Annotated in this window: 105 protein-coding genes, 3 pseudogenes and 1 riboswitch (1 of these 109 running past the window's edge); of the genes and pseudogenes, 47 read left to right on the plus strand and 61 right to left on the minus strand. The window is 56.0% G+C overall.

Annotation, left to right across the window (positions count from 1 at the left end; genetic code table 11):
• Nucleotides 1–113: pseudogene (locus tag HZS80_RS23400) on the plus strand (IS30 family transposase); the annotation flags it as partial.
• A gap of 2 nt (nt 114–115) precedes the next feature.
• On the opposite strand, the gene HZS80_RS06345 reads toward HZS80_RS23400, so the two are convergent.
• The 7 genes from HZS80_RS06345 to HZS80_RS06375 form a co-directional block, all read right to left on the minus strand.
• Nucleotides 116–2,164, minus strand: a complete 2,049-nt coding sequence (locus HZS80_RS06345; protein WP_179915497.1) for an Eco57I restriction-modification methylase domain-containing protein — start codon at nt 2,162–2,164, stop codon at nt 116–118.
• Between the two features lie 132 nt (nt 2,165–2,296).
• On the minus strand, nt 2,297–4,009 hold the full coding sequence (locus tag HZS80_RS06350; RefSeq protein WP_179915498.1) for an RNA-binding domain-containing protein: 1,713 nt from the start codon (nt 4,007–4,009) through the stop codon (nt 2,297–2,299).
• Between the two features lie 12 nt (nt 4,010–4,021).
• The gene (gene brxC / locus HZS80_RS06355) at nt 4,022–7,456 is read right to left on the minus strand and encodes a BREX system P-loop protein BrxC (protein ID WP_179915499.1); all 3,435 of its coding nucleotides are present in this window, start codon (nt 7,454–7,456) and stop codon (nt 4,022–4,024) included.
• A gap of 78 nt (nt 7,457–7,534) precedes the next feature.
• Nucleotides 7,535–8,086 (minus strand): BREX protein BrxB domain-containing protein, encoded by a 552-nt coding sequence (locus HZS80_RS06360; RefSeq protein ID WP_179915500.1) that lies wholly within the window; start codon nt 8,084–8,086, stop codon nt 7,535–7,537.
• Nucleotides 8,083–8,832, minus strand: a complete 750-nt coding sequence (locus HZS80_RS06365) for a hypothetical protein (protein WP_179915501.1) — start codon at nt 8,830–8,832, stop codon at nt 8,083–8,085. Before HZS80_RS06365 ends, HZS80_RS06360 begins: the two co-directional genes overlap by 4 nt.
• A 373-nt stretch (nt 8,833–9,205) precedes the next feature.
• Entirely contained in the window at nt 9,206–10,477 is a 1,272-nt protein-coding gene (gene gabT / locus HZS80_RS06370; RefSeq protein WP_179915502.1) for a 4-aminobutyrate--2-oxoglutarate transaminase, read from the minus strand.
• Nucleotides 10,478–10,488: 11 nt separating this feature from the next.
• The gene (locus HZS80_RS06375) at nt 10,489–11,940 is read right to left on the minus strand and encodes an NAD-dependent succinate-semialdehyde dehydrogenase (RefSeq protein ID WP_179915503.1); all 1,452 of its coding nucleotides are present in this window, start codon (nt 11,938–11,940) and stop codon (nt 10,489–10,491) included.
• A 139-nt stretch (nt 11,941–12,079) separates the two neighbouring features.
• Here HZS80_RS06375 and HZS80_RS06380 point away from each other — a divergent pair, with 139 nt between their 5' ends.
• The 3 genes and pseudogenes from HZS80_RS06380 (at nt 12,080) to HZS80_RS24075 (ending at nt 14,883) form a co-directional block, all read left to right on the plus strand.
• A complete protein-coding gene (locus tag HZS80_RS06380; protein ID WP_179915504.1) occupies nt 12,080–13,498 on the plus strand; it encodes an aminotransferase-like domain-containing protein in 1,419 nt (472 codons plus the stop codon).
• Nucleotides 13,499–13,611: 113 nt separating this feature from the next.
• A complete protein-coding gene (locus HZS80_RS06385; protein ID WP_179915505.1) occupies nt 13,612–14,304 on the plus strand; it encodes a transglycosylase SLT domain-containing protein in 693 nt (230 codons plus the stop codon).
• Between the two features lie 336 nt (nt 14,305–14,640).
• Nucleotides 14,641–14,883, plus strand: a pseudogene (locus HZS80_RS24075) (integrase core domain-containing protein).
• Between the two features lie 35 nt (nt 14,884–14,918).
• Here the strand turns inward: HZS80_RS24075 and HZS80_RS06400 are convergent.
• A complete protein-coding gene (locus tag HZS80_RS06400; protein ID WP_179915507.1) occupies nt 14,919–15,992 on the minus strand; it encodes a LacI family DNA-binding transcriptional regulator in 1,074 nt (357 codons plus the stop codon).
• A gap of 142 nt (nt 15,993–16,134) precedes the next feature.
• Between HZS80_RS06400 and HZS80_RS06405 the strand changes: the two genes are divergently transcribed.
• The 12 genes from HZS80_RS06405 (at nt 16,135) to HZS80_RS06460 (ending at nt 27,781) form a co-directional block, all read left to right on the plus strand.
• The gene (locus HZS80_RS06405; protein WP_179915508.1) at nt 16,135–16,962 is read left to right on the plus strand and encodes an ABC transporter substrate-binding protein; all 828 of its coding nucleotides are present in this window, start codon (nt 16,135–16,137) and stop codon (nt 16,960–16,962) included.
• Nucleotides 16,963–17,025: 63 nt separating this feature from the next.
• A complete protein-coding gene (locus HZS80_RS06410) occupies nt 17,026–17,802 on the plus strand; it encodes an amino acid ABC transporter permease (protein ID WP_179915509.1) in 777 nt (258 codons plus the stop codon).
• A 56-nt stretch (nt 17,803–17,858) separates the two neighbouring features.
• Entirely contained in the window at nt 17,859–18,566 is a 708-nt protein-coding gene (locus HZS80_RS06415; RefSeq protein ID WP_340162613.1) for an amino acid ABC transporter ATP-binding protein, read from the plus strand.
• Entirely contained in the window at nt 18,566–19,633 is a 1,068-nt protein-coding gene (locus HZS80_RS06420; protein WP_179915510.1) for a Gfo/Idh/MocA family protein, read from the plus strand. The genes HZS80_RS06415 and HZS80_RS06420 overlap by 1 nt, the downstream gene beginning before the upstream one ends.
• Before the next feature lie 35 nt (nt 19,634–19,668).
• Nucleotides 19,669–20,790, plus strand: coding sequence for an NAD(P)/FAD-dependent oxidoreductase (locus HZS80_RS06425; RefSeq protein WP_179915511.1), 1,122 nt, complete (start codon nt 19,669–19,671; stop codon nt 20,788–20,790).
• Between the two features lie 461 nt (nt 20,791–21,251).
• Complete coding sequence (locus HZS80_RS24080; RefSeq protein WP_374730595.1) at nt 21,252–21,563, plus strand: glycerol-3-phosphate dehydrogenase C-terminal domain-containing protein; 312 nt, start codon at nt 21,252–21,254, stop codon at nt 21,561–21,563.
• A gap of 126 nt (nt 21,564–21,689) precedes the next feature.
• Nucleotides 21,690–22,430 (plus strand): sulfite exporter TauE/SafE family protein, encoded by a 741-nt coding sequence (locus HZS80_RS06435; RefSeq protein ID WP_179915592.1) that lies wholly within the window; start codon nt 21,690–21,692, stop codon nt 22,428–22,430.
• A gap of 69 nt (nt 22,431–22,499) precedes the next feature.
• The gene (locus HZS80_RS06440) at nt 22,500–23,687 is read left to right on the plus strand and encodes a M24 family metallopeptidase (RefSeq protein WP_179915513.1); all 1,188 of its coding nucleotides are present in this window, start codon (nt 22,500–22,502) and stop codon (nt 23,685–23,687) included.
• Nucleotides 23,688–23,820: 133 nt separating this feature from the next.
• Nucleotides 23,821–24,192: a hypothetical protein gene (locus tag HZS80_RS06445; RefSeq protein WP_035560841.1), complete on the plus strand. Its 372-nt coding sequence runs from the start codon at nt 23,821–23,823 to the stop codon at nt 24,190–24,192.
• A 173-nt stretch (nt 24,193–24,365) separates the two neighbouring features.
• Nucleotides 24,366–25,760 (plus strand): YfcC family protein, encoded by a 1,395-nt coding sequence (locus HZS80_RS06450; RefSeq protein WP_179915514.1) that lies wholly within the window; start codon nt 24,366–24,368, stop codon nt 25,758–25,760.
• Between the two features lie 6 nt (nt 25,761–25,766).
• A complete protein-coding gene (locus HZS80_RS06455; protein ID WP_035560833.1) occupies nt 25,767–26,468 on the plus strand; it encodes a DUF1028 domain-containing protein in 702 nt (233 codons plus the stop codon).
• Between the two features lie 53 nt (nt 26,469–26,521).
• Nucleotides 26,522–27,781, plus strand: a complete 1,260-nt coding sequence (locus HZS80_RS06460; protein ID WP_179915515.1) for an allantoate amidohydrolase — start codon at nt 26,522–26,524, stop codon at nt 27,779–27,781.
• 15 nt (nt 27,782–27,796) lie between these two features.
• Here HZS80_RS06460 and HZS80_RS06465 read toward each other — a convergent pair whose 3' ends face one another.
• Nucleotides 27,797–28,552: a FadR/GntR family transcriptional regulator gene (locus HZS80_RS06465; RefSeq protein ID WP_179915516.1), complete on the minus strand. Its 756-nt coding sequence runs from the start codon at nt 28,550–28,552 to the stop codon at nt 27,797–27,799.
• Between the two features lie 182 nt (nt 28,553–28,734).
• Between HZS80_RS06465 and HZS80_RS06470 the strand changes: the two genes are divergently transcribed.
• The 3 genes from HZS80_RS06470 to HZS80_RS06480 all read left to right on the plus strand — a co-directional run bounded on the left by HZS80_RS06470 (nt 28,735) and on the right by HZS80_RS06480 (nt 31,141).
• Nucleotides 28,735–29,853, plus strand: a complete 1,119-nt coding sequence (locus HZS80_RS06470) for an alkene reductase (RefSeq protein WP_179915517.1) — start codon at nt 28,735–28,737, stop codon at nt 29,851–29,853.
• 132 nt (nt 29,854–29,985) lie between these two features.
• Complete coding sequence (locus HZS80_RS06475; RefSeq protein WP_179915518.1) at nt 29,986–30,453, plus strand: TspO/MBR family protein; 468 nt, start codon at nt 29,986–29,988, stop codon at nt 30,451–30,453.
• Between the two features lie 88 nt (nt 30,454–30,541).
• On the plus strand, nt 30,542–31,141 hold the full coding sequence (locus HZS80_RS06480; protein WP_035560820.1) for a cell division protein ZipA C-terminal FtsZ-binding domain-containing protein: 600 nt from the start codon (nt 30,542–30,544) through the stop codon (nt 31,139–31,141).
• Between the two features lie 6 nt (nt 31,142–31,147).
• Here the strand turns inward: HZS80_RS06480 and HZS80_RS06485 are convergent, their stop codons facing one another.
• The gene (locus HZS80_RS06485; RefSeq protein ID WP_179915519.1) at nt 31,148–32,737 is read right to left on the minus strand and encodes an ABC-F family ATPase; all 1,590 of its coding nucleotides are present in this window, start codon (nt 32,735–32,737) and stop codon (nt 31,148–31,150) included.
• A 97-nt stretch (nt 32,738–32,834) separates the two neighbouring features.
• Nucleotides 32,835–33,689 carry a sirohydrochlorin chelatase gene (locus HZS80_RS06490; RefSeq protein WP_035560812.1) on the minus strand — a complete coding sequence of 285 codons (855 nt, stop codon included), beginning with the start codon at nt 33,687–33,689 and terminating at the stop codon, nt 32,835–32,837.
• Nucleotides 33,690–33,819: 130 nt separating this feature from the next.
• On the opposite strand from HZS80_RS06490, the gene HZS80_RS06495 reads away from it, so the two are divergent.
• A complete protein-coding gene (locus HZS80_RS06495; protein ID WP_035560809.1) occupies nt 33,820–34,392 on the plus strand; it encodes a gamma-glutamylcyclotransferase in 573 nt (190 codons plus the stop codon).
• Nucleotides 34,393–34,394: 2 nt separating this feature from the next.
• Here HZS80_RS06495 and HZS80_RS06500 read toward each other — a convergent pair whose 3' ends face one another.
• Together HZS80_RS06500 and HZS80_RS06505 are read right to left on the minus strand one after the other, a co-directional pair.
• Entirely contained in the window at nt 34,395–34,922 is a 528-nt protein-coding gene (locus HZS80_RS06500) for an HPP family protein (protein WP_035560806.1), read from the minus strand.
• Between the two features lie 123 nt (nt 34,923–35,045).
• Nucleotides 35,046–35,339 (minus strand): hypothetical protein, encoded by a 294-nt coding sequence (locus HZS80_RS06505; protein WP_008959277.1) that lies wholly within the window; start codon nt 35,337–35,339, stop codon nt 35,046–35,048.
• A gap of 187 nt (nt 35,340–35,526) precedes the next feature.
• Between HZS80_RS06505 and HZS80_RS06510 the strand changes: the two genes are divergently transcribed.
• Together HZS80_RS06510 and HZS80_RS06515 are read left to right on the plus strand one after the other, a co-directional pair.
• Nucleotides 35,527–37,197, plus strand: coding sequence for an isovaleryl-CoA dehydrogenase (locus tag HZS80_RS06510; RefSeq protein WP_179915520.1), 1,671 nt, complete (start codon nt 35,527–35,529; stop codon nt 37,195–37,197).
• Between the two features lie 89 nt (nt 37,198–37,286).
• Nucleotides 37,287–37,388, plus strand: a riboswitch (glycine riboswitch).
• Between the two features lie 161 nt (nt 37,389–37,549).
• Nucleotides 37,550–38,815: a D-amino acid dehydrogenase gene (locus tag HZS80_RS06515; protein WP_179915521.1), complete on the plus strand. Its 1,266-nt coding sequence runs from the start codon at nt 37,550–37,552 to the stop codon at nt 38,813–38,815.
• Nucleotides 38,816–38,856: 41 nt separating this feature from the next.
• On the opposite strand, the gene HZS80_RS06520 is transcribed toward HZS80_RS06515, so the two are convergent.
• The 4 genes from HZS80_RS06520 to HZS80_RS06535 all read right to left on the minus strand — a co-directional run bounded on the left by HZS80_RS06520 (nt 38,857) and on the right by HZS80_RS06535 (nt 41,869).
• Entirely contained in the window at nt 38,857–39,624 is a 768-nt protein-coding gene (locus HZS80_RS06520) for an amino acid ABC transporter ATP-binding protein (protein ID WP_035560796.1), read from the minus strand.
• Complete coding sequence (locus tag HZS80_RS06525; RefSeq protein WP_179915522.1) at nt 39,617–40,282, minus strand: amino acid ABC transporter permease; 666 nt, start codon at nt 40,280–40,282, stop codon at nt 39,617–39,619. The genes HZS80_RS06520 and HZS80_RS06525 overlap by 8 nt, the downstream gene beginning before the upstream one ends.
• 22 nt (nt 40,283–40,304) lie before the next feature.
• Nucleotides 40,305–40,946: an amino acid ABC transporter permease gene (locus HZS80_RS06530; RefSeq protein WP_179915523.1), complete on the minus strand. Its 642-nt coding sequence runs from the start codon at nt 40,944–40,946 to the stop codon at nt 40,305–40,307.
• 65 nt (nt 40,947–41,011) lie between these two features.
• Complete coding sequence (locus tag HZS80_RS06535) at nt 41,012–41,869, minus strand: transporter substrate-binding domain-containing protein (protein ID WP_035560787.1); 858 nt, start codon at nt 41,867–41,869, stop codon at nt 41,012–41,014.
• Nucleotides 41,870–42,065: 196 nt separating this feature from the next.
• Here HZS80_RS06535 and pdxR point away from each other — a divergent pair, with 196 nt between their 5' ends.
• The gene (pdxR, locus tag HZS80_RS06540; protein ID WP_179915524.1) at nt 42,066–43,553 is read left to right on the plus strand and encodes a MocR-like pyridoxine biosynthesis transcription factor PdxR; all 1,488 of its coding nucleotides are present in this window, start codon (nt 42,066–42,068) and stop codon (nt 43,551–43,553) included.
• An 8-nt stretch (nt 43,554–43,561) separates the two neighbouring features.
• Here pdxR and HZS80_RS06545 read toward each other — a convergent pair whose 3' ends face one another.
• Nucleotides 43,562–44,911, minus strand: coding sequence for an aspartate aminotransferase family protein (locus tag HZS80_RS06545; protein ID WP_179915525.1), 1,350 nt, complete (start codon nt 44,909–44,911; stop codon nt 43,562–43,564).
• A 268-nt stretch (nt 44,912–45,179) separates the two neighbouring features.
• Between HZS80_RS06545 and HZS80_RS06550 the strand changes: the two genes are divergently transcribed.
• Entirely contained in the window at nt 45,180–45,941 is a 762-nt protein-coding gene (locus HZS80_RS06550) for an SDR family NAD(P)-dependent oxidoreductase (protein WP_179915526.1), read from the plus strand.
• A gap of 296 nt (nt 45,942–46,237) precedes the next feature.
• On the opposite strand, the gene HZS80_RS06555 is transcribed toward HZS80_RS06550, so the two are convergent.
• From HZS80_RS06555 to ltnD, 10 genes are all read right to left on the minus strand, one after another.
• The gene (locus tag HZS80_RS06555; protein WP_179915527.1) at nt 46,238–47,116 is read right to left on the minus strand and encodes an NAD(P)-dependent oxidoreductase; all 879 of its coding nucleotides are present in this window, start codon (nt 47,114–47,116) and stop codon (nt 46,238–46,240) included.
• 30 nt (nt 47,117–47,146) lie between these two features.
• A complete protein-coding gene (locus HZS80_RS06560) occupies nt 47,147–48,607 on the minus strand; it encodes an aldehyde dehydrogenase family protein (protein WP_179915528.1) in 1,461 nt (486 codons plus the stop codon).
• A gap of 50 nt (nt 48,608–48,657) precedes the next feature.
• Nucleotides 48,658–49,935, minus strand: coding sequence for a TRAP transporter large permease (locus HZS80_RS06565; RefSeq protein ID WP_179915529.1), 1,278 nt, complete (start codon nt 49,933–49,935; stop codon nt 48,658–48,660).
• The gene (locus tag HZS80_RS06570; protein ID WP_179915530.1) at nt 49,932–50,495 is read right to left on the minus strand and encodes a TRAP transporter small permease; all 564 of its coding nucleotides are present in this window, start codon (nt 50,493–50,495) and stop codon (nt 49,932–49,934) included. The genes HZS80_RS06565 and HZS80_RS06570 overlap by 4 nt, the downstream gene beginning before the upstream one ends.
• Nucleotides 50,496–50,566: 71 nt before the next feature.
• Nucleotides 50,567–51,580, minus strand: a complete 1,014-nt coding sequence (locus HZS80_RS06575; protein WP_179915531.1) for a TRAP transporter substrate-binding protein — start codon at nt 51,578–51,580, stop codon at nt 50,567–50,569.
• A gap of 104 nt (nt 51,581–51,684) precedes the next feature.
• A complete protein-coding gene (gene denD / locus HZS80_RS06580) occupies nt 51,685–52,647 on the minus strand; it encodes a D-erythronate dehydrogenase (protein WP_179915532.1) in 963 nt (320 codons plus the stop codon).
• 67 nt (nt 52,648–52,714) lie between these two features.
• Nucleotides 52,715–53,512 (minus strand): 2-oxo-tetronate isomerase, encoded by a 798-nt coding sequence (gene otnI, locus HZS80_RS06585; RefSeq protein WP_179915533.1) that lies wholly within the window; start codon nt 53,510–53,512, stop codon nt 52,715–52,717.
• 43 nt (nt 53,513–53,555) lie between these two features.
• Nucleotides 53,556–54,215, minus strand: coding sequence for a 3-oxo-tetronate 4-phosphate decarboxylase (gene otnC, locus HZS80_RS06590; protein ID WP_035560758.1), 660 nt, complete (start codon nt 54,213–54,215; stop codon nt 53,556–53,558).
• Entirely contained in the window at nt 54,212–55,510 is a 1,299-nt protein-coding gene (gene otnK, locus HZS80_RS06595) for a 3-oxo-tetronate kinase (RefSeq protein ID WP_179915534.1), read from the minus strand. Before otnK ends, otnC begins: the two co-directional genes overlap by 4 nt.
• Before the next feature lie 5 nt (nt 55,511–55,515).
• Entirely contained in the window at nt 55,516–56,448 is a 933-nt protein-coding gene (gene ltnD / locus HZS80_RS06600; RefSeq protein ID WP_179915535.1) for an L-threonate dehydrogenase, read from the minus strand.
• A gap of 157 nt (nt 56,449–56,605) precedes the next feature.
• Between ltnD and HZS80_RS06605 the strand changes: the two genes are divergently transcribed.
• A complete protein-coding gene (locus HZS80_RS06605; RefSeq protein WP_179915536.1) occupies nt 56,606–57,655 on the plus strand; it encodes a LacI family DNA-binding transcriptional regulator in 1,050 nt (349 codons plus the stop codon).
• A gap of 13 nt (nt 57,656–57,668) precedes the next feature.
• Here HZS80_RS06605 and HZS80_RS06610 read toward each other — a convergent pair whose 3' ends face one another.
• From HZS80_RS06610 to HZS80_RS06635, 6 genes are all read right to left on the minus strand, one after another.
• On the minus strand, nt 57,669–59,069 hold the full coding sequence (locus HZS80_RS06610) for an amidase (RefSeq protein WP_179915537.1): 1,401 nt from the start codon (nt 59,067–59,069) through the stop codon (nt 57,669–57,671).
• A gap of 23 nt (nt 59,070–59,092) precedes the next feature.
• Entirely contained in the window at nt 59,093–59,560 is a 468-nt protein-coding gene (locus tag HZS80_RS06615) for a RidA family protein (protein ID WP_179915538.1), read from the minus strand.
• A gap of 40 nt (nt 59,561–59,600) precedes the next feature.
• Nucleotides 59,601–60,875 (minus strand): TRAP transporter large permease, encoded by a 1,275-nt coding sequence (locus HZS80_RS06620; protein WP_179915539.1) that lies wholly within the window; start codon nt 60,873–60,875, stop codon nt 59,601–59,603.
• A 16-nt stretch (nt 60,876–60,891) separates the two neighbouring features.
• Nucleotides 60,892–61,413 (minus strand): TRAP transporter small permease, encoded by a 522-nt coding sequence (locus tag HZS80_RS06625; protein ID WP_113269261.1) that lies wholly within the window; start codon nt 61,411–61,413, stop codon nt 60,892–60,894.
• Between the two features lie 62 nt (nt 61,414–61,475).
• A complete protein-coding gene (locus HZS80_RS06630) occupies nt 61,476–62,477 on the minus strand; it encodes a TRAP transporter substrate-binding protein (protein WP_179915540.1) in 1,002 nt (333 codons plus the stop codon).
• A gap of 77 nt (nt 62,478–62,554) precedes the next feature.
• Nucleotides 62,555–63,550: an asparaginase gene (locus HZS80_RS06635; RefSeq protein WP_179915541.1), complete on the minus strand. Its 996-nt coding sequence runs from the start codon at nt 63,548–63,550 to the stop codon at nt 62,555–62,557.
• 276 nt (nt 63,551–63,826) lie between these two features.
• Here HZS80_RS06635 and HZS80_RS06640 point away from each other — a divergent pair, with 276 nt between their 5' ends.
• Complete coding sequence (locus HZS80_RS06640) at nt 63,827–64,525, plus strand: FadR/GntR family transcriptional regulator (RefSeq protein WP_246361768.1); 699 nt, start codon at nt 63,827–63,829, stop codon at nt 64,523–64,525.
• Nucleotides 64,526–64,562: 37 nt separating this feature from the next.
• On the opposite strand, the gene HZS80_RS06645 is transcribed toward HZS80_RS06640, so the two are convergent.
• Nucleotides 64,563–65,456 carry a LysR substrate-binding domain-containing protein gene (locus HZS80_RS06645; protein WP_179915543.1) on the minus strand — a complete coding sequence of 298 codons (894 nt, stop codon included), beginning with the start codon at nt 65,454–65,456 and terminating at the stop codon, nt 64,563–64,565.
• Nucleotides 65,457–65,641: 185 nt separating this feature from the next.
• Here HZS80_RS06645 and HZS80_RS06650 point away from each other — a divergent pair, with 185 nt between their 5' ends.
• Nucleotides 65,642–65,977: a hypothetical protein gene (locus tag HZS80_RS06650; RefSeq protein ID WP_179915544.1), complete on the plus strand. Its 336-nt coding sequence runs from the start codon at nt 65,642–65,644 to the stop codon at nt 65,975–65,977.
• A gap of 69 nt (nt 65,978–66,046) precedes the next feature.
• Here HZS80_RS06650 and HZS80_RS06655 read toward each other — a convergent pair whose 3' ends face one another.
• Nucleotides 66,047–68,182 (minus strand): PhoX family protein, encoded by a 2,136-nt coding sequence (locus tag HZS80_RS06655; RefSeq protein ID WP_179915545.1) that lies wholly within the window; start codon nt 68,180–68,182, stop codon nt 66,047–66,049.
• Nucleotides 68,183–68,391: 209 nt separating this feature from the next.
• Here HZS80_RS06655 and hemP point away from each other — a divergent pair, with 209 nt between their 5' ends.
• From hemP to HZS80_RS06690, 7 genes and pseudogenes are all read left to right on the plus strand, one after another.
• A complete protein-coding gene (gene hemP, locus HZS80_RS06660; RefSeq protein ID WP_082072539.1) occupies nt 68,392–68,562 on the plus strand; it encodes a hemin uptake protein HemP in 171 nt (56 codons plus the stop codon).
• A gap of 119 nt (nt 68,563–68,681) precedes the next feature.
• Nucleotides 68,682–70,655 carry a TonB-dependent receptor domain-containing protein gene (locus HZS80_RS06665; RefSeq protein ID WP_179915546.1) on the plus strand — a complete coding sequence of 658 codons (1,974 nt, stop codon included), beginning with the start codon at nt 68,682–68,684 and terminating at the stop codon, nt 70,653–70,655.
• Nucleotides 70,656–70,686: 31 nt separating this feature from the next.
• Nucleotides 70,687–71,742 carry a ChuX/HutX family heme-like substrate-binding protein gene (locus HZS80_RS06670; protein WP_179915547.1) on the plus strand — a complete coding sequence of 352 codons (1,056 nt, stop codon included), beginning with the start codon at nt 70,687–70,689 and terminating at the stop codon, nt 71,740–71,742.
• A complete protein-coding gene (locus tag HZS80_RS06675) occupies nt 71,739–72,623 on the plus strand; it encodes a heme/hemin ABC transporter substrate-binding protein (protein WP_179915548.1) in 885 nt (294 codons plus the stop codon). The genes HZS80_RS06670 and HZS80_RS06675 overlap by 4 nt, the downstream gene beginning before the upstream one ends.
• A complete protein-coding gene (locus tag HZS80_RS06680; protein WP_179915549.1) occupies nt 72,620–73,660 on the plus strand; it encodes a FecCD family ABC transporter permease in 1,041 nt (346 codons plus the stop codon). Before HZS80_RS06675 ends, HZS80_RS06680 begins: the two co-directional genes overlap by 4 nt.
• 53 nt (nt 73,661–73,713) lie before the next feature.
• Nucleotides 73,714–74,415: pseudogene (locus tag HZS80_RS06685) on the plus strand (ATP-binding cassette domain-containing protein); the annotation flags it as partial.
• Nucleotides 74,416–74,526: 111 nt separating this feature from the next.
• Nucleotides 74,527–74,901 carry a YbaN family protein gene (locus HZS80_RS06690; protein WP_179915551.1) on the plus strand — a complete coding sequence of 125 codons (375 nt, stop codon included), beginning with the start codon at nt 74,527–74,529 and terminating at the stop codon, nt 74,899–74,901.
• 7 nt (nt 74,902–74,908) lie between these two features.
• Here HZS80_RS06690 and HZS80_RS23960 read toward each other — a convergent pair whose 3' ends face one another.
• Nucleotides 74,909–75,415, minus strand: coding sequence for an Lrp/AsnC family transcriptional regulator (locus tag HZS80_RS23960; RefSeq protein ID WP_179915552.1), 507 nt, complete (start codon nt 75,413–75,415; stop codon nt 74,909–74,911).
• A gap of 203 nt (nt 75,416–75,618) precedes the next feature.
• Here HZS80_RS23960 and HZS80_RS06700 point away from each other — a divergent pair, with 203 nt between their 5' ends.
• From HZS80_RS06700 to HZS80_RS06715, 4 genes are all read left to right on the plus strand, one after another.
• Nucleotides 75,619–76,635, plus strand: a complete 1,017-nt coding sequence (locus tag HZS80_RS06700; RefSeq protein ID WP_179915553.1) for a 1-aminocyclopropane-1-carboxylate deaminase — start codon at nt 75,619–75,621, stop codon at nt 76,633–76,635.
• 158 nt (nt 76,636–76,793) lie between these two features.
• The gene (locus HZS80_RS06705; RefSeq protein WP_179915554.1) at nt 76,794–77,132 is read left to right on the plus strand and encodes a DUF6482 family protein; all 339 of its coding nucleotides are present in this window, start codon (nt 76,794–76,796) and stop codon (nt 77,130–77,132) included.
• 126 nt (nt 77,133–77,258) lie between these two features.
• On the plus strand, nt 77,259–78,614 hold the full coding sequence (mgtE, locus tag HZS80_RS06710; protein WP_179915555.1) for a magnesium transporter: 1,356 nt from the start codon (nt 77,259–77,261) through the stop codon (nt 78,612–78,614).
• A 127-nt stretch (nt 78,615–78,741) separates the two neighbouring features.
• The gene (locus tag HZS80_RS06715; RefSeq protein ID WP_179915556.1) at nt 78,742–79,482 is read left to right on the plus strand and encodes a sulfite exporter TauE/SafE family protein; all 741 of its coding nucleotides are present in this window, start codon (nt 78,742–78,744) and stop codon (nt 79,480–79,482) included.
• Between the two features lie 45 nt (nt 79,483–79,527).
• Here the strand turns inward: HZS80_RS06715 and HZS80_RS06720 are convergent, their stop codons facing one another.
• The 13 genes from HZS80_RS06720 to HZS80_RS06780 form a co-directional block, all read right to left on the minus strand.
• Nucleotides 79,528–80,421, minus strand: coding sequence for an EamA family transporter (locus HZS80_RS06720; RefSeq protein WP_035560666.1), 894 nt, complete (start codon nt 80,419–80,421; stop codon nt 79,528–79,530).
• The gene (gene phnX, locus HZS80_RS06725) at nt 80,418–81,236 is read right to left on the minus strand and encodes a phosphonoacetaldehyde hydrolase (protein WP_179915557.1); all 819 of its coding nucleotides are present in this window, start codon (nt 81,234–81,236) and stop codon (nt 80,418–80,420) included. The genes HZS80_RS06720 and phnX overlap by 4 nt, the downstream gene beginning before the upstream one ends.
• The gene (locus HZS80_RS06730; RefSeq protein ID WP_179915558.1) at nt 81,236–82,384 is read right to left on the minus strand and encodes a 2-aminoethylphosphonate--pyruvate transaminase; all 1,149 of its coding nucleotides are present in this window, start codon (nt 82,382–82,384) and stop codon (nt 81,236–81,238) included. The genes phnX and HZS80_RS06730 overlap by 1 nt, the downstream gene beginning before the upstream one ends.
• 64 nt (nt 82,385–82,448) lie before the next feature.
• A complete protein-coding gene (locus HZS80_RS06735; protein WP_035560655.1) occupies nt 82,449–84,143 on the minus strand; it encodes a putative 2-aminoethylphosphonate ABC transporter permease subunit in 1,695 nt (564 codons plus the stop codon).
• A complete protein-coding gene (locus HZS80_RS06740) occupies nt 84,140–85,285 on the minus strand; it encodes a putative 2-aminoethylphosphonate ABC transporter ATP-binding protein (RefSeq protein WP_035560652.1) in 1,146 nt (381 codons plus the stop codon). Before HZS80_RS06740 ends, HZS80_RS06735 begins: the two co-directional genes overlap by 4 nt.
• Before the next feature lie 44 nt (nt 85,286–85,329).
• Nucleotides 85,330–86,373: a putative 2-aminoethylphosphonate ABC transporter substrate-binding protein gene (locus HZS80_RS06745; RefSeq protein ID WP_179915559.1), complete on the minus strand. Its 1,044-nt coding sequence runs from the start codon at nt 86,371–86,373 to the stop codon at nt 85,330–85,332.
• A gap of 108 nt (nt 86,374–86,481) precedes the next feature.
• Nucleotides 86,482–87,192 (minus strand): UTRA domain-containing protein, encoded by a 711-nt coding sequence (locus HZS80_RS06750; protein WP_035560648.1) that lies wholly within the window; start codon nt 87,190–87,192, stop codon nt 86,482–86,484.
• On the minus strand, nt 87,185–87,916 hold the full coding sequence (locus HZS80_RS06755) for an HAD family hydrolase (protein ID WP_035560645.1): 732 nt from the start codon (nt 87,914–87,916) through the stop codon (nt 87,185–87,187). Before HZS80_RS06755 ends, HZS80_RS06750 begins: the two co-directional genes overlap by 8 nt.
• Nucleotides 87,917–88,005: 89 nt before the next feature.
• Nucleotides 88,006–90,681, minus strand: coding sequence for an EAL domain-containing protein (locus tag HZS80_RS06760; RefSeq protein WP_179915560.1), 2,676 nt, complete (start codon nt 90,679–90,681; stop codon nt 88,006–88,008).
• Nucleotides 90,682–90,808: 127 nt separating this feature from the next.
• Nucleotides 90,809–92,113, minus strand: a complete 1,305-nt coding sequence (locus HZS80_RS06765; RefSeq protein ID WP_035560640.1) for a TRAP transporter large permease — start codon at nt 92,111–92,113, stop codon at nt 90,809–90,811.
• A gap of 44 nt (nt 92,114–92,157) precedes the next feature.
• Nucleotides 92,158–92,721: a TRAP transporter small permease gene (locus tag HZS80_RS06770; RefSeq protein ID WP_179915561.1), complete on the minus strand. Its 564-nt coding sequence runs from the start codon at nt 92,719–92,721 to the stop codon at nt 92,158–92,160.
• Between the two features lie 81 nt (nt 92,722–92,802).
• Nucleotides 92,803–93,786, minus strand: a complete 984-nt coding sequence (locus tag HZS80_RS06775; protein WP_035560634.1) for a TRAP transporter substrate-binding protein — start codon at nt 93,784–93,786, stop codon at nt 92,803–92,805.
• 36 nt (nt 93,787–93,822) lie between these two features.
• Nucleotides 93,823–94,806, minus strand: coding sequence for a LysR family transcriptional regulator (locus HZS80_RS06780; RefSeq protein WP_035560631.1), 984 nt, complete (start codon nt 94,804–94,806; stop codon nt 93,823–93,825).
• Nucleotides 94,807–95,166: 360 nt separating this feature from the next.
• On the opposite strand from HZS80_RS06780, the gene HZS80_RS06785 reads away from it, so the two are divergent.
• The 3 genes from HZS80_RS06785 to HZS80_RS06795 are packed head-to-tail and all read left to right on the plus strand — an operon-like array spanning nt 95,167 to nt 97,579.
• Nucleotides 95,167–95,919 (plus strand): 5-oxoprolinase subunit PxpA, encoded by a 753-nt coding sequence (locus HZS80_RS06785; protein WP_035560627.1) that lies wholly within the window; start codon nt 95,167–95,169, stop codon nt 95,917–95,919.
• A gap of 5 nt (nt 95,920–95,924) precedes the next feature.
• A complete protein-coding gene (pxpB, locus tag HZS80_RS06790; protein ID WP_179915593.1) occupies nt 95,925–96,632 on the plus strand; it encodes a 5-oxoprolinase subunit PxpB in 708 nt (235 codons plus the stop codon).
• Nucleotides 96,629–97,579, plus strand: a complete 951-nt coding sequence (locus HZS80_RS06795) for a 5-oxoprolinase subunit C family protein (protein WP_179915562.1) — start codon at nt 96,629–96,631, stop codon at nt 97,577–97,579. The genes pxpB and HZS80_RS06795 overlap by 4 nt, the downstream gene beginning before the upstream one ends.
• A 60-nt stretch (nt 97,580–97,639) precedes the next feature.
• Here HZS80_RS06795 and HZS80_RS06800 read toward each other — a convergent pair whose 3' ends face one another.
• Genes HZS80_RS06800 through HZS80_RS06820 form a run of 5 tightly spaced genes read right to left on the minus strand, consistent with a single transcriptional unit; the run spans nt 97,640 to nt 102,310 of the window.
• Nucleotides 97,640–98,344, minus strand: a complete 705-nt coding sequence (locus tag HZS80_RS06800) for a sulfite exporter TauE/SafE family protein (RefSeq protein ID WP_179915563.1) — start codon at nt 98,342–98,344, stop codon at nt 97,640–97,642.
• Entirely contained in the window at nt 98,341–99,735 is a 1,395-nt protein-coding gene (locus HZS80_RS06805; protein WP_179915564.1) for an amidohydrolase family protein, read from the minus strand. Before HZS80_RS06805 ends, HZS80_RS06800 begins: the two co-directional genes overlap by 4 nt.
• 50 nt (nt 99,736–99,785) lie before the next feature.
• Nucleotides 99,786–100,754 (minus strand): ABC transporter substrate-binding protein, encoded by a 969-nt coding sequence (locus tag HZS80_RS06810; protein ID WP_218927611.1) that lies wholly within the window; start codon nt 100,752–100,754, stop codon nt 99,786–99,788.
• Nucleotides 100,755–101,528 (minus strand): ABC transporter ATP-binding protein, encoded by a 774-nt coding sequence (locus HZS80_RS06815; protein WP_179915565.1) that lies wholly within the window; start codon nt 101,526–101,528, stop codon nt 100,755–100,757.
• A gap of 5 nt (nt 101,529–101,533) precedes the next feature.
• Nucleotides 101,534–102,310 carry an ABC transporter permease gene (locus HZS80_RS06820; RefSeq protein WP_218927612.1) on the minus strand — a complete coding sequence of 259 codons (777 nt, stop codon included), beginning with the start codon at nt 102,308–102,310 and terminating at the stop codon, nt 101,534–101,536.
• A gap of 321 nt (nt 102,311–102,631) precedes the next feature.
• Here HZS80_RS06820 and HZS80_RS06825 point away from each other — a divergent pair, with 321 nt between their 5' ends.
• Nucleotides 102,632–103,567, plus strand: a complete 936-nt coding sequence (locus HZS80_RS06825; protein ID WP_179915567.1) for a LysR family transcriptional regulator — start codon at nt 102,632–102,634, stop codon at nt 103,565–103,567.
• Nucleotides 103,568–103,819: 252 nt separating this feature from the next.
• Here the strand turns inward: HZS80_RS06825 and HZS80_RS06830 are convergent, their stop codons facing one another.
• The 5 genes from HZS80_RS06830 to HZS80_RS06850 all read right to left on the minus strand — a co-directional run bounded on the left by HZS80_RS06830 (nt 103,820) and on the right by HZS80_RS06850 (nt 110,181).
• Nucleotides 103,820–104,851: a 2,5-dihydroxypyridine 5,6-dioxygenase NicX family protein gene (locus HZS80_RS06830; RefSeq protein WP_179915568.1), complete on the minus strand. Its 1,032-nt coding sequence runs from the start codon at nt 104,849–104,851 to the stop codon at nt 103,820–103,822.
• Between the two features lie 129 nt (nt 104,852–104,980).
• Nucleotides 104,981–106,489: a sodium:solute symporter family protein gene (locus HZS80_RS06835; RefSeq protein WP_179915569.1), complete on the minus strand. Its 1,509-nt coding sequence runs from the start codon at nt 106,487–106,489 to the stop codon at nt 104,981–104,983.
• On the minus strand, nt 106,482–106,670 hold the full coding sequence (locus tag HZS80_RS06840; RefSeq protein ID WP_022521540.1) for a hypothetical protein: 189 nt from the start codon (nt 106,668–106,670) through the stop codon (nt 106,482–106,484). Before HZS80_RS06840 ends, HZS80_RS06835 begins: the two co-directional genes overlap by 8 nt.
• 21 nt (nt 106,671–106,691) lie before the next feature.
• A complete protein-coding gene (locus HZS80_RS06845) occupies nt 106,692–109,700 on the minus strand; it encodes a c-type cytochrome (protein ID WP_246361770.1) in 3,009 nt (1,002 codons plus the stop codon).
• Nucleotides 109,693–110,181, minus strand: a complete 489-nt coding sequence (locus HZS80_RS06850; RefSeq protein WP_179915571.1) for a (2Fe-2S)-binding protein — start codon at nt 110,179–110,181, stop codon at nt 109,693–109,695. Before HZS80_RS06850 ends, HZS80_RS06845 begins: the two co-directional genes overlap by 8 nt.
• Nucleotides 110,182–110,645: 464 nt before the next feature.
• Here HZS80_RS06850 and HZS80_RS06855 point away from each other — a divergent pair, with 464 nt between their 5' ends.
• The 4 genes from HZS80_RS06855 to HZS80_RS06870 are packed head-to-tail and all read left to right on the plus strand — an operon-like array spanning nt 110,646 to nt 114,129.
• Nucleotides 110,646–111,806 carry an FAD-dependent monooxygenase gene (locus HZS80_RS06855; RefSeq protein WP_179915572.1) on the plus strand — a complete coding sequence of 387 codons (1,161 nt, stop codon included), beginning with the start codon at nt 110,646–110,648 and terminating at the stop codon, nt 111,804–111,806.
• Nucleotides 111,803–112,621: an alpha/beta fold hydrolase gene (locus HZS80_RS06860; RefSeq protein ID WP_179915573.1), complete on the plus strand. Its 819-nt coding sequence runs from the start codon at nt 111,803–111,805 to the stop codon at nt 112,619–112,621. The genes HZS80_RS06855 and HZS80_RS06860 overlap by 4 nt, the downstream gene beginning before the upstream one ends.
• 42 nt (nt 112,622–112,663) lie before the next feature.
• Nucleotides 112,664–113,413: a maleate cis-trans isomerase family protein gene (locus HZS80_RS06865; RefSeq protein WP_445533562.1), complete on the plus strand. Its 750-nt coding sequence runs from the start codon at nt 112,664–112,666 to the stop codon at nt 113,411–113,413.
• Between the two features lie 50 nt (nt 113,414–113,463).
• Complete coding sequence (locus HZS80_RS06870) at nt 113,464–114,129, plus strand: N-carbamoylsarcosine amidohydrolase (protein ID WP_179915574.1); 666 nt, start codon at nt 113,464–113,466, stop codon at nt 114,127–114,129.
• A 44-nt stretch (nt 114,130–114,173) separates the two neighbouring features.
• On the opposite strand, the gene HZS80_RS06875 is transcribed toward HZS80_RS06870, so the two are convergent.
• Nucleotides 114,174–114,653, minus strand: coding sequence for a MarR family winged helix-turn-helix transcriptional regulator (locus HZS80_RS06875; protein ID WP_035581334.1), 480 nt, complete (start codon nt 114,651–114,653; stop codon nt 114,174–114,176).
• 209 nt (nt 114,654–114,862) lie between these two features.
• On the opposite strand from HZS80_RS06875, the gene HZS80_RS06880 reads away from it, so the two are divergent.
• Nucleotides 114,863–115,343, plus strand: partial view of a xanthine dehydrogenase family protein molybdopterin-binding subunit gene (locus tag HZS80_RS06880; protein WP_179915575.1) — the 5' portion only. 1,790 nt of this gene lie beyond the right edge of the window; 481 of the gene's 2,271 nt are visible here — the first part of the coding sequence; it begins with the start codon at nt 114,863–114,865; its stop codon lies off the right edge, out of view.

Genomic DNA, 115,343 nt, shown 5'->3' on the forward strand with positions numbered 1-115,343 from the left:
ATAAGCTAAACGATAGACCAAGAAAGCGGCTGGGATACCGAACCCCAGCCCAGGTGTTCTTAGGTGAATACTCAGGAGCGCTAGAAACCGCAGGTGCTGCACTTATTAGTTGAATTCAGGAGTTAGCCGTTTCATTGACAGCCGTTTGAACGGGTTCCCAGATCCAGCTCAGGTTTTCAACCTCCCAAAACATTTTGAAAAACTGATAAAGGTCGCCAGCATGTAGGCCGCTTCTCGCATCAGCAAATTTGACTAGTAAATCACGCTCCGAACTCTCTGGGTTTATAAAGCGCATGTCAGGGTTTTTTCTAATCTGCGCTATATTGACTTGGCTGATTGAGCCAGAAACCGTTGATCTAACATTATCTTGTATTTTTTTATTTGCTGAGTAGTCTGAAAGTGAGAACGAGCTTTCCTTTTCATTTCCAGCTTGGGAGATTATCAGAGCAGGGTTTGCCCGTATCGGTGTTGAAAAGGCATTCCATCCTAGGCGCAACACAAGAAGAGGCTTATGTTTTTCTAGATAGTTTTCCCGATATTGCATGTAGGGCCCTAAGTAGAGCCACTCGCCGAGAGAAACTACTGCATAACTACCATTTGGCTTTATCCACTCCCTGATCCTTTCGATAAAGGCCATTGCTAAGTCATATTTACCTGTCGAATAGTTTTTCTCAATAAACTCGATGAGTCGAGGGTGGTGCTTTGAAATCCCTAAATAAGGAACGTTTGTTAGGGCTAGGTCGTATTTTTGGGAAAGTAGAACAGCAGATTTCGCCACCCCCTTTGCAACAACACCTACCTCAGAGCGCTCTTCATCTCTCTCATCCGCCAATACCTTAGAAATTATTGGCCCAACTTCTTCCCACTTTTGCTTAAACAGTGTTTCGTTGTCCAAGCTTGCCTCAGGATTGATCAGGCTTCCCAGAATTGGTGCGTCTTTGAACTGATTGTAAAGCTTTTCAAGAGCGATTCCTAAATTAGTGTCGTTCCCGGCTAAGTCCAGCCACTCACTTTTCTTTGCATTGATCGCAAGGCCGGAGCAGGCAAGATGCAGCTCGGGCAGCTTGCGATAGCCGCCGGTGGCGGGGAAACGCCAGGCGGTAAGGGCGAGGGCAAAAGCGGCGAGCTCCACGCAGCGCTGGTCGATCTCCAGGCCGTGCAGGTTGTCGCGCAGCACCGCATCCACGGCGTCGCGGGCGCTAAGGCCCTCCAGCTCCCTGCGCATGGGCACCAGCATCAGCAAGGCGGCGACTAGGAAGTGGCCACTGCCGCAGCAGGGGTCCAGGGTCTTGAGCTCAGCAAGGCATTGTGGCCAGGCATCGAAGGTGCCGGCGGCGGGCGTCCAGTTTCCGGTTTCCTCGTCTTTAACGAAGCGCAGGTACTCCAGCGGCACGCCCGGCAGGCTGGCCTTGTCGCGCAGTTCCTGTTCGCTCTCGGCGTTGGCCAAGTCGGTATCGGACAGACGGAGGGCGGCCCACCAGGCGCCCAGGCTGTTATCGAGCAGAAAGCTGACCATATAGGGCTCAGTGAACAGCTGGGTGACGGCGGGCAACTCGTCGGCACCGATCTTCACCTCGGAACGGTTGATGCGTTCCTTGTTGTCGGTCTGCCAGAACTGGTAGACCCAGCCCAGGCTGTCGCTGGCGTGGAAGACTTCTACCGGCAGGCCGGCAAGCAGCTCCTCCAGCTCGCGTTGGTACTCGGCAGCTAGGGTGAGCTCGAAGACCGGGCTATCGACGCGGAACACCTGGGGCAGCATGGTGCTGGCCAGCTTCGCCGCTAAAGCCCAGCCACTTGAATGGCCCTCCTCCTCCGCCAACTCCTCGCACTCTTCCAGGGTGACGGCCACGCCGTCATACATCAGCAGCTCGTTCTCGGCCAAAAAGCGGGCAAACAGCATGCGATGCCAGTGCTCGTAGGCGATCTCGCCAATCAGCCGGGTAACTGCCTGGGCGCCTTCCTTGAGTGGATCACCAAGGCTGCGGGCGTGGGCGCGCAAGCGGCGACGCAGGGCGCGCTGATTGTCGTTTAAATAGCCAGGAGCGCTCTCTTCGCCTACACCCAGCTGTTCCAAGGCGGCCCCGGCGGCCTGTTCGGCCACTGGGCGTGCTTTACGAACAGTGCGATCGAGCTGATTACGGAGTGCTTTATCGAGTGGCTGCATGCCAATGTCCTTGTAGTCCCTACGAAGCTTTCTCTACAAAATTATCTTCGCAAATACGTTTCTATTGCGCGTAAGCATTAATTTGCGCATTGAGCGGTTTTTAATGCTCATTTTAATGCGCAGCGCATTGGCTTACGCATTAAGATATTCATAACGAGCGTGCTTGCCTCGGCCAGGCGGCTGAATTTGTGGATTTTCTTCGCGAAGTTCTCGCATCAAACGGTAAGCATGATTGCGGTCGAAACGCGTTATCTGGCGAATTTCTTGATTAGTGAGGCCAGCCTCGCCGCGTTTGGCGCGCTCCATTAAGATGCTTAGCACTCGCATTTTGGCGGCATCCCAGTCGATACGTCGGCGGGTTTCTGCGCTTCCGTCCGTGCAAAGGCGAGCGTATAGCTCCGGGTGAATGCTCCAGTAGGCACCACGGCCACTACCGCCGTGCTCTACGTAACCTTGCTGCTCCATACGCGCAAGCAATTCACGCGTTTCGGCTTCGCTACGCTGGCAAAGACTTACCCCCATCCCGGTATCCATTTCAGCGTGTTGAAGGAGGTATTGCAGTAGCAGTAACTGATCAACCCCTAAAGATCGGCCACTTTGGCTTTCTTCGGCCACAAACTGCCGGAATACGGCATTAATCTCACGCTGGTGGAAAATTACCGCAACGGACTCCCCGATTTCACGAATCACCGGCGGCTCTTTACCCTCCATCAGCATGGCTGAATACATTCGGCTAACGCCGAGGTTCGTCCGGTTTACCAAGCGCAGTTTAACTAAAGCATCTACGAGCAAGGGGTTTCGTGCCGCTGGCTGATGGTGGAGGATATTGTTCTCTCTAATACCCGCAATAAAACCACCGTTGTTGCTAATTTCCAGACGCTGTGAGTAAAGCTTGACCATCACCGGGCCAGCAATGCGTAGATCTAGGTGGCAGAAGGCATTCATCAATGCCTCGCGTATGGCTATTTCTGGCCAAGTGCGGTATTCGAAGTGGAACATGCCCTGTTCCACGGTGGTGATAGGATTAAAGGGTACCAACAGGTCTTCAATACGCTGAACAGAGATAGGAATGGCACTAACTCGGTCTTCACGCACACCATAGACGGTATCGGATTGCATCTGCAGAAAAGTCCACAGATGCCCTGGTACATGCTCGCGCAATGCCGCTTCGGTACCCGCCAATAGAATAGCGGCCCTTGTCAGCTGCCCCTTGCGTATCAATCCCAACGTATCCAGCAGTTCTATATCTGGTCGGCGCAGCAACTCTTCGGGCGCTCGTTCACGTTGCGCTAGGGTGCGCAATGCCTCCATCGCCACCGGGGAAAGCAGACTTTCATCAACGCGACCAATGGCCTCGGCGGTGTAGTCGGTTTCACCGGTCTCGACGCCGATTTTGCGGCGCATTGTGCCGGTAAGTGGCTGGCAGTCTTTACCGACCCTCACGGTGCCACCGCCTTTGGTATCGGTATGGGGCGGCATGCCAGGATGCACCTGCATAATCAGCACTCGGCCAGTGCCCTCAGGTACATGTAGCTCTTCAAAAACGGGCATGATATGCGGATCCGTTTTGTCGTAAACGGCTCGCTTTAACATATTTACGTCGATTTCCAGTGGCACGCCCAGTACGGCGCTTTCGCGCCCTTTTACTTTGTCTGCCACGCCATATACGACGGTACCGCCACCGCCATTGGTCATACAAACCGCCATTTGCACAACCTTCTGTACCGCCTTATCACGACTGCTGGTATCCCACTGTTTAAAATCCAGATCCTGGTCTTCTAGGTCGTCAGCAATACAGTGCTCTAGTTCGTCTAGCAGCGCTTCGACGTCGCGTTGTGTTCTCATGCCCTTGCGCTCCTACTGGGTGATGACCGGTCCATTCTGGAGGGCATCGCGTAACTCTCGACGGGCATCCTCAAGCCAAGCCTCGATATCATCTTCACTTTTCAGCGTGCGGCGGGGTAATTGAACAAACTGAATTTCTGGCTCCATCGCTTCGGCGGCTTTTACCAAGATGTCATCAAACCGGCTGGAAAGTGCAGCAATGCGATCCGCTAAGGCATCAGGGCGTACATGGCTTAAAGTAGCCATTACCTCCTCTGTTGAGCCTAGGCTAATGGCAGGTGCGCCGGCAGCTGTAAGGCGTTTGGTGGCAAGCAAGTCGTGTCGCTCATCAGGCGATAGCTGTTGCCAGTTATCGTCAGCATCTAAGCGCTGCATGCCAGTGGCGTGTTCATGCTCATAGCGCTGCTGGAGGTCGTTGAATACCTCTCGGAATTGTTGGGTCAGGCTCGCTAGCAACGGCTGCACGGGGTCAGGGTCGTCTAATAAGGAGCGGTGCGCTTTAATTTGCTCCACCTGAACGAGCAAGGGTTCAGCCCCATGGAGCCCTTTCGCATAATCGGCAAGCTGTTTAAGTGTTCCCCAGGAAGGTCGGCGTTGTGTAATCTTCTCAGCCGTGTCCTGCCAGGTTTCAATGGCATTGAGCAGCTCATCCTGGTTGGTAACGATCGCCTTCAGCTGGTCGTTACCACTACTTAAGCGAACCGCATCGAGCGCATCCACATTGGGTTTTTCTGGCAGCGGAGCTTCGCCCCCCGCTTTCTCTGCGAGTGCTTGTAGCTGTGCAACAAATTCAGGAGCTTTGGAAGACTCTTCCCCAGACTTAGGGTTCACGCTGAGCTTCTGCATCACTTTACGAATTTTGATGCGCTCACCGGCGGAAAGGGTGGTGGCTTCAATACGGAAGTCCGTTTTTCCGATTGCCCGTCGATCAAGCTCTTGTGGGGCGGTATTATCTGCCGCTCGAATTTGGCCTGCGACCAACAAAACTTGTAGCGCACCATCAATGGCATCTTGAGGCCAGCCAAAATCACCATGCTCAAAATGGTCGCGTATCTCGCTGCCCTTTTTCCCGTTAGATAAGTAGCTGAGAATCGCCTTACACACAGGATGCGCCTGAGGCTCGCCGTCGTAGCCAATAGCACTCAGCGCATCAGGCGCGCCCTGCTTCGCTTTGGCATACACTTTGTCCCAATTGGCATGATCCGCCAGGTGAAACTTGGGGTGCAGACGCGCTAACGCGTTCTCAGCACCTTCTAAAATAGCGTCGCGTAGCGTGGCTCCGATAATTTCATTGCCACCGCCCTGAAACACCTGGGCACCGTTGAAGGCATCGTCTAACAGCTCTTTAATGCGGCGCTGGGCACTATTTTGCGTGGTTTGCATTGCCCCGCGTGCTTCTTGCCCCTCAGGGGTACCTGGTGTACCTCGGGTTTCCAGTGTTGCCGTCGCCGCTCTAAACTCAATCAACTGATTGCGTAATTCGTCAGCAGAACGCTTAGGGATAAAGACAAACAGTGTGGGAGACTCTGACCCAGCTTGGCGAGCATCGGCACGTAGCTGGCTAACATCATCCGACCAACCATTACGTACCCATACATAGAGCTTTTCGTTCGCATCGTTGGGCAGAGCCATATCAAATATTGGCGACAGCGGCCGCGGCACTTTAGCGTTACCGTGGGTCAGCGTGAGGTTGCCTACCTGCTGAACAAAGTGCTTACGTATGAGATCATCGCGCTCAGTTTCAATTTGATGCGTAGCATTACCCAGCGTGCTCTTATGGCTAAGAAAAGCGTCGTTCCAGGCAGCACTCTCTTCGGTTTGAATGCGGTATTCATCCCCTACTTTGATGATGAACTCACAATCATCCAGTAGCCCAGGCAATTGGCTGCGCAGTGAGCTGCTGCCTGCTTTTAGGTCATCGACTAACAGGTCGGCAATATTATGGAGCGTGGGGTGCAGGCCCAGATCGGTGTTCGTGCTGGCTACTTTATTAATCAGAAACACAATCGCGCAAGCGCGTGCCATCAGCTGCTCTGTTTCATTGCCACCTCTCCAGCGCTGCGTTGCATCGTGCAAACGGCGAGGCAGCATACGAAACTGCAGTAGCTTATCTGAGAGATTAAAGTAGAGATAATCGGCCGCAATGATGTTGCCGAGCGGTTCGTCTAAATTAGTTTTTATCGCCGCGTGGATAAGGCTTAGCTGGCCACGAAGCTGGCTGTCGGTGCCTGTTTGGTCTAGTACGCGTAGCGCTGCATCCCAGAAACGCCTGCGTACCGGCAGGATGGGATAATCTTGAGCGAAATGCTGGGTATCATCCTGTTTATGGGCAATAGAAGACTCAGATAGGTGGCGCGAAATCTCGCCAACATTATTGTCCATTACCTGCTGAACGGATGTTTTTGCTTCTGGCTTCTTAGCGAGCAGCACTTGCCGAATAACGGCATCAACATCGGCGTCAGACAGCTCGATGCGGCTGGTGAAACGCCCCTGCAATCGCGCTAGGTTGCTGGTACCGGTAATAGCGGTTTGGCCCGTACCAATAAACATCAGTCGGCTGCCTAAGCCTTTACAACAAGCCTCTACTGCTTCTTGCACTTCAATTGAGCGCTGCCCATCAGTGCCTATGTACTGCTGTACTTCGTCTAACACGACTAACGTAAGGGGCAGTTTGTCATTTTCACTAATTGCCTGGCGAATCGCCTTGAGCATGTCGTCACTGCTGACATCACTGGTAGGCGGGAAAAGATTGCCTAGTGTTTCTGCACACACTTCCACGCTGCTAAACGTTTTAGGCTTCGCTCTTACCAGCGCTTCATGCAGCGACTCTGCTACATAGAAGTTATCCAGCTCTTCTTGCCAATCATCCCCTTGAGCCACTAGGTCTTCACGCACCTGCTCCAAAACGCCTTCATCGCGTAGCCACATGACAAAGCGCGCCACCGGATACTGCTGCGGCAGGCCCGCAGCGCGAAAAATTACCGAAAGTAGGGCTAACCGAACGCTTTGATCGCGAGAGCTCGCCCCTAATGTTCCAGAGGCTGCAAACAGTCCACCATGTCGCTTACCCTGGGTAGTTAGCTCTTTGAAGAGGTCTTGTATCTCTTGGGGTAAATGGACGATACCGCGAGCAGTGGCGCCGTCATCAAATGCCACGTCTTCCCACAGGTTACGAAGCATTTTCGCCATGTGGGACTTACCCGAGCCAAAGAAGCCGCTAATCCAGACGCCTGGCTGCTGAGAAGCGCCACTGCTCAGGTTTCTCAGGTAAGTATCCAGAATGTCGAGCATGCCTTTCGCATATTGACCATCGCAAACAAACGTCTCTAGCTCATAGCGCAGGACTGTTTGGGCGCGACTGCTAGTGTCGTCATTGACGTACGCAACGCCCTCGTTGACTAAGCGTTGCTCAGCGGGATCCTTTGCGTATACATCACGATTGCGCATGCAGCCTTTCCTCGACGGTGGGAGTGTACGTTTGAAGCAGGTTTACTTAAGTTAATATAGAGGTACTGTATATCAGGCTTAGCGCACGCCGTCAGGTGTAATCGGCGTTGCTAGGTAATTCCAACCGTCATAGCCATCTAAAAGACGGTAGTTATTATTTTCAAAACTGCCGGGGAACAAGACAACCAACCTACCCGTGATGTGTGGCGCTAGGCGGTCGACAACCTCCTTTACCTTCAGTAGGCCGAACACACTTCCCACACCATGCACTGCAACAACATGGTTGTCGTCAACGGAGTGTTCATTCAGCTCCCACATGAAGCGCTGTTCTAACCAGTCTAGGTAGCGGTGAATGGCCGTTGTCAGCTTGGAAGGCGATTTAAAATATGACGTGGCGTACTTTTGCTCCGCCACCCATAGGGCAAACGTATTTGTTAGATCAAAGGTTACCCATTCATGACCATTCTGCCGGGTGATCAGCTCAAACTCATCTAGGTTGGCGCGCAGCCGCTGCTCTTCTGTTTCGGGATAAATACAAAAAATCACACGTTGAGCAGCCGCCGTATCGTCACGCCAAGGCAACGAGATAAATTGACCATAGGAGTCAATCAGGCGTTTCACTTTGCTCATAGCATCTCTTCCTGGGCGGTATTGGCTTGGATCACTGACATAGCACTATTAACAACAGGAGCAAGTGCGGGAAAGTCGACATCGATAACGTTATCCACCCGACGCATCACCATCAAGCCGCGTGACGATGCGCTGGCAGCTAATGCTAAGAAGCGGTCAGTGCCACAGTCCAGCAACTTACAATATGGGCTTTGTAGCAATAGCTCGCCTCTTCCACCTTGAAGCCAAGCAAGATACAGCGCATAAGCGACAGCACCTGCCGTCGGTTCAAGGAGCGTGCGTACTTTCTTTACATGACCGCGTAGATGGCCTGATTTAGTGAGAGTGCCATTAATATTCTGAGCTGTAGATCTTCGCGTAGCGGGGCTAAAACGTTCGGGCCAACACGTTTCGATAAGCTTTTCGGTCCAGTCTCGCGTGATCACTGTGCCGGGGGGCTGCTGGAGAATCTCTACGATTGCTCCGCGCAACAGGCTATCCCGCGCGGTTGCGGTTAATAAAGCCAGCTGCGGACGGGCCTCGACATCACGACACCAAAAATACCGAAGCCCAGCAAAAATGGGATTTTCAGGATCGAGTCCGTATAGCTCTGTTAGGTGCCTAGCAGTTAGCTGACGCGAGCGCCCTGAGGGCTTGGCGAGACAGTTTTGCTCACAAACCGCCGCCTGATATTGATCTGGGGATGCGTCTATTTCCACTGAATTCAGCAGCGTAGTCAGTTCGGCCAGCATCATCGTGCGCGACATGTGTACTCCGCCCTCACGTGACATAAACCCCATAGCTTTCAGCTTTTTAGCATCATACATCGGCTTTATTTATCGACCACTCTGCCAGGAATTTAAAACCACCACTTTATCACGGTTGCTGGTGCGTTATAGGCCAAGTCCCTCGGTCAATATACCAAAGCAATAAGCACACAAAGGAGCCACCAACTAATCCCCAGGTTTGAGCTTGATGCTACTTCTGCCCACAAAGTAGGTTTGTGGGACGTAGGGCGAAGCTAGAGGGAGCATTTTGTGTCTTGGTTCTATCAATCAGCGCGCTAAAAACGCTAAACCCGCCCATCACCAGCAGCTTGCGCTGTTTGACGAGGGCGGGCTTTGTGATGCTTAAACGATATTAGCTAAGCGCTTCCAGAGACTGCTCAATAATGCTCAACCCTTCTTCCAGCACTGCAGATGACACCGTCAGCGGCACCAGAATCCGTATGCTGTTGCCGTAAAAACCACAGGAGAGCAGGATCAGACCTTTCTCGCGGGCTTTGGCACATAGCGCGCCGGTCATCTGCGTATCTGGTTTGCCGTCGCTATCCAGCAATTCAAACGCTGCCATGGCGCCGAGCTGGCGGCCGTGGGCGACGGCGGGGAAGCGCTCTTCCCAGACGGCGAAGCGCTCAGCCAGCATTTTGCCCATCTGCTCGCTGCGGGCCAGGATATCTTCCTCTTCAATCACCTCAATGACCGCCAGCGCTGCGGCGCAGGAGAGCGGGTTGCCGCTGTAGGTGCCACCTAGGGAGTTAGGGCCAGAGGCGTCCATTACCTTGGCGCTACCTACCACGGCAGAGAGCGGCATGCCGTTGGCCAGGCTCTTGGCGGTGGTCAGAATATCCGCCTCGATACCGCTATGCTCCAGAGCAAACAGCTTGCCGGTGCGAGCAAAGCCGGACTGCACTTCATCGGCGATCAGCAGAATACCGTGCTCGTCGCACAGGGCGCGCAGCGCTTTTAGGTAGTCCGGTGAGGCGATGTAGAAACCGCCTTCGCCCTGTACCGGCTCGATCACGATGGCCGCCGTGCGGTGCGGGGCGATATCGGTTTTGAACAGTGTGCGAATGGCGTTCAGCGAGGCTTCTTCGCTGATGCCGTGCAGCGGATTGGGAAACGGTGCGCGGAACACGTCACCCGGCATCGGGCCGAAGTCGTTCTTGTAGGGCAGCACCTTGCCGGTCATCGCCAGGGTCATCATGGTGCGGCCGTGGAAGGCACCGTCGAAAGTAATAATGCCGGTGCGGCCAGTGGCAGCGCGGGCAATCTTCACGGCGTTTTCCAGCGCTTCGGCACCGGTGTTGACCAGCATTGCTTTGCGCTCTGGGCCGCGCACCGGGCTTAGTTCGCAAAGCTTTTGGCACAGCTGCACGTAGGGCGCGTAGGAGATCACCGCGGCGCTGGTGTGCATGACTTTCTTGAGCTGCGCTTCAACCGCGGCGACAATTTTCGGGTGACGATGGCCCAGGTTCAATACGCCAATCCCACCGGCGAAATCGATCCAGCGGTTGCCATCGGCGTCCCACAGCTCGGCGTTTTCAGCGCGCTCGGCAAACTGGGTGGTCGGCGTGGCAGCACCGTTGGCAACAAAGCGAATTTTCAGGTCGTTCAATTCTTGGTTAGTCATCATCGTTCTCTTTATAAACCGCCAACGCAGACGTATTTCAGTTCAGTAAATTCATCGAGGCCATGGTGTGAACCTTCACGGCCCAGCCCGGACTCTTTCACACCGCCAAAGGGCGCAAGCTCGGTGGAGATCAGCCCTTCATTCACGCCCACCATGCCGTACTCCAGTTGCTCCATGGTGTGCCAGATACGGCGGTAGTCGGTGGCGTAGAAGTAGGCCGCCAAGCCAAAGGGCGTATCGTTGGCCATCTGGATGGCCTCTTCATCGCGGTGGAAGCGGAAGACCGGCGCCACGGGGCCGAAGGTCTCTTCATCAGCCACGGCCATTTCAGTGGTGACGTCGGCCAGCACCGTGGGCGTATAGAAGCGCTCACCGGCAGCGTGGAGTTTGCCGCCACACATAAGACGTGCGCCCTTGCTTTGGGCGTCGTCCACGTGTCGCTGAACCTTGTCTACCGCCGCTTGGTTGATCAGCGGGCCGATAATGCTGCCTTCCGCTAGGCCATCACCGACTTTCAGCGCGTTCACTCGCTCGGTCAGCTTGCTGACGAACGCATCGTAAATGCCGTCCTGCACCAGGAAGCGGTTGGTGCAGACGCAGGTTTGTCCGGCGTTGCGGAATTTGGAGGCGATGGCGCCATCAACAGCGGCATCCACATCGGCGTCGTCAAACACGATAAACGGCGCGTTTCCGCCCAGCTCCATGGCGGTTTTCTTTACCGTGCTGGCGCACTGGGCCAGCAGGTGTTTGCCCACCGGGGTCGAGCCAGTAAACGAGACTTTGCGAACACGGGGGTCGGTGGTGAGCACTTCACCCACGGCGGCCGGTTTGGAAGCGGTGACCACGTTAATGGTGCCTGCTGGCAGGCCAGCTTCCAGGGCTAAATAGGCAGCGGCCAGCGCGGTGAGCGGCGTAGCTTCAGCGGGTTTGATCACCACGGTGCAGCCAGCGGCCAGGGCCGGAGCGCACTTACGAGTGATCATCGCCAGCGGGAAGTTCCAGGGGGTAATCGCCGCGACGACACCCACCGGCTCGCGCAATACCAGCAGGCGCTTGTCTGCACCGTGGCTGGGCAGGGTTTCCCCCGCCATGCGCTTGGCTTCTTCAGCGAAGAACTCAATAAACGAGGCGCCGTAGGTCACTTCGCCTTTGGCTTCCGCCAGCGGCTTGCCCTGCTCCAGGGTCATCAAGCGGGCCAGGTCGTCCGTATGTTCATTAATTAGCTCAAACCAGCGGCGTAGCAGCGCTGAGCGCTGTTTCACTGGGGTAGCGCGCCAGGCAGCACCGGCGTTATAGGCGGCGGCCACGGCGTCACGGGTATCGTCAGCCCCCATATCGGCTACGCGGGCAATGGTCTCACCGGTGGCGGGGTTATCGACGGCAAAACTCTGCTGACCTTTGCGCCACTCGCTACCCACCAGGGCAGGAACCGCGTCGTGCAACCACTGTTCGATAAAGCTCATGGTCTTCTCCTAGATTAATAACACTGCGTGCACGCTAGCAGTAATGTGGTTGTCGGCGAATACACCACTTTTGCGTTCAACCAGACCACTTTTCTGTTTTACTGGAAAATTGGTGAACATCGTGACGGTGAGGATAAGGATGGATGGCCAGTCAGCTTTACAACAACTTGTAAAACACTATGCACAGCAACCTGAACGCTTAAGTAAACAAGTGCGAATAGAGCAAGCGCTGAGACAAGCGATTACCCAGGAGTGGCCTAACCAGACTCGCCTACCTTCTCACCGGCAACTAGCGTCAGCGTTAGGTGTTGCTCGGCATACACTGTCACTAGCCGTTGCGACGCTGCTTAAAGAGGGTCTGCTTACGACTTCTCATGGCAGTGGCACTTGGAGCTGCAAAGTGTCGGCCCCTGCTGTCTCAAAACCCAGAAGTGTGCAGCTATCAAAACGTGCACAACGAGTGTTGCGTTGGCCGGGTGCGAGCACTGTTCAAAGCGGCGCTTTCGTGCCCGGCATTCCTGATATCGCCCAGTTTCCAATGCGTAAATGGCGGCAGCTCTATGCCAGCGTGACGGTGCCGCAGAATGCCCTGCTGCTCTCTTACTCCACCGGCGGCTACGGCCCGTTGAAGCGCGCGATACGCGATTTTTTGGCGCGCTGGCGCAATATTAATTGCGACACTGAGCAGATCATCATCACCGACGGCACCCATAACGGCATTGAGCTATGCGCCGTGGCGCTGGCCGATGTGGGTGACACCGTTGCCATGGAGTCGCCCTGCTACTGGGGAGCACGCAACGTGTTTACCGCTGCGGGTTTAGAGATTCAGATGCTGGCGTGGCAGCCAGGCCAAGGGCATGCGCTACCGCCTGCCCCTGACCCAGTAAAGCTGGCCTACCTCACAGGCTCGCACCACTATCCGCTCAGCGTGCCTACCCGTGCGGCCGACAAACAACGCTTATGCGACACCTTAGCGCCTACTTATATTATCGAAGACGATTACGAGTTCACTCGCGACGACCACCCCAACTTGCTCTTCGACCCACACTCAGAGCGCCACTTGCTGGTGGGCTCGTTTTCCAAGATGATGTTTCCAGGTTTGCGGTTAGGCTATTTAGTGGTACCGCACCATTTAGCAGGGCCAATGAACCGTCTGCGCAGTGAACTGTTCCGCGAAGGTCGCATGCTGGATCAGGCCGTGCTGGCGCAGTTTATTTTTGATGGCGATTTAGACGCTTGGTGCCGACGCATTCAGCGCGACTATTTAGGGCGCCAGCAGGTGCTGCATGATCAACTACGCTCGCTGCCGCAGGTACGCAGCGTTTCACCGCCCAGTAGCGCCATCAGCCTATGTGTCGAGTTTGAACCGGACGTTGACGACGTAGGGATCGCTCAATCCCTGCTGAAAGAGCATTTGATCGTGCGGCCATTAAGCCCTGTTTGTGCACCAACCGATCCGCGAGTTGGCTTAGTGATGGGCGTCGGCATGCTGTCAGGGGAAACGCTGGTGCGTGAAGCACAGCGCCTGCGTCGCAGCCTGGAAGCGCTGCTGCGCTAGGCGCTATGGATAGCACATGGGTAATAGCTCATTTGTTATGCCGGAAGCTCTTCTTAACACCTTATCCACAAGCTGTATAACGCTTATTCACAAACATATTCACAAGGACTTTTATGCGTTCCCCTGTTGATGATTTTATAGGCTGTTTTACCTTAAGCTCTTCAGTGGTTCTCGCTAGGCTACGCCTATGGGCATCGCTAAGTTTTGTACTGCTTCTCTCTGGCTGCGCTATCTTTGCCCCCAACCCGCCCCAGGATCAAAGCAATATCTGTGAGATATTCCGCGAGCAGCCCAGTTGGTACGACTACGCTCAGGAGTCCGAGGAGAAATGGGGGACGCCCATAGCCACGCAAATGTCGTTTATCCAGCAGGAGTCCTCGTTTCGCAGCCATATTCGTCCTGATCGAAAATACTACTTAGGCTTTATCCCAGGCCCGCGCCCTTCTTCTGCGAAAGGCTATGCTCAGGCGCAGGACCCTGTATGGGAAGAGTATGAAGATCAAGCAGGCAGCCTTTTCTCACGGCGTTCCCATATGAAGCACGCCACGGATTTTATTGGCTGGTATAACCGCCGTTCTCAGCAACAGGCGGGGATATCACTCAGTAATCCAGAGCACCTTTATTACGCCTATCACGAAGGCGCTGGCGGCTATCAACGCGGCACGTATCGCGGCAAACCGCAGGTCTTGAGGGCAGGTCGAGAAGTGGCAGCGCGCGCCAATCGTTACCAGGCCCAACTCAACAGCTGTGAAGCGGAGTTTCAGTGCCGCAAGTTTTACCAGGTCTGGCCATTTTGCCGTAGTTAAGGAATAGATGATGTCACTATGGATGGGTGTGGCGCTGGTCAGCGTGGTGTTTTTCACCTCGATGCTTTCCGGCGTGTTTGGCATGGCGTGATACAGCTCACGGCCAATGGATCACGCGACACTATATCGTCTGGCCTGCTGTTGCTATTCAATTACAGCCCTAATGCCGCAGCCGAGAATATGTCGGTCAGCTGATGGACACATCCATTTTTGGCCGACTTTTGACCTGGTTGCTGAATAAGGTCGCGCAGCGACGCTACACTGTCAGCTTCGGTTGTCTGCTATAACGAGCCGGAGCTGACCAGCAAGGCGATATTTGCTGGATGCTTGAGAAAGGTGACGTCGGCCGTCAACCAGCCGGGCAAACCGACGCAGAATGCGTTCATCGAAAGCTTCGACGGCAAATTCCGGGACGGCTGACTCAACCAGCGCTGATTTCTGATCCTGGCGGGTGCGCGCCACGAAATCACACAATGTAGAAACCATTACAACCATGCCAGACCGCACAGCTCGCTGGGCTATTTTCCACCTGTAGCGTATGCCGAGCACTGCGCAAGAAACAGCGGTTTCTCCTATTGATAGCGAACCTAAACCAAGGGGAAGGTCAGTTTACTTCAGTCTTTACATCGGCGGGGCCTGCCAAAGGACTCGCGCTCGATCAGATTCGCCTCGAATTGAGGAACAGGGCCGAGCTTCTGCCCTCGGATACCTGCGATAGTGCGACGGGCCACTTCTTGCCCCATTTCATAGACCGGCTGCGCCACTACCGTTAGAGGCGGATCGACTAGTTCGGTCCAAGGAAAGTCGTCGTACATCAGCAGCGATAGGTCTCTAGGTATCCTGAGGTGGCAGCGACGACACTCCTTGAGTACGGCCATGGCTATCAAATTATCGGAAGCCACTATCGCGGTTGCTGGCTCGTGCATATTTAGCAGCTCCTTTATAATAGCACTCACTTTCTGGGGGCCCATGGCATTGAACTTGACTAGATCCGAATCGTATAACAGACCTGCCTCAGCATATGCCTGCTCTAGCCCTTTAATACGCTGGGCCACGGGCGATACGCTCAGCAGTGCACCTTGCCGGTAGGAAGAGTAGTCGGGCATGGTTGTCAGGTAAGCAATGCGTCGATGTCCCAACGCCAGCAGTTTGCCTATAGCCTCGCGTGTCGCACTCACAAAGGAGGCAGTAATAGCATCGATTCCCAGACCCTCGACTTCACGATCAAAAAGCGTCACCACTTGGCCTTCTTCCAAGACCTGGCGCAGATGATCGGTTTGACGCGAATCACAGGGCACCACAATCAGACCGTCGACACGTTTGTCCATAAGAACGCGAACCGCATCTCGCTCGGTTTCGACTTTTTCGTCCGTATTGATCGTGATGACATCGTACCCTTCTCCCCGAGCGAAGTCCGAGATGCCTCTCAAGGCAAGGCTGAAGTAGGGATTTTCGATATCCCCGACGACTAAGCCCAAAGTCTGTGAGCGCCCGGTATTCATGCTTCTTGCAAGCTGGTTGGGGCGGTAGTTGAGAATTGCCGACGCCGCTTCCACACGCGCCATCACAGCTTCGCTGACTGCACCATAACCGCCCAAGGCACGTGCCGCCTGGGCGCGTGAGACACCGGCCTCACGGGCAACATCTGAAATAGTGGGTGCACGTTTCGAACTCTTTTTGCCGTTCACAACGACTCCTTTAAAATGTTTGACTCTTTTTTAAAGTCGTGCATATACTAATTCCGTAAGTGAGACCGGTCTCATTTAACCACGATTGAGACCGGTCTCACAACCAAAATCCTGAGATCACAAATAAACAGACAGGAAACCCATGAAACCCATAATAATCGCTCCGCTGACAGCTTTAGTCCTTACCCTGAACGGATGCAACGACAGTGCTTCCGATGAAACCGCTGACAACCCCTACCATCTGATCAAGCCCGGTCAGATTCGAGTAGCTAGCCTTGGGGACGCAAAACCCTACACCTATACCAATGCAGCGGGGCAGTTTACAGGCTTTGACGTGGAGTTCTTTAAGAATGTAGCCAACCGGGTAGGCATTGATGACGTCGTCTTCAGTGGGCAGGACTTTACCGGCATCCTCTCCGGTGTTGCTAACGGGCGGTTTGATGTGGGCGTGGCGGCCATAGGTATTACGGACGAGCGCAAACAGACCGTGGACTTTACTCGGGGCTATCTGGCCGGCTATCTCACCATCCTTGCCTCACCCGATGCCGGGATCAAGGACGAAAAGGATCTTGCCGGTCATCGTCTGGGCGTTGTTCAGGGCACCCTACAGGACGCTTATGCGGTTAAAAATTTTCTAGACGCGAACTTGGTGCGATTCCCCGACAACAATACGGCAATTTCGGCCGTCAATAGTGGCTCCGTCGATGCCCACTTCCTCGATTATGAAGCGGCCAAGGATTATGCAGAGCGCTTCAACCTAGTGGATGTAGCCGATATCCCTTCCTTTGATGCACCAGCGGGCTTTGCCTTGTCCAAGGAAAGCAAAGACCAGCTCAGAAAGGATCTTGATCAAGCCATCGTAGCAGCTATGAAGGATGGTACTTGGAAGGATTTGTACCAGAAATGGTTCCCTGACTCCCCGATGCCGCCGCAGTACCTACCCGACGCCTTCAAGGACTCTGACTCCTGAGGTTCGAGCATCCCGTGCGACTCAGCTCGCTCTATTAAGTCCAACAGCAATGGAGAACCAGCCATGGACTTCCTACATACCCTCGCTCGAACTTTTCTGGATTTCGACGCGATGGGAATCGTACTACCCCACCTGTTGAAGACCGGGCTAGCCAATACGCTGATCATCTCACTGTGGGCCACGGTGCTCGGCACCATCCTTGGCCTACTGCTAGCGATCATGGGGATTTCTCCCTCCCGCTGGTTCAAAACTTGGGCTCGGGTCTATACCGATCTTTTCCGCGGCCTCCCGGCAATTCTAACCATCTTGCTAGTCGGTCAGGGATTCGCTTCCGTGAGCCAGGATATGTTCGGCCCGAGTCCCTATCCGCTCGGCATTCTCGCCCTGAGCCTCATTTCCAGCGCCTACATGGGGGAAATCTTTCGCTCCGGCATACAAAGTGTCGAAAAGGGGCAGTTAGAAGCCTGCCGCGCCCTAGGAATGAGCTATGGCCGGAGCATGCGTCTAGTAGTTATTCCGCAAGGTATTCGCCGCGTGCTACCAGCAATGGTCAATCAGTTCATCTCCAACGTGAAGGACTCCTCCTTAGTCTATTTTCTCGGCCTGATGGTCAGTGAACGGGAGTTGTTTCGGGTCGGCCAGGATGCTGCGGTACTGACCGGCAACCTCTCACCGTTGGTGCTTGCTGGCCTGTTCTATCTGCTGATCACCGTACCCCTAACGCATATGGTCAACTACATTGATCATCGGCTACGTACCGGTCGCCGTCCAAGTGCGCCTACAAGCGGTCTGGACGAACTTGACGAACTCACACCCCGGACAGCGAGCGATAAGCCATGACTACCATGCAAGCAACTCAGCCCGTCGAGGACACATTCACCGGAGCCAGTCTGGAGTTGAAGGACTTATCCATGGCCTATGGCGACTTCAAGGTGGTTCGCCACATGAGCCTCGCCGTGGCGCCGGGCACCACAACCTGCATCATCGGTCCATCGGGTTCCGGCAAGTCCACAGTATTACGTGGCATCAATCGCCTCCACGAGCCCGCCTCGGGCGATGTTCTGCTTGACGGTAAGAGTGTGCTGACACTTAAGCCCGATCTACTAAGGATGCGCATCGGTATGGTCTTTCAGCACTTCAACCTCTTCCCTGATCACACCGCCCTGGATAACGTCGCGCTCGCGCCTTGGAAGGTGAAGGGTTTATCCAAACACGATGCCAGGAGCATTGCTAGAGAGTGTCTGGCCGAGGTAGGGCTGGCCGAACGGAGCGAGCATCGCCCTCATGATCTTTCCGGTGGACAGCAACAGCGCGTAGCCATTGCCCGGGCTCTGGCCATGAACCCGGCCGTTATGCTGTTCGACGAGGCCACGTCAGCATTGGATCCAGAATTGGTCAACGGCGTTCTTAACCTAATGGCGGATCTCTGCCGTCGCGGTATGACCATGGTGGTGGTGACCCATGAAATGGGCTTTGCCCGACGGGTCGCCGACCAGGTGGTATTTATGGATGAAGGTGAGGTGGTCGAAGCCGGACCGCCAGCGCAGATGTTTGACGCGCCACAGTCTCCACGGCTCCAGCGCTTCCTTTCGGAGGTTTTGTAATGTCCCACTGTGATCTGCCCATACGCACAGCCATCGTGGGCTTTGGGGTTGCCGGTAGTGTCTTCCATGCTCCCCTGATTGATGCCAATGAAAGCTATTGCTTGGAATGTATCGTCACAGGCAATACTGAGCGCGCCAAGAAGGGACAAGAGCATTACCCTCAAACTGAAATAATCAGGGATTTCGCGTCACTGCTGGCCGCTCTAGACAGTGGCAGACTTGTGCTTGATCTAGTCATTCTGGCTACGCCCCCCGAGGGTCATTGTCGTCAGGCTAAAGCGCTAATCGAGCGTGGTCTGGCATTGGTTATCGATAAGCCTTTGGCCACCAACCGCGAGGAAGGTGAGGATATTATCCAGGCGGCAAGAACTGCCGGAACCCCCATCACTGTCTTCCAGAATCGTAGACTGGATGCTGATTTTATTACTCTGGCGCGCTTAATCAAAAACAATGATCTGGGGGTCGTCCATAGTTTTGAGTCCCGCTTTACCTGGTGGATGCCCGAAGGGTTCGGCAACTGGCGGGATACCACACCGATCAGCCAAGCCGGCGGCCTGCTGTACGACCTCGGTAGTCACCTGATAGATCAAGCTATTCAGCTGTTCGGACCAGTGGACACCGTTGAGCATGCCGAGCTGGATCGGCATAGCAGTAATCCAGGCGGAGACGAAGACACCTTCGTCTCGCTAATTCATCGCAGCGGCGTTCGTACGCGACTCTGGATGAACGGCCTCGCTGCACAGGGCGGCCCGCGCTTTCATGTCCTCGGCAGTCGGGGGGCTTTCGTCAAGTACGGTCTCGACGCCCAGGAAGCAGCTCTCTCCAGAGGGGAATCTCCCCTCGGCGAAGGCTACGGAGTTGACGATTCCATAGCTTTTGTAGGGGCCGGAGAGGATATACAGCAAGTTAGTCTACTACCCGGCAACTACCCAGGCTACTACTGCCAACTGGCCCACGCCCTAACGTCGTCAGGCGCACTGCCTGTGGCGGCGGAAGAGGCTCTCTATGTGCTCGCTATCATCGAGGATATTCATCGGCGGTTTCCATTGCGACATCCAACGCAATAAAGCCGGCAACATTTCCCATTTATAAGGAAAAAATCATGACTAATTCCAGACAACTCAGAGTGGCTGTCATCGGTGGGGGTGCCATTGGCGTCTCCATTGCTGTCCACTTGCTTCGTCAAGGCGCGTCTGTAGCGCTCTACACACAAAGCGAGCTTGCCTCCGGTGCCTCAGGACGCTCACTGTCGTGGCTGAACTCCGCTGGCGAGCGTTCAGCGCAATATCATGCCCTACGCATGGCGGGCATTGACCGCTATCGCACGCTTTACGCCCAAGACCCATCGCGAGACTGGCTGGAGTTTGGTGGTGGTCTTTTCTGGGCGATGGGAGACGATTCTTCTACCCGAGCGCGACATGCCTACGAAAAGTCCCATGGCTACGATTCTTATCTTACTGGAGGCGAGAAAGCGACTCTTTATACACCCGGTGTGAATGCCAAGGCCGTTGGCTCGACCGCTATCTTCAACCCTGGAGAGGGATGGGTGAGTCTGCCGCATCTTATTGACCATTTGATGGAAGAGTTTCATGCACTCAATGGCGAACTACACACCCATTGTGGGGTGACAAGCGTGACACGAGATGGTTCGGGCAACGCCAACGGTGTTGACTGCGAGCACTCTGGGCAGCACGCGGCAGATCGTGTGGTGGTTGCGTGCGGTGCTCATACCCCGGATGTAGTTGGGCCTCTGGGTGTGTCCATTCCTAATGGTTCGCCCGTTTCAATGCTGGTAACTACCCAGCCTATTAAGCAAGACATAGAGAGTGTACTGAATACGCCCCGTGCCGCTATACGTCCCAATCCAGGCAGAACCCTAGCCGTCGATCATGACTGGTATGAAGAATTCATCGAAGGTGACGAAAATAGTGGCTATCACATCGATGACTCGGTGGTTAGGGAGCTTCTCACCGAAGCATCAAGACTAATTCAGGATTCACCCAAGCTCGAACAGGCAACTCACAAGATCGGCCTTAAACCGATTCCCGGCGACGGTGAGCCGGTACTAGGCGAATTGAAGTCAGTGCCTAGTTGCTATGTCGCCTTTACCCATTCCGGGGCCACACTCGCACTGCTAGTCGGTGAGATGCTTGCTGATGAGATTCTTTCAGGCAACACGAACCCTATGCTAGAAACCTTCCGACCCGAGCGCTTCAAGCAATAACAAGTGTAATAGCCGAGCTTTATGTGAGCTGGCTACGTCAGTCTACATCGCCTCTCGTAGCGCCACGACGTTAGCCAGCTAGCATGAAACGGACTAAAAGCTAGGCCAGAGTCGTTCAAGCGCGACTGGAACGGCTTGGCCTGGCGACTGGATGCCAAAGATGACAATAGTTTTACAGCGACAGATAGGGATCGGGAAAAGTTGTTGGTACTCTTGTCGCGTTACCTTCCTACGCAGGAGTTCGCCAGTGTAGAACTTTTGCTTTCTTGGACGGGCACACGTCCGCCCAGACGGAATCCTCGTTCGAGAAATCCATGGGCCATGCCAACGCTTCATGGGCCGGGCAAGACCGGTCAGGATGCCTATTTTGCTTATAGTGGGGGTTATTGATGATGCATGAATTCAGCGGCCGAGTATTTTGCGCTGGCTTGGCCGGAAGCCCCCCGCGTGCCTGCTCACCTATGGTTTCGTCGCCTTCTCTTCACTCGAACGAACTTACAAGAGCTACTGTTAAGCAAATGGTTCGTGAGGAGCAGGCCCTAGAATTGGATGACATCCTATTCCGCAGGACTCCTCGCGGTTGGGATGAAGACATGGGTTTAGGGATTCTGTCTCAGCTAGCCAACTGGCTCGGTGAGGAATTGGGATGGTCTGCAACAGAAAGAAGTGATGCCATTGATCGCTATAAACGGAGGATTAAACATCAGTATTCGTTCAATACCCCTACCACGAAGGGGGAGGTGGCTATTGCCGCAGAAAGCCGCAGGTCTTGAAGGCTGGTCGAGAGGTAGAGGCGCGTGCCAACCGTTACCAAGCCCAGCTCAGCGCCTGCGAAGCGGAGTTTCAGTGCCGCAAGTTTTACCAGGTCTGGCCATTTTGCCGTAGTTAAGGAATAGATGATGTCACTATGGATTGGTGCAGCCCTGGTTAGCGTGGTGTTTTTTACCTCCATGCTCTCTGGCGTATTTGGTATGGCGGGCGGATTGGTACTGTTATGGTTTTTGCTGCTGATTTTCCCTGCGGGCACTGCAATGGCGGTGCACGGCGTGATACAGCTAACGGCGAATGGGTCACGAGCATGGCTTTCACGGCGCTATATTGTCTGGCGCATCGTCGCGTTTATGACGCTGGGGGTACTGAGCGCCGCAGGCCTACTGCTGCTATTCAACTACAGCCCTAATGCCGCCAGCGTCTCGCTGCTGATTGGCTTGCTGCCGATACTGGTGTGGCTGCCCAAGCGCTGGTTTCATCTCAATGCCAACCGCGCCAGCCATGCGTTTTGCTGCGGCATTGCATCAGGCGGGTTAACCATTGCCGCTGGGGTTTCCGGGCCGCTAATCGACATCTTCTTTGTGCGCTCACGTATGGATCGCCGCCAAGTGGTGGCCACCAAGGCGATGATTCAGGTAGTGGCGCACAGCATTAAAATCATCTTCTACCTGGGTGCCGCCATGGCACTTAGCGCGGGCGAATGGGGCATCGTATTGCTAGCCGCACCGTTTGCCATGCTCGGCACTCAAGCGGGGAACCGCATTTTACATCGCCTCACCGACGCCAACTTCCGCACCTGGACCCGTTGGATCGTGACCGGCATCGGTATTTTCTACTTTGCGCAAGGGATATTCCTACTCGCCCGCTAGCGTTGAGGGCGATAAAAGCGGGCTTGCCGTTGATGCCTATACTGACCATAGCCATCAACGGAGGTCGCTATGGATTATCATCACTACCGAGAAGCCCTGACTGAAACTCTTGCCCAGAGTGAAGTGCCCTTCCCCGCTGCCGAATACCAAGCGCGCCTAGATAAGGTGCGTCAGGCGATGACCGAGCAGGGGTTAGATGCGCTGCTGCTCACCGACCCCGCCGATATTAACTACCTCACTGGCTACCATACCTTTGAAGTCTCGGTGCACGCCTGTTTGATCTGCACGCAAGAGAAACTAGTGCTGCAAGTTGCCTCGATCGAAACCGGCGCGGCGGTAGTCACCGCCCGAGTCGATGAGATTATCGGCTACCGCTGGGAAAACCTGGATGAAATCATCACGCCGCTGGCGGATCTGCTTATCCCCTGCAAGAAAATCGGTATAGATGGCTGGAGCAGCGGGCTGCGCTTCGGCGTTATCGATGCACTGATGCAGACCATCGGCCGCGAACGCTTTAGCGAAGCAGGTGCGTTAATCGACGCCATTCGAATTGTGAAAAGCCCCGCCGAACTGGAGATGCTGCAGGAGAGCGCGCGAATTACCGCCCTAGGGTTAGAAACCGCAGTTCAGAGCATTCGCCCCGGTATGACCGATAACGATATTGCCGCCGTAGGTGCCAAAGCGCTGTTGGAAAACGGCAGCGAGTTTATGAGCCTGCAGCCCATCGTGACCAGCGGGCATCGCATTGGCGTGATACACGTTAACCATAAGCGGCGTGTCATCCAGCCAAACGAGCCAGTGTTTCTGGAGTTTGGCGCTGTGTATCAGCGTTACACGGCCCCCATGATGCGTACCGCGGTGACGGGCACTCCCAACGCGGCCCTCTCAGCTACTCGCGACCTTTGTCGTTCAATATTCGAGGCGCTGTGCGACACCATGCGCCCAGGCAATACCTTTGATGCCGCTGCCCAGGCGGCTGATGCCTTACTCGCCCCGCAGCGAGACCAGTATTTTTTCTCCGGCGTGTTTGGCTACGCCGTGGGCGCACAGTTCCCGCCTAGTTGGGTGGAGGGCACCGGCTTTATCGCCAAAGGCCAGACCCGCACCTTTGAAGCTAATATGGTCTTTCACCTACCGCTCTGCCTGCGGGTGCCCGGCCAGTGGGGAATAGGAATAAGCGATACCGTGGTGGTGACCGAGCAGGGAGCCAAACCGCTAACCAATAACGACTGGAAACTGTTTGAGGCACACTCATAGCGATTGCATTGACACTTCTATTGAGTAGCGCTATCGTCATCACAGATGCAAATGAGAAACACTCTCTTTATTTTATCGAGTAGATGATGGGATCTGAGCCCATCGATAGCCACCAGTGTGAGGTATCAGTGGGATGACTAGCGAGCAGCGACAACTTCGCCAAACAGTCATGTTTTTGCGCACCTCTTTTGAAGCGGTTCAGCACTCTATTGCTGGCCGCCTGGAAGACCCGCTGCCCTGCTGGCTTGATACCAGTATGCTCACTATGCTTTCGCGGGAGCTCACTCGCTGCTGCCAACAAGCCAAGCCGCTGTTCGCCCCACCGGTCACCGAACAGCTGTTTATCGCCTCCCAGCAGTGCGAGCTGCTGCTCAAACAGTGCCCCGGTGTACTCAGTAGCGCCGTTTGCCACCGCCAGCTAGCCGCTATTATGTTGCCGCTCGCCACCGCGCTTCAGCAGATCGACAATCCTGCCAAGCGGCGTTGGCCCTGGCAGCGGCGCTAATTCCCTCTCTTCACAAACAAGCGTATGATTAAGACTTCCAAATTTGCCTAGTCGGCACGTTCCTGGCGTTTGAAAATTCGAACGTGCTTGACCCCGCTATTTATCATGATAAATTCAAAGTGAGGCGCCAACGAGCGTCCACGCTGAGACACATCACAAGCAAGGGTATCCTCATGGCTGAACAACAAACCGCGGCAGCCTCTGGCTCGCGTAAAAAGTGGTATCAGGCGGTTCCCGACCCCATGGTGCTAATCTTTATCATCCTGGTCGCTACTTATTTTCTGACCTTCATTATTCCCGCCGGTGAATTTGAACGCGTTACCCAAGATGGCCGAACGGTCGTCGTACCGGGCTCATTTGCCTATCTGGAAAACGTCGCCAATATTCCGCTGTTCAATATTTTCGTGGCGATTCCTGAAGGCCTTATTTCCGCCTCTCGATACCTGTTTATCGTCTTTATCGCCGGAGGGCTGTTTCATATCCTGCAAAAGACCGGCGCGCTGGAAAATGCAATCGGCGTGGCGGTGAACCGCGTTGGCGTTGAACGACGAAACATGATCATCGTCGTCGGCACCTTTATCTATGGTTTTTTTGGCGTGGCGGTGGGGTTTGAGAACAATATCGCGCTGGTGCCGATTGCAGTGCTCATCGCCAGTGCCATCGGCTGTTCGAGCTTGGTGGGCACCGCCATGGCCGTCGGCGGCATCGGGATCGGCTTTGCTCTTTCACCTATCAATCCTTATACCGTGGGTGTTGCCCAGGGTATCGCCGAGCTGCCGACGTTCTCTGGTGCCTGGCTGCGCACGCTGCTGGTACTTTCATCACTGGCTCTGCTCTCCCTGTATATCTGTAAACGCGTCGTCAAAATGGAGTTTGAAGAGCCGGATAATGCGGAGGCACTGAGCAAACCGCTCAGCGAATACCGCCTGACCAAACGCAATATCCTGACCATGGTGGTGTTTGTAGGTGGGTTGATCGCCATGTTGATCGGTGTATTTACCCGTGGCTGGTACATCAACGAGATTGCAGGCACGTTTCTGCTGCTGGCGATCATCATTGGTGCCTTGAACGGCCTGTCGGCCAACGGCATCGTCAAACAGATGATGGAAGGTGCTGCTAGCGTTACCGCCGGCGCGCTGGTGATCGGGGTAGCGGCCTCTATTCAGGTCATTCTTGAACAGGCCGTCATTATCGACACCATCGTCAATTCTCTGAGCGCGCTGATTGACGGTATACCGTCGATATTCTCTGCCATCATGGCCAGTGTGGTGCAGGGCATCATCAACCTGTTCATTCCCTCTGGCTCCGGCCAGGCATTGGTGACCATGCCAATTCTTATCCCTGTGGCAGACCTTGTCGGCATGAGCCGCCAACTAATGATCACTGCGTTCCAGGTTGGCGACGGTTTGACGAACCTGATTGTGCCGACCTCCGGCGGTACGCTGGCCATGCTGGCACTTGGTCGCGTCTCCTACGCCCAGTGGCTCAAGGCAATTCTGCCCTTTATGGTGCTGGTCTATGGCTTGTCCTGGATTGGGCTGGTGATTGGCCACTTGGTGGGCTATTAAGCCACGATGACGCTTTCACTGGTTCACTGCCACCCGGCTACAGGCACTGTCGCCACTATTACTGCCACCGGTGGAGTGGCGGTAGGTGGCTATGTGCATCACTGCTGGCGCGGCGTTGGAGCGTGCGTCACCCAAGGGCGGTTTACCAATCCCTGGTACCCGGCTCAAGTGCATGGCGCACTTGTCGATGGCGCCACCGCTAAGCAAGCCCTTGGCGCGGCTATCAGCCAAGATAGCGACGCCGCGCTACGCCAATGCCTGGTGATGGATGCCCATGGCCGCTCGTCAGTGCATTCGGGAAGCGAGAACATCGCTAAAGTGGAAGACGTGCGCTTTCCCGGCGTCGCTGCGGTCGGCAACATGCTGCAGAGCAGCGATGTCGTGCAGATCTTGGCAGAGCATTTCTTAAGCCTTAGCGCCACCAACAGCGGCGCCGCCATCAAGCGCAGCGAGGCCCCCCGCTATCCGAATCATCACGACCAGCACTTGCTGGCGCATCTCATTGACGCCCTTAATGCCGCGCTGGACGCGGGTGGCGATAAGCGTGGCACCCGCTCAGCCGCACTGCGTATCGAGTCGTTCCAGCAAGCCCCCATTGATTTGCGCGTTGACTGGTCGGAAGACGTCGTGGCTGCCTTGAGGGCGTTGGCTGACCAGTTCATGAGCGATGATTTCCAAGCCTTTTGGCGCCAACTGCCGCTACGCTAGACGCGCTTCCACGCTGCTGGGGTTGTTGGTACCCATCGCCTAACGGAGAGTTTATGACCAAAGACGCTGTTAATACTCCATTTTCCCAGGGTGAGTTGGGGCAGTTATTAATCGAGCGCCTGGACGAAGCAGCACGCTGCTCGGCTCCTGGCGCCGGTGTTACGCGACTATTCTGCTCTCAGGAGCACCAGAATGTACTGCCGCTGATCAGTCGTTGGATGGAGCAGGCTGGGCTTGCTCCGCAGCTGGATGCTGCCGGCAATTTCGTGGGCCGCTGCCCTAAGGCACAGGCAGGCGAAAAAACCTTCATCATGGGTTCCCATCAGGATTCGGTAATCGAAGGAGGCAAGTACGACGGCATGCTGGGTGTTGCGCTACCCATTCTGGCGTTGGAAGCGCTTAAGCGCGAAGGGGTGACACTCCCTTTCGGCATTGAGGTGGTCGCGTTTGGTGACGAAGAGGGAGTACGATTTCCTACCACATTGGTTGGCAGTAAAGCGCTGGCGGGTAACGTAACGCCCGATCAGCTTGCCGTCCGGGATGAACAAGGCGTGTCACTTGAAGAGGCCTTGACCGCCTTCGGCTGCCAGCCAGACGAGATTCCCGCAATCGCCCGCAACCCTGCCAACACACTAGGTTTTTTAGAGGTCCATATCGAACAGGGACCTGTTCTTGAGCAGCGGCATCATGCGGTGGGTGTTGTCACGGCGCTAACGGGCATTGAACGCCACCGTGTCACGCTGCGCGGCAAGGCCGGACACGCAGGCACCACACCGATGCCCATGCGACATGATGCACTCGTTGGCGCGGCAGAGATGGTACTGGCCGTCGATAGCGTGCTGCAGAGAACCGATAAGCTGGTCGGCGTGGTGGGCAAGCTAGATGTCCACCCAAATGCCGTCAATGTCATTCCTGCCGAGGTCACTTTCACAGTCGAGCTACGCTCACCGGAGCGCCATATTCGGCAACGAGGTCGCGAAGCTGTCTACGCCGCAATGGAGGAAGTGGCGACTCGCCGAGGGCTGGTGCTGGAAATGGAAAACACGTACAGCGCTGATGCCACTGCCTGTGCCGACTGGATAATGACGTCCCTAGAAAAGGCCTGTGCCGATGTTGGCCAGCCTGCAGAACGACTGTTCAGTGGTGCAGGGCACGATGGCTTGGCCATGCAGGCATTAACCGATATCGGCATGTTGTTTATCCGCTGCAAGGAAGGGCTGAGTCACCACCCGGATGAAGCCATTACCGCCGAAGACGGCGAAGCGGCAACACGGGTGGTCATGGCATTTTTACAACAATTGGAGCAACCATAGCGCCTGTACCGCTGGTTACTTCAGTGGCTCAGGTAAAAAGCCTCGGCGCACCTGAGCCTCTTGCAGATTCATCACGCGCTGGGCATCCAGCATATGCTCACGCATGATGTTATAGGCGCTTTCGGCATCGCCCAGCTCAATGGCATCCAAAATTTCTGCATGATAGCGACAGCCAGTCTGCCCTAAATCATGAGTAACTGGCTCATAGAGACGGTGATAAATCGTCAGATCCGAGAGCACCTGTATGGTGAACCGGATAATAAACGTCAGCAGTTGATTACCCCCGGCTAACTCAGCGAGCATCAAGTGAAAATGCAGCGAATCAAGATGTTGCTGACGCTCAGTCTCGCTATCGTCCGCGGGGCCTGAATAGCTATGCAGGCTTCCACGCAAGCGCGCTAAATCGACAGGACTTACTTTCCCCGCTAGTGAAGCAGCCAGTTCAGGCTCTAATGCCAGGCGTATCTGATAGATATCCTTGATCGAGATATCTTTAAAAAACAAATAATTACTCAGCAAGGACACCGCTTTTGCATCACTCATCTCGCGTACAAAGGCACCGCCGCCAGGCCCGGTACGGGTTTCGACCAGGCCCTGCGCCTCCAGCACCCGCGTACTCTCGCGCACTGTGCCTTTCGATACCTGCAACGTGTCCATTAACTCCGACTCGCTCGGCAGCCGGTCTCCTGGCTTTAACTGCCGATCCACAATCCAGCACTTGATGGTTTCCGCCACCTGATAAGGGCGGCGCTGAGGCGCGTTTTTTAACATGCTATCGAGAACATCCTTGGTAATAAGCAGCAAGAGTACCAGAGAGAGTCTGATTTTGGATGCCTCGTAAGCGGTTACCTAGTGCATAAATACGTTTTAAAATATCCGGTTGGCGTTAACTAGTAAACTGGTCTATTCTGATGCGTACTATTTCATCGAAGCATTCAAAAGGAGCTTAATTGATGGCTTTCGAAACACTGTTTACTCCCCTCCAACTGGGTAGCCTATCGATTCCTAACCGGGTTGTTATGGCGCCACTGACACGTGCGCGTACACCCGATAGCGTACCGGGCAAAATGCAGGAAGCTTACTATGGCCAGCGCGCAGGAGCGGGGCTGATCATCAGCGAAGCTACCAACATCTCTCCCACTGCCCGTGGCTATGTGTATACACCCGGTATTTGGACGGATGAGCAGGAAGCCGGCTGGAAAGGCGTTGTTAACGCGGTACACGCCAAAGGTGGCCGTATTGCCTTGCAGCTGTGGCACGTTGGGCGTGTTTCTCACGAAATGGTTCAACCTAACGGCCAGCAGCCGGTAGCACCGAGTGCCTTGAAAGGCGAAGGCGCCCAGTGTTTCGTCGAGTTTGAAGATGGCACCGCCGGTCAGCATCCCACCAGCACACCGCGTGCGCTGGAAACCGATGAAATTCCAGGCATTGTCGATGACTATCGCCAGGCGGCCGAGCGCGCCAAGCGTGCCGGCTTCGATATGGTCGAAGTTCACGCCGCCAACGCCTACCTGCTCAACCAGTTTCTGGCGACTGGCACCAACAAGCGTACCGACCAGTACGGCGGTTCATTGGAAAATCGCGCCCGCTTCCCGCTGGAAGTAATTGATGCGGTGATTGAGGTTTATGGTGCAGACCGAGTCGGCATCCGTATGACGCCGTTTATTGAGCTATTTGGTTTGACCGACGATGAGCCGGAAGCGATGGCGTTCTACATGGCTGAGCAGCTTTCAAAGCGTGGCCTTGCCTATCTGCACTTGAACGAACCGAACTGGGCCGGTGGCGATATCACCTTTCCCGATGGTTTTCGCGAGCAGATGCGTGAGCGCTTTAGCGGCAGCCTGATCTACTGCGGTAACTACGACGCCGAACGCGCCGAGACACGCATCAGCGAAAACACCACCGATGCCGTGGCCTTTGGCCGCCCCTACATCGCCAACCCGGATCTACCCGAGCGCTTCCGCGTTAACGCACCGCTCACCGAGCCGAATCACGAAACGTTCTACGGCGGTGACGAAAAGGGCTATACCGACTATCCGTTTATGGATAATGGCTATGATCGTCGGAGTTAAGAAAGTACTCATTTAGCAAATTGATGAACTCTTACGACTGAAAAGCATCACTTAGGTGATGCTTTTTTATGTCTGATTATTATCAAACACTGCTAGGCTATTGATTCTTTAGTTTTAACACACGGGTGATACATGCTTGGTTCGCTGCTGGTGCTGCTGCTGTCTATCCTGTTAGTTGGCCTTACCGCCAGTACCGGTGCGCGTTTTCGTCCTGATAACTGGTACCGCGAACTGCGTAAGCCTACCTGGACACCCCCCGATATCGCTTTTCCTATCGCGTGGGGCATACTTTATCTATTGATGGCGATCGCCGCCTGGCGAATCTACATGGCAGACGACTCTACGGTGCGTACGGCAGGCTTAGCGGTTTACGTGCTACAACTTTTCGCCAATGCGGCGTGGTCCTGGCTGTTCTTTGGACGCAAACAGATAGCCGCGGCACTAGCCGATATTGTGGTATTACTAGGGTTGATTACTGTCGCCATTGCGCTATTTTCCCAAGTCAGCACACTCGCCGCGTGGCTGATGGTGCCTTACTGGCTATGGGTTGCGCTGGCGCTGGCACTCAATGCAACGATTTGGCGGTTTAACCGGCGCTAATAGCATTTCAATCAACAACTTAAGCTCTGCCGCCATAATAAAATGCTATTAGCGGACCTACTTTAGGTTCACAGGAGGGAGTAGAGAGATGGAAAACACATCAATGGTGACACTGCTGGCTGGCGGATCCTTGATTTTGGGGCTGGTGGCGGCAGCGCTGTTTCTCTACTTTATGCTTTCTCAGCGCCGTAAACGTTCACAAAAAGAGTTCCTTGCTTCCACTGAGACGAAACAGGCGACGACAACCGCGCCTCCTGAGCCTGCTAAAGAACCCCCGGTGCCCGCTGATGAATCGAAAACAACGTTTAAGCAGCATTCACTGTTTGTGGTGTTCGCCAACCCTTCCCCTGACACCACGCAACAATTGACCGATTGGCTGCGTCAGATAGAGGCTAAATACGATCCACTCACCAAGGTTTACCATGTTCCAGGTAAGCAGCCTTCCAACCCAGTGACCATCGCTAATGCCTTTCTACCCGGCGAAATGCCTGATCTCTACCGGGATGCCAATCACGAAGTAAAAGGCATAAGCCTGCTGGTTAAACCCCCACTGCATAAGCGGCGCAACCAGCAGATGATTGTGTTCGTAGATATTGCCAAACAAGCCGCTGAGATTTTTCAGGGCGAATTACTCGATGGTGACCGAGAACCCGCCACAGAAGCCACCTATCAACGCATTATCGGTTAAACGCGTTTATACAACGCCTTGGCTGCGCAAGTAATCGTCATAGTTACCGCTGAAGTCGATAATACCATCCGGCTGCATATCAATAATGCGCGTCGCCAGTGAAGAGACAAACTCGCGGTCGTGACTGACAAATAGCAGCGTGCCTGGGTAGTTCTCCAGGGCCAGGTTCAACGCCTCGATAGACTCCATATCCAGGTGGTTGGTCGGCTCATCCATCAGCATTACGTTGGGCTGAGTAAGGATTAACTTACCGAACAGCATGCGACCCTGCTCGCCACCGGAAATCACCTTCACCGATTTACCAATATCGTCGCTGGAAAACAGCATCCGTCCTAACGCGCCCCGAACCACCTGCTCGCCGCCGGTCGTCCAGCTCGACATCCACTCAAATAGCGTGGCATCAACGGCAAAATCATCGCTATGATCTTGGGCAAAAACCCCGACGTCAGCGGCTTCGGTCCACTTCACTTCACCGGCATCTGGGTGTAACTCGCCCGCCAGGGTTTTCAGTAGCGTGGTTTTACCAATGCCATTGGGGCCGATGATGGCAATACGCTCGCCGGCTTCCACGGTCATGGAGAGGCGCTCAAACAGCGGCTTCTCGCCGTTATAGCTTTTAGTGATGCCATCTACGTTGACAGCATTACGGTGAATTTTCTTGGCCTGATCAAAACGAATAAACGGACTGACACGACTGGAAGGTTTGATATCTTCCAGCTTAATTTTGTCGATCTGACGCGCTCGCGAGGTAGCCTGTTTGGCCTTTGAGGCGTTGGCAGAGAAGCGGCTAACGAACTGCTGCAGCTCGGCAATCTGGGCCTTTTTCTTGGCGTTATCCGAGTGCTGACGCTCACGAACCGCGGTAGCGGCGGTCATATAGTCATCATAGTTACCCGGGAACAGGGTAATTTCTCCGTAATCCAGATCCGCCATGTGGGTGCAGACGCTATTCAGGAAATGGCGGTCGTGAGAGATGATGATCATGGTGCTGCTGCGCGCTTTAAGAATGTCTTCCAGCCAGCGGATGGTGTTGATATCCAGGTGGTTGGTGGGCTCATCCAGCAGCAGCACATCGGGGTCGGAGAACAGTGCCTGGGCCAGCAGCACGCGCAGTTTCCAGCCGGGCGACACTTCGCTCATCGGGCCGGTGTGCTGCTCAATAGGAATACCCAAGCCCAGTAGCAGTTCACCTGCGCGGGGCTCAGCGGTGTAGCCATCCAGCTCGGCAAAGCGCACTTCTAGATCAGCAACGGCCATGCCGTCCTCTTCGCTCATCTCTGCCAGCGAGTAAATACGCTCGCGCTCGGCAGCCACCGACCAGAGCTCGACATTGCCCATGATCACGGTGTCGATGACGCGCTCGTTTTCAAACGCAAATTGATCCTGACGCAGCTTACCTAACCGCGTGCTGCTATCCAGCATCACCTGGCCGGAAGAGGGCTCCAAATCACCACCGAGGATTTTCATAAAGGTGGATTTGCCGCAGCCGTTCGCGCCAATCAGGCCGTACCGGTGGCCGTTGTTGAATTTAACGGAGACATTTTCAAACAGGGGCTTAGCCCCAAACTGCATGGTGATATTGGCGGTTGCGATCACAAAAGGAGCCCGGTTAACGTGTCATTGATAATCAATAGAAAGGCTCGCGATTCTACGCGCTATTTGGCCTGTATTCACCCATCAGACTTTAGTCACATCAAGTGATGGCAGGGATATCGAGCAGAAAGCGTTCATCATCAATCGCTTGACGCAATCGAGAGTGCAAAATATCGACAATACCTGGATGTTCGCCTACCAGCTTAGTCGTGGTCACAGAAAGCCCAGGATGCTGCTGCTCAGCCGCCGCGCATATTTCAGCGATATCGCCACCCTCCCCCGCATGGCGCCCCGGCGAAAGAAACAGCATCGCCAGGATGACCGGGCCTGCATTGAACTCGGGTGACACCAGCAAGTTTTCCAGCAGCGGCTCGTTAAAGCGGTACTCATCACCCTCGCGGCGTTCCATAGAAGCAGCAGCAACACACGCTACGTCATCGGCTAACAGCACGCTAAGCTGCCCTGCTAAGCGGTTGCGCACGGCGGTGACGTCAGGAATCGGGCTGCCGTGATCTACCAGCGCCACATGAGGTTTAGTAGCTGGTTGAAGCTTCTCGCGCACATTGTCTGCCAGCAGATGGGCTAGGCGCAGGTCGTTATCCCCCAATTCATCCACCAAGGGCGGGGCTACACGCATCTTCACATGGGGAAAGCGCTCTTGCAGCGTGGCCATGCGCTCGGGCAGATAGCTAGTCAGTGCCTTGCTGGGGCCAAAAAAGAACGGCAGGATCAGGATCTCTGTCGCCCCTTGTTCGGCACTGCGTTCAGCGGCGGGGCCAAGGGTGGTAGCGGGAATGCCATCGACCTCTTTCACTGGAATCTTATTGGAGTGCAGCAGTGAAGCCGCCTGTACGGTTTCACCCATAAGCTCACTAAGCGACGCCGCCACGCGACGTAAATTAAGCGTTGCCTGCGCTCGTAGCGAGCCGTTATCGACCAAAAAAATCGCGCGCATGGCAGCCTCCTATTATGGCCTTGGCGATCAAGTGGGTGATCAACCATGACATGTTAAGATGGTGGTTTTACACCGTCGTTGCCCACCATGTTACTTGAAAAATGTGACTTAAAAACGTTGCCTGATACCGATGCTTGATACCACTGCGCTTAACCAGCAAAGAAATTTCTTCGATGGCCATGCCGAGATTTGGCTATTTGGCTATGGTTCGCTGATCTGGAAGGCGGACTTTGCCTATTTAGAGCGCCGCCCGGCGTTTATCACCGGCTGGGAACGGCGATTTTGGCAAGGCTCCCATGACCATCGCGGTACGCTTGAAGCACCGGGACGGGTTGCCACCTTAATTCCCGCTGAGGGCGCGGTGTGCCATGGCATGGCCTACCGGATTACACCGGAAGTACTGGCACCGCTGGATGTTCGGGAGAAAAACGGCTACCTACGGGAGAAAGTTCCGCTGACGTTTACCGATGTCAGCAGCGAAACGCCTGAACAGAGCGAAGGGCTTATTTATCTCGCCAGCGAAGATAACCCGGCCTTTCTAGGCGAGGCGACACTGGACGAAATAGCGTTACAAATAGCTAACGCGCACGGCCCCAGCGGCCCTAACCGTGAGTACCTGGTCAATCTGGCTGCCGCTCTACGTGAACTAGGGGCAGAGGATGCTCATATATTCGCACTGGAGTATCAACTCAGCCGCGTATGACCTCACCAGTACCGGGGATAACGGCGGTGCCGAGCAAGGTTATTGACCAAAACAGCAATGATCAGCATCACAACACTGCCTGCGCCAATCGGTAACAGCGGGTACCACCAACCCAATTGGTGAACGCTAGCCCCGCCACCTACTGCAATCAGTGCAGCCGCGGCTCCCGGTGGGTGAACCGTGTGGGTTAATTGCATAACAAGTATCGACAGCGATACAGCCAGAGACATCGAGAGCGGTGTCGCCCCCAGCAGTTGGTAGCAAGCGACGCCGATACCCGCTGATAGCACGCTGCCAAACAGCACGTGGCTTGGCTGAGCAAAAGGACTTTCAGGAGCAGCATAGATAAGCACTGACGTCGCCCCGAAGGAGCCTACGATCAGCAGCTGTTGCGAGAGCCAAGCCGAGCTTAACCAGCAGATAACCGCCATACCGCTAAAGGCGCCGATCCATGACCACACCGCATCCTGCCAACCCACTCGGTTACGCTTAATTCGTTGCCCCCGCATCTTGCCAAGATAAGTTTTCATTGCACTCGCTTTGCACAAAATGAGTGCAGATGATGGCAAAATGCACCAAATAAGCAAATGACAATCCGTCATATCCTTGATGAAACTGGCTCAAGGGCGCTACTTTAAGGGTAAGGCAACGCTTTACATCATCAGCCAAGAAAGAATAAACAGCCCCAATAAGGTACGGAATATCCCCCCTATCAGCGATCCGCGCAGAAATGCACGGACACCGCCAAACAGAATCAATAGGCCAACGACCAGCACGGCAATGCTAAAAAAAGAATCGTTGATTCCCAAGGAACGGGTTAAGCCATCGATAAAATCGCCAAAGGCACCAAAGAAATTGGTAAATATGCCCAATAAGAACTCAACCACCACGCGGATTGCCTCGCCGATGGTCTCGCCTATTTCGTCAAAAAAGCCGTTTGCTTGCATTGATAGTACCCAAGGCTGAAAAGGATAAGCTTGGCATTGTCGGTTAAATACGCTGGCTGAGCAAAGCAGAACAAATCCCGCTTCTTTTTACGCTAAATTTTTAGCGCCCTCCTCGCCAAGCAACTACTATAAAAGAGATAAAACGATCGTTTAAATAAATATAATTATCTGACACTAGGTTCTCACCATGACGCACCACTATCCACTTGCCGACAAACTCCAGGCCAATACCCATCAGGTGGAAAACCAGCCACCAACGCTTGCAAACTACAACAGCTACACCGCTGACCGCGCACTTCAAGAGGGCGTTAAACGCGAAGGTGGTACTAACGATAGCGCTCTCAAGACGTTTGGGCAGTGGGCGGGCTCCGCCGAGGCCATTGCCCTGGGCTTTGACGCCAATCGTTACGCACCTCAGTTGGTCACCCATGACCGGCAAGGGCATCGAGTTGATCTGATCGAGTTCCACCCTGCCTACCATCAGCTGATGCAAACGGCGGTAGAGCACGGCTTGCATGCCAGCCCCTGGCGAAACCCTCAGCCCGGTGCGCATGTTAATCGGGCCGCCAACTACTTTTTACAGGCCCAGGTAGAAGCGGGCCATGGTTGCCCCATCACCATGACGTTTGCTGCCCTGCCAGCTTTGCGCCACCAGCCCAGCTTGCTTGAGAGCTGGGGCGATAAAATCACCGCCCCGCATTATGACCCGCGCAACGTGCCTTATTTTGAGAAACAGGGCGTCACTCTCGGCATGGCAATGACCGAAAAGCAGGGCGGCTCCGATGTGCGCCTGAACACCACTCGCGCCTACCCGATTGGCCAAAGCGGGCCGGGTGAAGCTTTTGAGCTGGTGGGGCATAAGTGGTTTGTCTCGGCACCGATGTGCGACGCCTTTCTGGTACTCGCCCAGGCACCCGGCGGCTTAAGCTGCTTTCTGCTGCCGCGCTGGCGGCCCGACGGCAGCAAGAACCCACTTCATATTCAGCAGTTGAAGCGCAAAATGGGCAACGTGGCGAACGCCTCCAGCGAGACAGAACTGCGCGGTGCCTTTGCCTGGATGGTGGGCGACGAAGGCCGTGGCGTGCGTACGATCATTGAGATGGTCGCCATGACCCGCTACGACTGCATGATTGGCTCAGCTGCAGGAATGCGTCAAGCCACCGCCCAGGCGATTCATCACGCCTCCTATCGGCATGCCTTTGGGGCGCGCCTAAGCGAGCAGCCGCTGATGCAAAATGTGCTCGCGGATTTGGCCATTGAGAGCGAGGCCGCCACCACCCTGATGCTGCGCATGGCCCGGGCTATGGATCATCAGGACAACGAGCATGAGCGTTTGCTTTCGCGCATAGCCACCCCCGTCGGCAAGTACTGGATCTGCAAGCGCACGCCCCACCACGCTTACGAGGCAATGGAGGTGATTGGCGGTAGCGGCGTCATGGAGACCCACATAACGGCGCGCCTGTTTCGCGAGTCGCCCATCAACGCCATCTGGGAAGGCAGTGGAAATGTGCAGTGTCTGGATATCCTGCGCGCGATTGAAAAACAGCCCGAGGTGCTCGACGCCTACTTCGCCGAGCTTTCCAAAGCGCAAGGTGCCAATGGGCATCTTGACCGCTTTATCCACCAATTACAGCGGCAGATGCAGGATACCCAAGCGCTCCAGTACCGCGCTCGCCAGTTGGCGGACGGCATGGCCCTGGCGTTACAGGGCGCGCTGCTGGTACAGCACGCTCCCGCTTATGTGGCCGATGCGTTCTGCGCTGGACGGCTTGCTGACCGCAGCAGCCTCAATACCGGTACCTTACCCACCGGGCTGAATTGCGCGGCAATCATCGAGCGTGCCCAGCCCGTGGAATAAACGTTCACGACCTTCGTCGACTTCCATGCTAAAACTAGTCGCGTTAAAACTGATCTTGTTAAAACTATTTGCATTAGAACAAAAACAGCAAAGTAATAGCGGGAGAGCTTGGTGCATCAAACTATGATGACGCCAGCGCCGAAGGAGCAACAGCCCCGGAAACTCTCAGGCAACCGGACCGCTATTACCCTCACTTTCCGAAGAGCGGCTGATGACTGCGTCACTCAGCCCACCGAAGGAGCAAGCGAGCCCAACGGGTACGTGAATCTCTCAGGTTCCATGACGGAAGGGGTACGCCAACAGCTACGCCGTTAGGTGGTATTCCCGACGCTCATACAATCTGGAGAGACTCATGCAACGCATTGCCGTTATCGGTGGCGGTATCACCGGCATTACCAGCGCCTACGCCCTGGCCAAACGTGGCTATCATGTCACCGTCTTTGAAAAGCATCGTTACGCCGCCATGGAGACCTCGTTCGCCAACGGTGGTCAGCTCTCGGCTTCGAATGCCGAAGTGTGGAACCACTGGCCAACCGTGATCAAGGGCATGCGCTGGATGCTCAGAAACGACGCACCACTGCTGGTCAACCCTCGCCCCAGCTGGCACAAACTCAGCTGGTTTGGCGAGTTTATCGCCTCGATCCCCCGCTACGCTGCCAACACTACCGAAACCGCCCGCCTGGCCATTGCCGCCCGAGAGCACCTGTTTCAGTGGGCAAAAGACGAGCAGATCGATTTTGACCTCAAGCAGAAAGGGATTTTGCATATTTACCGCGATAAAGCGGGCTATGACCACGCCGCTAAGGTATCGCAACTGCTCAGCAAAGGCGGCCTTGAACGCCGGGCGGTCAGCCCCGACGAGATGCGCGCCATCGAACCAACCCTGGCGGGCAGCTACTACGGCGGCTTCTATACTGAAAGCGACGCCACGGGTGATATTCATAAGTTTACCCACGGCCTGGCGCAAGCCGCCGAGCGCCGCGGCGTAACGCTTAAATATGGCCACAGCGTGCAGGATCTCGGCGCAGACGAACAGCACGCATGGATCACCGCCACCATTGAAGGCGAGGCTGACGGTGAACCGGTGCGTGAAACATTCGATAGCGTGGTGGTCTGCGCCGGGGTAGGCAGCCGTGCTCTGGCTGCCAAGCTGGGAGACCGGGTCAATATCTACCCGGTCAAAGGTTACTCCATTACCGTGCAGCTCGATGACGCCGCCTCTCAACAGGCCGCCCCCAACGTGAGCCTACTCGATGATGAAACCAAACTGGTGACCAGCCGCCTGGGCGACGACCGCTTTCGCATCGCGGGTACCGCCGAATTCAACGGCTTCAATCGCGATATTCGCGACAACCGTATCCGCCCGTTAACCCGCTGGGTGGAGGAGTGCTTCCCTGGCGTTAGCACCCGCCGCGTGGTGCCCTGGGCAGGCTTACGTCCGATGCTTCCCAACATGCTGCCCAAAGTCGGTCGCGGAAAATCACCCACGGTCTTCTACAACACTGGTCACGGTCACCTGGGCTGGACGCTCTCCGCGATTACCGCGTATATGCTGGCAGATGCTGTACAAGCGGAGGAAGAAGCTTCCGCGTCGGCAAGTACAACGCGGTCAGTGTGATGTACTCACGTTATTAAGGAGGGAAACTTCTTCCTTAATAATTAAGCCACGGGTACTTCAAGCTCCAAGAAGCGCCGTACTCGCTCTGTTTTAGGATTGACGAAAAACTCGCTAGGGTGGGATTTTTCGATAATGATACCTTTATCGAGAAAGACCACCTGATCGGAGACTGCCCGGGCGAACTCCATTTCGTGGGTCACCAGCACCATGGTGTAGCCCTCTTTTGAAAGGTCTTTAATGACGCCTAGCACTTCGCCCACTAACTCTGGGTCAAGCGCTGAAGTGGGCTCATCAAATAACATCACTTTAGGCTGCATGGCGAGCGCTCTGGCAATTGCAACTCGCTGTTTTTGCCCACCTGAAAGCGTATACGGGTAGTCGTTTCGCTTATCGACCATGCCCACCTTTTCAAGCAGCGCCATGGCCCGTTCCTCGGCTTCGGCTTTGCTTACGCCCTGAACATGAATGGGTGCCTCGGTGACATTGCGCAGTACGCTTAAATGAGGCCAGAGGTTAAAGCCCTGGAAAACCATCCCTAGGCGCGCACGCATACCCGCCAGTTCCCGGCGCGACATAGGCTTACCGCTGTCGCTGACACCAATGCGGTCGCCGTCGATACGGATATCACCATGGTCAGGCCGCTCCAGCCAGTTGATACAGCGTAGTAAGGTAGATTTACCCGAGCCGGATGAGCCCAAAATACTCACCACCTCTCCAGTCTGCACTTCCAGCGAAACGTCCCGCAGCACCTCGGTGCCATCAAAACTTTTAGATAGTTTGCGAATACTAACGGCGGCGGTCTCAGGCATTTTCGAATCCTCGCTTGGCGCCAAAACGGCCAATCATTTTGATAAGTAGCTCTAAACCAATGCTGATCATCCAGTAGAAGCCGATCACCACGATGAAGGCCTCCATGGGAATGAAGTAGGTGCTCGACAGGCTGCTCGCCGCCGCAGTGAGTTCGCGTACGGTGATAATCACCAAAAAGGCGGTGTCTTTGAGCAAGATAATCAGTTGATTACCCAACAAGCCTCGTGTCTTCAATATCAGCTGCGGCAAAATAATACGCATAAACATCTTGGGCTGAGAAAACCCCTGCGCAATGGCAGCCTCCACCTGTCCTTGTGCGAAAGTAGCGCGGCAGCCACGCAGTATTTCTGCGAAGTAAGCGCCATGATAGATAACAAGAGCGATAATCCCCGCCGTCCAGGCGCTCATGCGGATGCCTGCGCTGGGCAGGCCGTAATAGAGTAAATAGGCCAGAATCAGAAACGGCAGCATGCGCATGGCGTCAATAAAGATGCGCAGCGGTATTTTTAAACGCGGGCGCGAACCCTCTAACAAAAATACGATCCCGCTACCCAAGATAAACGCCAGCACTGCAGATAAACCAAACAGTTTTAAGGTGTTATAAAAACCGTTTAAAAACACATCGTACGATGACCAAAGAATATCCCAATTGCTCATAATGGCTCCCTAAATGACCACGTCAGACGGCCAGTCGGCTGGCTTTGCGCTCAGCCACGCGCTGCAGCCATACCAGCAGGCTGATGATCAGCATATACAGGGCCGCTGCGGCTAAAATAGGCGGTAAAGGGTCGTAGGTAACCGCTGAAATGCGATTGGTCACCCGCGTAAGGTCGACCACACCGATCACCGCAATGGCGGGGCTGCCTTTGATTAAAAACGACATCTCGTTGACTAAGCCCGGTAGGCTGGTAATGGTAATTTGCGGCAGCATGATGCGGCGAAAGTAGACCCATGGGGTCATGCCAATCGCCAGCGCCGCTTCGCGCTGCTCTTTGGAGAAGTTATTAAATGCTGAGCGCCAAATTTCGGCGTTAAACGCAGTGGTATTAAGGGTTAGCGCAATAATGCCCGCCACATTGCGATTAAGGTTAACGCCCATGGTCGGTGCGGTTAAAAAGATGAACAGCACCAGCGTGACCAACGGTGTTGCTCTCGCCAGGCTAATGTAGACGCCTAGCAGCTGGTGCAGAACAGGGATTTTAGCCACTCTTAGCAAGGCGATCAGCAACCCCATTACTACACCGATGGCAATGGATATGCCCGAGATCCAAAGCGTTGTCCAGGCACCCTGGACAAGGAGCCCCCATGCGCTACTGTCCATACTCACCCCCTAATTCGCGATAAGAAAACTGCCGCCCAGGCCGGGCGGCAGGCGAATATGATGGCTTACATACCGGCCATTTCGTGGAATTCTTCCACTGAGGTGATGGGGGTTGTCGGTAGGTCGTCAAAGGACTCGCCAAACCACTCTTCCTGTAGTTCGGCCAGGCGGCCAGAGTCACGCAGATGGCTCATAAAATCGGTGATATAGGTCAGCAGTTCTGGGCTGTCCTTGGGCATTGGCCACGCCACATAGCCAGGACCGGAAACGGCTTGGCCCGCCTCAAACACGTCGGGGCGCTCACGAATCAAGTCATTCACCGGGACGATGGAGTTGATCACATAATCGACACGACCATTGGCGAGATCCGCATAGATTTCGGGGTAGGCTTCATACTGCATAACATCCCCCAATTCGCCACCGCTCTCCTCGAGCATGACTTCCAGCTCAGGCAAACGCGAAAGCAGTGCACTGCCCGCCTGAACACCCAGGGTCATACCGCTTAAATCCTCGACGCTATTGATACGGTCATCGCCCGCCCGCTTGATGTAGAAGTGCTGGGCAGAGGCGAACGGCGGTGCGTAGTTAAATACCCGTAGCCGCTCATCAGTCACCGAAGCGCCGGTAAGCGCCATGTCGTACTGGCCCGATGAAACCGACGCCAAGAGCCCAGTCCACGGCAAAATATCCTGGCGGATCTCGAAGTCAGCGTACTCCTCCAGTTCAATCAAGATATCTTTGATAAAACCATCTGGGTCGCTACCGCTCATAAAGTTAAACGGCGCGTAATTATCTTCGGTGGCCACGCTCATGTAGCCACGGCTCTCGATTTCTTCTAAGTCCGCGGCCATCGCGGTTAATGACATGCCTAAAGCAAGGACACCAACGCTAATGGCAGAGGTTAAAACTGCTACTTTTTTCATCACCTTATTCCCCTAGAGTGGCCAATCATCGCTAACCCAACGGTTGCAAGTTGAAAGTGACTTCACCCTAGTTTTTTATCCTCCTCTCGATTAGAGCCAGTTGGCGTAAAGTAAAAGGACAGTTGTCCATCATCAAACTGGCACGGAAGATGCTTAGGTTAAATAGATAAGAGGGTTATTTGAGAGGGAGGGGTGCATGACAACACTGTGTCTTGAGGTCGATCCTAATGCTTCCACCTGCCTGCAAGAACAGCTGCGCGAAACGCTGCTGGAAGCCATTCGCCTAGGCAGCTTACCCTTTGACGATGCACTCCCCTCCTGCCGTAAGCTCTCCCAACAGCTGGGTATTTCACGCAATACGGTATCTATTGTTTACGAAAAACTCGTCGAAGATGGGTACCTAATTAGTCGACCTCGTAGCGGTTACTATTTACACCCTGATTATCACGATCCGCACTTGGCACTAAATTCACCTTTAACCCTATTAGCAGAGAACAGTACAGACGCTACAACTGCACCAAACTGGCACAAACGCATTGCTCAGCGCCCGACTAACTATCAAGGTATTCTCAAACCAGGCAATTGGTCAGAGTATGCGTACCCTTTTATTTATGGCCAGTTAGATACGCGACTATTTCCGTTAGCCCAGTGGCGCGATGTTTCTCGGCGCTTGTTAAGTTCACAGCGTGATAAACCGTGGTTGCGGGATCGTATCGATCAGGATGATCCGCTGCTGATTGAACAACTGCGTAAACGCATTTTACCGCGCCGGGGTATTTTCGCTCGGCCTGAAGAGATCCTCATCACCATGGGGACTCAAAATGCGCTCTACTTGATTGCGCAACTGCTCTGCCATCGGGGCACCCGTGTGGCGCTGGAAACCCCCGGTTACCGCGAGGCAATGAACGTATTTGCCCAGCGCGGTGCCAGCCTGCAGTTTCAAACCATGGATGCAGAAGGCATGAAGCTGGAAGGCACCCAGCAGAGTGATTATCTGTATGTTATGCCCAGTCATCAGGTGCCGACGGGCATTACCATGAGCCGCACACGGCGAGATGCACTATTGGCTCAACTCCCTCACCGTGACCAGATCGTCATCGAGGATGATTATGACGCTGAAATTCACGGTGATCAGTTCGCACTACCGGCGCTGAAAGCCAGTGCGCAGAGCGCGCGAATTATCTATATGGGCAGCTTATCTAAAGCGCTCTCGCCAGGGCTGCGTATGGGCTACGTGGTGGCGGATGCTGAATTGATCGATGAGCTGCGCGCGCTACGCCGTATGATGTACCGCCATCCGCCTGCGGCCTTGCAGCACCAGTTGGCGCAGTTTATTTCTCAAGGCTATTACGAGCGCTACCTCAAACTGCATGTGGAAGAGGTTGATCGACGACGCGACGCCATGCGATTGGCCATTGATCACTCAATACCCGGCTGCCTCAGCCACAGCAGTAGTCGTTCCAGCGCTTTTTGGATGGAGACCGATCCTGGCATCGATACCCAGCGCCTTGCGTGGCATGCTTCTCAGCGTGGCGTGCTGATTGAACCGGGCTTCCAGCACTTTTTCGATGCCGCTCCCCCGCGCCACTTTTTCCGTTTGGGATTCGGCGCTATTGAAATGCAGCGTATCGACCCAGGCTTACAGCGCCTGGGCCTTGCCTACGATAACGCTTTAGCTACGTAGCCAATATGTCACTCCCGTGATGCGGCGTAGCTTTCAAACACGCGCTCTAGAATTGCCAAGCCCTCCTCCACTTCCTCCGGGGTCACAATGCACGGTGGCACCACATGAATACGATTTTCGACAGTAAATACCAGCAGTCCCTGCTCCATCAGTAGCTGCTTGAGTTTCAGTACTTCTGTGCCGGGTAGCGGCGTTTTACGCACCGGGTCGCTGACTAATTCCAAGGCATGGAATACGCCCACACCCCTCCAATCACCTATGATAGTGTGGCGCTCAGCAAGCTTTTTCAGCCCTTCAGCTAGCGGCCCATTTCCGATTTTATCGGCATTCTCTACGATGCCCTCTGCTTCCATAGCGTCAAGCGTGGCAACAATGGCCGCCATCGCCAGCGGGTGGCCGGAATAGGTCAGGCCGCCGACAAAAAAGTGGTCATCGAAATAGCGTGAGATAGGCTCTGAAATAATCACCCCACCGGCAGGTACGTAGCCTGAGTTAACCCCCTTGGCAAAAACGATCAGGTCCGGTGCCATATCGTAATGTTCAAAGGCAAACCAGCGCCCCGTGCGACCAAAGCCGGCCATCACTTCGTCAAGAATCAGCACGATGCCAAACTCGTCGGCGAGTTGCCTAACGCCCTGCAGATACGCTTTAGGTGGTAACAGGACGCCAGCCGTACCGGGAATGGTTTCCAGCAGAATGGCCGCAACGGCATTGGCGCCTTCGCACTCAATGACTCGACGCAGATGGGTTAACGCCCGCTCACACTCTTCATCCTCGTCCCGCGCCCAAAACTCGCTGCGATAAAGGTAGGGATTAAAGAAGTGCACGTGCCCACTGGCATACTCGTTGGGCACCCGCCGCCAATCGCCGGTGGCCGCAATCGCTGAACCGGTATTGCCGTGATAGGAGCGGTAGGCAGACAGTATTTTGGTGCGCCCGGTATAAAGCCGCGCCATGCGAATGGCATTTTCATTGGCATCAGCGCCCGCATTGGTAAAAAATACTTTACTAAAACCGGCCGGCGCTTTGGCGATAATACGCTTGGCCGCCTCACCGCGGGCCAAATTAGCATGGGCTGGGGCTATGGTGCATAGGCTGGCGGCTTGCGCTTGGATCGCGCTCACGACACTGGGGTGTTGATGGCCGATATTGGTATTGACTAACTGGCTACTAAAATCCAAATACTCACGCCCCGCGTAATCCCATACACGGCATCCTTGCGCGCCCGCGATGACCATGGGGTCTAAACTGCCTTGCTGAGCCCATGAGTGGAACACATACTGACGGTCCAGGCCGTGCACATAGCGATTATCTACACTGTGAGTAGTGGAATCAGAAACGGCAACATTGGCATTCATAACAAGCACCCTGTTTAATCCATAAGGAGATAGCGTGCTTGCCAGCCTAGTGAGTCCGATCCATTAAGCTGTAGGGCCAATCGTTACGAGCAAGAGGGACAGACGCACCAGAGAGTGCCAATGTCACACTATCGAGTGCTAACTGGCTCTAACCGTTTTTTCCTGCGCTGCTTAAAGTAACGAAATGCACCGTCTATCATCAAAGATAGCTTAATAACTAAAAACGAATATTTATCTACACATTGTTAACTATAAAGGAGATACCCCTATGCCCAGCGTACTTATCACGGGAGCCACGTCAGGATTTGGTAAAGCCGCAGCGCAACGCTTTGCCAAAGCGGGTTGGTCATTAATTTTAACCGGCCGTCGCGAAGAACGCTTGAAGGCGCTGAAGGATGAGCTTTCAGACCAAGTAGACGTTTTAACGATAGCCCTAGATGTTCGCGACAGTGAAGCAGTGACTCAGGCCATCAGCAACCTGCCGGAAAAATTTCTACCGCTGACCTGCTTGATTAACAATGCGGGCTTGGCGCTAGCGCCGGAACCAGCGCAAAAAGTAGCACTGCAGGATTGGCATACGATGATCGATACCAACATCACCGGGTTGGTCAACGTCACCCACGCAGCAATGCCGCTACTGCTTAAAACCGGCGAAGGGGCGAGTATTCTCAATCTTGGCTCAGTGGCGGGACAGTGGCCTTATCCGGGTGGCCATGTGTACGGCGCATCGAAAGCCTTTGTTCAGCAGTTCAGCTACAACCTGCGCTGCGACCTGCTAGGCACGGGCGTCCGCGTGACCGACCTTGCTCCCGGTATGGCGGAAACGGAGTTCACCCTAGTCAGAACCAAAGGCAATCAGGAGGCTTCGGACGCGCTTTACAGGGGAACGTCACCTCTTCAAGCAGAAGATATTGCCGAGCAGCTTTTCTACCTAGCGACACTGCCCGCCCATATCAATATTAATCGTTTGGAAATCATGCCGGTGCGGCAAGCGTGGTCCGCGTTTGCCATTGACCGCGACCCAACCTAAGCCTGTTTAGCTGAAGACAACAAGCCGCCTGTTGATACCCGATCACGCCCTTTATTTTTTAGCGAGATAAAGGGCGTGTTTGCACATTTCAGACCGTTGGCTTATCTAAGCGTGCACCACATCTACCATGTGATGTTACCTCACAACCAACAAGGCTACTTAAATAGTCATTTAATTTAAGAATTGATTACAAAAAGAGTGCTATAACTACCTTGAAAAACAGACTATCAATGCTGACAGCATTTCTTTGAACTCAATTTTCAGTAGCTGTTGCATCCTGGCAACCTACACCAATTTCACTGTTTTCGGCTCTCTAGTACGCCAATCACTTCAGGCACCGCCAGCGAACTGTCGTCGATTGATGTATAAAGCGCATGAACAGCCCCGGCAACGCCGCGCTCCACCCCCAACTCATTGGTCATGGTGTGGTAGTAACCGAGATCCTTGCTGGCATTGGCTACTGTAAATTTGAAACCCGAAGGATCGTTTTCAGCAATGTAAGGACGCAGCCGTTCAAGCACCACGCCGCCACCGCCACCTGCGCCAAGCACTTCAAGTAAGGCGGTATCGCTAATCCCTGCTTTACGAGAAGCCGCAGTGGCCTCTGCTAATACCGCCGAAAACCCAAGCGAAACAAAATTGTGCAGCAACTTGAGGGTATGCCCCGCGCCTACATCCCCCGCATGGGCAATATTTTCGGCAAATCCTTGCAGCAGAGGCAGCGTTTCATCGAACAGTGCCTTGGGCGCACCGACAATCAAGTTGAGCCGCCCTTCTGCGGCTTCTTTCGGCGTGCGCGTCATGGCGGCATCCATAAAGCGTCCGCCCGCCTCGGTGACTCTGGCAGCGACTTTTTCCGTTGAGCTGGGCAAGGCGGTGGAGCAATCCACCACGACACAGCCGGGCTTTAATCCATCCAAAACACCGTTGGGCTCAAACAACACCGCTTCTACTTGGGGTGAGCCGGTGACGCAAAGAATCACCACTTCAGACTGCTGAGCCACTTCCTGCCCTGTATTCAGCGCGGTGGCACCGGCTGACAATAAGTCATCCACAGGCTGGTTGCCTGGATGATTAAGAAAACTGACCTGATGGCCTGCGCGTATTAAACTGCTGGCGATCCCATGGCCCATCAGGCCAACGCCGACGATGCCTACCTGGCGAGTTGTTGTCATTATGATGACTCCTTTTACTTGGTTACTATCCTAGCCGTGTTTGATAGCGACGGTCTTGATTCGAGTATAGCTCCGCAAGCCTTCAAAGCCCTTTTCCCGGCCGTGCCCGGAGCGCCCAATGCCACCAAAAGGTAGTTCAACACCACCGGCGGCGCCGTAGTTATTGATGAACACCTGGCCACTGCGAATACCTTTGGCCAAGCGTAGCTGACGTCCGCCGTCACGCGTCCAGATACCGGCACACAGGCCAAAATCGGTGGCATTAGCGAGTGCAAGCGCTTCGGCTTCGTCCTCAAACACCTGCACCACCAGTACCGGGCCAAACAGCTCTTCGCACAGGACTTCATGCCCGTCTGGAATATCGGTCAACAGTTGAGGCAGTACAAAGTGACCACCACCCGGTGCGCTCGACGCTAGCTCGCCTATGGCCGCAACGCGAATGCCATCGGCTTTGGCCGCCGCCAACCGTTCTTCCAGTTTGGCTTTTTGGCGCGCATTGATCAGCGGGCCACAGTCGGCGTCAGCTTCACCCGCATCACAGCGCAAAGCAGCAAAACGCTCACAAAGATTGGCCACCACGCTATCGGCGATTTCACGCTGCACCAGCAGACGGCTACCCGCCGAACAGGTCTGACCAGCGTTCTGAACAATACCGCGTACGACTGCCGGAAGTGCTGCATCAAGATCTGCATCGGCAAACACAAGTTGAGGTGACTTACCCCCTAGCTCCAAGGTGACCGGCACATGGTGCTGGGCGGCCGCTTGGGCGACATGGGTACCGGTCTCCGGTGAGCCGGTGAAAGAGAGATGATCAATTTGGGGATGGGCGGCAAGCGCTGCACCTGCTTCATAACCAAAGCCTGGCACAACATTGAGTGCTCCGGCGGGGAGACCATGGCTCACCGCCAGTTCTGCCAAGCGCAGCACGCTCAAGCAGGCATCTTCGGCGGGCTTAAGCACCACGCAGTTACCTGCAGCCAGCGCGGCTGCCACACAGCGTCCAAATATCTGAGAGGGATAATTCCAGGGAATAATTTGCGCACATACGCCGTAAGGCTCGCGCAGGGTCATTACCGCGAAGTCGGTTTCAAACGGAATGGTTTCACCGTGAAGCTTATCCGCCGCCCCACCATAAAAGCGGAAGTAGCGTGCGCAGGCGGATATATCCCCTTTGGCTTGGGTCATCGGCTTACCGGTATCAGCACACTCGAGCTGTGCTAGCTGTTCATGATGCGCCTCGATCACATTGGCAAAACGCAGCAGCCATTCGCTACGCTGCCGGGCAGACCAGCGAGCCCACTCGCCTAACTGTCCGGAAAAGGCCTGACGCGCTGCCTGAACGGCGGCATCGACCTCTTCCGCTTGGCTACGCGCAATACGCGCTAAAGGCTCCCCCGTGGCGGGGGCTTCTACCTGAAGCGTAGCGGCGGTCGTTATCCACTCTCCACCAATCAGCGCCTGCTGTGGCGGTAAGGTCATTGAATGCGACATTAAAGACTCCTTTTATTGTCGTTGTTTCGCTCACTTTAAATAACGACTGACTAACCATAGAAGATGTTCACCAACCCCATGGAAATCCACGGCATATAGGTAATCGCCATTAGGCAAGCCAGCACCACCAGCACAAAGCGCACCAGCCAGGGCAGCATTTGATCAATCGATATTTTGGCGACCGCACAGGCAGCAAACAGGTTCACGCCCAACGGCGGGGTGATCATGCCCAGAGCCAGATTAACCACCATGACCAGGCCAAAATGAACCGGATGAATGCCAAACTGAATAGCGATCGGCGTCAAGATCGGCGCCAGTACCAAAATAGCGGCAGAGGTTTCGATAAACATACCGACGACTAACAGCAGCGCATTGACCACCAGCAGAAACAGCAGCGGGTCGTTGATGGTGTTGGTGACTAGGGTGGCAATTTGCGCAGGCAGCCCCGTTCGGCTGAGCAGAAAGCTGAAGAGCGAGGCAGCAGCTATGATCAGCATGACCGCCGCGGTAGAGACAACGCTCTGGCGCATAATTGGCCAGAGGTCGTCGACCTTTAGTTCCCGGTAGTAGAAACCACCCACGATCAGCGCAAAAAATACGGCCACGGCGGAGGCTTCCGTTGGGGTAAATACCCCACCATAGATACCGCCAATCACGACCACCGGCATCAGCATCGCGACCCAGGCACGCTTCACCGAGACCATAAAACCGGTGCTGTCTTTATAGTCGTCTTTTCCGTAGCCCCGCACTTTGCAGAACAGGTAGAGAAAGAGGATCAGAGCACAGCCAATCAGTATGCCGGGGCCAATGCCCGCTAGAAACAGCTGTCCGATAGAGGTATCGGTACTCACGCCGTAAAGGATCAAGGGAATCGAGGGTGGGATCAGCACCCCAAGCTCTGCTGAGGAGGCCTGTATGGAGGCAGCCAGCGGCTTGGGATAACCATGCTTGACCATGGCGGGAATCAAGATAGCCCCGATCGCAAAGGTGGTCGCCACGCTTGACCCGGACACCGCCGCAAACATCATGCAGGTTAGTACACAGGACATGGCCAGCCCGCCCTGCACCCGGCCAACGATGGATTTTGCCAAGTCCACCAAGCGCTGAGAGATGCCCCCCGCGGCCATCAGATTTCCGGCGAGGATAAAAAAGGGAATCGCCATTAGCGGAAATTTATCGATACCGATAAACATCTGCTGTGGTACCAGCAGCAGTGGCAGGCGCGTGAAGAATTCAATGCCGATAATCGAGGCCAGGATTATCGAAATCGCAATCGGCACTCCGAAGGTAAACAGAATGATCAGCGACAGGCCAATAACCGTATTCATGGCTGTACCTCCCGCTCTGGTCGCGGTGCATCCTGGGATGTTTCAGCCTCCGGCACGATCTCGCTATTTTCAGGGCCTACCTTTTCCCGGCCAGCAAGCTGTGCGAGCAGCCTCGCCACCACGGCCACAATGGCAAAGCTAGAGCCCGTTGGAATCGCTGCATACGCCCACGCCATCGAGATGTTCATTCCTGACATGGTTTGATTGCTCACCCGCATGGTCATTTGAATGCCATAGTGAATTAGCACCACCAACACCAGCAGGCAGCACACCACAATGGCAACTTCCAGTAGTCTCAGAAAGCGCGTGGGCACTAGCTTATAAACGACCTCTACCGCCATCATATAACCGCCCCTGAAGGTGGCGGCTGCGGCCAGAAACACACACCAAATCATCGCCGCTCGAGAAGCCACTTCCGTCCAGGTCGAAGGCGCATTGAAGACAAACCGGGTGAGCACCTGATAAAAACTGAGCGTCACCGAGATCGCCAGCATCGCCACGGCAAGCAGCATAGCGAGCCGGGTTAACTGGCGCTCAAAACGAAGAAAGACCGCTAGCATAAGAAGTCACCATGCCAAAGCGGCCTCCGAGATGCCGGAGGCCGAGGTAGGGAAGCGCTTGTCAGGGTTACTTAACAACCGCTGGCTGTTTCCTGAACGCGCTCAAGCATTTCAGTGCCGTATTCCGAGGTAAATATCTCGTAGGCGGGCTGTACTGCTTCCTGGAAGGGGGCGATGTCGATATCGGTTTTTACCGTCATGCCATTCTCTTCCAGCAGCGCTACCCCTTCACGCTCTAGGCGCGACACTTCTTCCCGGGTTGCCTGTGCAGAGGCCGCCGCGGCCTCCATAAACCAACCACGCTCCTCATCACTCAAACCGTCCAGCAGAATGGGCGACCCCAGCACGATGGCCGGTGAGTAGACGTGCCCAGTGAGCGAGAGGTAGTCCTGCACTTCCCAGAAGTTAGTGGCGACGATGACGGTAATAGGGTTTTCCTGGCCATCGACAGTGCCCTGCTGAAGCGCGGTGAACAGCTCAGGAAACGCCATTGGCGTTGGGCGGGCGCCCATCTGGCGGAACGCTTCCTGGTGTACCGCGTTCTCCATGGTGCGTACGCGCAGGCCCTCGGCATCCGCGGGCGTGGCGATCTCGCGCTGGCTATTGGTTAGGTGGCGAAAACCATTTTCAGACCACGCCAAACCCACCAAGTCATGCTCGCCCATTTTTTCCAACAGCTCATCGCCCAGTTCGCTATCCAACACGCAGCGAGCCTGGTCGTAGTTTTCAAACAGGAACGGCAGGTCGAGCACATAGCTTTCCGGCACAAAGTTACCCAGCGGGCCAGTGGAAGTAATCACCACATCGACCGTGCCGATCTGCAGGCCTTCGATCATCTCCCGCTCGCCGCCCAGCGACCCAGAGGTGTGCTCGGTAACCGTGAACTCGCCATCGGATAATCGCTCAAGCGTCTCCTTAAACGCATCGGCACCTACCGAGTAGTGCGAAGTCGAGGAGAGTGTATGGCCCAGGTTCACTTCCGTCGCCGCGTGGGCCTGAAGTGCGATACCCGCCGTGGCGATACCGCTAATCGCTGCCACCAGAACATGGCGCTTGAGTGTTGGTGTCATGTGTTGCTTCGTCATTGTCGTGCCCTCTTTATATTGTTGTGAGGGTGGTCGTTGGGGCAACTTACCCGCCTGCGGGTGTCGCCCAGGCAGTTTCCTACCGCTTACGGCAGGGCAGAAACTCACTTCGATTCAGTAACGAACACATCAATAATCTGCTTGAAGTTGTCATCGCCAACAAAGCCGAGCTGTTTGGCTTTCGTGGTTTCAAACCGGGCGGGCCAGCTCGCCACAATAGCTTCAACGCGTGGGTCGGGTTCATGGCGTACCAGGGAAAGCGCTTTTTCTCCCGCGACGTCACCCAGCGCTTCCAGCATTTGGGCCACCGTGACGGTGATGCCCGGCAGCATAAAGGCTCTAAAAGGCGCCAGCGCCTCACTCGGCACCTCAGCACCATGGATTAGCGCATCCACCACCTTGCCGGGCGACATCACAAACATCGGCAGTTCAACGGGCACCGGGCAAACCGCCTCTTCGCCATTGAGCGGCTCACGCAGAATGCTGGAAGCAAAGCTGGAGGCCGCGGCGTTCGGTCGGCCAGGACGAATCACAATGGTGGGTAGGCGCAGCACTAGGCCGTCGATAAGCCCACGGCGGCTGTAATCGTTGATGAGCAGCTCACACATGGCTTTTTGGGCGCCGTAGGAATTTTGCGGATGGAGTGCCGTCATATCATCCAACACTTCCGGCAGCTCACCGCCGTAGGCCGCCACGGAGCTGGCCATTATCAAGCGAGTATCGGTCAGTGACTGCTTCCGGCAGCCTTCCAACAGCGCCCGCGTGGCATCGAAATTAACCCGCATACCGAGTTCCAAATCGGCTTCTGCGGCAGAGCTCACGACCGCCGCGAGGTGATAAATAACGTCAGGGCGTTGTTCCAGTACGCTATCCAGTGCGCCGGACTCGGTAATATCCAGCGCCCTTGATGTCACAGTGACGTTTCCCGCATTAGGCAACGGTGCTTCTATCTGATCAATCAGTGTTAGCCGAGTAATCGGCTGCTGGCGAAGCTCACCTCTAGTCAGCAGCTGTTGCACTAACCGCTGGCCTAGAAAGCCTGCCGCACCGGTAATGGCTATATGCATCGTTTTGCTCCTATGCACTGTTGTTATTGTTTGCGTTTTTCTCGTTTGTTATTTGGCCTGGCGAATATCAGTGAGTGGTTAGCCCCCAAGCTTTGCCCCACCCTAGCCCCGCACGGGTTTCTGCTTTGGGGCGATACTCACAGCCGATCCAGCCGGTGTAGCCCAGCGCACTCAATCGCTCAAAAATGGCGGGGTAGTGCACTTCTCCAACATTCGGCTCGTGGCGCTCTGGCACACCTGCGACTTGGATATGGCCGATAGCGCTGAACTGGCGTTCAAGGTGGCGAATCAAATCGCCATCCATGATCTGGCAGTGGTAGAGATCAAACTGTAACTTGAGATTTTCCGCCCCCACTTCGTCCAGCACTGCCATGGCTTGCGCTTGGCGAGACAGGAAAAATCCCGGCATATCGCGGGTATTAATGGGTTCGATGAGTACCTCTCGACCGACTTTCGCCGCCTCACCCGCCGCAAAACGCAAATTGCGAATATAGGCCACCTGATGCTCAGCTTTCGTCGCGGCATCGGCACCTTCAGGTAACAGGCCAGCCATGGCATGCACGCGGGGGCAGTTGAGCGCCTCGGCATAACGCAGTGCCTCTACCACCGAGTCACGAAATTCCCCTTCTCGGCCAGGTAGGCTCGCCAGCCCCCGTTCCCCGCCATCCCAATCTCCCGGCGGCAGGTTGAACAGCACCTGTTCCAATTGCGTTTCCTGCAGCGCATGGCGCAACTCTTCCGGGGAAAACGCATAGGGAAATAGATATTCGACACCTTTAAAGCCCGCGTCCGCAGCGGCAGCAAAGCGATCGATAAAGGCGTGCTCGTTAAACAGCATGCTGAGGTTGGCGGCTAATCGAATCATCGTGGTGCTCTTGTTGTTAAGTACGTCATTGTTAAACGCGTCGCTAATCCCGTGGAAAGCGTGCTTCCAGCTCAGCCACCTGCTCCGGCGTCAGCCCCCGAGGGTTCTCGCCTCGCAATAGCAGATAGAGCTTGGCGGTCTCTTCCAGTTCTTCGGTGGCGTACACCGCCGCCTCGAGGTTTTTCCCCGCTACCACCGGGCCGTGGTTGGCCAACAGTACCGCGCTGTGTTGACCCGCTAAGCCCCGCACTGCATCGCCCAGTGCTGGATCGCCGGGGATGTGATACGGCACCAGCGGTAGCTTGCCCACCCGCATCACGTAATAGGCGGTCAGCGGCGGAATGCAGTCGCAGGGATCGACTTCCGGCAAACAGGAGACCGCCACCGAGTGCGTGGAGTGAAGATGCACGATGGCACCGGACTGCGGGCGCTCTTCGTACATTGCCATATGCAAGAACTGCTCTTTGGTGGGCTTATCGCCACTCAACAGTTGGCCGTTGTTATCCAAATGGGAAATGCGCGCCGGGTCTAACCTTCCCAAACAGGCGTTGGTCGGTGTCATCAGCCAGCCGCCATCGTCTAGCCGTACGCTGATATTGCCGCTGGAGCCCATGGTCAAACCGCGGTCAAACAGCGATTTGCCCAGGGTGCTGATCTGCTCCCGCACTAGGTTCTGAGGATGGCGATGCAAGTGGAGGCTCATGCCAGCACCTCAAACGCCCGGGTAAAGAAATCGACGCCACCGAAGTTGCCGGACTTCAGCGCTAGCGACAGCGGTGCTTCGCTGCCTGCTAGCGGGGCTTGGGTCCAGGGCACGCCGGGATCGATCTGCTCGCCGATGCGCAGAGTGGTAATGCCCAGCGCCGAGACCACAGCACCGGAGGTTTCGCCCCCCGCCACCAGTAACCGGCCTACGCCTTCATCGACCAGCGTCACCGCCAGTTGGCTCAATGCTTCTTCCACGACCTGCCCGGCACGCGCGGCCCCTAACGCTTGCTGTGCCGCGGCTACGTTGGTTGGCTCTGCCGAGGCGTAAATCAGTACCGGCGCCTGTTCAGATAGCCGCTGCCGAGCAAACGCCAGCGCCTGCGTCTGCTGTTGTTCACCTTCCGCCAGCGCCAAGGGATCCAGGGCAAAGCCACCATCAGGGTGCTTGGCCAGAAAATCCGCCACCTGGGCCAGTGTGGGCCGTGAGCAACTGCCGGACAGCACCAACCCCCCGCCCGAGGCAGGCGATAAACGCCCCGGTTCAGTGATGGTGGCTAACCAGCCCTGGGCACGGTACTGGGCAGGCAATGCCTGCCCCAGGCCAGAACCGCCGGTGACCAAGGGCATTAACACTGTCGCTTCGGCCAGTACGTCCAGATCCTGCTCGTCCAGGGAATCACAGATCACATGGCGAATGCCTTGTGCTTCCAGCGCAGATAAATGAGCACGGGTTGCCGTTGATCCTTGGGTAAGCACTGCGCGGTTGGCCAACCCCACCGGGTGCGGCGTTTGGCGGGCAAGCACACGCACTAAATCCGCGTCCTGCATGGGGTTCAATGGATGGTGCTGCATGCCGCTGTCGTTGAGCAAACGGTCGCCCACAAACAGATGGCCTTGGTAAACTGTGCGGCCATTGATCGGGAAGGCAGGCACCATCACCGTCTGGGAAGCGCCCAACGCTTCCAACAAAGCATCCGCCACCGGGCCGATATTGCCCTGATCGGTGGAATCAAAGGTGGAGCAGTACTTGAAGAACAGCTGGCGGGCACCCTGCTTTTGCAGCCAATTTAACGCAGCGAGCGAATCATTAACTGCTTCCTCTACCGGGCAGGAACGGGATTTGAGTGCCACGACCACCGCATCGATATCAGCGAGGTCGATCTCTTCTTGCGGTACGCCAATCACCTGCAGGCAGCGCATGCCGCCGCGCACCAGGTTATTAGCAAGGTCGGTGGCCCCGGTGAAGTCGTCGGCAATAGCGCCTAATACGATGTTCGCTCCCATACCCATTTTTATCAGGCTCCTTGGGCATCGTTGGCGGCTTCCGGCAAGGCGATGCCGGAGAGCCGCTGATAAACCTTGATCACCGCTGAATCATCTTCACGGCCAAAGCCTGCGCCGCTAGCAGCGGTAAACTGCTGCAGTGCACTGAACGCCACCGGCGTTGCCAACGCTAGCTCGCGGCCGGTTTGGTGCACGATATTGAGATCTTTGACGAAGATATCCACCGCCGACAGCGGCGTGTAGTCACCACTAAGAATGTGCGGCACGCGGTTCTCGAACATCCAGGAATTACCCGCCGAGTGGGTGATGACGTCATAAATAACCTCGGGGTCGAGCCCCATACGAATGCCCAGCGCCATGGCTTCCGCAGCGGTGGCGATATGCACGCCAGCCAGCAACTGGTTGACCAACTTCATACTGGAGCCCACCCCGGGGGCATCGCCAAGGCGGTAGACCTTGGCAGCCATGGCATCAAGTACTCGCTGTGCACACGTAAAGGCTTCCGGTGCGCCGGAGGCCATGACCGATAGCTCACCGCTTTTAGCTTTCGCCGCGCCACCACTAATCGGCGCATCCAGCATCATTAAGCCCTGTGCCGACAAGCGCTCACCTAGCTGTTTGGCTTGACTGGGCGCCACCGTGGCACACTGCATAATAAGACTGCCCGGTGCTAATTGGCTGACCACGCCCTGCTCTCCGAACAACACCTGCTCAACCTGTAAACCGTTAACCACAACCACCAACACAATATGGCAGTGGGCAAGCTCAGAAGGCGTGGCAACACTGCGGCCCCCTGCCGCCACGAAGGCATCGCGAGCGTCTACAGAGATATCGCAGCCCGTGACTTTAATCCCGCGTTGGAGCAATACGGTAGCAGTGCCCATGCCCATGGCACCCAGGCCAATAACGCCTACTTGAAGTGATTGTTGATCGTGTTGACTCACCTGCCGACACCTCGCTTTATTGAAAGTGTTGTTGTTTTTTTTGCTATCGTCGCGGTGTTATTAAAAGCGTCATGGTAGCGCTGTCATGATAGCGCTACCATTCGTTTTAGATTATTCTCTGCGCAACAACAAGCTGAACATTAGGGCACTGCGACCAATGTCTAAAGACTCGCCTAACGCTGACTTGCCCACCAACACCAGGCAGCGCCGAAGCTCCGACCAAGTCACGCTCAGCCACGTTGCTCAAGTGGCAGGGGTATCACCGATCACCGCATCACGGGCACTGAACTACCCCGATAAAGTTAGCGATAGTGCAAGGCGCAGTGTTCTCCAGGCCGTGGAGAGTTTGGGGTACGTCCCCAATCTGGTTGCAGGTAGCCTGGCTTCTTCCCGCTCGCGACTGATTGCCGTGATCGTGCCTTCACTCATCAATAGCGTGTTTGTGGAAGTCATCAAGGGTTTGCAGGAAACACTGGAAGCAGAGGGCTACCAGATACTGCTGGGTAATACCGATTACGATCTAGATCGCGAGTATCAGTTGGTGCGTACTTTTCTGGGCTGGTCATGCTCGGCACTGGTCACGGCAGGGCTGCGCCATAACTCGGCGTGCCATACGTTGCTGGCGAACTGGGATCATCCCATTATGGAAGTCATGGAACTGGGTCAGGGCATGGATTTGAATGTCGGGCTGGATCACGTGGCCGCCGGCCGCTGTATGGCTACCCATCTGACCGACAAAGGCTACCGCCATATTGTTTATGTGGGCGCACGGCTAGCTCAGGACTACCGCGCCAGCATGCGTTTTGATGGACATAAAGCAGTACTAAAGGAGAAAGGGGTCGATGCCCCACTGCTGGAATTAGACACCTTGGGCAGCCTGCAAGCGGGCGCGGAAGGGCTGGCCCAAGTGCTCGAGCAATATCCCCATACACAGGCCATTCACTTTGCCAACGACGATTTGGCGGCCGGCGCCCTACTGGCTGCTCAGCGCCAAGGACTTAACGTGCCGGGGGATATCGCTATTGCCGGGTTTAACGGCCTGCCGCTTGGTCAGCATGTAACCCCTCAGCTCACCACTATTCTCTCCCCCAGAGAAGAAATGGGCCGCTTAGCCGCCAAAGAACTCATTCGGCGGCTAAGCGGTAAAAACGTCTACCGCCGCCAGCACAATGTGGGCTTTACGCTCCAAATCGGCGGCAGTACTTAGGCCACTTCAGCGTTTACACCGCTGGCGGTTGACCAAGAATTTCCAAGCCTGATCCCAGTTCGTTTTCAATTGCCTGACCAATGGCCAGCAGTTTGGCGTCTTGCCACGGCCCGGCCAGCACTTGCAGTCCTACGGGCATGCCTGCAGCATCTTTTCCCACCGGCAAGGTCAAGGCACACAGACCAAGGAAATTAGCGATCACCGTGTTGCGCAGGGCGTGCATATTGGCTTTGGGATAGGCGCCTTCTGGCTCAAGACTTTCGATAGTGGGCGGGGTAATCGCCACCGTAGGCGTCAGCACCGCATCTATATCGGCCATGCGAGCGGCGGCCGATTGATAGAGCGAGTCCAAAATCGTGCGACGACGCACATACTCCCAGGCGGGCATGTCATCTGCCGCTTTAACGCGGGCGGCGACGTTAGGATCCAGGGAATCAATCATCTCGGGCAGTTCAGTCTTTAGAAACGCTGCCAATTCCGGCGCAGCCACCCCGCCCAGTTTGAATAGCTCGTACGCTTCGTCGATGCCGGGTAACTCTAAGGTGATGATTCGCGCCCCAGCGGCTTCCAACTGCTTTATGGCAGCGCGTACCGTTTCCGCGATACCTGGACTGCAGTCATCCCAGAAAAATGTTTCTGGCACCCCAAAGGTCAAACCGGCAAGCGTTGGTGTTGCGGGCACTCGATCGTCCTGACCGCAAAGGCCGCCATCCAATGCATCAAACGTAAAGGCAAGATCATCGACCCGACGCGCCAGTAGCCCTGGGGTATCCAGCGTGCTTGAAAGCGGCACAATCTGCTCGGTCGACCAGCGCCCGGCGGTAGTTTTCAATCCCGCCACGCCGGTCATAGAGGCAGGAATGCGCACTGAACCGGCGGTGTCGGTGCCCAACGCCAAGCTTGCCGTGCCGCCCACTAACGAAACACCCGCGCCGGAGCTGGAGCCGCCAGGCGTGCGGTGCTGATGAACATCCCATGGATTGCGCGGCGCCCCCCAGTGGGCATTGGTACCCAAACCACCAAAGGCAAACTCAACGGAGTGAGTTTTACCCATCACGGAAGGCAGCTGTTTCAATAGCGCGCTCACCAACGGGCCAGGACGCTCCCAGCGCTTCGGCAGCCGTTGGGAAGAGCCCGCATAAGTCGGCAGCCCCGTCACGGCGTAGATATCCTTGATCGATACCGCCATGCCCATTAGCGCCCCCGCATCACCACCTTGAGCGAGCACCGCATCGGCCGATTTTGCCATTGCCAGTGCCTGCTCACCGTTCCAGGTGAGGTAGGCGTGGTCTTGTTTGCCGCGCTGCTGATAAGCAGCGATTGCCGCTTCGGCCAACGCGGTAGCCGTCAGCGTGCCCGCCCGAAGCCGCTCGCGCTGCTCACGCAACGGTAGAAAAATGGGTGAATCCTGCATGCTTTACATACCTCTATGGGTGCTTAACGCACTTCAAAAATAGCTTCGACTTCCACCGCCGCATTGCCGGGTAGTGTCGCGACCCCGATGGCGGTTCTAGCGTGACGCCCTGCATCGCCAAATAGCGCGACAAAAAGCTCGGATGCCCCGTTGATCACCAGCGGCACATCGTGAAAGCCCGGCGCCACATTGACGAAACCATTCATGCGCACGCAGCGCACCACGCGGGAGAAGTCGCCATCGACAGCATCGCTCAATTCAGCCAAGAGGTTCAAAGCGCACGCCTGGGCCGCTAGTTTTCCGGTTTCAAGATCGAACTCACCCCCCACCTTGCCAGGATAGAGAACATCACCGTCACGCTCACAGATCTGGCCCGCTAAAAACAATTGGTTGCCCAACCGGGACCAGGGCAGAAATAGGCCACGCGGCGTTGGAATTGACGGTAACGTAAGCCCTTGCTCGGCGACCGCTTGTGCAATCGTTTTGCTCATGGTTCGTTGTCCTTATTGATTAACGTATTCAAGCAATTCATTAATAAATTAGCGAGGGCAGCCAGGTACTTAGCCACGGAACGTAGGTAATTATAATTAGCGCTAGCAGCATCAAACCAATCAGCGGCAAGCAGGCTTTAAACACCTCCTGCAGTGACATTTTGGATATCGCCATGGCAACGAACAGGTTCAACCCAACCGGCGGTGTAATCATTCCGACCGAGAAGTTGATCAGCGTAATCACCCCAAAATGCACCGGGTCCACGCCCACCTGGGCCGCAATAGGCTGCAGCAACGGCGAGAGCACGATGATGGCGGAGGCGCTATCGAGGAAGAAGCCAGCAACGATCATCACAACATTAAACAGCGCCATGACCTGAAACGGATCGTCGGTCCACGACAGCACTTCGCCTGCCAACTGGCTGGGCGTACCGGTAATCGCAAGTAGCCAAGAGAAAGCAGAGGCCCCAGCGGTAATCAGCAGTAGCGTGGCGGAAATCAAACCAGAGCTTCTTAGCGTTCCCATCAGTTCTGTTACGTTAATGGTGCGATAGACCACCATGCCGACAAACAGGCCATATACGCAGGCGACCGCTGCCGATTCGGTCGGGGTAAAGACGCCACTGTAGATCCCCCCCAGCAGAATCACCGGCAGCCCAAGGCCCCAGGCAGCATCTTTAAAGGCGACTAAAATTTGCCGCAGCGAAGGGAAAGGGGCGCGTTCATAGCCTTTGATGCTGCTAAAGACGATGCAGTAGGCGATGAGAATAGAGGCAATCACAATGGCAGGCAGCAGGCCCGCTGCAAACAGCCGCCCTACCGAAGTACCGGTCACTGAGCCGTAGATAATCAACGCAATACTCGGCGGTACGATCGGCCCCAAGGTACCGGCAGTGGCGATCAACCCAATCGCAAAGCGTTTATCGTAGCCAGCAGCGACAAGTGCGGGGAACATGATCGAACCAATCGCCACCACCGTAGCCGGGCTCGAACCGGAAATGGCCCCAAAGAAGAGGCATGACAGCACGGTAGCCGCTGCCAAGCCTCCAGGTACCCACCCTACCAGCGCCTTGGCAAGATTGATCAATCGGTCGGAAAGTCCGCCAATCCGCATTAACTCCGCCGCCAAAATAAAGAACGGAATCGCCATCAGCGAAAAGTTGTTCATACCGGTAAACATGCGCATCGGCACGATGACCGGATTGGTGGCACCAAAGAATTCAATGGCAAGAAACACCGCCAATGCCAAGGAAGCAAAGATGGGCAGCCCGAGCAGTAGAACGGCAAAAAAGATCGGTAATAATGCAGTAATCATGGTCGCTCTCCAGGGGTTAAATGAGCTTATCCGAACCGGCTACAAGCTCTTCGGAGAGTCCTACCGGAGGCTTTTTCCAGACTTCATTGATGACCCATAGATAACGCAGAATCAGCAGCACACCGGATATGCCAATCGGTAGATAGAACCATGCCATTGGCAGGCGGAGTGCCGCAGTCAATTGGCCGCGATCCAGCGTACTGAAATAGAGCACAAAGCCGTAATAGGTCATGAAGCCAGCGAACACGATACCGATCAGTGCTGCGATCATGTGCAACCAGCGGTTCACAGCGGGCGAGGCAATGGCATTCAGTACATCCACCGAAATATGCGTGCCATGGCGCACACCCATACTGGCGCCGACAAAACTCATACAGATAATGGAGTAAATAACGACTTCTTCAGCCCAAAATAGCGAACCGCTAAAGCCGTAGCGATACACGACTTGGATGGTAGTGAGGATGGTCGCAATCGACATGAAAACGACCATCGCCACACTTTCCAAGCGATCAAGACATTTGTTGAGCGCTTCGAACATGAGATATCCACACCCTGAAAGGGGTAAGAAGAGAGGAGCCAGGTCTTAGCAGACCCGTTGGATCAATACTCGATACCCACCGCGTCATAGACCTTATGCAGCAGCTCGGTAGTGACGATTTCTTCGTACTCTTCGTGCACCGGCATGCTGGCTTCAATAAAGGCGCTGCGCTGTTCAGGGGTGAGTTCGTTGATCGCAATTTCGTCTTTGATCTCTTCCATGATGGTCTCTTCGTCCTGCAGCGTTAGCGCCCGTGACGTGTCTCGACCGTTATCGAAGGCTTCCAGCATGACCGCTTGCAGATCTTCCGGCAGAGAGTCCCAGGAGTCCTGATTTATTACCGCCGCATAGGCGTGGTAGGCGTGATTGGTCAGCGAGAGATAATCCTGCACCTCGTGGAAACGCATGGTGTAGATGTTGGCCAGTGGGTTTTCCTGCCCCGACACCACGCCCTGCTGCAGGCCGTTGTAAACCTCGGTGAAAGCCATGGCGGTGGCGTTAGCCCCCAGGTTTTCATAGGTGGAGATGATAATCGGCGCCTGCATGGTACGCATGCGGATACTGTCCATATCTTCGGGGTTTTCGATCGGGCGGTCATTGTTGGTGATATGACGGAAACCTGCGCCCCAGAAGTTGACGCCGTACATATTATGGCCATTCAGGGTATCGAGGATTTCGCGACCCACTTCACCATCCAGGGTTTCCACCATGGTGTCGTAATCGGCAATCAAGAACGGCAGATCCAAAATCTGCATACGCGGCTCAAAGTTGCCCAGCGTAGCCGTGGGTGGAATACCGATATCAACCAGGCCCATCTGAATCTGCTCAATGATTTCAACGTCGCCCCCCACTTGAGCAGCGGGCAGTACGTTAATCTCAATACGACCGTCGGATTTCTCCTCTACCTCCTCTTTAAAGCGCAACGCCGCTTGGCCGTTTGGCGTTTCTTCAATCAACACGTGGGCGAAGCTAAAGGTATAGTCAGCCGCATGGAGTTGAGCCGCACTTAGAGAAGCGACAGCAATAGCAGCGGAGAGGGAGGCTTTTGTCAGCGTTAGTTTCATGTCCAGCACCTTATTTAGTTATGGTTAATTGCTTTTTAGTTTCCTGTTACTGCCGTTGAGCAAGGTTGAAAGGCCGCTCACGCCATCAAGCGTTCCATCGCATCCCCCAGCGCTTCGCGCGGGGTACTACTCAGCAGCAAGGCGAGGGCAAGCCTTGCCTTGCGTGCACTGATATCGTTGAGCGCGATCACCCCAGAAGACATTAAATCGGCCAGGCTGCCGCTAAACTCATAACTGGTATTCACCGGTCCTTGAGCGCAGCTACTCACGACCGCGACAGGGACGCCTGCGCTAACCAATGCTCGTATGTCGTTCATCCAACCAGGGGGCACATGGCCCCGGCCTAAACCATCGATCACCACCCCCTTCGCCCCACTCTCCACGCATGCTTTCAGCAGTGCTGGTGAGGCATCCAGATAGGCGGGCAGTAGATCGACACGCGGCAGAGGGGTATCCCAGCCTTCAATGGCGGGCTCAATCGCAGTTGCCGCGTGATAAAGCTTTAATCGGTGACCGTCGATATACCCCAGCGAACCAGCGCCTGGGGCGTCAAACCCATGCAACTGGAAACTGCTCACTTTGCGGGCATGACGCGCCGCAAACAGCGACTCGTTGAACGCCACGACACAACCAAGCTGACTCAGCTGGGGGCTTGCCGCCGCCACGATGGCATCGCAGATATTTTTAAAGGCGTCGGTACCTAGCTGGTGAGGCGCCCGCTGAGAACCGGTGATGACACAAGGTTTATCCGCCGGCAGCGTGAGCGAAAGAAAGTAAGCGGTCTCTTCCAACGTATCGGTGCCGTGAGTGATGACCAGACCGTCCACATCCGCCCGCAACAATGCTCTCCGCCCTTGATAATGGAGTTCAGCAAGATCGGCGAGGGTGACGGCATTGCTGGGTTTCTGCAGGATCGATATCACTTCTAACGTAACGTCGACGCCCTTCGGCAGTGCCACCTGATCCAGCAACTGCTCGCCGCTTAAAGCCCCTGACTGGCTTCGCCCTGAGTCACTGGGCTTGCTGGCAATCGTGCCGCCCGTGGTCAATACCACGATGTGCTTTTTGGTCATTCAGGTTCTCGTGTTTTATATCTTTCTGAACAAACAACAGACATCAGATGTCTGATTTCAGACTAGACTAAAGAACAACCCATTAGCAAGACAGGCCCATAAAACAATGGGACATAAATATATGTCTTTTAAATATATGCCAGCGAGCGGCTTAAGCCGCTAGGCTTAGGGCATTGATAAAATGCAGAAAACACCGATGAGCCACGCGAGGCCCACATGAGTTTTAAACGCCAGCCCGAGATTAACTCGACCAGTACAACCTCTTTTGGAGATTCGATGGATCGCAGTTCAGTTGCACTGCAGCTGCTAGAGCGTATTAAAAGCGCTCTAATACGAGGCGATCTTAAGCCAGGGGATTACCTACCCTCAGAAACGGAACTCACTCACACTCTGGGCATAGGTAAATCCAGCGTGCGTGAAGCCATTAAGATGCTGCAAGCAATAGGGATTGTCGAAGTCAAACGGGGCCAAGGCACCATGATTCGCCGCGAACCCGGCACACCGCTCGTCGATCCAATGGCGTTCGGGATGATCCTGGCGCGAGGTATGACACGGGATGTACTGGAGTTTCGCCGCATGTTTGAACCGGCTTACACCCTTCAAGCAATGAGCGGGGCAACGGGAGAGGATCATCAGCGCATTCAGCAGAGTATCGACGCCATGGAAGAGGCGATCCGGGCAGGTGCTCAAACCTCCAAGCACGATATTGCCTTCCATCGCGCCATTCTGCACAGCACCCATAATCCCATGACCATCCGCGTCGGAGAGACTTTACTGCAACTGATTGAGGCCGCGCTGGAAACCTCCATGCGCTCACTGCCGGAAACCGCCTTAAAAGACCACAAAGCGATCTATAAAGCCTTCAAAGCGGGCGATAGCGCAGGCATTCATGCAGCCATTGCCATTAGTAGTGAAAGCTGGGAAACCAATCTAACTTATGAAAGTGACAGCGAATTAAGTGCAGCACCCCGTTAGCCGACTTGGCAACCTCTTCAGATGACATGACGTGGGCTCAACTCTCCCGAAATGCCTCTACCACCCGCTCAGCCAATACATCGCTGGCATCGCCACTGCCTGCACGCTTCACCAGCGCCACTTGATAATCACCTAGCGGTGGAAGTGAATCGTTATGAAGACGTTTGAGCGGCGGCCGAATCAAGCTTTTTGGGAAGGCCGTCACGGCCAAGTCAGCCAGCATAGCGGCTTCCTGCCCGGCGCAGTGGTCGCAGGAGTAAGCGATCCGGTAATTAATCCCGGCATGATTAAGGGCGTTGAGCGCGATCCTACGCCACGCGCACCCCTGTTGGGCCAAGGTCACCGGCAATGGCGTTCTCTTAACGGCAACACCATCCTCACGGCCCGCCCATACTAACGGTTCGCTATGGACGACGTCGCCGCGCGGTGCCTGACCAGGCTCTACGCTCATCACCAGGGCCAGATCCAGCTCTCCCTCATCCAGCTGGGCAAGCAAATCTTTGCTGCGCCCCACTACTACATCGACCTGAACTGCTGGATGCGAGCGGGCGAACTGGGCGAGCACAGTGGGCAGAATACGTCCTACGACGTCGTCAGTTATCCCCAACCCCACGCGCCCTTCTATGGTGGGGGCTAAGAATTGGGTAACCGCTTCCGCATTGAGTTTAAGCAGTCGCCGTCCATAGCCAAGCAGCACTTCCCCCTCTGCCGTCAGTCGCACGTGGCGTGCTTCGCGTACAAATAGCGTCTGTCCCAGAGTCTCTTCCAGGCGTTTGATCTGCATGCTCAGCGCGGAAGGGGTTCGAAATAGCTGCTGGGCGGCGCGGGTGAAGCTACCGCTCTCCGCAATCGTCACAAAGGTGCGCAGCACCTCGCTATCCAGTAGCGGTAAGGCAGCCCGGCTGGGAGCCATGGTCGACAGTTGGTTCATCACACCCACCTTTCAGAAAAACTTAACCCTCAGTGTAGTTCTTTTCGTTTGATTGATCCAAGGCTAAGCGCCAAGCTGATAACCAGAGGTCGCGACCCTCCCACTTATTCATCACAGATCACAGCTGCCCAGTTAGCGTCCTGGCGCCGTTGACTGCACAGCTGCTGTGAAAATGGAGGTGCGCAATGAAGTCTGAAGCTCCAACCCAACATGCCCATCACGCCTGGGAAAAAGCTAGCCGTCTGGCGCCGCCACCCAAGCCACCCCAACTACATTTTTGCATGCCTGCCATGCCGTCGATGAGGCTAATTCGCGCGGTCGATATGGGCTGGTGGCACTGCAAGCGGCGTTGGCTTTTCCGTCGCCATATAGTGCCGCTACTGGCCTGCGACGACCAATTACTGCGGGATATGGGTCATAGCCGCGAAGATATTCGCTGGGCTAGCCAGCTGCCATTAAGAGTCGATGCCATTCAGGCGTTAGAAGCCCGACAGAAAAAGCGTCAGGCTCACCCAGCCTAGAATTAAAAAGCTTCGAACCCGGGAGAGGTTCGAAGCTTTTAATGAAACCCTTAAGAACGCTTGGTATTTTTAAACCCCAATCGGCCCACCGTCGCGTTTCTGAATCACAACGGTCGATGCCCGAGGACGTACTTGACCATTAGCTGCAACGGTGGCGTCTTGGGTCAGCGCGCCACCGTCGGCGGGCCAGTTACCCGGATGCTGAATGTTAATAAACAGCGCGGTTTTATCCGGCGTGGCAAATATGCCGGTGACTTCACAGCCGTTCGGCCCCACCGCAAAGCGCTTGAGCTGCTGCTGATTGCTATTGTTAATCACCGGGCCGGTACCCTGGATATCGTCAAGACCATTAGGTACCACCGCGAGCAGCTGGTCGTTGGTGTACTCCGTGATGCCGTCATAACCGTTATCGGTCTGAATCCAGAGAATGCCCTGACCATCATCGCGCTCGTCAAACCAAAGCCCATCGGGGCTGGCAAACTGGTTCATTGCGGTTAAGCCCGAGTGGTTATCAGCATCGTCAACCGCCGCGCCAAACACAAACACCTCCCAGGTAAAGGCATTCGGTAAACGGCTTTCGCGCCAACGGATAATGTGCCCAGCCTCGTTATTGGCACGTGGATTAGCCGCATTAGTGGGTGCCAAGTCGTAACCCACCCCCACCTGCTCCAAGCTATCGCCACCGTTGGTATAGGTCGGTGCTGTTTCTTCACCTGTGCGTTGCGTGTTGTTGGTTAAGGTGAGGTAAACATCCCCCGAAGCCGGATCAACGGTCGCCCATTCGGGACGATCCATCGGCGTGGCACCCATTAAGTCTGCCGCGTCGCAGGTATTGATAATCACACCGGCTAAATCGTCCTCAGCCAGGCCTAAGGCCGCTGCCAGCGTTTGGCCGTCCTGTGTTTGCGCATCAGGTGTCAGCGGCAGCCACTCACCACTGCCATCGGCGTGAAAACGGGCCACATAGAGGGTGCCGTTATCCATATACTTGCTGCCGATGGCAAGACGGTCATAATTCTCCCCGGGACGGTTGGCATCGGCGGGATCCCAGGCGGCATCGGAGACGTATTTATATACGTACTCGTTGCGGGCATCGTGGCCTGAGTAATAGACCACTGGCTGACCAGCTTCCAGCTTGCCTAACCAGCACCCTTCATGGCGGAAACGCCCAAGTGCCGTACGCTTAACCGCAAGGGCATCGCTGTAAGGATCGACTTCTACCTGATAGCCGAAGGTACGCGCTTCGTTACGGTAGTCATCCTCGGCGCGCTCGCCGCGGGGGGTAATATCGAAGCGGGCAAACTCATCGTTCTGCTCTGAAGCGTCACCCGCCGAGGTTTCCCAGGCATAGCGGCCGCGTTCAGTGGGAATACCGATGCGCGCGTCGTCCTGGAAGCGCTCGCCAGTATGAACAAAGATGTTTGGCCAGTTCTCTTCGCAGGCAATATAGGTGCCCCAGGGCGTTACCCCATTGCCACAGTTGTTATTAGTACCGCGGGTTTGAGCACCCGCTGGGGAAAAGCGCGTCTTGACGTAATCACTACCCGCCACAGGCCCAGCCAAATCCATCACCGTTGCGCTCGTCAAACGGCGGTTATAGCGCGACCCTGGCACATGCGCCCAGTGGCCGTTGGCGTCTTTTTCAACCTCAACCATGGTAACGCCATGAGCATTGATTTCGGTACGCGACTCCTCCGCCGGGCGCTGCCCCTCATCCGCATTGGTGGGGCCGCCTTGAGGCGCCCATAGCGCTGCCTGGTCGATATATTCGTTGTTGAGTGCCAGCACAAAACGACGCGAGGCATTGTCAGCATCCAGGGCAAAACCGGCCATACCGTCGTGGTGCATGCCCACACTAGAGGCTTGACGCTCGGCGGTCATTGGCTGGTCAGACTGCCAACTTTCGCCAGCGCTTAACGGCGTTCCCCAGGGCACCAAGACTTGGGCCACGTAACCTTCCGGCACCACCACGGCATCGGTGAGCGACCCATGAACCGCTTCAAACGCCAGTGTCAGAGGTGTTTTTTGGGCGCCGCTTGAGGCAAGCGCTTGAGCAGCACCGCCAAAACTAAGCATCGAGGCAGCCGCCATGCTCAAACCACCCCGCATCACATCGCGCCGGGATACATGGCGCGCCAATACATCGGCGAAAGGTTGGTTGCCGCTGTGGTTAAACAGGCGATGATCTTCGATCTCTTTACTCATTTTGGTCTCCCCCTGATCGTTTGTAAGTCAACGATTGAACGTTAGGAGACACTAAAGAAGCTTAATGACAGCACGATGACGGAGCGCCTGCATTTAGATGAAGAACGGTCGAACGCTAGCCACCTTTACTCCCCAAACCTATTGAGGGATGTCTGCAACTCTGCTAAATTAACGCTAATAGTTATCATTAACATAGGAGTTACTCTCTCATGCAGTTACCCGCAAAGGGCACTGGTCAGGGAGATACGTCGGCCTCGACGCCCCGCGAGGTGGATAGCCAAGAATTACTTGGCAGCTCAGGCCAATTGGTTATTCACCATGAACAGCGCCGCTATGTGTTGCGCCGTACTAAAAGCGGCAAGTTAATCCTTAACGCCTAACGCCCTTAACATCTAAGCACCTAATTAAATTAAAGATTTATACAGCAAAGCCAGCCAGGTAGCCCATCGCACCCAGCCAGCGACCTCTTCCACTTATTCCTGTTGGAACTCTCTGGCTTATGAACCACACACGCGCTTTCGGTGGCCTCTGTTTAACGCTGCTCCCACTGCTAGCCGCCCAAGCAGACGACGCCGAGCTTAACCCAGTGACGGTCACCGGCACCCGAGCGCCTACGGATCTTTCACAGGCGCCGCTAATTATCGATATTATTGATCGCGATGATGTTGTGCTGACCACCGCCAGCCGGGTCGAAGACGTGCTTAGCCGCCAACCCGGCCTGCACGTGGCGGGCCAAGGGCGCCGAAATGGCCAAACGTTGAGTATGCGCGGCTTTGGCAGCAAAGGGGTCCTGGTACGTTTGGATGGCGTTCGCCAGGATATCTCCACCGGCCACATCGGCAACTTCTTCCTCGACCCTGGTTTGATTCAAGAAGTACAGATAGCGCGCGGCGCACTCTCCAGCCTTTACGGCAGCAATGCCATGGGCGGCGTGGTTAGTTTCACCAGTGTGGATGCCAATGACCTGCTGGCCCCCGGCAAAGATAGTGGTGTACGCCTTTCCGTAGGCGGTGCGACCGCCAGCGATGAACTGCGCGGCAGCCTAACCGCCTTTGGCCGCCGCGATACCGCCAATGGCCAGGTGGATGGCCTGTTTTCAATTGGTCGCAGTGAATCCGGCGATATTCGCCGCGCCGGGGGCGATGAAGCCGAAGAGGATGCCACGCTCAATAGCCTGCTGCTAAAAGGTGGTTGGGAGCCAAGCGACGACCAGCGGCTGTTTATGAGCTGGCAGCACTACGACGAACGCGCCACCCAGCCCGCCAACCCACAGCAGCTTTCCACCGATGCCAGCAATCCGCTGCGCGACCGCGATGTGGAAAGCAACAACGTCCAGTTGGGCCACCGCTGGCAACCCAGCGCGGCCACGGAAGTCACTTCGCAGCTTACCTTTAGTCAGCAGGATATCGACGAGCCCCAGGCCAACCGCACCCTAGAGCGGGTCGGTCTCCAGAGCGACGGCTTCCACACTATGGATCACGGCTGGCTCTCGCAAACACTGGTGTTCGGCGCCGAATTGGAGCAAGCACGCCAACGGCCAGATGGCGAAGCGAATGGCTTCCCCAACGCCGATATCGACACCCAGGCCGCCTATCTCGACACCACCCTTACCGCTGGCAGCTATCTAGCCGATGGTGGGGCTGGGCAGTTTGATATTGGCTTGGGAGCCCGCTACGACCGTTACGACGCCAGCGGTAATGAAGCCGATAGTGTCCACGACCAAGTGTCACCGCGTTTTCGCCTCGCTTGGCGACCCGACGATGCCCTGATGCTGTTCTCCGGCTACGCCGAAGCCTTCCGAGCCCCCAGCCTTTCTGAACTTTACGCCAACGAGCGCCACTTTGCCGGTTTCTGCGCCGGGCCAGCCTTCTGCACGCCGGACAATTACTGGATTCCCAATCCCAACCTCTCGCCTGAATCCAGCCACACCTGGGAAAGCGGCGTGGTCTGGCATCAGGGCGACTGGCAGGTTCGTGCCAGCTACTTCGACACCCGCGCCGACGATTTTATCGACACCCACGTCGACATTATGGCGGGCACCACCCAGGCGGTAAATGTTCAGCGCGCCCAGCTATGGGGCTTTGACGCTCGGGTGACCTGGCAACCCAGCGCCTTCCCGTTGCTCACCAGCTTTGTGGGTCTTTCGGAAGTCTCCGGCAAAGACCGTGATTCTGGCGAGCCCCTGGGCAGTCAAACACCCCTGGAAGCCACTTTGGGTAGCGAGGTGGCGCTGTACAGCAGCGATATCCGCCTGGGCTGGCAAGCACGCTTTGCCCAATCTTTCGATAAGCAGGGCGATGACGAGCGCCTTCCCGGTTACGGCCTACACGATGTGCATCTCGCCTGGCAACTCACCCCGGCCGTGGATACCTCGCTGCGCCTTGCCAATGTTGGCGACAAGGTATGGTACCGCCCCGACGGCAGTCTGGGCGATGGGCGCAGCCTTTTCGCCACCCTTAACTGGCAGTGGTAAATCCATACAGTCAACCCGATAGAGGTGCATCATGATTCCATCCCAACAGATCGCGATTATCGAAGCCTTTGACGCGGCACGCTGCGCGCAGCCGCGGCTACCTGCGATTGAGATAGCCGAGCGCTTATCGATCAGCGAAGGCGAGCTGCAGGCCGCCCGGTTAGGGCGCGACGTTTGGACGCTGCCGCTCTCGCCCAGCGATATCGCCGCCTACCTGCCCCAACTGGGGCGGGTGAAGGCGTTGACTCGCTCCCGGCTGGCCGTGTTAGAGCAGACCGGCGATTACCCTGAACTTGGCGGCGGGCCACAAACAGGCCTGTTACTCGACCCAGGTGGCCTGGATCTACGCTTGCTCTACACTCACTGGCACTGGGCCTGCCTGATTCGTGATCCTATGCCTGACACCAGCGTGGAAGAAGCGCAGTGGCGCTGGAGCCTACAGATATTCAACCAGCACGGCTGCGCCGTTCACAAATGCTTTGCCCTGGAGAATCCCCTGCCGCGCCCCTGGGGTGCCTTAGCGGCCTTGGGCACTCGGGACACGCCAGCGTTTACCCAGAGCATGCCCCGCCTAAAGCGCCCGCTGCCCGAAGCGCCAACCCTCGCTAGCGAGTGGGGCGCGATGCGCGACGCGCACCAGTTCTTTGCCCTCCTCCAGCGTCATCACCTGGAGCGCATTGAGGCCAACCAACTGATGGAAGGCCGCTATACCCGCTCGCTGCCTGTGCAGGCGCTGGAAACAGCGCTCCAGTACGCCAGCCTCCGCGCGCTGCCGTTGATGCTGTTTGTCGCCAGCCCCGGCTGCGTGCAAATCCGCACCGGTAAATTACCCACCCCGCAACGCGCACGCGGCTGGCTCAACTTGTTTGGCGAGCAGTTCACCCTGCACCTGAATGACACCGCTATCGACCAAGTGTGGCAAGTCAGCAAACCCAACCGCGACGGCGGCGTGACCAGCATTGAAGCCTTCGATGCCGAAGGTTCGTTAGTGCTGCAACTTTACGCGGAGCGTCAGGAAGGCCGCGTGGAACGTCGCGAGTGGCGGCAACTACTGGGTAAGCTCGGCAGCCAAGAGGCGGTGGCATGACCTCCTACTATATAAAGACGCGATTGTTGGGGATAGCTGTATTGGGATGGCTACTGGCTGGCACACCTTTGGCCCATGCTGACGAGCGTTGGGTGGTGCTGGGCGGCGATATCGCTGAAACCGTTGCCGCCCTGGAGGCCGACATTAATGTCATTGCTCGGGATGACACGGTGGTGTATCCAACGGCTATGGCGGCGCTGCCCTCGGTGGGTTATCTGCGCCAGCTCTCCGCTGAAAGCATCCTGTCGGTTAAACCTGACCAGGTGTTAGCCGCCGGGCACGCAGGCCCCAAGGAAGTGCTTGAGCAGTTGGGGGCTGTCGGTGTCAGCGTAGAGCTCATCAGCGCCCCGCCCAACCTTAATGCGATTGCCGATAAAGTCCGCGCCGTCGGACAAGTAACTGACCGTCGCGACGCGGCAGAGGCCTTGGCAAATGCGTTGAACGCCAAACTTGACCGGCTAGCTAGCCTGCCCGCTCTACCCCCCACTCGCGCCATGTTTATCATGCAGCATAGCGGCTTAACACCCCGGGCGGCAGGCAGCGACACGGCAGCGCATACCGCGCTCGAAGCGGTGGGCCTGGCAAATGCCTTCGCCGAGATGCAAGGCTACCACAGCGTGGGCGCCGAAGCCCTGGCTCGGCAGGCACCGGAGATTGTGGTTGTCTCGGAACGGGGCTTGGCGGCAATGGGCGGTGAAGCGGCACTATGGCAACTGCCCGGCATGGCGTTAACACCCGCAGGCCGCGCACGGCAATTTATCGTGATTAACGACCAAGCGCTGCTGGGCTTTGGCCCTCGTGCCCCTGATCAATTGCTCACCTTGCGTCAGGACGTCGAAGCTCTATTAGGCATAACCGCCACTGCTCTGATAAGCCCATGATTGCACTACTTAATGCCTACCGCTATCGCATGCTGATTCCAGTTAACCGCACAACCCGCGTGCTCGCAGGATTAACCGCTGCGCTGTTGCTGGCCTTAGTCTGGGCGGCCGCCTCTGGCGCGCTGGGTATCTCGCCCTGGGAAGTACTCCGCGGCCAGGAAGACCCGTTCAGTGTGCAAGTTTGGTGGCAGTTGCGCCTGCCGCGCTTACTGCTGGGTGTAGCGGTGGGGGCGATGCTTGCCGGTAGCGGCGCCGCCATGCAGGGGCTGTTTCGTAACCCGCTGGCCGATCCCACCCTGCTCGGCCTTGCCAGTGGTGCCGGGCTTTTCGTAGCAGTGTGGATCGTGCTCTTTCAAGACAGCGGCGCAGGTAGCCTTTACGGTCAGTTCGCGGCAGGCTTTCTGGGGGCTTTGTGCGTCTGTTTGATTGTCTTTGGCATTGCCAAGCGCCAGGGCGGCGGCAGTGCGGCGGTCATGACCCTGCTACTGGCTGGTTTGGCCATCAACACCCTAGCCGGGGCTGGCGGCGGGGTTTTAGCCTTTATCGCCAGCGATGAGCAGCTACGCCAGCTTAGTTTATGGGGCATGGGTACGCTGACTAACGCCCTGTGGCGCACCACGGCGCTCGCCCTGGTACTGATTGCCGCTGCCCTGTGGCTGTTAATGCGTAGCGCTCGTGAACTCGACCTGCTCCAGCTAGGCGAAGCGACTGCGCATGCGGCGGGGCTGGATGCAAGCCATTTAAAACGCCGGGTGGTGATCGCGACCTCATTGGGAGTAGGAATCTGTGTGGCGCTTACCGGCGTCATTGGCTTTTTGGGCCTGCTGGTACCCCATTGCCTGCGGCTTTGGTTAGGACCTGGCCATCGGCTGCTGCTGCCCGCCTCAATGCTCGGCGGCGCGTTGCTGCTGGTCGTTGCTGATACGCTAGCTCGCACCGTCGCTGCCCCGGCAGAAATCCCCGTGGGTCTGCTGACTAGCCTGCTCGGCGGCCCCTATTTCCTGTACCTACTGATGCGCAGGAACCGAGCATGCTAACGCTCCATCAGGCTGGTTTGACTAACACTCCCGCTATCGCCCCACTAGACGGCACGATTCGACCCGGCGAGCTGCTTGCCATTGTTGGCCCCAACGGTGCGGGCAAGAGCACGCTGCTCAGTATGCTGTCGGGCTTTCGCAGCGCCGAACAGGGCGAGCTACATCTGGATGGCAAACCCTTGCGCGCATGGCCCATCACCGAGCTTGCCAACCGGCGGGCGCTGGTCGCCCAGCAAGAGTTGCCCGGTTTTGACTGGCAAACCGATGAGCTGTTGAGTCTAGGCAGTAACCCGGCTAAATCACTGGTCGCAGCGCTACTTAACGACCTGGATTTAACCCACCTCGCCAAGCGCAGCGTGCTCTCGCTTTCCGGCGGCGAACGCCAGCGGGTGATGATCGCCCGAGGCGCCTGCCAGCTACTTTCAAGGTGTTCTCCCACTGCCAAGGAGGGCGGTATTTTACTGCTGGACGAACCGACCAGCGCACTGGATATCGGCCAGCAGCAGCGTCTGATGCGCCAACTACGCAGCTGGGCCACGCAGCACCACATGGCCATTGTTTGCGTGCTTCACGACCTGAATCTCGCCAGCACCTACGCTGACCGGGTATGGCTGCTGAATCAAGGGCAGCGTATTGACCATGGCCTACCCAACCAAGTGCTCAACCCCGCGACCATTGCGAAGATTTACGCGGCCGAGCTGCAGCACATTGAGGGCGGCACCCACGGCAAGCCCCTGCTTGCCCTGGCGCCTTAAGACACCTTTCAGCAGCCAACGAATCGAGTGGCAAAGCCCTCATATAAGTCCATACTTATCCATACGTAACGGGCAATATAGGCATCACTGTGTGCCAATTGGGGAGCAGGAATGAGACTGATCAGCCTCATGTGGGTAATGCTGGCAGGAGTGAGTTTTAGCATCGGTGTATTAGGTATTTTTCTGCCCCTACTGCCGACCACCGTGTTTATGCTAATGGCTGTTTACTGTGCCTCCAAAGGCTCACCGCGCTTTGAAGCCTGGATCCGCTCCCGCCACTATGTCGGGCCACTGCTGGTTATCTGGGAACAAGAACGCGCCATACCCCGACGTGCTAAGTTGGCGGCCGTTAGCATGATAGCGTTGAGCGCGCTGATCACTGCTTGGTCACTCGGCCCCGGCTGGACACGCTGGGGGGTGATCGTTCTCCTGATGCTGGTTGCCGTTTGGCTGGCCACCCGGCCAGAGCCCTCCTCTTCGCCTTAACACACGACTAAACCAGCACCTTATGGGTCGAGACCACCTGCCGCAGTCCCATAAACGAGCGGATCTGGCGCACGCCGGGCAGGTAGAGCAGCTGCTCGGCGTGCAATTTGTTGAAACTCTGGCTGTCCCGCGTGCGCACCAGCATAAAATAATCAAACTCCCCTGTTACTACGTGACACTCCATACAACCAGAAACCTTCTGGGCCGCCTCTTCAAAGGCGGCAAAGGATTCCGGCGTCGAGCGATCCAGCACCACGCCAATCAATACCACCATACCTGCCTGTAGCTGCTCCGGGTCTAAATGCGCCACCACCCTGCTGATTACCCCATCCCGCTTGAGCCTTTCCACCCTGCGTAAGCACGCCGCCGGGCTCAAGCTCACCTGCTCTGCCAGCGCAACATTGGAGAGCGTCGCGTCGTCCTGAAGCAGTTTAAGGATACGCCGATCTGTTCGGTCTAGTTCAGCCGCCTGATCATCAGGCTCAGGGCGTGAACGGGAGGTTTTTGAGCGCACTATTATTTACCTTATTCATCTATAAACACTATTTAAGCCCACAAAAAAAATGTCTTAGCAACTTTTATTGCTTTAAACCAGCCAACTTTGCAACACAAAAATCATAGCTAACACTTACTATAAATAGCAGAGAGCACGCCAATTGTTCACAACAACTTTAGCCACCCTATATCGCACCCAATGTTTTAAAGCTGGAGATTGCTATGAACCTCGAACGCTTCCCACGTTACCCACTCACCTTTGGCCCCTCTCCCATTACGCCGCTCAAGCGGCTAAGCGAACATTTAGGCGGTGAAGTAGAGCTCTACGCCAAACGTGAAGACTGCAATAGTGGCCTGGCCTTTGGTGGCAACAAGACCCGTAAGCTGGAGTACTTGATTCCTGAGGCGCTGGAACAGGGCTGCGATACGTTGGTATCGATTGGCGGTATTCAATCCAACCAGACCCGGCAGGTCGCTGCTGTCGCCGCTCACTTGGGCATGCAGTGCGTACTGGTGCAGGAGAACTGGGTTAACTACTCCGATGCGGTGTATGACCGGGTGGGCAATATCGAGATGTCGCGCATCATGGGCGCCGATGTACGCTTGGATGACGCGGGGTTCGATATCGGCATTCGCCCCAGCTGGGAGCAGGCGATGGAGGATGTTCGCCAACGCGGTGGCAAACCGTTTCCGATTCCCGCTGGCTGCTCCGAACACCCTTACGGCGGCTTAGGCTTTGTAGGTTTTGCCGAAGAGGTACGTCAGCAGGAGAAAGAGCTCGGCTTCACGTTTGACTATATCGTGGTGTGCTCGGTCACCGGCAGCACCCAGGCGGGCATGGTAGTGGGGTTTGCCGCCGATGGTCGCGCCCAGCGAGTGATTGGCATTGACGCCTCTGCCAAGCCGGAGCAAACCCGTGACCAGATCTTGCGCATCGCCCGCAATACGGCCGAGTTGTTGGAATTGGAAGGCGGCATTAGCGATGACGATGTCATTTTGGACACCCGCTTCGGCGGCCCCGAGTACGGCCTGCCCAACGAAGGCACGCTGGAAGCCATTCGCCTATGTGCCCGCCTCGAAGGTGTACTCACCGACCCGGTTTACGAAGGTAAATCCATGCACGGCATGATTGATATGGTGCGCAACGGTGAATTCCCAGCAGGTTCAAAAGTACTCTACGCCCACCTGGGCGGCGTGCCAGCACTCAATGCTTACAGCTTTCTGTTTCGGAATGGCTAGCGAATAGCTAACCCCATCTAATCCGATCAACTGCCCGTCTGGCCGGTAGCTTAAAAGGCGCTTCCAGGCGGTCCCCTCACATCCGCGCTTAAATAGCTGTACAAATGAATAACAGAAATTAGACTCGGCGTATAAGGTTCCTGCTAATGAGGTTCGCCATGTCTGCTATTCTTCCTGCCTACCTCACGCTTACCGACGTTAAGCAACTCCCTGCGCCGCTCCCTGAAGTCGAGTTACATGGACTCGATATGGGTTGGTATATCGTGCGCTTGCATCACCATGATTCCATCGGCCTGCTGGTTGATGCCAACGGCGAAGCACAGCGTTTTAGCGGTACCCAGTGGGTTAGCCGGGCGCTGGCACCGTTAGGTTATACCCACGGCACCGTCACCTGGGCCGATACCACCGATGAAATGATCGGCAATAGCACACCACCGGTCTCCGCCAAGCAGCGCATGCGGTATGGCACGCGCGTCGCCTTTGCTACCCAACACTAAGAAGACGCGGCCATTCCCGCCGCGGCCACATGGCTTTCAACTCAGCCTGTCGATAAGATCCAAGGTGAGCCATCACGAGTTTTCAAGTGATTGTGTTAAAAATGCGTTTTTATAAGGATGGACTCTATGCGCGATGAGGAAAAATATACCAACACCGAGGAGCAACTGCTGTATCTGCAAAAGTTATTAGATGAAGAAGATACCTCTGCCCTCAAAGAGCTATTCACAGAGCTCGATATATTAGCGATTGCGCGCACGCTTGAGTCGTTCCCCGCTAAAACACGTGTTTTACTTTGGGACTACATTCCAGACGATGTACTTGGTGAAGTCCTAGCAGAAGTCGATGAGGATATTCGCGCTGACTATATTGAGGATCTTTCTGCCAGCGATGTTGAACAGATCGTCAGAGGTCTGGATGCCCAGGAAGTCGCCGAAGTTCTCGATGTTGCCGACGAAGAGATAAAAACCACCGTCTATGCCAGCCTGGATCAGGAGATACGCGCCCAGGTTGAGAATCTTCATGCCTATGAAGATGATGTGGTGGGTCGATACATGGACCCCGAGACGGTCAATGTAAAACAAGGCGTGGCATTAGAGGCCGTACAACGCTATATCCGAATTCATCACCTGCTCGACGATGAGTCGCAGCAAATCATGATTACCGACAAGGAGAAACGTTTACTCGGCACCCTGACCCTGATTGATTTGATTAAACAACCACAGGAAGCCGTGGTTGATGAGTATATGGATGATTTTTTCACCCTAAACGATCAAATGAAAGTGAGCGACGCCGCTGCGTTATTGCGCTCAAAAGAGCTCCACTTTGTGCCGGTGTGTGATAGCGATGGATTATTGGTCGGCCAGCTAAACGCTGCCGACGTATTAGAAATCACCCAAGATGATGCTGACCTGACGTTGAAACATATGTCCGGTGTTAGCGACGAAGAGGAAGTGTTTACCCCTATTGCGCGCAGCGCGAAAAGTCGCGGTATTTGGCTGGGTATTAATCTACTGACCGCCTTTTTGGCCGCCTTTGTGATCGGGCAGTTTGAAGCCGTGCTGGATCAAATCGTAGCACTCGCCATTCTTATGCCCGTGGTCGCCAGCATGGGCGGAATTGCAGGTAGCCAAACCTTAACGGTGGTCATACGCGGCCTGGCGCTTGGCCAGCTTGCCGGTAACAATAAACGCTGGCTGTATAATAAGGAGCTATGGGTAGGGATGAGTAACGGTTTGGTATGGGCGCTGGTGGTCGGCGGCATTTCCTACCTGTGGTTTAGCGACCCACTGATTACGCTTGTCATCACGCTGGCGATTTTTATCAATATGAGTCTCGCCAACCTTTCTGGTGTCCTCATACCTTTAGTGCTGAAACGCTTACAAATTGACCCCGCCCTCTCGGGCGCGGTAATTCTCACCACCGTAACGGATGTAGTGGGCTTTCTCTCGTTCTTGGGGCTCGCGACGCTGATTATTTTGTGATCAGAACCATTTAATGGCGCGCGCAGCGTCACTACTCACTTCGCCCGCTAACTTTTATCTAATGCTATGCTGTTGTGCCCCGCCTCTGCGGGGCTTTTTGTTGACCTCTATTATCAGAGAGAATCGTATGCTCCCCGACTACTCCGTCATTGCCTGGCTGTTGATCGTGTTTTCCGTTTATCTAACCGGCGTATCAAAAGGCGGCTTTGCAGGTGGTTTCGGAACACTCTCGGTGCCGTTAATGGCACTAGCGATTAGCCCAACCCAAGCGGCAGGGCTACTGCTTCCGCTGCTGCTGGTGATGGACGTGTTTGCGGTGAAGGCGTGGTGGGGCAAGCAGTCGAATGCGGAAGTGTGGCGCTTTGTGCCAGGCTTGTTCATCGGCGTGGCGGTGGGAACAGTGCTATTTGGCAGCTTGAGCGAGCAAGGCGTGCGCTTGGCATTGGGAATTCTATCCGTCGTGTTCGCCGCTTATATGCTGCTAAAACCTGTCGCTAAAAAGCCGATTTCCAGCCGTTGGGCGCTGCCTGCGGCCAGCGTTTGTGGGTTTACCAGCTTTATTGCCCACGCGGGCGCGCCGCCAATGAACATGTATCTAATGCCGCGCAAGCTCTCCAAAGAGACCTTTATTGCCACCTGCACGATCACTTACGCAGTAGTCAACACCATCAAACTGGGCCCATATGTGTGGCTTGGCGAAGTTAATATGACCAGTGCCTGGGCCTCGCTGCTGCTAGTGCCAGTGGCCTGGATCGGCGTGCGTAACGGCCTTTGGCTGCAAAGCCGAGTCAATGAAAAGCTGTTTTACCGCTTAGTTATCCTGGCCATGTTCTTGGTGGGTATCAACTTGGTTTGGCAGGCACTCTAACCCAGGGGCGCATTAGAGTGAAGCGGCCTAAAAAGGTGGTGCTGCTTACAATGCCACTATGATCAACCCCGCCAACATCACCAACGTGCCAATGGCTTTTGCCCTGGAAGCAGGCTCTTTTAGCCATAGTACGCCCATCAAGACGCCCACCGGAATTGAGAGCTGACGCAGTGCGACCACGTAGCTCACTTCATCGGTGAGCGCCATGGCCATGAGCACGAGACCGTAGGTGCAGGTCATCATCAGGCCAGTGGCGACTAGCATGGGCAGGCCCTGCCGACGAAGCGCGGGCAGGCGGCGGCGCTCTGCGGGCAACAGCGCCAGCAGCGGTATTGCCCAGGTCAGCGTCATCACCGCCTGCAGCACCATAAACACCGCCCCGGCGGTTAACCCGCTGTGCCCTGCCCCCTGCATCAGCCCCAGCGCCTGTTTATCGATCAGCGAATAACCCACCGTCCCCGCCGCCGCCAGCAACGCAAACCCCATGGCCGGTGTTAGATAGGTCGACAACCTGCGCGCCTGCGAATGACTAAGCGGCAGGCAGAGCGCACCAGCCACGACCAATGCCATTCCCAGACCGTCCCAGGCATCCAACACGTGGCTGCCCAGCAGCGCGATGGAGACCAGAGGCACCAGCACCACCGGAAGTGCCCGGGCGATGGGATAAAGCACGCTCACCTCCCCACGTGCATAGGCCCAGGCCAAGCCGCCCATATAGAGCATCTGACATAGTCCAGAGAGTGCCAGCCAGCCCCAAAAGGAATTTGGTAACGCCGCGAGTGAGGGCCCAAGCAACACCAGCGGGAGCATCACCAACCCACCCGCGCCGTAGGCAAGGGTAAAGGAAGACAGCGAAGGCGCATTGCGTTTGCCCAACACATTCCATCCGGCGTGCATACACACCGACACCAGCACTAGCGCAAGCGCGGCTGGGCTCAAGGACGCTCTCCTTGTTGAAGGCGAGCATTAATGTCATCTATTACGTTGGGCAGCTCGGCAATGGTCGGAATGCAGTAGTGCGGCCCTGAGGGAGCAAACTGGGCGCTCACCTGATCGTGAGAGGCTTCGCGCTCGGCATCGCTTAGCGCCTGATACTGCTCAAAGGTTAACCCCAGCGCATTGCCCGAACAGGTAAGCGCCACTGTCCACATCCCCGCACTGCGCCCTTCAAGAATGCCCGGCGTGGTGTCGTCCACTTTCACGCAGGCCGCCACATCGCTAACGCCTAGGGCAACCACATTGGCCAGCGCCTGAGCAGGATGCGGGCGACCATTGGGCACCTCATCGGTGGCTACTACGTGATCGACTTGCAGACCATTGTCGATGGCCAAGGCCACCACTTTTTCCATTACCACCGCCGGGTAGCCGGAGCAGGAACCGATTTTCAGCCCCTGGGCGCGCAGCGTAGTTAAGGTGTCGAGCGCGCCGGGAATCACCGCCGAGTGGTCGGCAATTTTGGCAATCTGCAGCGGCATAAAGCGCTCGTAAAGCGCCGTTACATCGTCATCAGCAGGCGCGTGGCCTACCGCCTGAACAAAGCGTTCGGCGATGTCCGGATGGTTGCAGAGTGTCCGAATATGATCCCACTTACCCATACCCATGGGGCCGCGAGCTTCTTCCAGGCTAATCGCCACGCCCAGCTCAGCAAACGCTTCGACGAAGATCTGGGTCGGCGCAAAGGAGCCAAAGTCGACCAGCGTGCCTGCCCAGTCACAGATAACCGCTTGCAAGCATTGGGGAGATTGATACTGCATTAGGCGCTCCCTGATTGTGAAGATAGGCCTGGAAAAAGGCTAACGCCCATCTCGGCAAGTGTGTTTTGAATGGCGCTTAGCAGTTCCGCGATCACCGTGGTGCCTAGCTGGCCAATGCAGCCGATACGAAAACTCTCCACTTCGGTCAGCTTGCCGGGGTAGATCAAAAACCCGCGCGCCTTTAGCGCCGCGTAGAAAGCGTTAAACTCAAACGCTGGGTCAGCGGGGCTTAAAAAGGTGGTGATGATCGGCGATAGCCACTCGTCTTCTAACAGCGTGCTGAAGCCTAGCGCTCGCATGCCGTTTACCAACGCATCACGATTGCGGGTATAGCGCGCGCAGCGCCCCGATACCCCGCCCTCTTCCCGGTGTTGGGCTAGCGCGGCCTGAAAGGCCACCACGGTATGGGTCGGCGGGGTAAAGCGCCACTGGCCGGTGCGTTCCATATACGCCCACTGGGCGTGCAGATCCAGGCTCAGCGAGTGGGCGCGCCCCTTGCCTGCTTCAAGCAGCGCTTTATGAATAATCACAAAACCAAAGCCCGGCACGCCCTCAATACACTTGTTGGCCGAAGAGACCAGCACGTCGATGGGCGTTTTTGAAAGACTAATGGGGATGCCGCCAAAAGAACTCATCGCATCCACGATCAGCGTTTTGCCTCTGGCGTGCACCACCTCGGCGATGGCCTCCAGCGGATTCAAGATGCCGGAGCTGGTTTCGCAGTGCACCAGAAATACCGCCGTAATCTCTGGGTCCTGCTGAAGCAACGCCGCCACCTCATTGGGCTGGGGCGGCAGATAGTCGCCCTTATCCAGCGTCACGTAGCGACGGCCCATCATCTGAAGCAACTGCGCCGCACGCTTGCCGTAGGCACCATTCGTCAGCACCAACACTTTGCCGTCCGGATCGGTGGCGCAAGCCAGCGCGCTCTCCACGGCGAAAGTGCCGCTACCCTGCATGGGCACGCAGGCGTACTCGTTGCTCGCCGCTTGTGCCATGGCCAGCAGTTGAGTGCGCACGTCGGCAGTGACTTGATTAAAGTCATCATCCCAGGAGCCCCAGTCATGCAACATCGCAGCTTTGGTCGCGTAAGAGGTAGTCAGCGGCCCTGGCGTCAGTAGATAGGGCTCTTTTACGTCTTTATTCATTTGACTGATCATTTTGGTCTATACCAGATATTTTAAACACTTTAATCGCAAGCGCAGCGGTCGTCTAGGTCGCTTGACGCCAGCGCTGGGCGTTATTTAACAAAACGTGGGTCAATGCAGCATGCAGCAACTTCACCACCAGTGAAGTGAGGAAAATCAGCACCGCCATGGCCGCCGCGCTGGCAAAGTAGCCCGCTTCATCCAGATGCAGCACCGCCACTGAGGCCAGCCGGGTATCGCTGTTATAGAGAAACACCACTGCAGAGACGGTAGTCATCGCATTGACGAACAGGTAAACCGAGATATCCAGCACTGCGGGCAGCGACACCGGCAACGTCACCCGGTAGAAGGTCGTCCAGAACGGCACTTTAAGTGAAGCCCCCACAGCTTCAAACTCAGGGTCGAGTTGCTTGAGCGCGGTGACTGAAGTGAGGTGACAGACCGTATAGAAATGCACCAGGGTATTGAGCACTAAAAGCATCATCGTGCCGTACAGCCAGTTCAACGGGTTACCCGCCTGGTTGAAAAAGAAGATATAGGCAAGGCCCAATACCATACCCGGTACCGCCATGGGCAGCATGGCCATAAAGTGCAGCCCCTGGCGCAGCGGGCGAAAGCCTTCGCTCTTTTCGATCAGCCAGGCGTTGAAAAAGATCACCAGGGTGCCCACCAACGCGACGCTAAACGCCAGCTTGAGGGAGTTGAACCATGCCCCCCAGCCGCCGTCGGCCATGCCTTGGAAGGTATAGTGCTCAAAGGTGATCGATAAGTTGTAGGGCCAGAACTGCACCAGCGACGCATACACCGCCGTGCCGATCACTAGCACAATGGCCCCCGCCACTGCATAGCAGAGTAGCGCGAAGACCCAATCCCGCAGCGGGCTCAGCGTAGGCTGCCATGGCACCGCCCGGGCCGAAAGTTGCGCTACCTGGCGGCGCTGTATCCAACGGTCCACGATAAACGAGAGCACCGCTGGCAGCAGCAAAATCACGCTGACCACCGCACCCATCTGAAAGTTCTGCTGCCCAACCACCTGGCGGTAAACGTCCGTGGCCAGCACACTGAACTGGCCGCCGATGATTTTCGGCACGCCAAAATCGGTAATCGCCAGGGTAAACACCACAAACAGGCAGGAAATCAGCCCGTAGCGCACGCCGGGCAGCGTAATGGTCAAAAACGTACGCCACTTGGGGGTGCCCAGTGCTTCGGCCGCTTCGTAGAGCCGCGCATCACTGTTGGTCAGCGCAGTGGTCAGCAGCATTAGCGCGTGGGGAAATATCCAGAAGCTCATGCCCATGACAATACCGATGGGGCCATAAATCGACTGACCTGCCAGCACCTCGCGCAGAAATCCCTGATTACCGAATAAGTACACTAGGCTTATGGCAGGCAGCAGCGACGGGGCCAGAATGGGCAGAATCGCCAGCATCCTAAACAACCGTTTGCCCGGCATGCAGGTGCGGGTGATCCCGTAAGCACATAGAAACGCCAATCCAACCACCACGCCGGTGGTCATCAGCGCCACCCGCAACGAGTTGGCAATCGAATTCACCAGCGCGGGGGTTTGAAAGTAGTGAGCAAAGTTAGCCAAGCCAATAAAATCGCCAGCGCGGTCTTGCAGGCTTTTGAGCAGCATGGTCACCAGCGGGAACAATAGCCCGACCACTAGCAAGGCAACGCCAGCGAGTAACACCAACAAGCGGATCAGCGACTCCAGGGACGGTTTGGTCGCCGCTTTTATTAAAGACTCGGCCATCATTGCTGACTACTCCCGGCCGCGTAGAGTCGGGCGGCCTCAGCAGGCAGGTGAATCGCCAGCAACTGCCCTACATACAGGCTAAGTTTACTGCTATCACGGCTAGGCACGTCGGCTATCAGCGTTTGGTGATCTTCCGGCAGGCGCAGCGTGACTCGTTGAAAGGCGCCTAAAAACTCGATGGAGACCACCTCCCCGTTTAGCGCCCCTGCTTGGTGCTTAAGTGCCCTTGCTTGAAGGCTAAGGGCTACCGCTTCAGGCCGAATAGCCAGCTGAGCAGCTTGGCCCACTGCTATAGTGTGCGGCAGGCAGGCACAGGGAGTGTTGCCCAAAAGCGCTTGGCGATTGGCCTGGGCGGTCACTTCCAGGAAGTTCATGCTACCAATAAAGGAAGCCACGAACGCACTGGCGGGCTGATGGTAAATCGCGGCCGGGGTGCCCACCTGTTCGATCACACCGTGGTTCATCACCACAATGCGGTCGGCCATGGTCAGCGCTTCTTCCTGGTCGTGGGTGACCATGATGGTGGTCACTCCTAACCGCGCCTGCAAAGCTTTGATTTGGCTGCGCAGATGACCGCGCACCCGGGCATCCAGCGCCGAGAGCGGCTCATCAAGCAACAGCAAGCCTGGCTCTGTGGCTAACGCCCGGGCCAGCGCCACTCGCTGCTGCTGGCCGCCGGAAAGCGCCGCCGGATACTTCGCTTCACTGCCGGTTAGGTTCACCAATGCAAGTAATTCAGCGACGCGGTCATTAATACGCGCGCGCTCTACCCGACGGTTGCGCAGCCCGTAAGCCACGTTATTAAACACCGTCAGGTTGGGAAACAACGCATAGGACTGAAATACAATGCCAAAGTCCCGCGCTTGCGGTGGAAGCATGGAAATATCCTTCCCACGCTGAGTCAGCCTGCCCGCACTCTGGCGGGTGAGCCCGGCAATCGTGCGCAGCAAGGTGGTTTTGCCGCAGCCCGAGGGCCCTAGAAAACAGACAAACTCGCCTTCTTGAATCTCAAGCGCAATATTATCCAGCGCGGTAAAGCTGCCGAAGCGCTTGCTGACACCATCAATACTGAGATGCGTGGTGGTTGCGCGAGGGGTCGCCGCTGTGGATACCGATAGCGGCGATGTCATTGTCGGGGGCATAACATCTCCAAGCCCCGGCCGGAGCCGGGGCAACTGATCACAGCTTATTGTTCGGTTTTGCCGTCGTAGCGACGCTGCCATTCGGTCAACACACGCTCGCGGTTCACTGCCGCCCACTGGAAATCAGCGTCGATCATGCGATCAGTAATATCGACGGGATAGTTTTCAATGGGCTGGGCAACAGCGGGATAAGCCACGACCGCATAGCCTTCGTTATACAGCTCGTTGGCCTCGCGGGAGATTGACCAATCCATGAGCGTTTGCGCAGCTTCCTGCTTGTCGGTACCCGCGACAATCGCGGATGCTTCCATATCCCAGCCCAGGCCCTCTTCTGGGAAGACGACCTCAATAGGCGCTCCCTGGGACTTCAGGCGCGCACCGCGGAAGGCAAAGGACACACCCACTACAGTTTCACCGGTGGCTGCCAAGCTGCAGGGCGCGGAACCCGAATGGGTGTAGCGGGAAATATTGTTATGCAGGCGATCCATATAGTCCCAGCCCTGCTCTTCGTCCCACAGCTGCAGCCAGCTGGCCACATCCAGATAGCCGGTACCCGACGAGTTGGGGTTGGGCATAATGACATGGCCTTCAAACTCAGGCTTAGTCAGATCTTCCCAGGAGGTCGGCATCGGCACGCCCTGGCGTTCGCCCTCAATGGTGTTGTAGCAAATGGCCGCTACCCAGGCGTCCATGCCCACCCATGCCGGGTCTTCGCCGTCCCGGTAGGCGGCATCGACAAATTTCGGGTCGAGGTTGTCCACGCCCTCAGGGGCGTAACGCTCCAGCATACCCTCCTCTTCCAGCACTAGCAGGCTAGTGGCGGCCAATCCCCAAATTACATCCGCTTGAGGATTATCTTTTTCCGCCAACAAGCGAGCGGTAATCACCCCGGTGGAATCACGCACCCAGTTAATCTCGATATCCGGGTGGGCGGCATTAAAGCGTTCAGCGTATTTTTGCAGGTCATCCGACTCAACGGCGGTGTACACCATTAATTCAGTGGCCAGCGCATTGGAAGCAAGGACAGTGGAAGCAAGCGCAGCGGCACTCGCTAGTAACGTGGAAGGGAACAAACGGCGTGGCATCATGATGGTGACCTCCTGGCTGGTTGGTATAGACCAGAAGTTTGCCGTTGTTAAATGACAGTGCAATGACGCTTGTTTGACCGATTTTTTAAGTTGTGATGTCTGCACCAATCATTGCTGGCCGGATAGCTCCACGCTGATGCACAAAGAGTCGTGCAGCCAATGCTCTTCGTCATATTCAATGGGGCGCTGCTGATCGTCCAGAATGGCGCGGTTAATGTTCAACCCGGCGGTGCCTGGCGCTACCAGCAACTCTTCGGCATCCCTTGGTGATAGCGCTTCAGACACCATGCGGATAGAGCGGTTGGCCAGGTAATGCCCCCAGCGCTCCCGCAACAGCCCCCACAGCGACTGCCCAGCGTAGATGTCGAGCAATTCCGGGGCACAATTCGGCACCACCCACAGCGACTCCACCAGCACGGCGCGGTCGTCCACATAGCGGCGGCGGCGAATATGGTGAAACGGCTGGTCATCCGGCAGGCCCAGCGCGCGTGCAGCGGGCAGATGGGAGCAGGTTTCCAGTTTCAGGACAGCAGTGCGTGGCCGTCGTCCCTGGGCACGCACATAGTCGTTGAAGCCTGCGTCTCGGGTAGGGTCATAGACCAAGCGGGCGGGGGAAATAAACCACCCGCGCCGGTTGCTGCGGTGGATCAACCCCTCGCCCTCCAGCTGCGCCAGCGCCTGGCGCAGGGTGACGCGAGTGGTGGCAAAGCGTTCCGCCAGCACCCGTTCAGCGGGTAGTTTGCCTTCCCACTGGGTGGCGTTGATGTCGATTAACGAGCGAAGCTGTTCGGTCAGTTGTAGGTAGTAGGCATCAGACATGCGCCGATTTTCCTGGCAGAGCGTTGGGCGACGAAGCGCTCACAGGCGCTGGCGCCCGCCAGTCTAAGCGCCGCCACCCTTCAACGCTAGCTACCTCAGCCAGTACCGGATCAGGGTTAACCGCCACAGGGCAATCCACATACTGCAGCAGTGGGAGGTCGTTGCGGGAGTCTGAGTAGAAAGTCGTGTGACTAGGGGTGACCTGCTGTTCGATCAGCCACTGTTTTAAGCGCAGCACCTTGCCGCCGCGATAAGAAAAAATTCCCTCACTGCCGCCGGTATAGCGCGCATCTTCATTGATACCGTGCTCCACGCTTAACTCTACCGCCAGCACATGTTCAATGCCCAGGGTGGTTGCAATCGGCTCGACCAAATGACGTGACGAGGCGGAAATCAGCAGCAGGGTATCGCCAGCTTTACGATGCGCTTCCAGGCAGACCCAGGCTTGTTCAAAAATACGCGGCAGAAGGTGCGTGGCGACAAACCGCTCGACCTCTTTTTGAACATCCGTTACCCGGCGCCCGCGCAGCGGCGCCAGGGTCATGGCTAGATACTCTTCGAGCTTTAGCTTGCCCGCATGATAAGTCCGCTGCATCTGCTCGGCACGCGCCATGAAGGTCTCGGCATCGCTGATCCAACCTTGCTCTATCATCCATAAATTCCAGCGGTCGCTGCAGTCTCCATCCAGGAGGGTGTCATCAAGATCAAACAGGGCCAGGCGCATGGGAGCACTCCTTTCATCGCGGGTTGGCGGCGCGTAGGGTATGCCAAAGGTGATGACAAGACGATGACGCTGGCGGTGATATTGCGTGGCTACTTGTTCAACCACGCTGCGGCAAAATCATCGGCCGGTAGCGGCCGCCCAAACCAGTAGCCTTGCGCTTCATTACAGCCCATTTCGGCTAGTAGATTTGCTTGCTCGTGGGTCTCAACCCCCTCCGCCACTGTTTTCATCTCTAGCGCTTGCGCCATGGCAATAATGGTTTGCACGATGGTGCGGTCGTGGCGATTATCGAGCATTTCACGCACAAAGGAGATATCGATTTTCAGCGCGTCGGCGGCAAAGCGCCGCAAATAAGAGAGTGACGAATACCCCGTGCCAAAATCGTCGATGGAGAGTGCATAGCCCGCTTGCCGCATGGTGTGGGTAATCTCCACCGCCTGATCAGGGTCGCGCATAAAATCGCTTTCGGTGAGTTCCAGCGCAATCGCGCTCGGGGAAACACCCGCCGTGAGGTGCGCAATGTGGTGGGTAAGCTGTGGGTCGGCGAACTGCTGAGCGGAAATGTTGATCGACAACCTGCCGGGCAGTGGCATGGCGCACTGTTGGCGCCATGCCATCAGTTGCCTGGCAGACTCCTCCAGTACCCAATCGCCCAGGGCACGAATCAGGCCACGCTCTTCGGCCAAAGGAATAAACTCACTGGGACTCACCCACCCCCACTCCGCGTCATGCCAGCGGCAGAGAGTCTCAGCACCTGTCAGCTGCCCGCTGGCAAGGTCTACCTGGGGCTGAAAGTAGAGTTCCAACTGGTTTTCGCTGATCGCCACGCTGAGCCGCTCGGTCATCCGCTGGCGGCGCTGTAGCGCGTGATGCATTGCTTGGGTATAGGGGCAGGTACTGTTGTCGCGGCGTTTGGCGTGGTGAAGCGCAATACTAGTGGCATTGAACAGCTCACTCGCTTGCGTCACATCGTGGGGATAACGGGCATAGCCAATGCTGACATCAAGGTTAAACACACGGCGCTCCAGCTGCAGCGGCTGAGTCACAGCTGAGCGCAACTGCTCGACGAGAGCATTTATGTTTCTGATATCGGCGTCGGCCACCAGCATGGCAAACTCATCACCGGATAAACGCGCCAGTGGGCCATAGGCGTGGCTGATCTTCTGCAAGCGGTCCGCCACTGATACCAGTAGTTGGTCACCTACTTGGTGGCCGTGCAGGTCATTCACTTCTTTAAAGCGACGAATATCCAATAGCAGCAGCGAAAGCCCCTGCCCAGTATAGTGGGCCTCTTGCCACATCTGCGCTAACAGCTCCATGAAGCGGGTACGGTTAGGTAGCCCGGTAGTGCTATCCGTGTAGGCCAACTGATGCATATGACGGTGGTCCCGGCGGCGTTCAAGCTCTGCCGCGGCGCCAGTAGAAAGGATTTGCAACACTGAGGTAGCGAACGCATTAGTCGTCAGCGGTTGGCGGTAAAACACCATCATCACGCCAATTGCCTCGCCGTTGGCGTTATCTAAGCGACGACCAATCCATGCCCTGACCAGTAGCTGCGTGCCCCCTAACAGCAGCGGCGGCCCGTCATGTATCACCGCTTCACGCTCCAGCACCACCTGCTCGCTAGGCGAGCCGCGCAGTGCGAAAGCGTGCTGCTCACGCTGTTCGCCACTGACCACCATGCTAACCGTGGTTGCCTGGCCATACTCTTTTTCCTCGTCCTGAGGGGAGGTATGCAGTAGTGCAATGAAGCCTGCGTCGGCTTCCAGCACCTCGACCAGAGTGGCAATCAGCTGCTGAAAATAACCGTCACCCACCCGCGTCGTGACCGTCGAGGCAACCTGAAGCACGGCGTTTTGTACCCGTTGCGACTCTTGCTGGTCGGTCACATCCGAGATAAAGCCTTCCAGGCAGACAATCTCACCATCAGGATTCATAACAGCCTGGCCCTGCTCCCACATCCAACGTCTCCCCCCGTCGCGATGCTTTAACCGATACACCACCCGGTAAGGCCGCTTGCTGGCAATGGCCAACTGCACCTCGTCGAAGAGTTTTTCCTGATCATCAGGATGAATCAACGCGGCGAAGCTGGTCACCCGGTTACCTTGCAACTCATCCGGGCGGTACCCGGTCAGCGCCTCGGCCCCTTGGCTTACCACCTGCATGGTCCAGTCACGGTCATTGAAGCAACGGTAGGCCATGCCAGGCAAGTGGTTTAGCAGCGTATCCAGGCGTCGCTCACTCTCCCGTGCGACTTCTTCGCTTGCTCTTAATGCCTGCTCTGCTTTTTGGCGGCCTAGCTCCGCTCCGGCCTGGGCGGCAGCAATTTGCAAAATTTCATTGGCTAGCTCATCCAACTGCATAGGAGAGTTCTTGAGCACCGCCAGCAGGCCAATCAGCGCGCCATCGGCAGCGTAGAGGGGGCGCCCCAGATAACTCTCGGCGCCGAGTTCGCCAAGTAGCTTATCGTCTGGAAAGCGCAATTGGACATCATGCGCATAAAGACAAAATTCACTGTTTATCGCGGTTTCGCAAGGAGTCCCCGCCAGCGGATAAGTAACATTGCTAAGCAAACGCCCATTGGACCAGACCGCTAACGTCTCAGCCTGATGCAGCTGAGTAACATCGGCCACCAGCACATGGTCAACGCCCACCAAGTTTGCCAATCGTTCGACCAGCGTGGCATAAAAGCCAGGACTTCCACTATGCCCCATCCCTTCTGCCAACTGGCGAAATATCTCTGTCGCGTTATTCCTCGTGCGCATGGGTGGAGCCACCTATTCCCGCTTTTTCTTCAGCTTAGCTCGAAGCGCAGCCACAATGAAGCACCCGTTAACCATCCAGGCCTGCATGACAGCCGCCTGGATGGTTAAATGTGGTCGATAGTGGCCGTTAATGGGTCATCGCCTGGGGCAGGTAGAGAGCAATGCCGGGAAAGAGATGCATCAAGGCAATCGCCAACAGCATCAGCAGGAAGAACGGCAGCGTGGCCTTGGTAATGGTCAGGATATCCTTCCCTGTCAGCCCCTGAATCACGAACAGGTTGAAGCCAACGGGCGGCGTAATCTGCGACATTTCGACGACGATGACCAGATAGATGCCAAACCAGATGAGGTCAAACCCTGCGGCACTCACCAGCGGCATGATAATCGCCGTGACCAGCAGAATCAGCGAAATACCGTCGAGGAAGCAGCCCATGATCAGCAGCAGCAAGGTGAGCGCGATCAGCAGCATGGTGGGTGAAAGCCCCATTTCACCAATCGCCTGCGCCAGCTTCATCGGTACCTGAGTAAAGCCCATGGCCGAGGTCAGGAAAGACGCCCCCGCAATAATGAAGGCGATCATGCAGGCAGTACGCACAGCGGCAAACAGCGAGCTCTTGAAGATCTCGCGGTCAAAGTGACCATTGAAGCGGGCAATCACGATCGACAGCACCACACCGACCGCTGCCGCCTCCGTGGGTGACGCCAAGCCGCCATAGATCGAGAAGATGATGCCGCCGATCAGCAGCAGAATGGGCACCAGCGACCAGGTGTTGCGCAGCTTTTCGCCAAAACTCATGTCTGACTCATCTTCACCGGTCAGGCCTTCGCGGTTGCCTTTCAATAGCGCCCACAAAATGAGATAGCTCATGAACATCGCCAGGATCATCAAGCCTGGGCCAATACCCGCCATAAACAGTCTGGAGATCGACTGCTCGGTGACCACGCCATAAACAATCAGCACAATGGAAGGCGGAATCAGCAGCCCTAGCGTCGAAGCACTAGCCAGCGTTCCAATCGCCATATTGCTGTCGTAGCCACGCCGTTCGAGCTCAGGCAGGGTCATCTTGCCTACCGTTGCGCAGGTGGCAGCCGAAGAGCCGCACACCGCTGCAAACATGCCGCTGCCAATAATATTGGTATGCAGTAAACGCCCCGGTAGGCGGTTTAACCAGGGCGACAGGCCGCGGAACATATTATCGGCGAGCCCCGACCGAAAGAGTATCTCGCCCATCCAGATAAACATGGGTAGCGCGGTAAGGTCCCACCCATAGCTTGCCCCCCAGAAATCAGAGGCCAGGATAGAAGCTGGTGAAAACGAGCTGAAGAACTCGAGTGCTATCCAGGCAGTACCAATCAGCGCAAAGGCGATCCATACCCCGCTCCCCAGTAACAGCACAAGCGTAAAAATGGTGGCGAGACTTAGTAGCAGCACGAGGAGCTCTCCGATTTAGGGGGCAGGTGAGTGAAGGTCGCCATTTAGCGGCCTTCGCTTTCGTCTGGGGCCGTCGCTTCGCAAAAACTTGAAGGGTCGCGAATGGCAATACGGATCGCCATGAACAGTGCTTCAGCCAGCGCCAGGCACAAAAGCCCTACGCTGGTCGCAAGTACAAGCTGGGGAATCCAGAGCGGAATCGACACAAATCCTGAAGACACATCATTGTATTGAATGCTCTCACGCGCCAAACCAACCAAGCCGTAACTGAGCATCAGGCTGATCGCCAGCGCGATAATCAGGCCGAATACTTCAAACCACACTCGAATTGCCGGTGGCAGCCGAGTAATCAACAGCGTCACGCGAATATGGGCGTGATGCACAAAGGTGTAGGCCAAGCCCAGAAAGGTCGCACCCACCAACAGATATGAAGCAATTTCCGAAACGCCGGTAATACTCAGGCCTAGTCGGCTCAAGCCAACCAGCACCAGCAGGGCATCTACTAGGCGGAAAGTCACCTGAAGCGCTATCAGCGCACAGATGGCCACCATGCACGCCGCCGCACCCCAAGCCCCCAGGCGATAGAGTTTGTCGAATTTAAACGTCATGTTCGCAGCCTCATGAAGCGCACGGGAAAAGCAGGGACGGAGACGTTGCCCCGCCCCTGCAAGAGACATTGAAGCCGGAGATTAGCTGTCGCGTTGCTCGCGGTAGTTTTCCAGCGCCTGCTTGGCTTCGTCGTCAGCACGGGACTGCCAATCTTCAAACAACTGGTCACCGGCTGCTTGCAGCGCCTCTGAAACGGCTTCGTTTGGCTCAGAAACTGAAATACCGTTCTCTTGCAGTGCAGCCAAGCTGGCGTCGTTATCTTCGCGGCTCATCTCCCAACCACGTTTTTCAGCCTCAGCGGCGGCTTCCATCAGTGCTTCCTGGGTTGCTTCATCCAGGGCATCGAAACTGCGCTGGCTGATGAAAACGATGTTTTTCGGCAACCATAGGTTAGCGTTGGTGTAATCGGTAACATAATCCCACGCCGCCATGGAGTTGCCGGTAGAGCTTGAGGTGATCATGGCATCCACCCGGCCAGTGCTAAACGCAGTGGGTATATCAGACTCTTCGGTTTCAGTGGGGCTACCGCCCAGGTTATCGACAAAACGCTGGGTATTGATGTTAGGTGCACGAACGCGCAAGCCTTCAAACTGCTCGGGGTCAGTAAGAGGTTCAGAGGTATAGATACCTTGCGCAGGCCAAGTGACGGCGTAGAGCGGAATCAACCCTTCATAGGCAAACAACTCGGTGATCATCGGCTTGGTGGCTTCCCACAGCGCGTAGGCATCGTCATAGCTGCCTGCCACACCGGGCAGAGTATCCACTTCGAAAATGGGGTCATCATTGGAAAGCACGGAGAGGAATACTTCGCCCGCATCAATGGTGCCACGACGAACCGACGGTTTGATCTCCCCATGGGCGACAAGAGAGCCACCGCTATGCACGGTAATGGTTAGCTCGCCATCAGTGGCTTCTGCCACATCGTCGGCAAACTGCTTGGTGTTTTGGGTATGAAAGCTGGCATCACCGTACGGCGTGGCCATGGTCCACTCAGCCGCGTGAGCCGTCACCGTCAGACCGCAGGCTGTTGCCAGTAGCAGGGTGGAAGTTAATGTCTTGCGCATTGTGAAAACCCTCTTGTTTCTATTAATAATATGGAGCTAATGGTGTGTTGCGTCGGTGGTGCCAGAGGAGGCGCTGCTGGGTACCCAGCGCCCAGAGAAAAGTGTTGTTGTCATATCGGCACGGCGCGCCTGGGCATAGCGGCTGGCACATTCCTGTGCCAGCCGAGCAACGCCCCGACAAAAGCGTGGGTGGTTAGCGTTGCGCCATATCACATCATAGTGCATGGCGGGTAACGGCACCGGCAGTGACAAGCGGTAGAGCTCCCCCCGCTGCCACTCTTCCAGCACGGTGGCGACCGGCAGCGCGCCAATTCCCAACCCTTCGGTAGTCATACGCACAATCGTCATTAATGTACTAACGCAATGAATACGCGGGCTGGCTACGCCCTGCTCCGCTAAGTACCGCACCAACTCTGAGTGGGGGCGCGCCTGTTTACCAAACGAAATAAACGGCAGTTGCTTAAACCACAGTTCGGCACTGTCGCTCAGCAGCTTGGCATGCCGCGGGGAAACGAACATGCCCATTTCATAAGGGCTCAGCGACTCGTACTCGATCTGCTTTTGAGGCGAATAGCCATTCATCGCCAGCACAATATCCAATTCATTACTCAGCAGCCGCTCATTCAGAACCGACGAGTAATCAACCGTCAATTCAATAATCAGCCGCGGATACCGCTCGGTGAGCAGGCGCATAAAATCGGGGAACCAGCTATGAGCGATGGTTTCAATTGTGCCGAGCCGCAATGGTGCAGAAAACGCCTCTTCACTATCGAATAGCTTCATCGCCTTATCACGTTGGTGCAGCATGCGTTCAGCGTGCATAAAGAACTCGCGGCCGCGCATGGTGGGCTGGATAGGCCGAGCGGCGCGCTCCAAGAGCAGTTCCCCTACCGTGGTTTCAAGACGCGAAATACGCTCGGAAACAGAAGGCTGAGTAAGGTGCAAGCGGGTCGCTGCCTTACGGAAAGAGCCGAGCCTCACCGCCCATACAAACGCCTCCAGTTCTTTAAAATCGAGCATAATGACTCGCCTACAAATGACTTTCTGGGATAAATAAGCATCGTCGTGCTGATACGTAAAGCTGGCTGCAGAGAGCTAACCCCTTGGCTATCGGGTAACTGTATATTTATTTAACTATGCAACTTTGAGACCACTCCCTGCAGGGTTATCCCACCAACGCTATTATCACGCCCCGCCCTTACTGTGATAAGCGTATCGTGCCCAAGCGTCAACCATTTTTCCACCAAATAACAATATGATAGGAGTGACCGATAGTTAGTATCGTCAAAAACGATTGGCACTGAGCTTGCCGTGTTCATATATTGGTGGTGGATTACAAATCAGCTTCAGCCAACCACAGCATCAACGACAGGAGTCGCTATGGCCATTCCCCTGCTTAATTGCGATATGGGCGAAAGTTTCGGCAACTGGACGATCGGCCTAGATGCCGATGCGATGCCTTACGTCGACTGCGCCAACATCGCCTGTGGTTTCCACGCGTCCGATCCTCATGTGATGCGCCGCACCGTCAAGCTAGCAGTTCAGAATGACGTTCGTATTGGCGCCCACCCTGGTTACCCAGACTTGATGGGCTTTGGGCGACGCTCCATGGCCTGCTCGCCGGAAGAGGCTGAAGACATGGTGCTCTACCAGGTAGGCGCCCTGGCGGGCATTTGCCAAGCCGAAGGCACCCAGTTGAGCTACATCAAACCTCATGGCGCGCTTTATAACGACATGGCCGCCAACCCGGCGCTGCTCGAAGGCGTCATGCGGGCCGTGCGTGCTTACGATCCGAGCCTGCCGCTAATGATCATGTCGACTGCTGACCCCGAACCACATCGCGAGCTGGCTGCCAAACTGGGCATTACCCTCTGGTTCGAAACCTTTGCCGATCGCGCTTACGACGCCAATGGCCACCTGGCCTCGCGCCGGCTACCCAACGCCGTGCACCACGACCAGAACACCATTGTGAATCAGGCCATTAAGCTGGCCAAAGGCGAGCCGCTCACTGCACTCGACGGCACGCCGCTGCACCTAGCCTGCGATACGCTTTGCGTTCACGGTGATAACCCTGAATCGGTGGCGGCGGTGCGCGCTATTCGCGAGGCCTTTCAGGCGCTGGAGCAGGCGTGAATCCCATTAGTGAAAGAAGAGTTGAAACCGCCGCCATGGATGCCTTGATGGTGAGACTGTTCGACACCATCGACGAGGCCAACATGGCCTGGGTGATCGCCGCCGACCAAGCGCTGCGCGGTGCTTTCGGGGCTGCCTTGATTGATTTAGTGCCCTCCTACACCACACTGCTAGTCCATTACGACTGCCAGCAAATGAATCACGCCGAGGCGCTCGGTCTGATCAATAAGGCACTTTCCGGCCTCGAACCTGCCGACACTCAGGCGGGTGAGCTACACGATATTCCCGTGTGGTATGACGAAAGTGTCGGTCCCGAACTGCCTCTGGTCGCCAAACGCGCTGGCTTGAGCGTTGACGAGCTGATACAGCAGCACTGTAACCATGACTACTGTGTCTTCGCGCTGGGTTTCGCGCCCGGCTACGGCTTTATGGGCTTAGTCGATGAAGCAATAGCGACGCCGCGCCTAAAAACACCGCGCCGTAAAGTAGCCGCAGGCAGTGTGGGCATTGCCGATCGGCAAACCGCGATTTATCCGCTGCTCTCACCCGGTGGTTGGAACATTCTTGGCCGTACCAATGTGCCGCTATTCGAATACGCCAAGCGCGGCGAACCGCTGTTCCGCCCTGGCGACAAGGTGCGCTTTAGAGCGATCTCCCGTGCGGAGTTTGAAGCGGACGGTGGCGATACCACCCCAATGGAGGAGCGCCCATGAACCACGTCGCCATCAATAAAAAACAAAACGCCATGGTCGTTAAACAAGCGGGGCCACTCGCACTGATTCAGGATGCCGGCCGGTTTGGGGTTGGTCATCTAGGGGTTACCCAGGGCGGTGCCGCCGACTGGATCTCATTTCGCTGGGCCAACTGGCTACTCGGCAACGCCTTAAACAGCGCCGCGTTGGAAATTGTGATGGGCGGCGGTTTGAGTTTTGAAACCGAAAGCGAAGTGCGCCTGGCCTTGACCGGCGCCGATCTAGACGCTCAGTTGGATGGCAAACCGCTCGCACCCAATACCAGCTTCAAGCTAATGCCCGGTCAGTGCCTAGTGTTTCGCCAACCGCGCCAAGGCCTGCGCGCCTATCTCGCCTTTCCTGGCGGGCTAAATGCACCGGAGGTGCTTGGCAGTCGCGCCTGCACCGCCCGCGAGCAACTGGGCGGCCTGCACGAAGATGGTAAACCGCTAAAAGTGGGCAACCGCTTGACCTGGAAAGGCACCGCTTCGGCGGTTCGCCGTATTGCGGAAGGCCAAGGCCCGCAGATGCCAGCATCAAACTGCCGCCTACCCATCGTGCTCGGCTCGCAAATCGCCGCCTTCAGCGGCCGCTCCCTTTTCCAAGCTTTCAACCAACCCTGGACAGTGGATAATCGCGCCGATCGTATGGGCGTACGACTGACCGGCCCTGCCTTGCATGGCTCGCTCACCGGCATTATTTCCGAGGGCATTCCCTTGGGGGCAGTGCAGGTTCCACCGGATGGTCAGCCTATCGTACTGATGAATGATCGTCAGACAATAGGCGGCTACCCACGCCTGGGAGCCCTCACTCCCATCGCCTGCGCTACGCTGGCCCAGTGTTTGCCCGGTACCAAAGTGTGGCTGACGCCGATCTGTGCCAGCCAGGCCCAGAGGCAGTACCGAAACCAACTGGCAAGCTGGGATTAGCCGTTGCATAACCCAGCAGTTGATTGTCATCGTCCAAGAGGATCTGCTTACTACTCCTAATTAGGCGATCAAGACAAGTCCGCCAAGGATCGAGAGCAAGAGGACGGCAAGTCTTAGCCGCGCCGCCGGGATGTGGGCGTGGGCATAACGCGACAGAAAGCTGCCCAGGATCACCGCCGGTATCAATAGGGCGGCCGCGACAAGGTGATCGCGGCCGACCCTGCCGCCAAGAGCCAGCACGATCAACGAGAAAACCTCTCCAATCAGAAAGCAGGCCGCAACAGTCGCGCGCAGGCGTGGGCCCGGTGCGTGCTGATAGAGAAGCGCAAGCGGTGGCCCACCAATTCCGGTCGCGGTCTCGCTGATACCGGTGAACAAGCCAACACTAGTGGCTGATGTTCGGCGCGGCATAAATGGCGGCGCGAAAAGAGCAACCAGCGCGGCGAGGATAGTGAAAAGCCCGACGGCAATCTCCATCTGTCGCACACTCAACGCCAGCAATAAGGCCAGCCCTGCGAAAGTGCCCAGAAAACGGCCAAGCGTAATCCAGCCAGTGCCGCGCCAATCAATAGCTGTTCGCTCGCGCCACGCCACATGGGCATTGAGCGGCAACATCAGGACAAGAAGCGTAACCGGAAGATAGACCGGATCAACCATGGCAAACACCGGTGCAACGATCAGAGCAAAGCCGATCCCAACAGTGCCTTGCACCATCGCGGATACCATCACCACTACCCACAGCAGTGTTAGCAGCGATAACGTCATGAACGCCCCGCAAGTATGCTGTCTGCTGTAGGGTGAATACGAGTGACCGGCGCAGCGGCAATAGCCGGGACAGCAAGCTCACGGAGTTCGCGCATCAGTTCACGGGCATCCCAATCAACCGGCCAGCCATGCAATAGGCGCAGTCTGCCATTGGTGAACACAGCATCAATCTGGTCACGGTTGCCATAACGCACCAGTTCCCATGTCAGATCATGTGACGGTGTGAACTCAGGACGTTCAAGGTTAACCAGCAGGAAGTCGGCGGCCAACCCCTGTGCAATTCGTCCGGTCACAGCGCCTAAGCCCACGGCATCGGCGGCCATCCGTGTGGCCGCTTCCAGCCATAGCCATCCCCCACCACAGGAACTGTCTCCCGAGGCAAGGCCATAACCCGCGCGCTGAAGTGATTCTGCCGCATCCATCAGGCGGAACCCATCGGCGCGCGTGCCATCAGTGCCCAGACCAAAACGGATGCCGAGTGCCTGCAACTGCAGGGCGGGCGCAATGGCATTCCCTTTCCAGACGGAAGCAACGGGGTTATAGGCCACGGCGGTGCCGCTATCCTTCAGCAAGTTCATCTCATGCGGAGTGATCAGCGTCGAGTGCGCAATCAGCGCCTGTGGCCCCAAGGCGCCGATATGGTCTAGATGTTCTAGGGGGCGGCGGCTATTAGCAACTAGCGAGCGCTCTACTGCTACTAGATGTTCATTCACATGGGTCTGGAAGGTCACTTCTGCCTCCGCTGCCATGTCCGAAATACGCTTGAGCATCCAGTCCGAACCCACTTCAGGAATCGAGATCGCCAGCGATGGGTGAATCAATCGGTCACCTGCGAAGGCAGCCAGATGCGCCTCGGCAATTCGGATGATCTCATCACGCTCGGGTCGCAGGGCTGCACCGCCCAGATCATTGCAGATCTGGCCCACAACAAGGCGCAGCCCTGTTTCGCGGGCCGCCTCGACCAACCTACCGATATGCCCAGCTGAGCGTGTGCCAGCATCGACAGCGGCAGTAAACCCGCCACGCAAGCATTCGAACGCAGCGAGTTTCGAGGAAAGATAGACCATATGCTCATCCAGGCTACCCTCCAACGGCACCCAGATGCGGCGAAATATTTCGGACGGCTCACCGAACACCAGCGACTTCCCCAGCGATTGTGTTAGGTGAGTGTGCGTGTCGATAAAACCAGGCATCACCAGATGCTCCGGTAGCTGTACTAACGTTGCATCCGCATGACGCCTCACCAATATTTCGGGCTCGCCGATTTCGGCGAAGACCCCTTCGCGTATCAGAACCGCCTTGCCCGGCCGGGGGCCGTTATCCAGCAGCAAATAACCGGGGGCAAGAATCAGTGCACCGCCTGTCTCAAAAGCTTTGCGAAGATCAATCATAAGGGCTCCAGCAATATTCGACAGGCGGCTTGATGGGCAGAGGGCATGCGTTAATCAAGATCGACCGCCTCAGGTGCTACCTCACTAAGGGGCGCAGGATCAAAGAAGGATTCGACCGTCTCAAGCGTCAGCACCTCCCCTCGAATCACTCCTTGCGATAGGATCCATTCGGTCTCGCTATGCAGAAGCTCAGCTAGGTCGGAGCCCAACTGCAAATCAAAAACGCTGTCGGCCCACAGATCGGATAGCACCTCTGGTGCGACGATTCCCTGCATGGCAGCGGCAGTAGCGTCCATTGCCGCCTCGGGGTCAGCTGCGACCTCCGCATTCGCTCGAACCAGGGTGCCGAGGAAATCCTCTATGGCAGCGGATTTTTCCTCACTCATGTCGGCGTTTACAGCCAAAACATAGTGGGTTTGGTATCCGGGGGCTCGCCACTCCTGATAGCTATCACCAAGCGTCTCAGCGGCGGGGCCATAATAGGTGGGGAAAGGCACGATGACATCCACATCGCCGCGTGCTAGTGCCGCTACCAAGTCAGAGGCCGCCGCATTAACAATCTCAGCCTCGACACCCTCGGATGCCAGTACGTTCGATAAGTAAAAGTCAGTATTGGTGCCAATGGACGTACCGATCCGTTTACCTTCCAGGTCGGCGACCGAGTCCAGCGGATCATCTTTGGTGATGATGCGCATGCCCTGATAACGGGTCAGATCGGCGACAATAGCAAAAGGCTGATTGGTCAGAATGCCGGTGGCAGCAGGAAATTCGGCCATGAAAGCTACATCCACCTGCCCACCCAGCAGTGCCTCGAAAGCCTCACGCCCGGAAACGAAGGGAACAATTTTCACATTGAGACCGGCATCCTCGAAATAGCCGTTGGCCATTGCAACATCAACCTGGGGAGTTGAGGGGTTGGGGTTCCAGCCGAAAACGATATCTTGCGCCATGACCGGCAGTGGAATCAGGAACGCAGCGGCGGCGGCAACAGGTTTCAGAAAGCGCATGGTTAACCTCATTTAGTGGGATTGATGTAGAAGCGCGATGATCTCATCGCGGGTTTCCAGCAGATGAACATTGTCGCGGTTGAGCTTGCGCGGGCGCGGTTCGGCCAACGGATAGTGCTTGATGATCCTTCCCGGCCCCGAAGACATTAGTTGGATGTCATCAGTCAGAATCAGCGCCTCGTCCACATCATGGGTAACGAACAGCACTGTTGCCTTGTGTTTTTCCCAGATTCTCAGCAGCAGGTCGTGCATCACCAGCCGGGTCTGCGCATCCAATGCTCCGAAGGGCTCATCCATCAGCATGACCTGCGGCCCGAAGGCGAAGGTACGGGCAATGGCGACGCGTTGTTTCATCCCACCGGAAAGCTCCTGTGGGTACTTTTGGGCATGTTCCTCCAGTCCCACCTCGGCAATGGCGGCGCGGGCACGGTCGAGCTCCTCAGATTTCGACAGTTTCAGTCGCTTCAGCCCGAACCGCACGTTATCGAGCGCAGTGAACCAGGGAAATAGCGCATACTGCTGAAAGATTACGCCGACCTTATCCGAGGGACCGTTGATCGGCGCACCGTCGATGGTAATACGCCCGGTGGTGGCAGGCACGAAGCCCGCAACCGCATTCATTAACGTCGACTTGCCGCAGCCCGACGGACCAATCAGCGCGGTAAAGCTGCCCGGCGACAATTCCAGCGAGGTGGGCGCCAACGCGACCATCGAGCCACCACGTACGTCAAAGGTGATGGACAGATCGTCTATACAGACATGGCCCTGGGTTACTTGCTTTGTCATGGCGATCACCCCTGCTGCCAGTGGACCAGGCGTTGGCCGATGCGCTGGACGATCACATCCGCCACCGCACCTAGAATGCCTAGAATGATAAGAAGCGAGAACATACGGTCGGTGCGGATATATTGCCGTGCCTCTTGCAAGCGATAGCCAATCCCTGAAGAGGCCCCCGAAAGCTCTGCCGCGACAAGGCTGAGAAAGGCCAAAGCGACACCCAGTCGAATTCCGGCAAGGATATAAGGCGCAGCGGCAGGAATAATCACGGTCAGGAATTCGCGTGCCCGCGACACACCAAGTGAACGCGACGCGCGCAGATAGATGTCGGGCACATACTGCATCCCATGATGGGTGTTGAACCAGACGGTCAAGAACACGGTATAGCTGATAACGAAATACTTTGAGCCTTCACCGATGCCGAACCAAACAATGGCCAATGGAACCAAAGCAATAGCGGGGATCGGGCGTAGCAGTGTTAGCGCCGGAGCTAGTAGCACCTGCATCAGCGCCATACGCCCAGTCAGCAGCCCGACTAGCACGCCAAGGCTGGTGCCAATCGAAAATCCTATCGTCGCCCGTGACAGCGACACAGTGAGGTCGCGGCCAAGTGTACCGTTCTCGGCCATCTCGACTGTCGCGGACCAGACGGAGGCGGGCGAAGGCAGAATCGCCTGCGGCATAATGTTCAGCGCTGAGAAAAGCGTCCAGATCAGCAGGACAAACAGAATCGAGACAACGGCCCCTGACTGGCGCGCAATCCGCCAAAAGAAGTGAGGTGACTGAGCCATCATAAGCTCCTCATTGGCCAAGCCTTTATTTTATTTATTCCAGTTTTTTGCGCCGAAATGCACTCACTTGCCATAGCCTCGACGGTCAGAATGGACGTCAATCTTTTGCCTGTCATCAGTTATTACCCTTGTGAATGATCCCGTTACATTGCCCTCATGTCTGTGACCTACACCTCCCCTGTAAAGCAGCGTCACAAGCAATGGCCTTATCTTATGCACCTCCTACCGTACTGGTCTATAACCAATTTTCGACACCACTGTTGCCAAAAATGCTACAGTTAAACGCCTAAATGCTTGACCAGCCATACGGGGCCATCACAGATGTCATTAATTCTGTTGTCTTTACGCTATTTCGAAGAGGTGGCTCGTCACGGGTCATTACGCAAGGCGGCTGACCACTTGCATGTCGCTGCTTCAGCCGTCAACCGGCAAATACTGAAGTTGGAAGATGAGCTGGGGGTACCCCTTTTCGAACGCATGCCACGCGGCATGAGACTCTCTCCCGCGGGTGAAATCATTCTCTATCAGGTGCGCCAGTGGCAGCGCGATGAGCGTCAATTGGTGGGCTACCTGGGGGACATCAGAGGGGCGGGCAGTGCAGAAATCCGTATCGCAACCATCGAGTCGCTGACTGACCGGGTTCTTCCAGAAGTCCTGCATCGCTTTGGTCAACGCTTTCCGAGGGTGCGCTTCGTCATTAGTACGGGGGTCACCGCTAATATCCTGGAACAGGTTGTAACGGGTGAGGCAGATATCGGAATTTGCATGAACGCACCACCCACACGAAAAGTAAGATTTGTTGAAAAAGTTAACCTCTCCTTTGGCGCAGTTGTTGCGCCAAGCCACCCGCTCGCTCAAAAGCCATCTCTTAAACTGCGAGACTGCACACCCTTCCCGCTGATTCGGCCGGATACCGAGATGTTTGCTGGTTCCACACTGCAAAGGCTGCTGGACACGACCGATCTACAATTTTCCACCCTGGCACATTGCAACCGCATTCTGTCCATCAAGTCCTTAGCACGATCAGGGTTGGGCGTTGCGTTTTTAACGCGCCTGGACATTGCCCGAGAAGTCGAACAACAGGAACTCGCCTTTAACGTACTGACTGACCATCGCCAAGTCAGGTCACACCTATCGCTGTGCGTCGCCGCTGATCGTCCACTACCGATGGCCACAACGGTGATCCTGGAGCAAATCCGCCAAGCCATTACCGACATCGAGGGTGCTTCGACCCAAGGAGGCTGTCCAACTCGATAGCGCAAGCTTCATTAATGGATGCTCTTCCGTCACGAGCAGCGAGCTGGAAACGGCAGAGTGGGAAGAGCTCTAACCCCTCCTCCCGCCCAGAAACACAAAAGGCACCCGATTGGGTGCCTCAGATTTTAAAAAATCGCCTTATTTTAGTAGTTTTTAGATGCTGGATCAGTTCTCAAAAATACACTTTGACTTTGTTAGCAGCCTAAAAGCCCCTAAGCAGGGACTTTCATCAATATCATGGCTATCAAAGATTTAATTTTTGTCCATTTGCAGCTCTTTAACGACGATATCGCCATCAATGACGATGGGCTCATCGTCCAGGAAGAGCGAGCAGTTGCGCATGGGAATATCCAGATGGCAGGCAGTATCGTTAGACCCGCCCAGCTCGCTGTTCGGGCCGGTTGAGAACATCACGTTGCCATAGAAACTACGCGGCTCCATGCCCATGCCACCCGGGAACTCGCCCGGCACCATGCGGTGCCATTTGGCATTAGGGTTCATGCCCCAGCCTACGTGGCTCATGCCCATGCCGCGCGGGTCGTTAAAGCTATCCATATAGGATTTCACTAGCTCCGCATCGAGCCCACCACGTATATCGGTAATCCAGCCCTTTTCAATGGTGTAGGTAATGGGTTCTCGAACATACATGTTTTGGGGAAGCAGAATATCGCCCGGCGCCACCACAATGGTGCCATCAACGCCATCGTCATCACCGCCGGTAAACACAAAGCCAGAGGGCCAGTGATCCCAACGCCCCGGTTCGTCGGTACAGGCATACTCAGCAACCGTCTCATACGTATTCAGTTGGTAGGTTACATCCGTGCCGTGGGGCGAGGTGATGCGCATCACTTTGGCTTTTTCCAGCAGCGCGGCGGCCAGCTCGACCTTTTCTCTTAGTTCCTTGGTGGGCAACATTCTGGCCAGCAGTTCTGGCGGTTCAACCGCCGTCAGTATGCGCGTGCCCGCGGCTTGAATCGCCATTTGCTCGGGAGAGAACAGCAGGAAAATACAATCGATCAACATGTCGCAGTTTTTAAGCGCTTCCACCGCATCGGGCATGCTGGCAAGCCCCGTTGTTCCCACGGCCCAGCCACCGGTAGGTAACGGCGCGGGTAACCGCATGTGGTACATATTGGCGCCTAAACGCTGCCCCGCCGCCATAAAGGCATCCGCATAATCAAGGCGTTCGCTGCCCTGGGTCAGTACGACGAGTTTTTCGCCTTCATGTACGCCGGACATTTTTAGCTGATGGAGGCAAATTTCGGCAAAGCTTGCGTGATCCATAAAGTCTCCTAACTCCCCAGGCGAAAGCACAGCTGTAACGTACCGGGAAGTGTTAGCTGAGAGCGCTCGTGCTCGCCTTTGGGCACACCAAGCGCTCTATGGTGTTATCGGGTCAAAGCTGAACGTCAATTAGGCAGTCGCCTCTTTCGTCGCTTGATCGGTGGTAGTACTGCGCTTTTTGCTCAGCTCTTCAGAGATAGCCGCAAAGAAAGCATCCGTGGTGGCTTGATGAGGCTTGGTGGCTAAACTAACGCCAACAAACAGCACACTCGCGACTACAATGCCCCAAACGCCAGCGGGCAGACCCAGCAGTGAATTGCCAGTGGCATACATCAGCAGTACAAAGACGCTGGTGCCCACCACGCTTATCAGTGCACCGACGCCAGTACCGCGCTTCCAATAGAAGGCACCGATAAGTGCGGGCACCATGGCTACCAGACCAGAGGAAGCAGCCACCGACAGCACCGCAATAAGGTCAAGCTGCAGCTCGGCAAAGGCCAGCGCCATCAGTGCAATCACCGGCACCACAAATTTGCCCACCAGCAGTTGGCGCTTTTCACTGACGTTCGGTTTTACGTTGGCATAGACGTCGCGGGAAACCATGGACGCCAGGGTCAGCATGATCGAGTCGATAGTAGAGACGGCGGCCGCCATGATGCCGATCATCACGATCACCCCTAATACTGGCGGAACAAACTCCGAAGCCAGCAGCGTAGGCGTGGCTAAATCTGCGCGCTCAAGACTTGGGAAAGCGGCTAAGGCAGAGAAACCCCATAGCACAGAGACCATGGTGTAGATAAAACCAAACACCAGAAAGCCAATCAGCATGTGGCGCATGGAGCGCAGCGAAGAGGGCATAAACAGGCGTTGACTGACCTGCGGGTTGGAGATACTAAAGAAGAACCAGGGAATGGTGAGCCCCAGGAAAGTGACAAAGCTGAACAGGCCAGGGCCAGGCACCGTGAGTGACTGCGGATGTTCCGTTGCCAGCGTATCGAATAGTGCGCCGAAACCACCCAAGCCCTGGATCACCAGGAAGGCCACCAGGGTTGAGGCAACAATCATCATGATGGCCTGGAGCGAGTCGGTCCACATCACCGAACGAATCCCAGCGATATAGGAGAAGAAGATGGCGATCACCGTGGCCAGCACCACCCCGGTAGTAAAGGTAATCGCGCCATCAGTAATCCCCTGCAACAGGTAACCGACACCCGCGAGCTGAACGGCCGAGTAGGGAATCAGGAAGATACAACTGGCAATCGAGACAGCCATGGCCACATGTTTGCTGTTGTAGCGGTGGCCGAGCATCTCACTGGGGGTTACAAAGCCAAACTTCTTGCCCACCGCCCAGAATTTAGGCCCGAAAACAGCCACCAGGGAAACACCGGCAAAATAGATAATTTCAAAGCCTAGGGCGCCAACGCCGCCGGCATAGGTAAGACCTGCCAAACCCACCATCATAAATGCGCTATACGTCGTGGCACTGTAGCTCAGCGCGGAGACAAAGCCGTTCATTTGTCGGTTACCCAGGAAGTATCCCGACATACTTTCGGAAGGGCCTTGGCGCGACATAATCGCAATGCCAATAGCGATCAATAAGTAGATGGCAATAGACCACCAGATGAGTGACTCAGTCATTGCTGTGCTCCTCAAAATCTTTAGTGATAAACACATTCAGCGCAATGATGGCCAACCCTGCCAACATCCAAAACAGGAAGCTGCCGTACCAGAGCGCGACCCCGCTCAAGAGGGTGTAAGGCACTAAATAGCTGAGTAAGACGACGGCCCATACTAGCCATATCCATTTACTACGTTTCATAGTCCACCTCGTTTTATTACGTCAGGGAGTAGAGTGAGTGTTGTTGTGGTGAGGCTGGCGTAAATCGGCGATACGTTGTTTTACTTGTTGCCAAGGCGCTTTCTCTGAAGCAAAACGCGCTCGGAGATAGGTCGCCAAATCAGCGACCTGGGTATTACTAAAGCTGTCGGCAAAGCCTGGCATGCTACCAATACCAGGAACGTGTTCGGCGTGAACACCGCCCAAAATTGACTGAATAACGTTATCGGGATGATCGCTGTGCAAATTGGTATTCAGCGCCAGATTAGTGCTCGCCCTCGAAAAGGTAGGAACACCAGAATCAACATGGCACGCCGCACAGGCGCCCTCGAATAGCCGCTCACCCGCCTCAGTCCCTGGTGAGCTCACCGCTGCGCTGGTCACGCGCTGCTCTGCCTCCACCACGGCCGCATCGCTATTACCCGTGGGTGCCTGCATCTGGGCGGCCACATAGTGAGCAATGGCCCGCACATCGTATTCAGGCAGCTCAGCCAGCCCCGCTACCACCGGGGCCATAGGGCCAGAGGCAACGCCGTGAAGCGCAGATTCACCGTAGCGCAGATAGTCGTAAAGCGATGTTTCACTCCACGGGATGGGCGCACGCGACAGCGTATTAAGCGGTGGCGCTTCCCAACCATCTACAAAGGCACCGGCAAAGTACGCCTCGCCGATTTTCTCAGCGCCCATGGCATTGCGGGGACTATGGCAAGCGCTGCAGTGGCCTAACCCTTCGGCAAGGTAGGCTCCCCGGTTATACAGTTCGCTTTGCATGGGGTCAGGTTGGAAAGGGGTTGCATCGTGATAAAGCGTATTCCAGCCTGCCATTAAGCTGCGCACGCTGAAGGGGAAAGTGAGCGCATTGGCGTTTTTTTCAGTCGACTCGGGGGGCTGAGCCATTAAGTAGGCGTAAAGCGCCTGTAAATCGGCATCACTGGTCTTGGCAAATGCCGTATAGGGGAAAGCAGGGTAAAGGTGGCTGCCATCACGGCTAATGCCGTGGCGCATGGCGCGCTCAAAGGCTGCGTAAGACCACTGACCAATCCCCGTCGCCTCATCCGGCGTAATGTTCGTGCTGTAGAGCGTCCCGAAAGGTGTCTCAAACCCACGCCCACCGGCATTGGTCACGCCACCTTCTGTGGTATGACACGCCGCGCAGTCGCCTGCAGCCGCAACGAGTCGCCCACGCTCAATGGTCTCGGCGGAATAGAGGTTGGCGGCTGGTCTGGAAATCGGTGCAATGGCCCCTTTCCACGGCCACGCCACGGCCGCAGTGCCCGCAATGGTGGTAAACGCTGCAGCGGCTAACCAGCGCCGGTTCATTGACCGCGGCGGTTTCAATTTAGATGGGCGCCCTGCCTCCTCGGTGGACGAAGCTTCGAGTGCCTGGCGCACACGCTTGGCGGTAAACGGTGGTTGGCGAAAACGCAGGCCAGTGGCATCAAAAAGCGCATTGGCTATTACCGCAACACCCGGCGATAGCTCCGCCCCGGTTAATACGTCTTCACCGACGGTTTCATTAATGCCTTTATCAACAGGGCTTGGCGCAGAAGCGGTCGTTGGCAATACGGCGGAATATTCACGCTCAGTTAGCGCACGACTGCCGTCACCCCACTCGTCGAAACTGGGCGCCTGCCCCAAAAGGGGGCGCGCTTCACCCAATACCCGGGCCTGTAGCGTTTGCTGAAGGCGATCAGTATCCACATCAGGGCCAGCGTCCTGCCCCACCACCAAGCGGGTAAGCTGAACATCGCCGGTAACACGATTGACCTCCACATCGGCAATCCAGGCAGAGCGCACTCCCGATTCCACGCGCTGATTCCGATCGGGCAACTGAGAGTAGGCAAAGCCCCGCCCGCGCAGTAGATCCTGGGGTAAAGAGTTTACTGATGGATTGAACGCCCGTTGCCACTCGGCCCGTTTAGCCACGGACTCAATCAGCTCAATACCACGCGCATCTTCAAGATGTCGAAGCCGCAGCGCGACAGGGTCTTGGTCACTCTCGCGGGCAACCTCATCTAAAAAAGATTCCCGAGCAAACGTCTGCTGTATACCCATCAAGGTGGAATTGGTGGAAAGCGAGTCTGGCTGGGAGCGTGCGGCAAGGTATTGGTCGCGAAATACATAGGGCGAGAACGGCGTTGTGTCTTGCTCGCCGGCGGTGGCCTCAGCGCTAGACGTTGTTATCGCGGCCCTACCACTTAACAACAACCCTACGGCAGCCACCTCACCAGTGAGATTGGCCTGCTGATAGTGATAACGGGCTATCTCACCACTACTGGCAATATCCGCGTTTAGGCTAATTCGCTGCGCTTGGCCCAATGCCTGAACATCCTTGGCGTAGCGGGCATCGAGCCAAACGGCTACCGGGCCGCCCACCGCCCGCGACATCAACGCCGCATCCACGGCGGCATCGTCACCGCAATGGCGACCCAGCCCTGAGGCCTGACTTGATGCGTGCTTACCATCAACTCTATAAAGCTCAATCTGGCTAATATCCAGCGCGTTTAACCGGCTTAGATCCTGTTTAAGCGCCGCTGGGGTGACGGTTTGCCCCCACACACTCAATTGTTGGTCGCCACAATCGGCAATTACCCAGCTGGGGTGACTGCCCCAGCGCATGCGACTCGGCCAGCCATACGCATGGTTCGAATGCATGTATGACTGGCTAGGCACAAGAGGTGAATCAGAGGGCGCTTGATCGCTTTCAGGCGCTTTTTCGGGCGTCTGGTGAACGGCCTGCCACTCAACCTTCAGCTGTTTAGCGGCATCGGTCGCCAAGGCCAAACTATCGGCAACCACCCCCACAAAATCCCCTTCCACCACGACTTCAATAGATCCAGATAGTGAGGCAATGCGGCTGCTATCGACGCCCACTAAGCGATCACTCTCAAAACGCTCACCATTCCACCGGTAGTAAGGTGGACGCACGACGACACCAAAACGTGCCTGCGCTAGCAGCGCGGGGATGCCGGCCTGTTTTTGCTGGCCATGGAGCATCGACCCTTCACTCATGAGAAGCCTCCTGCAACGCGGCCGCGTTAATGACCACGGCACGCTCCGCTGCATGGAGAATTTCAACATGGGTGCCACATCGGCAGAGGTTATGCTCTAAAGCGGTGCGAATCTGCTGCGCAGAGGGTTGGGTATTATGATTTAGCAGCGCACGAACAGTGATGATCATACCGTTCAAACAGTAGCCACACTGGGCTGCCTGAGCATCGATAAAGGCCTGTTGTACAGGGTCAAGCTCACCGCCCTGGGAAAGACCATCAAGGGTGGTGACCTCATGACCAACGGCAGCAGACACGGGCAGCACGCAGGTGCGTGCTGCCATGCCATCAATCAATACGCTGCATGCCCCACACTCACCCAAACCACAGCCATACTTGGGCCCATTGAGCGCCAGGTCGTTACGCAACACATTGAGCAATGGTGTCTGCGGCGGCACGGCCAGCTCATGTTCTTGCCCATTGATAGTTAGCTTTAGCGTCATAGGGGATCATCATCGTTATTGTTAAGCCCGCACTCTTGCTCTGGATAGGGCTTGGATATGACTTAGATGTTACTAATAAATGCTGCCTGCCAAACACACTTCGTAGCACCTTAAACCCGCCTATTTTCATCTACCTTTCACAGGCGGCCAATCGACTTGCACCAGCTAAGTGCAGAGCTAATATCCATCGAGCATTAAAGGTGCATACGCTATAAAAATAAGCCTAATAAACGTATAGCACTCTATGGAGGCGTTTTTCAAGTTTTTGCATAAAACCAAAAAAACGACTATAAATCCATTAAATTCATATATTTATTTAAAAATACCGCTCTGTTATTCGTTAAAAAATAATTTCGAAACTAATTCTTGACCAAAAAATAAATGGTGTATACGTTGTTTTATAGCATTCACGAACGCATTCGGAAACGAGTGATAGGCGAATAAAACAGCGAGGAAACCAGGATATGAACAATAAACCCACCATAGCCGTTATTGGCGCGGGCCTTGGCGGCGCCGCTGCAGGCGCACTACTGCAGAAAGCGGGTTACCCCACCAAGGTATACGAACAGGCACCAGCGTTTACGCGTCTTGGGGCAGGCATTCACCTTGGCCCCAACGTGATGAAAGTGATGCGCCGGATCGGCATTGAGGAGAAGCTCAATGCCATGGGCTCACACCCCGATTACTGGTTTAGCCGCAACGGTATGACTGGCGAGTATCAGTCTCGCATCCCGCTAGGCGAGTTTGCTCGCGAAAACTATGGGGCGGCCTACATCACCGTACACCGTGGTGATCTGCACGAATTGATGGTCAGCACGCTCGACCAGGACAACCTCTATTTCGATAAGCGTCTGGTCGATGTCGACGACAGCGGCGGCAAGGTCGTCATGACCTTCGCTGACGGCTCGACGGAAGAGGCTGACCTGGTGATCGGCGCAGACGGTGTCAATTCTCGGCTGCGCGAGAAGCTGCTGGGCCCAGAGGCTCCAATCTATAGCGGCTGGGTCGCTCACCGGGCAATTATCTCTGCCGAAAAACTCAAGGCATACGACCTGGATTTCGAAGCCTGCGTGAAGTGGTGGTCGGAAGACCGACACATGATGGTGTACTTCGTGACCGGCGACGAGAAGGAGTATTACTATGTGACCGGCGTGCCTGAACCCGATTGGAACCACGGCACTTCCTTCGTCGACAGCTCACGGGAAGAGATGCGCAAAGCATTCGAGGGTTACCACCCCACCGTACAAGCGCTGATTGACTGCACTGAAACCGTCACCAAATGGCCCTTGCTGGAGCGCAACCCGCTGCCACTGTGGCATGAAAATCGACTGGTGCTGCTGGGCGATGCCTGCCACCCGATGAAGCCTCATATGGCCCAGGGCGCTGCCATGGCCATCGAGGATGCCGCCATGCTGGTACGCTGCCTGGAGGAAGTGGGGGCCGCCGATTATCAAAACGCCTTCGAGCTTTACCGCACCAACCGTTTTGAACGCGCCTCGCGGGTTCAGCAGGTTTCCCACGACAATACCTGGTTACGGGAAGACGAAGATCCGGCCTGGGTATTTGCCTATGACCCCTTTGAAGTACCGCTGAAGCAACCAACCAGTCAAGGGAGCCCAGCATGAGCAGCACCTATCTCTATGGCGCCAACGTGCACGCCAATGGTATTCGTCAGCACTACCTGCGCTTCAGTGACAGCGCCGAGACCTCGCGCCAGCCGCTGGTGCTGATACCGGGCATTACCAGCCCGGCTATCACCTGGCGTTTTGTGGCCGAGCGGCTCGGTCAGCATTTCGACACTTATGTGCTGGATGTCCGTGGACGCGGCTTGTCGTCTACCGGGCCCGAGCTCGATTATGCCACCGACACTTGCGCCGACGATGTGATCGCCTTTATCGATGCGCTAGGTCTAAGCAATGTCATTCTGGCCGGACACTCCATGGGTGCGCGCTTTGCGCTACGCGCCATGAGTCGCGGCGCCAAGGGCATCGACAAACTGGTACTTATCGACCCACCGGTTTCAGGGCCAGGACGCCGTGAGTACCCCAGCAAGCTGCCCTGGTACGTGGATTCGATTCGCGACTGCACACGTGGTGCCGATATCGAGACCATGCGCCACTACTGCCCCACCTGGAGCGACGAGCAACTGCGACTGCGAGCCGAGTGGTTACACACTTGCTTTGAGCCCGCCATCGTTCAGGCCTTTGAAGAGTTCCACAGCGTCGATATCCACCAGGATTTCCCCGGTATCAAAGTGCCCACGCTGCTGATGTGTGCAGGCAAGGGCGGGGTTATCCAGGATGAAGATCGCGCCGAAATACGCGCCCTGCTACCGACGGTTCGTATTTCTACCGCGGAACAAGCGGGTCACATGATTCCCTGGGATGACTTCGACGGTTTTTTTGCCGCGTTTGAAGACTTCCTGGGCAGCGAGCTCTAAGAGAGGCCAAATACCATGACCAGCAACTATATAAAGAACGAGATCAAAAGCTACCGTATCGGCCAGATCGTCCCCAGCTCCAATATCACCATGGAGACCGAAATACCCGCCATGCTTACGGCGCGGCAGTTAATCCGCCCGGAGCGCTTTACCTTCCACTCCAGCCGCATGCGCATGAAGAACGTCAGCAAGGACGAGCTGGCTGCCATGGATGCAGAGTCGGATCGCTGCGCCCTGGAGCTTTCTGATGCGGCAGTGGATGTGATGGGGTATGCCTGCCTGGTTGCCATTATGGCGATGGGGCCCGGCTACCACCGAGAGTCGCAAAAGCGTCTGCGCAGCCGCACCGAAGAGAACGGCTGCGACACGCCGGTGGTCACCAGCGCCGGAGCTCTGGTTGATGCCCTGGGTGTGATGAAAGCCAAGCGCGTGGTGGTGGTGGCACCCTACATGAAGCCGCTGACCGAAATGGTGGTCGACTACATCCGCCAGGAAGGGATCGATGTGCTCGACTACCGCGCGCTTGAGATTCCTAATAACCTGGATGTCGCTCGCCACGATCCGGCCAATCTTCCCGAGATCGTCGCCAGTCTCGATTTAAGTAACGTGGACGCTATCGTCTTGTCAGCCTGTGTACAAATGCCATCGCTGCCGGCCGTCGCCAAGGTCGAAGCCCTGACCGGGAAGCCGGTAGTTACCGCAGCTATCGCGACCACCTATGCCATGCTCAAGGCACTCGACCTGGAGCCCATCGTACCGGGCGCGGGCGCCCTCTTGTCAGGGGCTTACTAACAAGATCCGGTACTTATTAACGATATAGAGTGCTGATTAAGGAGACGACCATGTCGCCACACACGACTGATAACAGCGATGGCGTTAGCGATAACACTGCCACGGACAACTACCGAGGCGTGTGGGATGGACGCATCGGTTTTGGCAAAAGGCCCGCGCTGCTGGTGGTTGATTTTATGCAAGGCTACACCACGCCGGGTTCGCCGCTATTTGCCCAGGGCGTGGTGGATGCGGTGGCCAATATGCCGCCGCTACTCAATACCGCACGGCGCACTGGCACGCCTGTTATCCACACCAACATCCTTTATCACGCCCCGGATCAAATCGATGGCGGCATTTGGGTCAAGAAGGCGCCGGTCATGCGGGCGATGGTGGCGGGCAACCCTTACGCCGAGTTCTGCCCCGAGGTGGCCCCCCGTGAAGATGAGCTGGTAATGACCAAGCAGTATGCCAGCGCGTTCTTTGGCACCTCGCTCGCCTCCACGCTGGTCACCATGGGTATCGATACGCTGATCATCACCGGCTGCTCCACCAGCGGCTGCATTCGCGCCACCGCCGTTGACGGAGTACAGCACGGCTTTCGGGTGATGGTGGTACGTGATTGCGTGGGCGATCGCCACCCCGCGCCCCATGAAGCCAACCTGTTTGATATCGATAGCAAATATGGCGATGTGATTGGACTGGATGAAACACTGGGATACTTAATGAAGCGTTAGGAGTACCCGAAAGCGCAGGTGAAGCGGACGTCTCTGTTGAGTCATCAGTCCGCGTTCATTTTTTCCAGCAGATGCATTAAGGCAACCCGCTCTGCCGGGTTGAGATTTTTCATGGTCTGATCGCTAATTTGCTTGGCACTTGGCACCATAGCCTCGACTAATGTCTCCCCGGCCTCAGTGATCACGACCATGACTTTGCGCTGATCATTGGGGTCGGTGGTTAGCGAGATCCACCCCCGCGCTTTAAGACGTTTAATGACGCCACGGATAGTGGCTGGATCAATCGCCGTAGCGTTGACGATATCGGTTAACGAGCTGGGCCCGCGCTCCATCACCGTGCACAGCGTGACAAACTGAATGGCCGTGAGCTGTTTATCGCTGCTGTAGCGCTGAAAAATAGCCGTATGCCGCTGGTAAGCTTTACGCAGTAGATGGCCTACTTGCTCAGAAAAATCATACCCCTGCTCTGAAGGCGTGGGGTGCTCACCGGAAGACGAGTGTTTGAGCGCACTATCCGTTGTCATTCCATATCCTTAATCTATTAGCGACGACGTGTATCGAGTATGGCACTGGTTAACAAAATGATGCATCAACGCTTTAAATACTGCTTGCGCTGGATCAATTCATCATGCTTTTATGGCGTACACGCTATAATTTTACCTTAGTTATCGCTCTTTCATCACCTAAAATTCATCCGCACTGATCATCGTAAACGCGAGCGTGGGAGGCAGACATGGCTGATAAATCAGACTATACAAGAGAGTCACTGCTGTATGGGTCTGATGTTCTGGTGATCTATCGCGACCCGGTTACGCCCCCCAAGCCCGCGCCCGGACAGCCAGGTACACACTCAAACTTCACCCCCCATGAGCCTGAGATATTCATTGCCGTACTAAGCGATAGTCATATCGTGGCTTTCAACGGCCACGTAGACCTGGGCACGGGCATACGCACGGCGCTCGCTCAAATTGTTGCAGAAGAGCTCGGCGTCGCGTTCGACAGCGTCACCATGGTGCTTGGCAACTCCGTTGAAGCCCCCAACCAAGGCCCCACCATAGCCAGTGCATCGATTCAGATCACTGCCGAGCCTTTACGCCGAGCTGCGGCACAGGCGCGGGAGTACCTATTAACCCTGGCAGCAAAGCACTTTGACACTGAGCGCTCGCTACTTAGCTGCCAGGACGGCGCTATTACGCCAAGTGATACTAACCGCT

It is taken from the genome of Vreelandella glaciei (assembly GCF_013415125.1).
GTDB classification, from domain to species: domain Bacteria; phylum Pseudomonadota; class Gammaproteobacteria; order Pseudomonadales; family Halomonadaceae; genus Vreelandella; species Vreelandella glaciei.

Bases quoted from the DNA above. Each gene is read 5' to 3' on its own strand.
- HZS80_RS06345 (WP_179915497.1), bottom strand. From the start codon at position 2,164: ATGCAGCCACTCGATAAAGCACTCCGTAATCAGCTCGATCGCACTGTT.
- HZS80_RS06350 (WP_179915498.1), bottom strand. From the start codon at position 4,009: ATGAGAACACAACGCGACGTCGAAGCGCTGCTAGACGAACTAGAGCAC.
- brxC (WP_179915499.1), bottom strand. From the start codon at position 7,456: ATGCGCAATCGTGATGTATACGCAAAGGATCCCGCTGAGCAACGCTTA.
- HZS80_RS06360 (WP_179915500.1), bottom strand. From the start codon at position 8,086: ATGAGCAAAGTGAAACGCCTGATTGACTCCTATGGTCAATTTATCTCG.
- HZS80_RS06365 (WP_179915501.1), bottom strand. From the start codon at position 8,832: ATGTCGCGCACGATGATGCTGGCCGAACTGACTACGCTGCTGAATTCA.
- gabT (WP_179915502.1), bottom strand. From the start codon at position 10,477: ATGACTAACCAAGAATTGAACGACCTGAAAATTCGCTTTGTTGCCAAC.
- HZS80_RS06375 (WP_179915503.1), bottom strand. From the start codon at position 11,940: ATGAGCTTTATCGAACAGTGGTTGCACGACGCGGTTCCTGCCCTGGTG.
- HZS80_RS06380 (WP_179915504.1), top strand. From the start codon at position 12,080: ATGGATGGCCAGTCAGCTTTACAACAACTTGTAAAACACTATGCACAG.
- HZS80_RS06385 (WP_179915505.1), top strand. From the start codon at position 13,612: ATGCGTTCCCCTGTTGATGATTTTATAGGCTGTTTTACCTTAAGCTCT.
- HZS80_RS06405 (WP_179915508.1), top strand. From the start codon at position 16,135: ATGAAACCCATAATAATCGCTCCGCTGACAGCTTTAGTCCTTACCCTG.
- HZS80_RS06410 (WP_179915509.1), top strand. From the start codon at position 17,026: ATGGACTTCCTACATACCCTCGCTCGAACTTTTCTGGATTTCGACGCG.
- HZS80_RS06420 (WP_179915510.1), top strand. From the start codon at position 18,566: ATGTCCCACTGTGATCTGCCCATACGCACAGCCATCGTGGGCTTTGGG.
- HZS80_RS06425 (WP_179915511.1), top strand. From the start codon at position 19,669: ATGACTAATTCCAGACAACTCAGAGTGGCTGTCATCGGTGGGGGTGCC.
- HZS80_RS24080 (WP_374730595.1), top strand. From the start codon at position 21,252: ATGGTTTCGTCGCCTTCTCTTCACTCGAACGAACTTACAAGAGCTACT.
- HZS80_RS06435 (WP_179915592.1), top strand. From the start codon at position 21,690: ATGTCACTATGGATTGGTGCAGCCCTGGTTAGCGTGGTGTTTTTTACC.
- HZS80_RS06440 (WP_179915513.1), top strand. From the start codon at position 22,500: ATGGATTATCATCACTACCGAGAAGCCCTGACTGAAACTCTTGCCCAG.
- HZS80_RS06445 (WP_035560841.1), top strand. From the start codon at position 23,821: ATGACTAGCGAGCAGCGACAACTTCGCCAAACAGTCATGTTTTTGCGC.
- HZS80_RS06450 (WP_179915514.1), top strand. From the start codon at position 24,366: ATGGCTGAACAACAAACCGCGGCAGCCTCTGGCTCGCGTAAAAAGTGG.
- HZS80_RS06455 (WP_035560833.1), top strand. From the start codon at position 25,767: ATGACGCTTTCACTGGTTCACTGCCACCCGGCTACAGGCACTGTCGCC.
- HZS80_RS06460 (WP_179915515.1), top strand. From the start codon at position 26,522: ATGACCAAAGACGCTGTTAATACTCCATTTTCCCAGGGTGAGTTGGGG.
- HZS80_RS06465 (WP_179915516.1), bottom strand. From the start codon at position 28,552: ATGTTAAAAAACGCGCCTCAGCGCCGCCCTTATCAGGTGGCGGAAACC.
- HZS80_RS06470 (WP_179915517.1), top strand. From the start codon at position 28,735: ATGGCTTTCGAAACACTGTTTACTCCCCTCCAACTGGGTAGCCTATCG.
- HZS80_RS06475 (WP_179915518.1), top strand. From the start codon at position 29,986: ATGCTTGGTTCGCTGCTGGTGCTGCTGCTGTCTATCCTGTTAGTTGGC.
- HZS80_RS06480 (WP_035560820.1), top strand. From the start codon at position 30,542: ATGGAAAACACATCAATGGTGACACTGCTGGCTGGCGGATCCTTGATT.
- HZS80_RS06490 (WP_035560812.1), bottom strand. From the start codon at position 33,689: ATGCGCGCGATTTTTTTGGTCGATAACGGCTCGCTACGAGCGCAGGCA.
- HZS80_RS06495 (WP_035560809.1), top strand. From the start codon at position 33,820: ATGCTTGATACCACTGCGCTTAACCAGCAAAGAAATTTCTTCGATGGC.
- HZS80_RS06500 (WP_035560806.1), bottom strand. From the start codon at position 34,922: ATGAAAACTTATCTTGGCAAGATGCGGGGGCAACGAATTAAGCGTAAC.
- HZS80_RS06505 (WP_008959277.1), bottom strand. From the start codon at position 35,339: ATGCAAGCAAACGGCTTTTTTGACGAAATAGGCGAGACCATCGGCGAG.
- HZS80_RS06510 (WP_179915520.1), top strand. From the start codon at position 35,527: ATGACGCACCACTATCCACTTGCCGACAAACTCCAGGCCAATACCCAT.
- HZS80_RS06515 (WP_179915521.1), top strand. From the start codon at position 37,550: ATGCAACGCATTGCCGTTATCGGTGGCGGTATCACCGGCATTACCAGC.
- HZS80_RS06520 (WP_035560796.1), bottom strand. From the start codon at position 39,624: ATGCCTGAGACCGCCGCCGTTAGTATTCGCAAACTATCTAAAAGTTTT.
- HZS80_RS06525 (WP_179915522.1), bottom strand. From the start codon at position 40,282: ATGAGCAATTGGGATATTCTTTGGTCATCGTACGATGTGTTTTTAAAC.
- HZS80_RS06530 (WP_179915523.1), bottom strand. From the start codon at position 40,946: ATGGACAGTAGCGCATGGGGGCTCCTTGTCCAGGGTGCCTGGACAACG.
- HZS80_RS06535 (WP_035560787.1), bottom strand. From the start codon at position 41,869: ATGAAAAAAGTAGCAGTTTTAACCTCTGCCATTAGCGTTGGTGTCCTT.
- pdxR (WP_179915524.1), top strand. From the start codon at position 42,066: ATGACAACACTGTGTCTTGAGGTCGATCCTAATGCTTCCACCTGCCTG.
- HZS80_RS06545 (WP_179915525.1), bottom strand. From the start codon at position 44,911: ATGAATGCCAATGTTGCCGTTTCTGATTCCACTACTCACAGTGTAGAT.
- HZS80_RS06550 (WP_179915526.1), top strand. From the start codon at position 45,180: ATGCCCAGCGTACTTATCACGGGAGCCACGTCAGGATTTGGTAAAGCC.
- HZS80_RS06555 (WP_179915527.1), bottom strand. From the start codon at position 47,116: ATGACAACAACTCGCCAGGTAGGCATCGTCGGCGTTGGCCTGATGGGC.
- HZS80_RS06560 (WP_179915528.1), bottom strand. From the start codon at position 48,607: ATGTCGCATTCAATGACCTTACCGCCACAGCAGGCGCTGATTGGTGGA.
- HZS80_RS06565 (WP_179915529.1), bottom strand. From the start codon at position 49,935: ATGAATACGGTTATTGGCCTGTCGCTGATCATTCTGTTTACCTTCGGA.
- HZS80_RS06570 (WP_179915530.1), bottom strand. From the start codon at position 50,495: ATGCTAGCGGTCTTTCTTCGTTTTGAGCGCCAGTTAACCCGGCTCGCT.
- HZS80_RS06575 (WP_179915531.1), bottom strand. From the start codon at position 51,580: ATGACGAAGCAACACATGACACCAACACTCAAGCGCCATGTTCTGGTG.
- denD (WP_179915532.1), bottom strand. From the start codon at position 52,647: ATGCATATAGCCATTACCGGTGCGGCAGGCTTTCTAGGCCAGCGGTTA.
- otnI (WP_179915533.1), bottom strand. From the start codon at position 53,512: ATGATTCGATTAGCCGCCAACCTCAGCATGCTGTTTAACGAGCACGCC.
- otnC (WP_035560758.1), bottom strand. From the start codon at position 54,215: ATGAGCCTCCACTTGCATCGCCATCCTCAGAACCTAGTGCGGGAGCAG.
- otnK (WP_179915534.1), bottom strand. From the start codon at position 55,510: ATGGGTATGGGAGCGAACATCGTATTAGGCGCTATTGCCGACGACTTC.
- HZS80_RS06605 (WP_179915536.1), top strand. From the start codon at position 56,606: ATGTCTAAAGACTCGCCTAACGCTGACTTGCCCACCAACACCAGGCAG.
- HZS80_RS06610 (WP_179915537.1), bottom strand. From the start codon at position 59,069: ATGCAGGATTCACCCATTTTTCTACCGTTGCGTGAGCAGCGCGAGCGG.
- HZS80_RS06615 (WP_179915538.1), bottom strand. From the start codon at position 59,560: ATGAGCAAAACGATTGCACAAGCGGTCGCCGAGCAAGGGCTTACGTTA.
- HZS80_RS06620 (WP_179915539.1), bottom strand. From the start codon at position 60,875: ATGATTACTGCATTATTACCGATCTTTTTTGCCGTTCTACTGCTCGGG.
- HZS80_RS06625 (WP_113269261.1), bottom strand. From the start codon at position 61,413: ATGTTCGAAGCGCTCAACAAATGTCTTGATCGCTTGGAAAGTGTGGCG.
- HZS80_RS06630 (WP_179915540.1), bottom strand. From the start codon at position 62,477: ATGAAACTAACGCTGACAAAAGCCTCCCTCTCCGCTGCTATTGCTGTC.
- HZS80_RS06635 (WP_179915541.1), bottom strand. From the start codon at position 63,550: ATGACCAAAAAGCACATCGTGGTATTGACCACGGGCGGCACGATTGCC.
- HZS80_RS06640 (WP_246361768.1), top strand. From the start codon at position 63,827: ATGGATCGCAGTTCAGTTGCACTGCAGCTGCTAGAGCGTATTAAAAGC.
- HZS80_RS06645 (WP_179915543.1), bottom strand. From the start codon at position 65,456: ATGAACCAACTGTCGACCATGGCTCCCAGCCGGGCTGCCTTACCGCTA.
- HZS80_RS06650 (WP_179915544.1), top strand. From the start codon at position 65,642: ATGAAGTCTGAAGCTCCAACCCAACATGCCCATCACGCCTGGGAAAAA.
- HZS80_RS06655 (WP_179915545.1), bottom strand. From the start codon at position 68,182: ATGAGTAAAGAGATCGAAGATCATCGCCTGTTTAACCACAGCGGCAAC.
- hemP (WP_082072539.1), top strand. From the start codon at position 68,392: ATGCAGTTACCCGCAAAGGGCACTGGTCAGGGAGATACGTCGGCCTCG.
- HZS80_RS06665 (WP_179915546.1), top strand. From the start codon at position 68,682: ATGAACCACACACGCGCTTTCGGTGGCCTCTGTTTAACGCTGCTCCCA.
- HZS80_RS06670 (WP_179915547.1), top strand. From the start codon at position 70,687: ATGATTCCATCCCAACAGATCGCGATTATCGAAGCCTTTGACGCGGCA.
- HZS80_RS06675 (WP_179915548.1), top strand. From the start codon at position 71,739: ATGACCTCCTACTATATAAAGACGCGATTGTTGGGGATAGCTGTATTG.
- HZS80_RS06680 (WP_179915549.1), top strand. From the start codon at position 72,620: ATGATTGCACTACTTAATGCCTACCGCTATCGCATGCTGATTCCAGTT.
- HZS80_RS06690 (WP_179915551.1), top strand. From the start codon at position 74,527: ATGAGACTGATCAGCCTCATGTGGGTAATGCTGGCAGGAGTGAGTTTT.
- HZS80_RS06700 (WP_179915553.1), top strand. From the start codon at position 75,619: ATGAACCTCGAACGCTTCCCACGTTACCCACTCACCTTTGGCCCCTCT.
- HZS80_RS06705 (WP_179915554.1), top strand. From the start codon at position 76,794: ATGTCTGCTATTCTTCCTGCCTACCTCACGCTTACCGACGTTAAGCAA.
- mgtE (WP_179915555.1), top strand. From the start codon at position 77,259: ATGCGCGATGAGGAAAAATATACCAACACCGAGGAGCAACTGCTGTAT.
- HZS80_RS06715 (WP_179915556.1), top strand. From the start codon at position 78,742: ATGCTCCCCGACTACTCCGTCATTGCCTGGCTGTTGATCGTGTTTTCC.
- phnX (WP_179915557.1), bottom strand. From the start codon at position 81,236: ATGCAGTATCAATCTCCCCAATGCTTGCAAGCGGTTATCTGTGACTGG.
- HZS80_RS06730 (WP_179915558.1), bottom strand. From the start codon at position 82,384: ATGAATAAAGACGTAAAAGAGCCCTATCTACTGACGCCAGGGCCGCTG.
- HZS80_RS06735 (WP_035560655.1), bottom strand. From the start codon at position 84,143: ATGATGGCCGAGTCTTTAATAAAAGCGGCGACCAAACCGTCCCTGGAG.
- HZS80_RS06740 (WP_035560652.1), bottom strand. From the start codon at position 85,285: ATGCCCCCGACAATGACATCGCCGCTATCGGTATCCACAGCGGCGACC.
- HZS80_RS06745 (WP_179915559.1), bottom strand. From the start codon at position 86,373: ATGATGCCACGCCGTTTGTTCCCTTCCACGTTACTAGCGAGTGCCGCT.
- HZS80_RS06750 (WP_035560648.1), bottom strand. From the start codon at position 87,192: ATGTCTGATGCCTACTACCTACAACTGACCGAACAGCTTCGCTCGTTA.
- HZS80_RS06755 (WP_035560645.1), bottom strand. From the start codon at position 87,916: ATGCGCCTGGCCCTGTTTGATCTTGATGACACCCTCCTGGATGGAGAC.
- HZS80_RS06760 (WP_179915560.1), bottom strand. From the start codon at position 90,681: ATGCGCACGAGGAATAACGCGACAGAGATATTTCGCCAGTTGGCAGAA.
- HZS80_RS06770 (WP_179915561.1), bottom strand. From the start codon at position 92,721: ATGACGTTTAAATTCGACAAACTCTATCGCCTGGGGGCTTGGGGTGCG.
- HZS80_RS06775 (WP_035560634.1), bottom strand. From the start codon at position 93,786: ATGCGCAAGACATTAACTTCCACCCTGCTACTGGCAACAGCCTGCGGT.
- HZS80_RS06780 (WP_035560631.1), bottom strand. From the start codon at position 94,806: ATGCTCGATTTTAAAGAACTGGAGGCGTTTGTATGGGCGGTGAGGCTC.
- HZS80_RS06785 (WP_035560627.1), top strand. From the start codon at position 95,167: ATGGCCATTCCCCTGCTTAATTGCGATATGGGCGAAAGTTTCGGCAAC.
- HZS80_RS06795 (WP_179915562.1), top strand. From the start codon at position 96,629: ATGAACCACGTCGCCATCAATAAAAAACAAAACGCCATGGTCGTTAAA.
- HZS80_RS06800 (WP_179915563.1), bottom strand. From the start codon at position 98,344: ATGACGTTATCGCTGCTAACACTGCTGTGGGTAGTGGTGATGGTATCC.
- HZS80_RS06805 (WP_179915564.1), bottom strand. From the start codon at position 99,735: ATGATTGATCTTCGCAAAGCTTTTGAGACAGGCGGTGCACTGATTCTT.
- HZS80_RS06810 (WP_218927611.1), bottom strand. From the start codon at position 100,754: ATGAGGTTAACCATGCGCTTTCTGAAACCTGTTGCCGCCGCCGCTGCG.
- HZS80_RS06815 (WP_179915565.1), bottom strand. From the start codon at position 101,528: ATGACAAAGCAAGTAACCCAGGGCCATGTCTGTATAGACGATCTGTCC.
- HZS80_RS06820 (WP_218927612.1), bottom strand. From the start codon at position 102,310: ATGGCTCAGTCACCTCACTTCTTTTGGCGGATTGCGCGCCAGTCAGGG.
- HZS80_RS06825 (WP_179915567.1), top strand. From the start codon at position 102,632: ATGTCATTAATTCTGTTGTCTTTACGCTATTTCGAAGAGGTGGCTCGT.
- HZS80_RS06830 (WP_179915568.1), bottom strand. From the start codon at position 104,851: ATGGATCACGCAAGCTTTGCCGAAATTTGCCTCCATCAGCTAAAAATG.
- HZS80_RS06835 (WP_179915569.1), bottom strand. From the start codon at position 106,489: ATGACTGAGTCACTCATCTGGTGGTCTATTGCCATCTACTTATTGATC.
- HZS80_RS06840 (WP_022521540.1), bottom strand. From the start codon at position 106,670: ATGAAACGTAGTAAATGGATATGGCTAGTATGGGCCGTCGTCTTACTC.
- HZS80_RS06845 (WP_246361770.1), bottom strand. From the start codon at position 109,700: ATGAGTGAAGGGTCGATGCTCCATGGCCAGCAAAAACAGGCCGGCATC.
- HZS80_RS06850 (WP_179915571.1), bottom strand. From the start codon at position 110,181: ATGACGCTAAAGCTAACTATCAATGGGCAAGAACATGAGCTGGCCGTG.
- HZS80_RS06855 (WP_179915572.1), top strand. From the start codon at position 110,646: ATGAACAATAAACCCACCATAGCCGTTATTGGCGCGGGCCTTGGCGGC.
- HZS80_RS06860 (WP_179915573.1), top strand. From the start codon at position 111,803: ATGAGCAGCACCTATCTCTATGGCGCCAACGTGCACGCCAATGGTATT.
- HZS80_RS06870 (WP_179915574.1), top strand. From the start codon at position 113,464: ATGTCGCCACACACGACTGATAACAGCGATGGCGTTAGCGATAACACT.
- HZS80_RS06875 (WP_035581334.1), bottom strand. From the start codon at position 114,653: ATGACAACGGATAGTGCGCTCAAACACTCGTCTTCCGGTGAGCACCCC.